Here is a 115,343-nt window from a genome sequence, read left to right as displayed (position 1 = left end):
AACGCTTCCCAATGACGGTCAACGTGTCGAACTGGCCGTCGCCGAACACTATGCAAGCCAAGGCTGGTCAGTACATTATATGGAAAACAGCTTGCTATGCGGCTTATTTGGGCTGGCGTTCTGGGATATTATCTTCGCGCCAATTCCGGGAGCTTTCCTGAACCCCTACCAACGCTCCCCCCGCGATATGTTCCATCCCGAGTTCTACCAACAACGAGAAGCATTAATCAACCGGCGCCTTAATGAGATTCGAGAGAATAACTGGCAGGCATGGCTCGAGGTCTATCGCTATAAACTAGGGATAAGCAACGACTGGGTTAACTGGTCTCTGTTAACGGAAGAGATAATCATCAAAAGCACCAGCACCATCCCGAGCAACATATTATACGAGCTATTCACACGGCTACTGTTCGACCTACGAAGCAATCGATCGGGCTTACCTGATTTAATCATGTTTAAGGCAAACCAATATCGATGGGTCGAAGTAAAAGGACCGGGTGACAAGCTACAAAACAACCAAATCCGCTGGCTAAAAAAGTTCGCGGAGCTCGGTTCTCCTGCCTACGTCGATTATGTGACTTGGAAGTAGTGACAATACTTTGACTTGTTCCATTACCTGTAAAAGACCAAAAGAATCCACTGTTTTTATCTTCCTACCTTGAGCAATTCAGAGTCTTAGGTCTAAGATTTAATCATCAAATTTCATTATTTAGGCCAGTCTCATTAATGGCCGATTGAATCCGTTGTCAGGCTCTGCAGATCGAGTTAGTGGCAAATCAGATAACCATTGCAGTTGGTATTTGATCATGAAAAACACTAAGAAGATAAATAAAATTCGCTACGGCCAAAAAACAGGTGCGATCACGGCATTTATCGATGCTGATAACATTCATGAGCTTGACCCTTTTGTGCTTTGGGATCATTTTGAAGCCAAAGATGTTATTCGCACAACCGGCCTCGACTATCATGGTCACTCCGGAATCAACGCAATAAGTTACCCTGTAACCGGCAAGCTCCGACATCTCGATTCATCAGGCAACCAGGTTACCCTCGATAGCGGCGACATCCATGTGATGACCTCAGGAAACGGGATCATTCACAAAGATACGATGACCCCACAAAACGGTCGGGTGGAATCTTTTAGTTTATGGACGGCACTGCCAGCTGGACAACAAGAGATGGCCGATGCATCAAGTGCCAACATTGCATCTCACCAAATCCCACTGGTCGAGGAAGCAGATTCTGCCACCAAAGTACTTATTGGCAACTACAAAGGCGCACTGAGCCCGATTGAATACAGTATTGCCGTTACTTACCTTGATATCATTATCGCACCTTATGGTGTTTGGCACTTTGAACCAGACAAGCTCCAAACGACGGGGTTCATTTATGTCCGCTCCGGGCGGGCCTATATCGGTGGTAACCAACTTCATCCTCACCAAATGGGGACATTACACCCCTCTACACTGCCGTTGGAAATCCGAACTGGCAGTATAGGCACCCGACTATTTGTGTCACTGGGTGAACCCTTGCACCAACCCTTTATTTCGTCTGGGAGCTCAGTTCATTCCTCAACAGTCAATATGTCACTGGGTGAGCAAAGAATTAAACACTTAATGACATCAAAGAAGATTGATAGTTTGTAAGAAGCGTTCATCAGTATCCTGGCCGTCAACAGCATCTAACTTGGATATCCTTATTAGCATACTGTGGAGGTTGTCCCTTGGTTTAAGCCTTGTAGCTTGCCAGCTCTTCTCTCCTTACTCCTTGGCTGATACAGATGCACAAAATAATGGGCACTATTCCGAGCACCAGGTTAAGGCAATATACCTCTACCACTTCGCTAATTTCGTTCACTGGCCAGATCCAGCCCCGAAATCAATTCGTTATTGTACCTTCGGCAACGATACCGTCACCCTTATTCTGAAGCAGATCCTCTATAAGAAAAGTCAACCAAACCGCTCAACATCTGTCACAACAATTGTCAGCCTCAACCAAGCCCGCGGTAACTGTGAAGTCCTGTATATAACGAAAAGCAAACTGCAAACGCTGCAGACAATCCCCCAACTCTCCGGAGTACTGACAGTGAGCGACAGTCAGCATTTCCTTCAGCACGGCGGAATGATTGAGCTTCGTTCGGTCAACAGCCAGATCAAACCAGCAATTGCATTGAACAATGTAACAAAAGGACAGCTAACGATCAGTTCTCGGCTGCTAAGAGTTGCCTTGCCCCCTACCGATCTAAAAGGGAGGCGAAAATGAATAAATTTTTTAAACGCCTCTCATTGAGCCAACGACTATCAATCCCCGTAATGAGTTTTATCATACTGGTATTCATCGGATTCCAATTCATTACCTATCAGAGATTTTTGAAGATAGAAAGAGAGAACCTGCTAAGCCACACTCAAGTACTGGCTAACGGTGTGGGAATGAATCTAACTGCCGCCGTACTGTTTAATGACCATATTGATGGCACTGAACTCTTGTCGGCCTTTAAGGCCGATCCGTTGATAGCCCGAGTCCGCCTTGAGCACCTCGATCACAGCTTGTTTGCGCAATACATCAATGCCGACATTGAATTCATTTCACCAACGTCCAAACAGCAACATGATGTAAGCGTGCAAAGCTACCATTTTGGCCGGGAGATGCTCTACCTGATGGTTCCCATCATGATGGACGGCGAACCCATTGCCCACATGCATATCGCAGTATCATTAAAAACGCTACAGCAAATGCGTATTACTCATTTCAAGATCAGTATATTGTTATTAATCACCTTATGTGCAATTACTGCCTACATTATAAACCGTGTGCAGTCTTGGGTTACCCAACCTATTACGCAACTCAACAATGCAGTCAACCGCATTATCAAGGATGAAAATCCGAGCCCTATCCGCTCCCAAATACAAACATCTCATGAAGTCGGCGAACTGGTGAACGGCTTTAACAGCATGCAAAAAAAACTCAACGAGCGCGATGCGAAGATTCAAGCAACCTTAAACCAGCTAGGCGAAGAGAAAGCCTTTGCTGACGACGTAATCGAAACGGTTCAACACGCATTGGTTGTAGTAAACCAGCAAGGAAAAATCACATTAGCCAATGATGCCTGCTTGTATGTGCTAGGCCTTCCTGCCGCAACTGCTCAAGGCCTAAGTTTGTCTGACGTATTACATACCGAGCAACCTGATACCTTCAGACAGCAGCTTGATCAAGTGCTTAATGGCCAAAAGCAATTTGACCATGCATTAATGAAAAGTGCGATATCAACAGGCCAGTCGCGTACCTATGAGATTATCAGTCGCCCGTTAGAGCACCGTAGGCAAACACTCTTCGCGATTGAAGATGTCACGAAAAAACAACACGCAGAGCGGCAGCAACAGATGGCAGCCAAAGTCTTTGATTGCAGCCAAGATGCCATCATGCTGTTGAGTGGCTCCGGAAAAATAACTATGGTCAACCCAGCTTTCAGCAAATACCTTGGTTATAACGCTGACGACGTGATCGGCAAACACTTCCATCAGCTGCTCGACCTGACAAAGTACAGCAAACTTCAACGCTCAATTCAGCAGGCCCTCAAGAAAACCAATCATTGGCAAGGGGAAATGAATCAGTTGTGTAAAGATGGCACTTACATTCCTTTATTCGTAAGAATTAACAGAATTCAAGATAGCCATCGCAGCGAAGTTCAAACGGTGGTGATAGCCTCGGATCTCCGCTCGATGAAAAAAATGCGACGGCTTGAACACCTTGCCACTCATGATCCACTAACCAACCTGGCAAACCGAAGTAAACTACGCCAGGAATTAAGACAACTACTGACAAAACGGCAAACTGCATCGGCCGTGTTCGCAGTCTTGTTTATCGACCTTGATGATTTTAAAACTGTTAATGACAGCTATGGTCATAGCTCCGGTGATAAAGTACTTCAAATCATTGCAGAGCGACTGATCAGAACGGTACGAAAGAGTGATATCGTCGCCCGCTTGGCCGGAGATGAATTTGTCACCATCATCAACCCTGTGAGTAATCAGGATGATATTACTTTCACTTGCGAGCGAATTCTGGCGAGAATTATGGAACCCATCAGCTTGAGGAAAAAAATACAGCTCAACATTGGTGCCAGTATCGGTTGTTACTATGTTTTCGCTAACGAATCTCTGGATGTGGACGATATTCTACGACGCGCAGATAAAGCGATGTATAGCGCAAAACTATCAGGTAAAGGGCAGATTATTGAATTCAACCAATTCAGGCATGACTAACTCATACAAGACTAGATGCTTGTTGACTTCTTCATCATCAAACGGCATCACTCCTAAACGGTGCAAGGAGTGACGCTTACCAATTTACTTCTAACTACGCTCTGCGCACTTAAACGTACCGTTGGAGTGAAACCAAAGCGCCTGTGACTTTTTACGCCCAAGTAAAATAGGGCCATCATCAAAAAACAAAAAGTTCTTCCAGTTTCGCTTAAAGACTCCCCACTTGGTCTCTATCACATTGTACTTTTCGTAGCAGAAATAAACCGTGGTGTTATCTTCCCAGTTAATAAAGTCAGCTAACTCGGGTGGAAGGTCAATGTCGTCGCTATCCCAAGCTTGCTGCCAATCAATCGATTCAGACCATCTTTGTTGCTCATGTGCCCAGTCCCCTTTCTCAAAATGATCGGCATCCGGGCTTTGGCTACTGATTTGTTCACGCCAGATCTGTGATGAGCGTGCTTGAGTAAAAGGTTTAATTTGCTCTAAATCGGTTGCCTCGACAGGCATTGATGCGTGGGTAAAAATCCACTTGCGGGAATAGCTATCTAACTCTACGTAGTTCATTCGTCGACCTAACAAAACATTGACGAGGCAATGTACCTTAGTCGATCACTTTGTTCCAGTATTCAAGCGTATTTCGACCTAAATTTGATATCGTAATAATCAGAAAAAGATTAACCAGAAATACGTCAGGAGCCGAAAACTATGCAAAGCATCATCATGCCACCGGCTCCTGTTACATACTAATTATTTGGCATCCCAAAAGTTGCTCACCCAGCCTCCAACCTGTGCGTCATAATGACAGCCGCTAAAGTGTTTTTCTGCTAACGGTGATGCTTGACTTCGTTCATCCAATAACTGAGAGATATGACAGGCCATCGGATCCCCCTGCTCCACCAGGCGCTTTCTAGTGGCCACTTCTTTGATGACCTGTAAACGATATGCCGAATTCATTTTTTTCATCACTCCAACCTCTCTCAGTTAAACCCAACTAAAAATAGGAGTGAGTCCGTAAATCGTCAACTTTCCGACATCAAACAGTCACAATTCACCATTATACAGCCCAATAAAAAATCAAATCAATTCAACAGCTTAATCTAAAGCATTCACTTCACACCAACACATGGAAAGTAACAGTCGTAATAAGTCTTTAATAATTAGTGAATTACCTTGGAAAAAAACTTTCATCTTTTTATTGAACACAATATGGCCAAGACAATAATCACAGGAGATTTGAAGCATAAACTCAACATTGAAACGCTATATATCCAAGCTAACTTAAGGTGCAAGACTCAGAATGAGACCAGTGGGAACAACTTAGTGTAATATGCTAGTTGCTATTCAATAACATCGAACCGTTTACGCCAGCCATAGCTGCGCCGATATAAGAACAATTAATTATGTATAACCTTGCTACCAACTTAGAACGCAATGCCACATTCCTGGGCAATAACACAGCACTGATCTTTCAGGATAAGACCATCAGCTATCGGCAACTCAACGCGATGGTAAACCAAGCAGCCAACCAGTTGGTTAAGCTAGGCATCATGCCTGATGAAAAAGTGGCTATTTCATGCCCTAACACCCCAGCTTTTGTCATTGGTTACTATGCCATTCAAAAAATAGGAGCAATAGCCGTTCCGTTGAACGTCATGCTTAAAGGACCGGAGGTCGCTTACCACTTGGCTGATTCAGATGCCGTCGCACTTATTAGCTTCCAGGGCAACAACGCACTGCCTTGCGGAGAGTATTGCTATGAAGGCTTCAACCAGACTGACAGCTGCCGACACTACATTCTGATCGAGTCAGAAGGCGAGAATGCATCTATTCCTCATGACGCCCATCGCTTCAACCAGTGGTTGCTGTCACCGGAAACTACATTTAATGCTGTCTACCGAGCCGCTGAAGATACCTGTGTCATCCTATACACCTCCGGGACAACAGGCCGAGCAAAGGGTGCTGAGCTTAGCCAAAGCAATATGCTATGCAACGCTCAGGCCTGTCAGGCACTGACTAACCAGAAAGGTACCGATGTGAGTATCGCTATCTTGCCTCTGTTCCATACATTTGGGCAGTCACTGATCATGAACACCTCGATTCTGACCGCCAGTGCTCTGGTTCTTATCCCCCGCTTTGTCCCTAAAACCGTCATGCAGCAAATGCATCAACATAAAGTCACCCACCTGGCAGGTGTGCCGACAATGTTCATCGGTTTGTTGGCCTTTGCTGAGAAACATGGCGGCGACTATATCAAGGACATTGCTGCTACCTTGAAGGTAGCTATTTCCGGCGGCGCTTCAATGCCGGTCGAGATATTGAAGCAATTCGAGACCAAGCTGAATGTTCCTGTAATCGAAGGCTATGGTCTATCCGAATCATCGCCGGTTGCAGCTTTCAACCACCTTGAATACGAACGCAAACCCGGTAGTATCGGACAGCCGCTTCCGGGCGTTACCATGAAAGTAGTTGATAGCAAAGGTAACGAGGTACCTCTCGGCAAGGAAGGTGAATTGCTGATCCGTGGCCATAACGTCATGAAAGGCTATTACAAGAAGCCGGAAGAAACCGCTAAAACCATTGTTGATGGATGGCTACATACCGGCGACATCGTGCGTATGGATGAAGGTGGTTATGTCTATGTGGTCGATCGCCTAAAAGAAGTCATCATTCGCGGGGGGTACAATATCTACCCACGTGATATCGAAGAAACTTTCATGACCCATTCTGACGTTCACCTCGTGGCTGTTATTGGTATACCACACAAAACCTATGGCGAAGAAGTAAAAGCCTTTATCGTACCCAAAGAAGGGGCCACTACTAGCAGCAAGGCATTCATAACCTGGGGACGCGAGCGTTTGGCAGATTTCAAGTACCCCCGTCAGGTCGAAATTGTTGAATCACTGCCAATGACTGCGACGGGTAAAATCTTGAAACGTTTACTGCAATAGAGAGAGACCAGACGACAACGTCTCCGCTTTGCGTAATCCTGTACTCACTGCTAACGTTTTAGAAGTAATGGAGTAAGGCAACCTATGTCTGGCGGAGGTCTGGTGAAAAAACAGTCGGTATTGATTATTTTATGGCTAGGCACCGTACTATGTTCACCATCACTTTTTGCGGCCCCCTCGCAAACTTTCCGTCAATGCACTAAAGAACTCACCTACGACTTATTTTTGAGCGGTCATAGAATTGGCCACTTAACTCGAATGCTCAAGTGGCAAGGCAATAGAGTCAATGTCCATTCATACAGTAAAGTGAATATTCTTGTAACCAAAAGTAAATTTAAACAAACCAGTACCGTTTACTGGTCTGAGGAACAGGGGGAATTTTTGACCCAATCCTTTTCTCGACATATCTCCGGGCTAATGTCAGGAAGCACATCCGCAACATTTAGTGCCGATGGTCTTAAGTCTTCGGTTCGCAAGGATGGTAAAACACGTAGCTTTAGCAGCAGAGACATTCCAATACGGGACGGCGATGCTATCGGCAGTCAGATCCGGCTTAATTTGATCAAGGGTAAAAAGGCATTTAATTTCAAATTGCAGGATAGCGATGATGTCGACCACTACTATTTTGAAGTAAAACGGAAAGAAAAAATAGATACAAGGTTTGGCCGTTTGACTGCTTTCCGCGTCGAACAAGTACGGAAAAGTGATCGTAAACTGGTGATGTGGTTTGCTCCTGATATTGACTACCAACTGGTAAAAGCCACCTACAAACGCAAGCTTCTTGACCTAAAAGCAACAATCATACGCAACAACATTCAATGTCCTAAAGCAATAACACTGCAAACGGCCGACAATAACAGTAAAACGCCCTAACTTCAGGCCGGAAATTACTTCATCGTTACCTTTCCACCAATAATTTTAAACGCAGGCGCGCCTCGAACCAGAGTGTCTCGGGCAAATATGCCCTGACAACTCGGGCAGATACAAGGCTGTTCGGTATAATCTTTGCTAATCCGCTCTTTAAAGCACTTAACCAGAGCGCCTTTGCCCCCTTTGCGGTATTTAAACAGTTGGCTTTTACAAACTGCACAAAATACATCAACAGTTTTTGTCGGCCCTTTTTTATTTGGTTTTGCCATAACTTCAACTTGCTACTGCTATTAGGTGGGGTGACGAACATCCGCAATCAACTGATCAATCAGCATCAAGTGCTCATCAAGCACGCCAGCCAGATTGCCATACTTAGGTTGCTGACGATCATTTTCAAACGGATGATGCCACCCCTTAGTCGTTTCAACAAATGTTTTGGCAAACTGGTCAGAAATAGATAAACAACCAGCCAAAACCGTATCTACATATGTCTGCATAATCGGCTGAACTTCACAAGGAGGCTCAGACTTAGCCCTTACATAAGCCCAAATAGGTTCGCGTAAACCCGTATTATTGCTAACAGCGATATCCACTGGATCCAATTCAATACGGCGATAGCCCTTCTCTCGTCGATCAAATTCCGCCAAAGAGCCATCTTCAACCTTGACGAGTACTCCGTTGCAATGGCCTTCACCAACAGTGGCAACCAGTGGTGAAATCCTATAGCTTCCGTTGACCTTGCCCCAATGACGTTGCAAGCCATTGACGACTGCAGGAACTGCCTCACCCGTCCGGCTGGTCAAAAGACGAGAATGGCGGTTAATTAAACTACCGTAACCAAATATATACATACACACTCCCTTGGAAACTCACCTAAATGGGCAATCCAAAAAATAAAGAAAAATCCAGCCATTCTTGCTGCAACTCTTCCAGATTTCCAGCCACAAAACACACTTCTTTGCCGGGCATCGCCTGAGCTAATCTGGGCATATCGATACGGGCTATACAACCGAGTTTAGGGTAACCGCCCAATGTCTGACGATCATTGAACAATATGATAGGCTGCCCATTTGGCGGAATTTGAATCGCTCCATAAGCAATAGCTTCAGATATAATGCCGCCAATTTCCCCGCCAACGGCTGGCCCTTGCAAACGGCAGCCCATCCTGTCCGTCTGCTGAGTTACCTTATAGGCACCCTGATAAAACTGCCGCTTCGATTCGGATGAAAAATGATCACACTGATACGATTCAATTACCCGCAATTGTATCGGCGCAGCATAATCCGGAATGAACCGGACAGACGCCTGCCGTGGCTCAAAATCTCGCCCCGATTCAGATAAGCTCTCAACTTCAAGCATATCCATCTTTTGCAAAGCCCTTCCAGACTCAATGCCTCCCATATCATTTCGCATCACGGTAGAGACACTGCCAAACACCTTTGATGCTTTAAACCCGCCTTTTACCGCCAGGTAAGCACGTAAGCCCGATCGTGGAGAAGCGAATTTTATCACCTGCCCATCTTTCATCAGAAAACTCTGCCAGAGCGCAATTGGCTCGCCACCTAACGTTGCCCCCATATCTGCCCCGGTCAGTGCACAGATCAAGTCACCATGTGCCTTAAAGCATGCCTGCCCGAGTGTTATTTCAAGCTGAGGACAGTCCATCCCGTTGCCAACAAGATAGTTGGCCCAACAATAGGCATGCAAGTCTACGGCGCCACCTTGGCTTAACCCCTGATCGCCGACACCCAATCGCCCGACATCCTGGAGCAACGTAAGCATACCCGGGTGAATTATTTCCAATGAGGACAAATGCACCCTCCTAACTGTATAAATTGTTCTCTACCAATTGGCTCGAATTTCACTTTGTCGCCAACTTCAAACGGTGTCACCGGCTCTTGCTGCGGAGAATAGAGCAACTGCGGACAGTTACCAATGATCTGCCAGCCACCCGGAGAATCAGCCGGATAGACAGCTGTCTGTTCATTGGCTATCCCGACACTTCCGGCGGGAACCTTTTGACGCGGCTCTGGATGCCGAGGAGTAGCGACTAAAGGATCAACAGAAGCCAAAAAAGCAAAGCCGGGAGCAAAGCCAATTGCACATACGGTATAGATTTGCTGGCTATGGATCTCAATTACTTGCGCGGTAGTTAATCCATGTAACTCGGCAACTGTATAGAGATCCGGCCCAACCTCATGATGGTAATAGACAGGCAAAGAAATTAACTTGCCAGTCCAATTTCCATCTTCGGCCAATGGCCGCGATAACTGTGGTGCATAGTGGGTAATTACATCGTAAAGCGTACTGTATGTGATTAAACGGGGGTGGTACTGAACAAATAATGAGGTATAGGACGGGATCACCTCGATTAAATACTGAGGAAAAGTGTCCTTTAAGTAACTGGCCAACAGTCCTATACGCCGCGCAAGTTGCGTATCAATATGCTCCCCCAAATAGACGATCAAGCTAGTTTCTGACACTGGCTCAATTCGCATCATGGATTCAGTACCTTATGCAGGGCTGCAATGGTGACAATTGACTCGTCATTATCGCCATGGACACAAACAGTATCAGCATGCAATAAAAGCGTCTTTCCCGACACTGTCGTCACTCTGCCCTCTGCCAGCTCTATGACCTGTTGCTTAATCATGGTCGCATCATGGTAAACGGCACCGGATTCGGTGCGCGGCACCAGTGTACCGACATCATCGTAAGCACGATCAGCAAATGCCTCTTGCAACAACTCGACATCATAACGTTTGGCAATATTCAAATACTCACTGTTGTCGGCTCTGGCCAAGACCATCAGTTTAAGCTTTACGTGACGAGCTTGGTTAAGGCCAGCAACAGCTTCAACAATCGCTTCAAAGATAGCTGCATTAGCCATCATATCGTTATAAAGTGCACCATGAGGCTTGATGTAGGCAACATGAATATTTTGAATCTGGCAGAGCGCATCCAATGCGCCAACCTGATAAGCCACCAGCCTAGTAATTGAGGTCAGGGAATGAGGAATACTGCGACGACCAAAGCCAACCTTGTCCTCATACCCGGGGTGAGCACCAATTTCAACATGATGTGAAATTGCCCACGAAACAGTTTGTGCCATTACATCCGGATCGGAAGCGTGAAAGCCACAGGCAATATTGGCCTGATCAATCCAGGGCATTACCGCATGATCATTGCCCATTTGCCAGGCACCAAAGCTCTCTCCCATGTCACAGTTCAATTTCATCGCGTATCCTTGCCTATGAAAAAGTTACAGTAATCTGATTAATTTAACCTTATACATAAAATAACCAGTGATCAATCTGGCTGACTTTGTATTATCAAGGTGAGTACCAAACTGCCCAGCTGATAATGGAGATAGAAATACGCGGATGAGGATTGAGACAACGAAAAAAGGCTTACCTTTCGGTAAGCCTTTTAATGAGATGGTGCCCCGGGCCGGACTTGAACCGGCACAACGCGAACGTCGAGGGATTTTAAATCCCTTGTGTCTACCAATTCCACCACCAGGGCACGCAATTCTGGATTGCGATGCTTCTAACGAGTTAGTTAGACACCATCTTAGATACTGATTTTTAATAGGAAAATCAACATCTCAAAATTTGGAGCGACACACGAGGTTCGAACTCGTGACCTCAACCTTGGCAAGGTTGCGCTCTACCAGCTGAGCTAGTGTCGCATATAAGGAAATGATGGAGGCGCGTCCCGGAGTCGAACCGAGGTACACGGATTTGCAATCCGCTGCATAGCCACTCTGCCAACGCGCCATCAGACCTTACAACCGCGTATCAGGTCTCCCTGCTGCGGTATGGGGTGCATTCTACGGATTGAATCCGTTGAGTCAACACTAAAATACAAGAATTCAACCTGCTTGCTCGAATTATACACAATCGCTTTGTTTTTATATGGTTACCGCTTAATTATTGTTCTGCATTCTATTCCAAACTTTAACTGTCACTGAATAGTTAATGTCTATATCTAACCAAAAAGCAATTTATTAGTTCAAGCAATACACTTTAAGTGGGTATTTTATCTTGTCAGCATTCAGGTTGTGATAACTAACGATACCCAAGCTTTAACTGGCCTTATGCCAAATAGTCGACTAGCTATTGACCAACTCAACCGCTTCCCGCACCAGTCGGCCAATTTCATCCCAATCTTCGGACTCGATCAGCTTAGGCGCGACCATCCAGGTTCCGCCACAACAGTGAACACGGTCAATCGCCAAGTAATCACTCACATTCGCTTTTCCGATCCCGCCTGTTGGCATAAACGCAACATCAACATACGGCGCAAGCAATGACTTTATCATATTGATCCCACCCGACGCTTCGGCAGGAAAAAATTTCAGAAACGTCAGACCGAGCTCTAATGCTTGCTCAACCTGGCTAGGATTATTAACGCCTGGCACCATCGCGATACCTCGTTCCTGACAATAGCGAACGGTATTGGGATTAAGGCCTGGCGAAACAACAAACTCCGCGCCTGCTGCTTTGGCTCGGTCTACCTGATCGGCATTAAGAACTGTCCCCGCACCAATACACATAGCCGGGTAAGCATCCCGCATCAAGCGAATAGCTTGTTCAGCCGCCTCTGTTCTGAATGTAACCTCGGCAACAGGCAGACCATTTTCCACCAGCGTTTTAGCCAGTGGCACAGCCTGCTCAACGTTATTTATTTGAATCACCGGAATGACTTTGAATTCTTTTAGCTGTTCGATCAGTTGTTGAGACATTAATTAGTATTCCTTAATTACATTAACTCTTTCATCGCATCTGGCGGGATAATTACTCCTGGGTATTGAATGACAATCGATGCCAGATTATGTCCCAGTTCCGCAGCTACGGCCTCAGAGTCACCACTCAATCTACCTGCCAAATACCCTGCCGCAAATGAATCCCCTGCCGCGCAAGTATCCACCACATTTTCAATGTTATTCGCTGCAACATAAACGGTCTCAGGATAGCCACTCTGCAGCCCTGAGACGATTTTGCAGGGTTCACTTCCCCGCTTCAGCACAATTTCCCGACACCCAAAGTTCTGGCACCGCTCAACAATATCAGCCTTTCCCCAAACCAGATAATCATCTTCTTCTGTGAACAAAGCTATATCGGCAAATGGCAAAACCTGAGAATACCAATACTGGGCCTGTTTCGAGGTCCATAATTGAGCTCGAAAATTGTTATCAAACAATACCATACCACCATTGGCCTTGTGCTTCTCTAACAAAGTAATCAGTACCGCTTTCGCTTCTTCCGCCAGTATGGCAAGGCTAACACCACTGATATACAGCGCATCAAAGTGGTGTTTATCAATAGCTTGCTCAAGCGGTGACCACAAATCGGAAAAATAGAATTTTGCTGCGCTATCATTACGCCAATAATGGAAATGGCGCTCGCCGCTTGGCTCTGTCTCAACAAGATAAATCCCCGGCAGCTTGCTCTTCAGCTTTCTGACCATATGGGTGTCGATTCCTTCTGCCTGCCAAGCTCCAAGCATATCCTGGCTGATATTATCGGTCCCTAACGCTGTTGCATAGCTGACAGCAAGTCCTCGCGAAGCCCCCAATCGTGACAGATAAAGCGCCGTATTGAGTGTATCGCCACCGAACGTCCGCTGCAGTGGCTGGCCACTCAGCTCGATCATGCATTCACCAAAAAAAGCTATTTTCACGCAGCCATCCTCGTTCTGTCAGGGCTTTATGTAAAGCCTAATGGATGATGCAAACCTTACTGCATCACAAAGGTCTGCATTTGGACAACTTTTAGAGAATTATTTCATGGCTGTAGGATTAGCATTGTTCTGCAAGGCTTTATGTACACCAATGCTTGTCTCAACCTTCATACAGCTCTAGCGGTAACCCATCAGGATCGTTAAAGAAGGTATATTTTTTTCCGGTGTATTCATCAACCCGGATTGGTTCTACCTCAACATGGCAGCTTTCCAGGTAGTCGGCAAAGGAATCGACAGAATCTACAATGAAAGCTAAATGCCTAAGTCCTCTGGCCTCAGGAAAGCTTGGCCTCGACGGTGGCGATGGAAATGAAAATAGCTCAACCTGGCTGCCATCCGGTAGCAGCAAGTCCAACTTGTAGGAATCACGAGCCGCTCGGTAATTTTCAGCAATCACCGACAGGCCAAGAATATCGACGTAAAAATGCTTTGACGCGGAATAATCAGCACAAATAATCGCTGCATGATGTAACCCTTTTAGCATTGGTGACGCTTCCGATTGACGGAAATGATATTGTTGCCGCATGCACCCTCCTTGCGCCAAAATGAAAGCCTAATTACCTCTTCCTTGCCATTCTACACCCAGGCCCCCCCAAGGTGCTTAGGTATAAATCAAAAGGAGCCCAATAGGCTCCTTTTTTCCATAAACACGGATGTAAGTCCAAAAACGTCAAGAAACGTCCCTAGCCTCCATCAGTGTGTCCTAACTCCGGCTGAGCAAAAGAATTCACACTCGGTTGCGCCGATTCACTCTTTTTTGTTCCCGGCATCATTTCAAAATCAGGGGTGAAATTTGCCAACATTGATTTCAGTTGATCTAGTGGCTTTCTATCTCCCTCTAGTTTCGCCTTGCCCTTCTCTATTTGCTCATCAAGAGTTACAGCGCCCATCATCACAGGCTCGAGATCCGAGCGGTTTATCGTAATCGTTAAATCAGGCTCGTTAGCAATAAAACCACTGATATTGGTTAGGGTCGCATTACTCAATTCAACGGCATATTTCTCATCATTATCCGGTGTGATCAAGTTAATGACGAAATTAATGCCATCTGCTTTCTCACTTTCCAGGCGAATAGCAAGAAAGTCTAACCACAGGCTCGTTGACATTGCTCTTATCACATCCGGTCCGGAGGTTTTAGGTGATGCCCCACTAGGAATCCCTTGCCTCAACTCATAGGCAGCCGCTAAAAAGCTGTTACGCACACTTGGACTTTCCTGTTGGTAGCCAATCTGTTCAAATACATCAGCCAGCAAGTCTTTACCTTTTTGATTTTCTGGCTCACCATAAACCAGCTTGTTCAAGATCTCCGATGCAAGCAGGTATTCTCCCTTGTCATACAACTCTTTACCCTTATTGATAATATTGCCCGCCCCACCCATCATCTCAACATATAACGGCCCTGAGTCTCGTGGCGAAAGCGGAATCAATGTTGCTGGATTTCCATCCCAGTACCCCAAATACCTGTTCACAACTGCACGGCTATTATGCTGCTCCGAACCATGGTAACTATGTGCAGACCACTGCTGCTGCAGGCTCTTGGGTGGTTTGTACTCATTATGGATCTCGTTAATAGTGACGCCTTGGTTGGCAAGGTGCAGTACTTCATTATTAAGGTTGGCGTAAATATCGCGCTGAGAGCGCATGACTTCCTGAATACGTTCATTCCCCCAGCGAGGCCAACTGTGAGAGGCAAACATCACTTCGGCTTCTTGGCCGAACATATATAGTGCCTTGTTGATTTGTTTCGACCATTCCAGCGCATCACGGATCAGGGCTCCCCGAAGGGTATAGATATTGTGCACTGTCCCGGTAATATTTTCTGCTGCCCAGAATGTTTTAAAATCAGGGAAATAGGTATTCATCTCAGCGGGCGCTTCTGTTCCCGGGGTATTTTGGAAAATCATTTTAACCCCATCGACAGTCATTTCTTCGATATCGTCTTTAATCAGAACCGTTGGCGGAAGCAACCCAGTCGTCCCCGCTGCGGTATTCTTACCAATCGATTGATCAACATGACCAAACGGGCTACGAGGAAGCAATACACCGTACTGGAAAAACAGGCGACGGTTCATTGCATTGCCCGCATACACATTCTCAGACACAGCATGGAGCATGAAACCATCCGGCGCGATGATCTGTACTTTTCCTGCCGCCACCTCCTCTTCACTAACCACACCCCGTGCTCCGCCAAAGTGGTCGGCATGCGAATGAGAGTAAACGACAGCAACAACAGGTCGCTGACCGAGTTTCTCGTTGACTAGTTTTAATGCCGCCGCCGCTGTTTCTTTTGCTGTCAGCGGATCAAAGATAATCCAGCCGGTATCGCCTTTAATAAAGCTGATATTAGCTAAGTCAAAACCTCGTACCTGATAAATCTTGTCCGGGACAACTTCATATAGCCCATAGGCCATATTCAGTACCGCTTGGCGCTGTAGTGAAGGATGGATACTGTCAAATACCTTATCCTGTAGCAACCATTCGTAACTTGCCATATCCCAGGCGATATTGCCGGCTTCTGCTTTAATCTGCTTATAATCAGGTGCCGCGATAAATCCTTTCTTAGCCTCATCAAAGTCACGGGTATCAGAGAAAGGAAGTGTCTCTTGATGCTGCTGTTGCGTTTTAATTGTAAATTCTGACGGCAGTTTACCCTTTGGATCAAAGTGTTTACCTTCTGCTGCACCCGGATCAGCCAGTACACCACCGCCACCAGCAGCCACCGCATTGCTCCCCGCGCTGAATAAAATCATAAATACAACAGCGGGAAGTATTTTATTCTTACTCATCAGTTCACCTTTATTGTACAAAGCCTGCACTCATTGCTACTTAATGGTTAGAAGCAATTCACATAGAGTGTAGATTCAAAATAAAAAGGTAAAAGGACAAAATCTGAGAGAATTGAATTCAAACGTCGTTGGCGGATATAGCTTCTGCTTTTAGGCACCTAACCAAGATTCCTTGCCAAGGTGCCTGTAGCAAATGTTGTCAGGCTGCTGGCTGCCTGGTTAAATTTCCAATCCGTTGTAAGGCAAGTTTGTAAAGTTCACAGGCTTTCTTTGCCTCACTTTCGCTTGGCCGAGTATCATTCTGATATACCCAGTTACACGATGAAATTACACCTCTTACCTCTTTCATGTTCATAAATGAAGGAGTCGATAAAGCGGTCAGTTCGAGAATTAAATAACATAACTTGTAATGAAACGGTACCATCTGGAAAGCCCTATAGGCATCTTCAATCGCACTGGTTGCCTGGTTGTTATTACGCTTTTCAAAGGCTTGCTCGACTAGCTTACCCCCCTCAGTCAAGCGGAGGTTAATTTCAGAGTGGCAGGCTTCGAGTAATTTTATCTGACTCTGGATCAGAACAGCGTCATCGGCTTTACCACATAATTGCCTTGCAACCTGCATCGACTGCTCATACTTATCGGGCATCCCGCAGAAACCATATAAACGGGCAATATTCAATACTGTGTAATAATCATCGATCGGCTTTTCCTGAATATTGATCTTGCTGACAATAGTGAAACAATCTTCAATTTCACCATGCAGACAAGCTAATATAGCCACTCCCACCAAGGCGCCCATTTCACTTTCATAGCGCTCTTTGTCTGTTTCACCGCTAACCTTGTGCTCATAGATACTATGTCTTGCCTCTTTGACCAGCTCAATACTCTCGGTATTATCATCCGTATAAATACTGGCAAGCATGAGGGAAACAGATACATTCAAATTGATGCCATAACTATACCTGCACGTTCCAATAACCTTGCTGGTATAGCGTTGGTAACCAATTGCTGCCTTTTCATGCTGCTGCAAAGAAGCATATAAATTGGCGATGATAAGCTCTCGTAATGGGTTGGCCGAATTGACCTTGTGAAGTAAGTTAAACTGTTCCAACGCTTCCGGCACACGATCCGACGCCATTAAACAACCCGCCAAGTGCTTTCTTGCCAAAGGCTGTTTCGGATATTTATCCAAAATCTCCTGAAAAACTGCTTGGGCTTCTTTTAGCTCACCAAGCTCTTTGAGTGCCTGGCCAAAACCGACTCTCGGCCACAAGTGATCCGTATTCTTACAGGCTTCCTCATAGAAGTGTTTAGCTTCCAAGTGCCGCTCAGAACGAAGTAAACAATCCCCGTTAATTCTATCTATATACCCTGAGTACATTGGGAAATTCTTTTTATATCGCTGACAAAGACCAATCGCTGTCTGGTACTCTTTATTATCGATCGCTAATAACAAGGGATATAATGCAGATTTTCTTTCAAGAACCTTCTCAATTCGCTCAACAAAAACTGCCGCACAAAATGGTTTAATCAAATAATCATCAGGCTCTAATTCTATAAAATGAGAAACAACTTGCTCAGAATTATCACCCGTCACACAAATAAAAACGCCATCGCTAGGTAAAAGTTTTCGTTGTTTAACTTCATCAAAAATAAGCCCACCATCAATATGATGCCGCATATTATAATCGGAAATGACAATATCATAGTTATGACTCGCCAATAAGCGTATTGCCTTCATGCTGTCAGTCGTACTATCAATATTATCATTGGTAATGCCGCAGGTGTTTAGCATGGATCTTATCAATGATATTGCCGTACTAGAGTCATCTATCAATAAAAATCTTTTACCTGTTATCACATTACAGCCCTCCATAGCCTAATAATAACTGTAATTCTGCCTCTTTAACGATAGGGGTTCTTAGTCTTGTACCTCAATCATAGTAAAGGCTTACTGATATGAAAACTGTTGAATTGCTTTTGAGGGCTTGCATATGTGTCATTAAAGACACACTTTCTTAAAAAGAATAGACTTAACGTAATAAGCAAGACAGATAGCATACTTTAATACGCCTATATTCTTAAAAGATATTTAATATTCCAATTTAATTCATTTAAAAAACACACAAACTCAAACTGACCAACTCTCATCAGATATAAAAAGATGAGCGTTCGCTCACCTTTTATTAAACCAATCTAAACTTGGATCACAACTTTATAAATATAATTAATAGCTATATCTGCTTACGGATAGAAAAGTAAGCTATAAAACCAAATAATATAAACAGCAGTATCGGACCCCACCAGAGTAAATAAGTACTTGGTTCTAGTTTGGGCTTATACAAAACAAAATCACCAAAGCGACTTGTCATATACTCAACAATTTCTTGATCTGATTTCCCCTCATTGACCATCTGGTAAACTTTAAGCCGGAGATCCTTGGCAACTGGTGAATTAGACTCAATAAGATTTTGATTCTGGCATTGCGGACATCGCAAGCTCTTCGAAAGCGCAATTGCCCTCTTCTGATCGGCAGCAAAACGAAACTGAAATGTCTCGACCGACTCTATAAGATCAGTATCAGCAGCAACAAATACCTGAGTATTCTGAGCATGGACGGGTACAATACCTCCCCACCAAGAGATGAAAAGGGCTAAAACCAATAACCTCCAGTTTCGAGCCACAATAGAGTTAACCATCACTGCTCTCCCGTAAGCTACCAGAAACTGAAAGCTGCTTGAGAATAGGAGCGAACTCCCGCTCCCAAATTTGGCGAGTCAGCGCCCCGACATAGCGATGGCGGATCACGCCGTGCTGATCGATCAGGTAGCTTTCTGGTGTACCATATACCCCTAAATCAATCGCCAGGCTTCCTTTCGGATCAAATATCACCGCTTGGTACGGATTGCCCGACTGTTGCAGTTCTTTCAGTGCAGCCAGGCGATCATCTCTATAGTTAAGACCGATAACTCTTACTTTATCCTGCTGCGCCAAATCCATCAAAAGCGGATGTTCAGACTTACAAACACCACACCAGGAAGCCCAAACATTCAGTAACTGAATTTCGCCGGTTAACGAGGTCTCTGTCATTGTAAGCTGTTCATTTTCGAGCGATGCAAGACTAAATTCAGGTATAGACTGTCCCTGCAGCGGTGATATTACCGCTGTACTTTCAGCTCGCATTGCCAAAACAATGATACTTCCGGCGAGCAAAACAAAAACTAAAGGAAGAAAACGGGTTATTTTCATTATTATCTCAGTCGTTATTTCCACATCACAATAGTGGCTGGCACTAATGCCTCTTTCTCGCTCAATTGCGTCGCTTTTAGCTTGAATCTTGCAAAAACCGCGAGTGCACCACCCAACATCATCATTATGCTACCGATCCATAGCCAACGGACATAGGGCTTGTACTGGATCCTAACTGCATAATCAGTTCGATTCAGCTTCTCCGCCAAGGTAATGTAAATATCACCTTTCCAATACCATTTGATCCCCGGCTCGCTCATGTTCATGGTACGAACGGTATAATGGCGCCGCTGCGGCAGAATCATTGCTTCAAACTTTCCATCTTTGCTGACTTCGATATTCGCCTGTTCGGCCGTATAGTTAGGGCCAATAATCAATTCGGTTTCACGGTAGGAAAACTGATAACCGCTCAGGTTAAGTGCGTCGCCCGGTCCCATCTTGTTACTCGTTTCAACCGAATAATGGCTTACCAAGGCAGCTCCGATAATCGTTACCGCTACCCCGCAGTGAGCAATCACCATTGCTAATGATCTCAGTGAAGCTAGCCCTAATTTCCGATCTCGTGAGGCTGTTCGCCTAAAATAAAATGCCTGTATTGCCGTTAGCGATATCCAGATCGCTGTAATAAAAGACAAGCAAACAATTAAATTAATACCACGTTCGAACCAAACAGAAAATGCCACCCCCAACACAATAGAGACCGACATCGGAGCCAGAGCCCGAGTGATCAGGTCGTCCGTAGAAACACGGTGCCAACGGATCAATACACCAAAGCCCATAAAGATAAAGAACAAGAAGCTAAGAGGCACAAACAGCGTATTAAAATATGGCGCACCGACAGAAATATTGCCCAAGTCCAGCGCCTGGAAAACCATTGGATAAAATGTCCCGAGCAAAATCGTGAGCGTAGCGACGGCAAGCAAGCTGTTGCCAGCTAAAAAAGTAGCTTCTTTTGACAAAAAACCAAATTTGACCGGACGGGTGAATCGGTCTGCATTCAACGCAAACAGTACTAACGAAACAATAAGCAACACGCCGAGTATGGCTAGGAGACTTACGCCACGAGTCGGATCAACGGCAAAGGCATGAACCGACGTCAGCACCCCGGAGCGAACGATAAAGGTGCCGAGCAGGCTTAGCGAAAAAGTAAAAATAGCCAGTAACAGCGTCCAGCTTGTCAGCGCTTTACGGTGCTCTGTGATAATTAACGAGTGCATCAAAGCCGTTCCCGTCAGCCAAGGCATCAAGGATGCATTTTCGACAGGATCCCAGAACCACCAGCCTCCCCAGCCAAGTTCATAGTAGGCCCACCATGATCCCAAAGCGATCCCCCCCGTCAGTAAAACCCAGGAAGCCCCTGTCCATGGCCGGCTCCACCGTGCCCATAGAATCGTTGTATCCTTAGTCGTTAACGCTGCGATAGCGAAAGCAAAGCTCACGGCAAAGCCGACATACCCAAGATATAACATAGGAGGATGAAATATTAAGCCAACATCCTGCAGCATTGGATTCAAGTCTCGCCCTTCCAAGGGAGCTGGCAGCATACGCAAAAACGGATTTGAGACCATAAGCAAAAACAAACTGAACACAGCTGTCAAAATTGCCAGTGTCACCAATACCCTGGCAATAAACTGTTCATCTCGCTTCCGATAACAGTAGGCCACGGCAGCAGCCCACCCAGAGAGAGAAAACAACCAGAATAAAAATGAACCTTCATGTCCTCCCCAAACAGCGGCAATTTTAAAGAACAACGGCAACTGGGTATTAGAGTGATGAGCAATATAAGCCACCGAGAAATCATCAGTGGCAAAGCTGTAGGCCAGTAACGCGATAGCTATTGCGATAAAAAGAAAGGCGCCATAACTTAACGGCCATGCATAGCGGGTAAGGTATGAATCCTTTTTGATCAAACCAACAACTGGAACGATTCCTCCCAGCAATGCAAATGCGAATCCCAAGATTAATGCATAATGTCCAACTTCAGGGATCATTGAATTTCCTTAAACTTTGTCCTGCCACCATCTTCCTGTAACCCGAGAATTACAGCTTTGCCCTCGATCAATGAAGCATAACTATTTATCATATCTTTTATGCTACGAGAACCCATCAGATAGTTAACAATCACTTCATATTCAGTCAGTGGAATAAACATATAAAACTTATACAACAGCTTAAAACAAATCGTCACAGCAAATGCTGTGACGATTTAGATCAAATTAACTCACGGTTATTACAGTGTGGTCATTTGTCCCGCATACAAAATGAACGTACGCAGCATCAATACACCGACCAGGCTCAGCGTGGTAACAAGCATTATGAAGGCCTTGTTATGTCTGACTCCTGCTGGGCTCACTGCATTGAGGCCAAGTGGAACAAGCATTCCCGCTCCAATCACCCCGTACCAGAACCATGTCGCCCAGAATCCGCCGCCAATCGCTGCCGCTGCTGCCGCCTGACTCTGCCCACCGCCGAAGTAAAGGCCGGTGAAGAAAGCAAACAACACGAACAACTCAAACATCACTACCGGACGCTCAAACTTATGGATCCAGCCTACGCAGGCACTGTGCACTGACTCTTTGAAAACCAGAACACCAAATAGCAGACAAGCTGCCGCACCGGAAGACAAGCTGGAGAACAGGAACAATATAGGTAGAATTGGGTTGTTCAACAATGGGAACGTCTGAAGCGCCGATAACAAGAAACCGGTATAGGCCGCAAGCAGCAACGCCAGGAAGCCAAGGAACAGCTCCAAGCTATTTTCAAAACGCTCAATCAGACCAATGACCTTGCCGACAATCGGGAGACGACCGTCTAGCAACTTCATAAGATCATATTTGAAAATCACTGCAATCCAGGCAAACAACACAACCATATAGATCTGGAATAGCAGGACCCCCATCGACATCACCGAAGACGTATTATAGAAAATCATGATCTTCCAGAACGACAACGGTTTGGTCAGGTGGAATATTAGAATTGTTAAGCCAGCAATAATCCCGAACGGAGCCAGGATTGCCGTGGCCTTAATGATTCCGTTGGTACTTGGATGGCCTTGGATCACTTTACGTTTCAGATAGATAGCAATCATCACCGCACCGGCAGACATTCCCGCCAAGAACAGGTAAACTGCAATAATCCAATCCCAAACTAGTGAATCAAAATAAAAGGCATCGGCAAATGTAGTACTCATCCTTTTATCTCCCCTTTCCCATGTGGCACTTTATACAGTTTCGGCTGCGTTCCCAGCCCCACCTTCTCGCGATACACTGGCTTTTGCTTAATTAACTGAGACACCTTGCTATTTGGATCATTCAAGTCACCAAATGTCAGTGCCTTAGTTGGACATGACTCCACACAAGCTGGCTCTTTGCCTTCTTTCAAGTTTGTCTTACGACAAAAATCACACTTGTCCGCCGCCTTGGTTTCCGGGTTAAAGAAGCGAACCTGGTAAGGACAAGCCGCCAAACAGTAACCACAACCTACGCACTTGAAGGCATCGACATCGACGATACCAGTTTCAGGGTCTTTATATGCCGCCCCAGTTGGGCACACATGTGTACAAGGTGCATTATCACAGTGCTGACAAGAGATACGAGTAAACTGATAGTCAACATTCGGATATTCACCCTGCGGTTCGCTTCTAACAATCTGTAGTCGAGAAACGCCTTCAGGCACCTTATTCACTTCACGACAAGCTTCGGTACAAGCCGTACAACCGATACACAATGTTTCGTCATGTACCATGCCGTAGCGCTTTGGCCCGTCTTCCATTGTCGCAGCAAGCGTCTGGCGACCTAGCAAGTTGCTGCCACTGACACCTGTAGTAAAGATAACCGCACCGGCACCGGCTAAAAAATTTCGTCTTGAACACGTCATACCATCATCTCCTACTTCTCTTTTTTCTGGTCTGAGTGACAGTCGACGCACATCTTGATCTTCGACTTTCTTTCAATACCCTTCATCGGATCCTTTTCCGGATGAATGGTGTGGCATGACGCACATGAAAGATCAAGCGCATGAACATCATGTGTCCAATTTACTTCGCGTAAATCTTTCGGTTCGTGGCAGTTCACACAGGTTTCATTCTGCTTCGCTATCCATACTGGATCAGCCGCTGGCTTCTCTGTTCCTGCAACCGTTTGTGCTGCCGCAAACTTAGTTACCTGTGGCGCACCATCACGGTGATCTTTGCCTACTTTGCTGTGACAATCAGTACATGTTAAGTCACGATTAGTCTGAGCATGGATAACATCACCATGCGCCCCTTTGAGTGTGTCTTTTTCATCTTTATGGCATTGCGTACATGCGTAATCGCGATCCCGGATAAATTCGACAACATGTTGACCTGACTCTTGGCTAATAACCGAAGGGTTCGCTGTTGTGGCTCCCTCCGCCTTTGAGTCTGCGGCAACATTCATTGAGAAACCAAAAATACAAATGGCTACAAAAAATGTAATCACCGTATTCATGGCTACTTTATAATTGCCCATTTTTCACCTTTTTATCTTCCCTAATTACCAACCTCATCCGAAGTTAGCAATTGGCGCTTATATTTATTTTGCACAGAATAGAGCTGCAATTAATTGTTTCCGTAAAAAACCAGAAACGATATTTAATTGCATTTGAAATCAATTCTTATTTACCGTTAATATTAGCCACAACGCTTAACACGTATATTTAATAATGTTTTTAAATATTAAAAATTGCGTCAGGTAGAAAATACCTCTTAAGTAGCATCGTAAATGCGATTTTTATGATTGAGATCAATATTAAAAACACCAATAAGTAATTGATTTAATAGGATTAATAAACAAAATTCCAGCCATATATATCAACAAGATGTAAATACCCCTTTAGGGCTATTTAATGTATAACTCTAGCCAAGCTGCATTTTTCACATATTCCTTTTGATCCAAAACAACAAAGACAGCGGTTGCATTAATAGAATTTCATTTTTTGTTATTATTTATTAGAACTCCAATTTTTAGTTACTGATTTAGCTGCACTCACAACGCTTAGCTTGTTAATAATTAGAATACTGGAGTGACAAATCGTGAGAATTAAATGGACGCGAAATACTGCCGCAGTAGCAGCTTTGTTGTCTGCACTATGTTTATCTACCAATGCGAACGCAGCGACAGAAGACAGTGGCAAAACGAGAATTGAACCTCGCAACAGTCAGTTTGCGCAATCTCATATCGAGCAGTACAAAACTTGGGAAGCAACGAAAGAAAGCGAAGAAATTGATGATGCTCTAGCGGGTGATCCCAATATGGTGATCATGTGGGCTGGTTATGGCTTTTCAAAAGACTATAACAAAGCGCGTGGCCACTTCTATGCTATTACCGACGTTCGCCAGACGCTACGTACAGGTGGTCCCAAAGATGCCAAGTCAGGTCCGATGCCAATGGCATGCTGGAGCTGTAAGAGCCCGGATGTTGCCCGTGTTATCGACGAACGTGGTGAAGACGGCTACTTTGAAGGCAAATGGGCACGTCTAGGCGCTGAAATCAATAATCCAATTGGTTGTTCTGATTGCCACAACACAGCTAGCGAAGACTTTGCTCAGGGCAAACCCGCTCTGACTTTGACTCGTCCTTATGTTGATCGCGCAATGGAAACTATTGGCATGAAGTTCGAGGATCAGTCCCGCTTCGATCAACAAGCTCAGGTATGTGGTCAGTGCCACGTTGAATATTACTTCACCGGTCCGAAAAAGAGCGTTAAGTTCCCATGGGACAAAGGTACGACTGTAGATGAAATGGAAGTCTACTACGATGAGATCGAGTTTAAAGACTGGACGCACAAAGTATCAAAAGCCCCGATGCTGAAAGCTCAGCACCCTGGTTACGAGACCTGGCGTGAGGGTATCCATGGCAAGAACAACGTAACATGTATCGACTGCCATATGCCTAAAGTCCAAAACGAAGACGGCAAAGTATTCACCGACCATAAAATCGGTAACCCATTTGACCGCTTTGAAGATACGTGTGCGCAGTGCCACACCCAAGACAAAGAAACACTAAAAAGCGTTGTCGACAGTCGTAAGGCAAGTGTTCAGGAAATGAAGCTACGTGCCGAGAAACAAATTGTCGCGGCCCACTTCGAAGCGAAAGCGGCCTGGGATGCCGGTGCAACCGAAGAAGAAATGAAGCCTATCTTGATGGATATCCGTCATGCACAGTGGCGTTGGGACTATGCGATTGCCTCCCATGGTGTTCATATGCACGCACCGGAAGTCGCACTACGCGTTCTGGGTACCGCACTTGATAAAGCTACTGATGCTCGTACCAAAGTCGTTCGTTTGCTAGCAACGAAAGGTATCATGGAAGAAATTCAAATCCCTGATATCTCAACCAAAGAAAAAGCACAGCAGGCTCTAGGTATGGACATGGACAAGATGAATGCTGATAAGGCTGAATTCCTGAAAACTGTCGCACCAGAGTGGAATAAGCAAGCCGAAGTACGCGAAGCGTCTTACTAAGACCTATCGAATATAAATTAGTTAAGCCAACTAATAGCCCTCTCCTTCCCATGGAGGGGGCTTTTTGCATTTCACCCGTCATACCCACCCTAACCCTATTATTGAAAAGTGAAGGGGATTAAAAGCCTGAAAGACCATCGGTGTTTACCAACAGGCTTCAATGTAACAAAGAGTGCTCCTCCCCATTTTCAAGGGGGAGGCTGGGAGGGGGTTTATATGTAGGGGAAAAAAGACTTACAGCAACTTCTTGGCGCGGTTAATCGCCGTGATCAGCTCCACGCGGTTAAGATCAGGGTGTTCACTATCAAGTGCCTGCTGCCAGGTATCAATCGCCTTTTGGTAACGGGCGTTAAGGAAATAATCAGAAGCCAATAACATCAACGTCGGAAGGTTATTTTCATCGAGTGCCAGAGCCTGATCCAATAACTGGTCCACCTCTGTACTCAAACGCTGGCCATCTCGATAGTAGATCGCCGTCGCCTGCGCCGAAAAGATATTTGCCTGCGGCTCATCAGCCAAGCGGGCTGAATAGCTGAAAGAAAGCGCGGCATTTGCGTATTCACTAGCATACATATAGGCATTGCCCAACGCATACCACAGCTCACCATTTTGCTTATCATCACGCAGTTTATTTTGGATTTCTTCAATACGTTTTTGATTAAATTCAGTACCTGTTAATCCTGCTAGATCGCTGTTTTCAGCCTCATTGCTGACACCACCCGCAGGTTGGTATGTTGGCTGCCCAAGAAAAGCATATACGCCAACTGATAAAGCAAGCAGAACAATACTGAGCAATATCGGTGTCCTTGCACTTTCTCTATCACTGCTGGCATGGCCTCGCCAGATTATGAGCAACCCTACCACTAGCAGCACAGTAAAACCTATTCCGAATTCCAATTTTTGTCCCTACCCATAACCATAAACAGGCCTTCATTTTACCTGTTCCAGATTAAACACGTCAGTCTGTCAGCCTGATATCCGCCTCAGCCTTAACCTAGATCAATTCTTGATTTTTATAACAATAAGCAACTGATTTTATTAATTATCCCTACTTATTGATAATGACATCACATGCAAGGGTGTTGGCAATAAAACAGTTGGCATGGGCTTTTTGATGCATTTTGTCTAGCGCCTCGTCACTCACAACCAAACCATCAACAAAAACGATTTTGGGATTGAGTACAATCCGAGACACCTGGGTACGATTTTCGGTGTTCTTGCCCAGCTCAGCTGTCGCTGTATCGTGATAGCTGGCAACTGGCAGGCGCTTCAAATGGGCAATCGCGAGAAACGTCAGCATGTGGCACGACGATAAAGCCGCAATCAGGCTTTCCTCAGGGTTCACTAGGTTAGCATTCCCCTTGTATTCGGGAGCCGAAGATCCTTGAACCTGCTGGCCACTACCAAAACTAATAGTATGGTCACGGCTAAAATCCTGATCTGTTTTTTCCGACTGCTGCCAATCAACTTGTACTGTAAAACTCATCTCACTCTCCTTGTTTGTATACGCAAGTTACCTAGTTTATATCCAAGCCTACAGATAGTAAAAAAGCTCCATCAGGAGCCTCTTTATACCAATCTGGAGCCTTTGCTTTAAGTAAAAGCTTAAAGCTCGAAATCACCAAATGCTTCGCTGTCTACTTGACGCTCGAGGAACGCAACCAAGTCATCATGACCACCGATATATTGGCCATCAAGAATAATTTGCGGCACAGTACGAACAGTCTGGCCCGTCTTCTGCTCAATAAATTCAACCATCGTCGTTTTTTCCAGGTCAGGACCCAGTACTAAAGTAGTGTATTCCGTACCGCGATCATCAAGAATTGCTTTTGCTTTTACACAAAATGGGCAACGAGGCTGAGTGATAACGATGTTCTGGTAGCCCGCAAGCTGTTCAATGGTCATGTCAGACATAAAATTCCATTAGGTTAATCAGGGTTCTGTTTCCCGCTAAGATAATAGAAAGCTGGTCTGCATTACAAGCCTCTTAGATTGATTAAGTTACCAGAGTTAACCATTCAGGCAATTCGAACAGGAATCCGCTGCCTGCCAAAAGCTTTGGGCGGGGCAAACCGTCCTGAGAGCTGGTAGCCACAGTACATGCACTCTCCGGTATTAGTAAGTGCACAGTCACCTAATTTATACCAGTTTCGGGAAAGCACTTTTTTCTTGCAGCCTGGACAATAGGTACTATCACCGACCTCGTCATAAATGTTGCCGACATAGGCATAGTTTAACCCGTTTTTAAGTGCAATTTCTCTCGCCCGCTGAACAGTCTCCGGCGGTGTACTTGGTTTATCCAGCATTTTAAAATCAGGATGAAAGGCACTGAAGTGGATAGGAATATCCGGGCCCAGGTTGTCATACACCCAGCAAGTCAGCTTCTCTAGCTCAGCCGTGCTGTCATTTTCATCGGGGATTAATAACGTCGTAATTTCAAACCAAACATCCGTCTCATGATACAAATACAACAAGGTATCAAGTACTGGAGCCAAGTGCCCGCTGCAGATTTTATGGTAAAAGCGCTCGGTAAATCCCTTCAAATCAATATTGGCGGCATCCATGTGGCGGTAAAACTCGACTCGGGGTTCATCACAAATGTAACCCGCACTGACCGCGACACTATGTATCCCCAGCTCATGGCATGCCTGCGCAGCATCCACGGCATACTCCATGAATATCACCGGATCATTATAGGTAAAGGCAATGCTATCACAGCCATACCGCTTTGCCGCCTGTGCAATTTGCTCCGGCATTGCCATCTCGCCCAGCGTATCTATCTCACGAGATTTACTGATACTCCAGTTCTGGCAAAACTTACAGCTCAGGTTACAACCTGCGGTCCCGAACGATAACACCGAGCTACCCGGATAAAAGTGGTTGAGTGGTTTTTTTTCAATAGGATCAATGCAGAAACCACTAGAACGACCATAGCTGGTAAGAACTATCTCACCATCGAGAGCCTGTCTGATAAAGCAGGCACCTCGCTTGCCATCCCGAAGTCGACAATGTCGAGGACACAGATCGCAGATAACCCTACCATCGTCCAGTCGATGCCAATACTTGGTTTTAAATACACTCGGAGGCTGTAACATCTAAATCACTCGACATGTAAATTTGTTCCTATACTAAATATAGTATTGTCAGAAATAACCGTGTGATTTCAATGAATATTCGTCCACCCGCTGTTGCGGGTAGCTTTTATGACAAGTCCCAAAAACACCTTCAATCTCAGCTTGATAGCTGGTTGATACCCGTCTCGAATGAAAACAAAAAAGTTCGGGCGCTGATTGTTCCCCATGCGGGATATATCTATTCGGGAAAAGTTGCTGCACAGGCATACCGCTATCTGAAATCACAGGCAGAGGATATCCGCAAGGTGATCCTCATTGGTCCCAGTCATCGCTATTTTTTCCAAGGATGTGCAATTCCTTCAGTTGACTATTTCTCCTCACCACTAGGGGATATACCGATTGATAAGCAAGGTGTTGAAATTATGAAGGAAATAGATGATATTGAAGTATCGGACCAAATTCATGCCTTCGAGCATTGTCTCGAAGTACAGCTACCGTTTCTGCAAACTTGTTTAAATAAATTTACCCTGTTGCCGCTCTTAACCAGTAATGTATCACCAGTCAACGTCGCTAATTTACTCGATTCGTTATGGCAGGATGAAAGTACACTGTTGGTCATCAGCAGTGATCTTAGCCATTTTCACCCTTACTCCGAAGCGCAGCGAATTGACCAAAACACCTGCTCTTTAATTGAACACTTCGAACCCACTCTCACCCCTGAGCAAGCATGCGGTTCGACCGGTATAAACACATTACTTTTACTCGCGAAGCAACGGGATTATCAGTTAACACGCATGGAATTAAAAAACTCCGGTGATACAGCCGGAGATAAGGAGAGAGTCGTCGGATATGTCAGTTACCTCGTATCAGAACCTAAATAAAGGGGAGCTTACCCAGCTACTAGATATTGCCCGGGAAGCAATTCGTGGCCACTTTTCAGAGGACTTGCCTCGCCCGCCTCAACTCGATCTATATGGTAAAAAATTACTCCGGCCCGGTGCCTGCTTTGTGACACTCGAAGTCGACGGCCAACTGCAGGGTTGCCTTGGCTCAGTAGCCGCTAACTCACCATTAGTCCTAGAAGTACATAACAAAGCGCGCGCCAGTGCCTACCAGGATCGGCGCTTTATGCCACTCACGGAAGATCAGCTAGAACAATTAGTAATTGAGATCTCTGTCTTGTCTGAGCCGGCAGTACTTGCTGTCGACTCCGAACAAGAACTCATTGACTATCTTGAAAATAATAGAGTTGGCGTCGTATTGTCGGATAATCACAGCCAGGCCTTGTTCTTGCCTCAGGTATGGGAGCAGCTCAAATCTCCCAAGGACTTTATCCGTCACCTGAAGTCAAAAGCGGGTTGGAATGCTGTCTACTGGTCACCAAGCATGGAAGTCAGAACATTCACCGTCACCAGTATTAAAGGCAAATACTTTTAGTCCCTAGAGTATTCAGTTGAATACAGCAAAAAAAATAAGCCCTTAGTACAAGGGCTTGTTTTAAAATATCATTCAAGCGGGCCGTCGCTACTGCGTAGTTAAATTAGCTACTGTGCAATGAGACCATATGGAACCGAGCTAAAAATTGCCGGTTGCTTGGCCACCGTCGGCACCTCATGCGGGCCTCTCCAGTCCAGCAACATGATGGCCAGCACATTTCGGTGTTCACCATCAAGCAGTTCAGTTTCCCCTTTCACCGACGGCACCATACCCGCCTCCCGGTCAATTGAACCCTGAATAGCCTTGCGGGCTTTCTCTACCACAGGATCACTTTCCAGCCCCGCCAGCAGAAAGTTTATACCGACTTCCGCCACAACATCTTCTTTCGAGCGAGCCAGAATAGTATCGATATTCTGGCGGTAGTAATCGAACACCCACTGAAAATCTCGCTCGTTAATTGGGTGCTGGTAGTACTCTGATGCTGCAAATATGATATGGGTCAGGCCATAAATTTTATTCATAAACTGCTGCTCGGTAAGCTCCGCATCCTTACTATCCGGATAGGTCGCTCTGAACACCTCAATGAATTTATCAACGACATCCTGTTCGCCCAACTGACGTAACCAATACACCTGGTTGGCAAGCTGGGCGGCCCACGCTCGAATCATGTCCGGATCCGTCGCATATTTGGCAAAATCATAACGGCGGATCACCTCACGCAACGTCTTATCATTTTGATGTTTGAGGCCATATTCATTGGCACGGGCCATCGAGCCCAGCAAGTCGACCCCAAGATACAGATATTCAGGTTGAGTGCGGGTAGCTGCATACCTTAGCTTGCCTCGAACATCCGCTTTTTTGCTGTAGTTCTGAATACGAGTTTCTGAATATGCTTTAATTTGCTCCGGGGTATGCACTTCGGTAGCAAACTTGTTCAGCCGACTTGCAACACGAGCCATATCCGACCAAATTGCCGCAGCGTATTTTTCATCTTGGGTCTGGCGATACATTCGAAGCCCGTAATGCCCCATTTTGAAGGCCGGTAACGAGTAGAGCCTGGCCTCGTAAGTGTTTCGGATAAGATCGGCATCTTGCTGATAGGAAGAGAGCGTTTCTGGTTTCTGCATCGGAGATGAGGCCGTTTCGGCATAGACTCCCCATACCAATAAAGACAGGAAGAAAACCAACCCTACATTCAAAGACTTCATATACCCCTCCATTGCCACCCACTCGATGTACATCCTAGTCGCACAAAAACGCTACCAGACGACCATAATGGTTAAGTCAGAACAAGGTCAAATATACGGACAATGCGAACTGAAACGGTGTGATCAAGCTTAACAACTTGAACACTTATTCACAAAATCGTTCTGTAGGTCAGATTAATTCGAGGTGATTTGGGCCGCTGAGTTTTGGGAACTGAGTGAGACCAGAACTGCTGGGTTGTTCCCGCCATGACCAACAACGAGCCGGATTTCAGGTTAAACTCCTTTTTCTGCTTGCTCTCAAGATGCGTCAACACAAAGCGTCTTTCCTCTCCGAAGCTGACAGAAGCAATTACAGGCTGCAAACCTAGCTCCGCCTCATTGTCCTGGTGCCAACCCATATAATCCTGTCCGTCGCGATACAGGTTGGCCAATACCGAGTTGAATGAGCGATCACACACTTGCTCGCAGGCTGTTTTAATCGCCAACAAAGAGGGTGTCCAGGGAGCCGGATTCATAGTCAGCCCAGAATAGGTATAAACAGCCTCGCCGTACCACGCCTGTAATCTTGGCTGTAAAATATCACGTCCAAACATCCGGATGGTTTCCTGTTGCCAATTCAACTCGGCTGACAACTGACGGAAATACGCCTCGGAATCGACGTCAGATATAAATTCCGGTGCCCAATACAGTTTTCCATCAGGTATATCCAGCCACTCACCAGACTCAGCATGAGACGAAAATAGATCCAAGTTCTCCATTACGACCAATCCTTAGTTTACTAATACCAATCTAGATAAGTAGTTAATCAGATAGTTGCGCAGGAAAAATCACTAGGCTCAACGACGCTGCTCAATCGGTAACCAATCCTGATGTTCGGGGCCAATATAGTCAGCACTGGGTCTGATAATCCTATTGTGCGCCCGCTGCTCAAAAACGTGGGCAGCCCAACCGGTTAATCGACTCATCACAAAAATAGGCGTAAATAACCGAGTCGGGATCCCCATGAAATGATATGCCGTCGCATGAAAGAAATCAGCATTGGCGAAGAGTGACTTCTCCCGCTTCATCACGGCTTCAACCCGAACCGAAATATCATACAGCACAGCATCATTAGCTTGCTTGGCCAACTTCTCGGACCAAGCTTTGATCAATACGTTTCTCGGATCTGACTCTCGATAAATCGCATGACCGAAACCCATAACTTTCTCTTTTTTGGCCAGCATTGCCAAAATCCCGGCTTCCGCCTCGTCAGGTGTTTGCCAACATTCGATCATGTCCATCGCTGCTTCATTGGCACCGCCATGCAAAGGCCCACGCAAAGTACCTATCGCGGCGGTAATACAGGAATAGAGATCAGTCAACGTTGATGCACAAACCCTCGCAGAAAACGTCGATGCATTAAATTCATGCTCGGCATAGAGAATCAAAGAGCAGTTCATTGCCTGTCGATGCAATTCTGAAGGCGTTTTTCCGGTGACCATTTCTAGGAAATAACCACCAATGCTATCTTGCTCGCAGTAAGTTTCTATCCTCACACCATGGTGACTATAGCGATACCAGTAACAAATGATGGCAGGCAACAAAGCAAGCAGCCGGTCAGCCTTGTCATATTCCTCGACAAAGTCATGTTCCTGTTCAAGATTACCAAGCATTGAGCACCCGGTTCGCATCACATCCATTGGATGGGCATCTGCGGGGATCTGTTCGAGAACAACCTTTAAGGCCATTGGTAATCCACGATAGGAAATTAACTTAGTCTTGTAGGCAGCAAGCTCTGCTTTGGTCGGAAGGCTCCCCTTAAGCAGCAGGTAAGCGACTTCCTCAAACTCTGCATTTGTCGCCAAGTCTGAAATATCATAACCGCGATAGGTTAGTCCCGTGCCGGTTTTGCCAACAGTACACAATGCCGTTGAGCCGGCACTTTGTCCACGCAGTCCTTCTCCACCCAATGCTTTTTGTGTGGCTGACATAATCTGGCTCCTTGCTGTTCAATGGCCATACCCAAACTAAAGATAGGCCAGAAAGATCAGCCGAACCAATTGAAGGGCTAGACACTTAATGCGATATCAACCCATACAAGGCGATGATCCGATCCCGCTTGCGGCCGCGACCGCCCTCTCTCATCACAAATTAAAGATCGCATTGGGTCTTTCTTATCTGGCCAGAAAATGCCAGTTTGCGATACAGTCAGATTCGAAGATGGCAGAACATAATCTAATCTCAATCCTGAAATATGCGTCCATTCAGTCCCCCTCCCTTTACGCTGCTGCCAGGGAATAGTAAAGCGCCCCCCGAGGCTTTTCGGCGTCATCTTGCCAGTACTGACCGAATGGTTTAGTCGCGGATGAAGCAGAAGGTCACGGACTGCCGGTTTCATCCCGTCACCATCGACCATATCTGCATTGAGATCGCCCATCACCACAAAGGCATCTTTCGCAGCCAGGCCACCGGCTCCGCCGTCATCGTCACGAAGATAGCTCGCACTATTGATGATATCGGTTACTAGCTTGAGCTCATCATGATTACGACGTGCATTGCGCTTCTCGTCACCATCAAATACTGGAGGGGTCGGATGGCAGCACAGTAGGTGAACTATCTGACTACCAACTTCAATAGGGACAACTACATGGTTTTTAGACGATAGTCGCAATACACTTTCGGCTTGCTCGCTGTAATAATTCGCCGGCATCACGTTATCGGGCAGATCTTGCCAGAGCATGTTCTGCCAGCTTCGGATCTTATTTTCTGCAATGGGATATTGAGACAGGATGACAAAGCCAAAATGACCATGGTGTTCACCGAAGCCCAAACCGTCAGCGGGCAAAGTCAGTACTCCGTCGCCATCAAGATCATGGGGGCTCATCAGGCCGGTATTTGTCGGCGGGCAATAACGATAGGGGTACTCAATGGGTTGTTGCTGATACTGAGGACGCTCGAGATAGTGACGACAAAAGTTAGCGACACTGCCGTCATCACCACCATTTCCCGGATGGTCAAACTCACACAGCATCAGTACATCCGGGCGGGTATGTTGAATAATTGCAGCCAGTCGCGACAACCGAGCATCCGATTTTGACGCGGTTAACTCAAGGATTTGCCCGGGAGCAGGTGCTGACATTGAGATATTGAACACCGCAACACGAAGTGATTGCGACGATGAAGGTTCAGATAACAAGAAAGACACTCGATTAAACAAAAGAAGCGGAAATTATATACTAAATTCACTAGTTAATTTCCGCTCAGTTCTACCCCCCAACAATACACCTTTCAGCTCATCAGCTGAGTGATCGCCAACCGGATTTGCTGCGCATCATGCATCGCCCGATGCTTCACCGGCCCCTGCTCTTCCAGTGCCAACTGGAACCGAGCCCGTTCGATACCATTTTCCTGCATCAGCCAGTGACCAATCTCCGTTAACATAAACGACGGTCTCATATGCGCGGCATGATAGAGCCTGCCCAACCAAAAAAGATCCCACTGACTATCACAAAACACGTATTCATACTGACCGAGAGCAGCATTAAGATGCTGGCATACCTCAACCACCTGCAAGCCTTTTCGGTGCAGTTCCTGACGAGAAATTTGATGAATTTCATGTTCGGCGAAGTCATCCCAGTATTGCCAAACATCACTTGCCGTTAACGGGTTAATCAGTAAGCTGTTGCCACTACCATCTGGTAAAGAGTATCCCACTTCAATCGGGTAAGACTGATCGGATAACCCAGACGCCTCAAAATCCAACGTTGCCCACATTGCACTCTCCCTGATGCTTATTCTGATCTTCTTCGTAATACAGAACGGCGACTTCCTGTCGAAATTACACTGAATCACGAAATACTGAATGTTACTGCAGCATTGTCTACGTCTTTTTGTATTAACAGATGTAAACGAACTACACAATAAATGTAGTCGGAATCTGCCTTCTAAGGGTAAAAAAGTCGCCACAGCTCACTATTGATACAATTGTACTCAACGATGATTTGCCACAGTTTGATAAGTATCAAAATCATCAACAGCAAAACAGACAAAATAGACTTGTACAATATTGTCATTGCTATCGACCACTTATTGAACTGTCTTGACCGCATTAACAATTGCATCCACTTCGAGTGTCGTAATATCAATTTGAATAGCTAATAACTGGCCATTTTCTTTCCATAATTAGCTCAACATCATGACGTGATGTTCAATATCAATTAGGATCTAGACAAACAGACCCACTCGAATAACACCATGACTCCAATTATAGGTTTTGCCGGCTATAGCGGCTCGGGGAAAACAACCCTTCTGGAACAACTGATCCCACTACTGAAGCAACAAGGCTTACGGATTGGGTTAGTTAAACACAGTCACCACTGCATCGACCCTGATACCCCAGGCAAAGACAGTTACCGACTTCGCCATGCCGGATGCGCGCAGACACTCATGGCAACCAAAGAAAGGCATATGCTCTATTTCGAGTACCCTGAAGAGGAACGCGAAGAACCGGAGCTGCAAGCCTGCCTACAGCAGCTCGATCATAGCCAGCTGGATTTAGTATTAGTGGAAGGGTTCCGCGACGAGAAATTCACCAAAATTGAAATTCACCGCCCTAGTTACGGCAAACCGCTGCTATACCCAAACGACGGCGGCATAATCGCTTTCGCCACTGACGGCAACAAGCCTGAGGGGTGTACGCTCCCCCTACTCAATATCAATCACCCAGAAGAAGTCGCCAAGTTTGTTGTTTCTTGGTTAAAAGCGCAATAAACACGACAATATCTGAAAACGAAAAGCGAGAGCCAACAGGCTCTCGCTTTTTATATTAAGCTAACACATCCCCCCTTCTAAAAGAGAAGGAATAATGGCTAAACCTAAATCGCCCAGCCGCCCGCGTAGAATGCGACCAAGATAATGGCAATTAGCACGGTACCGATGTTCAGACGCTTGTATTCGCCCGAGATAATACGGCCAATGACCAATGAGCTGAAGCCCAGCATAATACCGGTAACGATATTACCCGTCAGTACAATGAATACGGCACACATCAGGCCAGACAATGCATCAACAGAATCGCTCATGTCCAACTTGCTGACATTGCTCATCATTAGCAGACCAACATACATCAATGCAGGCGCCGTCGCATAAGCAGGAACAAGGTAACTAACAGGTGATAAGAACAGCATTAGTACGAACAAACTACCAACAACCGTCGCGGTCAAACCTGTTTTACCACCAGCAGCGGTACCGGCAGCCGATTCGATATACACGGCTGCAGGCGCACCACCGACAAAACCGGCAAAGATACTACTGACTGAATCCGCTGTCAGAGCTTTACCACCGTTAATGATCTGCCCATCTTTATCAAGCAAATTTGCCTGACCGGCGACTGCACGGATCGTACCAGTAGCATCAAAGATTGCGGTCATAACCAATGCCAACACACTTGGAATAACAATCGGGTTCAACGCACCCATGATATCCAAGCTGCCAAGCAGCGACTCACCTTCAGCACCAAATGACGGCATGGCAAATAAGCCCTGATACGTCACATTCGGATCGAAAACCAGACCGAAAATAGAAATAGCGACAATCACCAGCAAGATACCACCAGGTACGCGACGCTTCTCAAGACCAAAAATAGCCGCCAGACCAATGATGGACATCAACACAGGCAGCGAGGTAAACGAACCCAATGTAACCGGTAAACCTGCATGCGGGTTCTTCACAACCAGACCAACGCCGTTGGCAGCGATTAGCAACAGGAATAGGCCGATACCGATACCTGTACCGTGAGCAATACCAAACGGCAAGTTGGTTAAAATCCACTGGCGGACGCCAGTCACGGTAATCGCGGTGAAGAGCACACCCATAAGGAATACGGCACCCAGAGCAACAGGAATGCTAATTCCCTGGCCAAGTACCAAGCTAAATGCGGTGAAAGCGGTCAGCGAAATGGCACAGCCAATCGCCATCGGTAACTTAGCCCACAGCCCCATCAGCAACGAACCAAATGCCGCCACCAGACAGGTTGCTATGAATACCGCCCCCTGGTTAAAGCCTGCAGCGCCAAGCATACTTGGTACAACGATAACCGAGTACACCATCGCAAGAAAAGTTGTTAAACCTGCAACCATTTCCTGTTTTACGGTACTGCCGCGCGCCGAGATTTGAAAATAACCGTCTAACCCGCTTTGTGGTTTAGCTTCTGAGGCTATATTCGCGGGATCACTTTGAATTGTACTATTTTCAGACATGGTGATAGTTCCTTGTTTGTCGTAGAGAGTAAAGAGTGCGCTGTACCTCGATCAATGAGACGCTCTCTTTACTGCCCAGAAAGTTTGTTGAGCTTCCTCTCAACGTAAAATCAATTTCCTCTATACTTCTTTTATTCTTTGAAATCTTTAGCTACGAGCAATACATCATCCGCGTTCGTACACCAAGCGACCATCAACATAGGTCCGGTAAATACTGCGGTCATCACCCAGAGTCATCAGCAAGAACAATTTGTCTGCCAAGTCTTTCGAGCTGTCATAACGCAACTGCTGAAGCGGTGTTGCACACGGATCGATAATGACAAAATCGGCTTCTTTGCCCACTTCGAAGTTACCAATCAAATGATCCAACGATAGGGATTTCGCCGCTCCCAATGTAGCTAGGTAGAAGGCCTCAAAAGCCGAAAGTCTATGCTGCTGAAGCTGCATCACCTTGTAGGCTTCATTAAGGGTTTGCATCATGTTGAACGTCGTACCAGCACCAATATCAGTTCCCATACCTACTTTGACATTACGTTTCCAGGCTTCCTGAAGCTTGAACAGACCGCTGCCGAGGTAGAGGTTGGAGGTCGGACAGAATGCGATAGCCGAGTCGGTATCCTGCAGGCAGTCCCACTCTTTGTCTTCAAGATGAATACAATGAGCAAATACGCTCTTGGAACCAGTCAGACCGTGGTGATGGTAAACATCAAGGTAGCCATCTTGCTCCGGAAACAGTTCTTTCACCCACTCAATCTCATTCTTGTTTTCACACAGGTGAGTATGTACATAGGTGTCTGGGTACTCTTCCTTCAGCTTACCCGCCATTGCCAATTGCTCAGGTGATGAAGTCGGTGCAAAACGCGGGGTGATCGCATACAGCAAGCGACCACGCTTGTGCCATTTTTCAATCAACTCCTTGGTCTGGTTATAACCGACTTCCGGGGTGTCTAGCAGGTACTCCGGCGCATTGCGATCCATCATGACCTTGCCGGCGATCATTCGCATGTTGATTTTTTCGGCTTCTTCAAATAACGCTTCCACCGATTCAGGGTGAACAGTACCGAACACCAATGCCGTCGTCGTACCATTGCGCAAGAGTTGCTTGATGAAGAATGTCGACATTTCCCGCGAGTAGTCTTTGTCTTTATAACGAGCTTCGGTCGGGAAGGTATAGTTGTTTAGCCATTCAAGCAGCTGCTCTCCGTAAGCACCAACCATCTCCGCCTGCGGGTAGTGAATATGGGTATCAATGAAACCGGGCATAACCAACTTACCCGGGTAGCTGCGAATACGCACCGACGCCGGTACCAGATCCTTGCCCTCTTCCCAAGGGCCGACCCATTCAATACGGCCATTATTAACCAGCATCAAACCGTCTTCGATAAAGCGAATGTTGTTTTCGATATCCTCAGGCTTATCGACCACGTGGGCAATATCCATAATCGATGCACGAATTGCCTTAATAGATTGGGTATATTCCATAATTACCTCATTAATGTCTTTGTCCGCCAGCTTGCTGTTTACTCATGAAATCCGTAGGGCGATAACATGTACAAGCTACGTACTGACCTTTTATAAATCTGTTTTGTGGAGTATTCGATGTTCATTTTCTACAAAAAACCTAACTGGTTGCTGAACTGCTCCCTGAACCAGTTTCTGAACTGAAACCAGAAAAGCACCCAACATCGGCTCCTTGCCACTTAACTACGATCTGGCTCTGCCTGCTGGCGAGCAAGGTTTTCTTCCTCTTCCAATGCACGGTCACATGCTTCACACTCTTTGATCTGCTCTTTCAACGCTTCGCGTTTTTCCTGGGCACTTTCTGCTTCATCTGCACGATTAATACCCATTCCAATATTCAACACCAATGCAACCAGCGAACCTGTTGTGATCCCTGAACCTAAAATCACCCTCATTGAATCAGGTAAGTGAGTGAGAATTTCAGGACGCACTGTCACCGCCATACCGGAAGCGACACCCACAGCAATGATCAACATATTACGTTTAGTAAAGTTAATGCGCGAAAGGATACCAATACCTGCTGAGATGATCATTGCAAACATCACCAAACCTGCTCCACCCAATACAGGGGAAGGTATTGTCACGACGATACCGCCCAGCTTCGGAAACATACCGGCTAATAGCATGATTACGCCCGTTACAGCGACCACATGACGACTAGCAACACCGGTGATAGAGACAATACCTACGTTCTGGCTGAATGATGAAAATGGTGTTGCACCAAACACCGATGCCAAGGCGCTACCTATCCCGTCACACAAAATTCCGCGTGACAGCTTCTTGCCGGTTAGCTTGGTATGGGTGGCATCACTCAGAGCAAGAAAGTCCCCGGTTGATTCCATGATGGTTACCAGATAGGCAATCGACATCCCGATAATACCGCTAACAGTAAAGCTCAGTCCAAACGGTATTACTTTCGGCAACGCAAAGAACTCAGCATCACGAACAGGAGAGAAATCAACAATACCCATGAAAATCGCCACAATGTAACCGACTGCCATGCCAATTACGATAGCTGCGGCCGAGATGATACCCTTGCCAACCTGCGACAATACGATAACCACCACCAGCACCAACAGCCCCAACATCAAGTTACTGACCTGGCCGTAACCTTCCTGCCCGACAAAACCTCCGGCAAACCAGTCAACCGACACCGGCAGGATAGTCAAACCAATAAGAACAACAACCGTACCGGAAACAACAGGCGGAAACAGCTTACGGATCTGAGGCATGAACCGGCTACCAATAATCATCACCAGTGATCCCACCAGCGAGGCGCCGAAAATACCTGAGACACCAGCATCCAAACCAATGGAAATCGATATTGCAACAAAGGTAAAACTGGTTCCCATAACTACCGGCAAACGGATCCCTACCGGTCCTACCCCCTTACACTGAATAATCGTTACCACCCCTGATACCATCAGGGCTGCATTAACAAGGATGACCATTTGATCGGTCGGTAAACCAATCGCACTACCAACAACCAGAGGAACAGCGATAATCGCCCCCATAGCAGCCAGCATATGCTGTAAAGCAAGTAAAATTGCAGCTCCGACAGGAGGCTTGTCTTCTACGTTATAAAAGAGTTTCATTTCAATACCATCCGTTTCTTTATACTTCCCTGGATATACGTCCGCCTTAAGGCTTCTCTTGTGCCTATTTAGCAGCAACGCATCCATTGAAAGATTGGACGAGTATGGAATCGATAACCGAGCCAGAAATTCCCCAAGGGTCCCACACCCGGCTCTATGCCAAGTGTTGCCTCACCCCTATACACCGCGACCAAAACATGTTTAGTCAATACCGGCCAAGCTATGACAGCTCACTCGTAATTAATATCTATCGATATAAAATAAAAGCGGTCATTTCCCATCCCCTGAAAATTAACCGCTTTTAGTATTACTTAGAGCTTATTAAGACCTCTCAGCACCTTCTCTGGTGTGAAGTTCCATTCTCGGATCCACACCCCGCAGGCATCATGAATAGCGGTAGCAATGGCCGGAGCGGCACCGTTAACGCCAATCTCGGAGATTGACTTGGCACCAAACGGACCGACAGGATCGTCGCTTGGCACCAATGCCGCGCGGAAATCTCGCGGAATATCGCCAATCATAGGTGCACCGTAACTCTTCAGATCGGTGTTAAGCGGCACCCCGTTCTCGTCGTACATCAGCTCTTCGCACATACTGTGGCCAATGGCACGCATACTGGCACCGTAAATCTGGCCCAACGCCAAATCAGGGTTGATAGGCGTACCACAGTCAAGCAGCGCATGAAACTTGTTGATCTTGATTTCACCTGTGCGGGTATTTACCGCCACTTCAGCGAAGTTAGCTCCATATGGGAAAGCAAAGTCAGAAGTAATGAAGCTACCACTAGTCAGTAGCTGACCCCAACCTTTGCCGCCTTCAGCCTGATGCGCAATCTGACCGAAGGTCACTTGCTTGCCGTCTTTCCCTTCTACCGTTGCGGGGAAGACCAATTTAACATCAGCGACTTCTGCGCCTAGCATCTCGGCACCACACATCAAAATACGCTCGCGCATCGCTTCAGCCGCTTTCTTCGCGGCATTACCTGAGAAACAGGTACCGGAAGAGGCGTAAGCACCCTTATCAAACGGGCAGTGGTCGGTATCACCAGAGATCACCGTAATTTCTTCTAGCGGCATCTTCAGTGTTTCGGCAGCAATTTTGCCGACTACCAAATCCAGGCCTGTACCGATATCGGCGCCACCGGAGTGAACAATCAGAGTACCATCGGAAGCCAGCTTGGCTTTACAGTTCGCCTGATCGATATCAGGGATCCCTGATTTCTGCTGAATAATGGCAACACCACGGCCTACCGTCCAGTCAGCACCCAAATCTTCTTTTGGTGCATCCCATCCGATGTCTTCACGCCCCTGACGCAACACTTCATCCAGCGCACAAGAAAGTACACGAGGTGGCTCAGCAGGTAAGTCACCCTCACCAACCGCACCCTTGATTTTCAGCGGATCACCTTCATGAACTCGGTTCTTCTCGATAATATCGAGCAGATCCATATCTAGCTCTTCAGCCAGTTCAGCCAGCATCATTGTTAGCGCAAACACGCCTTTCGGTGCACCATATCCCTGATAGGCACCAGTCGGACAGATATTTGAATAATACGTTGTCACCTTAAAGCGCACATTATCAATCGGGTAAAGTGGCAGTGACAGCGCCGGACCATTTGAAGGCACGGTAAGGGCATGGTTACCATAAGGACCTGTGTTGGCCTCGAAATCCATGTCGATTGCTGTCAACGTACCGTCTTTTTTCATACCCACTTTCAGGTGCACCTTCGCAACATGGCGAGTTGAACACGCGATGAACTCTTCTTCACGGGTATAGTGAAGATAAACCGGACGGCCCGTTGTGAAAGTGGCAAACGCCGTTAGGTCTTCGACCAAGATATCCTGCTTGGAGCCAAATCCCCCGCCGACACGTTCTTTAACAACATGTACGCGGTTCTGTTTGATTCCTAGGATCCTCGCAACCTGGCGACGAACATGGAACGGCACCTGAGTTGATGCATGCATAACAACACGGTTGCCATCCATATAGGCGTAGCAGATATGCATCTCTGTCGGCGTCTGCTGGGCTTGCTTAGACTCGTAAGTACGTTCAAGGATTATATCGGCATCTGCAAAGCCCTGATCGATATCACCGATTTGGCCATTAACAGAAGCGGCGATATTCTTGCGCGGCATACAACCAATTGGGAAGTTGACAATCAGCTTACCTTCACGCGGATCTGCGTCTTTATTCTGCTCATCTAAATCATCAGGTGCACCTGCCAAATACTCAATCGGCTCGTTGTGAATGATTGGTGCATCGGCAGCTTGTGCCGCTTCAATGCTCATCACTGGCTTAAGCACATCATATTCAACATCAATCAGTTTCAAAGCGGCTTCTGCAATTTCAACGCTTTCAGCAACAACTGCAGCAACACGGTCACCCACGTGACGTAACTTTTGACAGAACATACGGCGGTCAAGCGGTGACGGCTCAGGGCCAGTCTGGCCACCCGGAGTGTAAGGAATATCCGGGCAGTTTTCATGGGTGATGATATGAACAACACCTTCCAACGCTTCAGCTTTGCTCACGTCTAAATGCTTAATCCATGCATGTGGGTGCGGGCTACGCAGCACCTTAAGAACGCAGGCATCAGCCGGGATGCGATCTTCAACATAACAGGGCTTGGCCTGAACCATTTTCACGGAGTCATCTTTCGGGCTGACCTTACCGACAACGTCCAGGTCATCACAAAATTCTGGTGCAACCTCTTCGGTATACTCTGGTAGACTCTTACGCTTCGCAGCCAACTCCACGACTTGGTAGAACTGTTGATAACCGGCATCACGGCTGAATAGGCCAGAAAGCGCGTCGTCGATTTCATCACGAGAAGGTGACGCAATACGCTCAAGCAAGTCGGTTAAGATCAAGGCAGCAGCGGGATCGTTATAACCAGACTGGACAACACCAACATCGATCATCGCTTGCTGAACAACACCCAGCTTATTGTGGGTACTGAGTGATTCAGCAGTACGTACATCTCCACCATCTAGCTGTGCTGCAATCAACAACGAGGCATTGACCAACTCGCCATTAAGCAAGATCACATCTGATCCGGCAAAACCATAACCATCATCACTATTACGTACAGAATGAAGACCCATTCCATGTAGTAATATCTGTACATTTTTACCGAGCTGGCACTGAAGTTCCTGAGGACGGCCGTTCAGAGTAAATTTAATAGTCATGGTTACGCCTCCTCAGCCAGGTGCTGACACTCAGCCAGTAAATCTGTCACAACAACACCGGCAATATAACGCTTGTACTCAACGCTACCTATAATATTGGCCACAGGATGTACAGCATCAGCAACCGCCTGTTCTAACAACTCACCTTTTAAATCTTGCTTTTCGACATCGCGTAAACGGACAGGCCTAGCCGCGCCATTATGCATCGGTGATACCCCGTCAAGTGCGATAATTTTGTTTCCGTCTTTGTCGATTGATACTGCAGCTGTTACAACAGCCAGACCAGCAGCAGAGCGGACAATGTTGTATCCAAGACAGGTAAGGTTCACATCCGGGATAATGACACTGGCAATCAAATCGCGCTTATCCGCTGAAATATAATCTTCAACATCACTTTCACGGCCATCGGCCAACACAACGCGTGCTTTCAGGGCTATCAGGCTTGGTACCAATAATGCCTCTGGTTGCAAAGCTGCGATCTCGCCACCCAAAGTGGCCTGATTGCGCACATGGCGGGAGTAGATAAATGCCGCGGCTTGCTTAAGTGCTACAGGCACCAGCTCACTGTCAATCAGGTTCTGAATTCGGCACATCGCACCGATATGCAGGGCTTCGCCTTGCTGTTCAATTTTGTCGAAGGCCAGGTTATCAAGCGAAATTGCTACCGTTTTCTCAGTTTTGCTTGGTGCGGCATTAAGCTTGGAACCACCGGCAAACCAGGTTGCAGCGCCATCATGTTGCTGCATTAAGTCGAGTGCTTGGGCAGTAGAGTCCGGTCTCAAGTAGTGTTCAATCATTTTTCTTACCTTTTTAGAATTCTACTTATCTTTAAATTCATAATCTCTTTGTAAAACAGAGGTAATGAAGGTCCTTTTAAATATTCTTAAGCAGTAAAAGGCAACTATTGAGCCAAACTTGATTGTCAGTCTGATAAGAGATGAGTTTCGTGAGCACGGTCAGAAATCGGACCAGAAATGAGACCTCTATCAACAAGGTATTTCGCATTCATCCAGGGGATAACGGTGATTTAGATACACCAAATAAGATTGCTTCTCAGTTCATCCGAATCATCTATCAAAATAGTATTGTTACTATCAAATTGATAACTATCAGGTGTGATAGTTGATAATTTCTTCAGAACAGCACTCAAGGGGAAATGACAGGCAAAAAAAGGGGGCCACCGCCCCCAAACATGAAAGAAATAAAATTAAGAGGATAGTTATAATCTATTGGACGCTAAGCTGGCTGAGCCAACGTCTTAGTAGATTGAGGGATGCCTGATGGCGATATTCAGCGGTTGAACGTTGATCGTCAATCGGGCGGATAATTTCACTATACATGGCGACAACTTCGTCGATAAACCTTGGTTTGGCTAATTTCTCGGTTGGTTGACCGATCACCAGCGATTCTAACTCGCGACTGCGAACAACCGTCGGTCCAACGGCACCAAAAGCCACTCTCCAGTCCACCAGCTTACCTTTTCCGGTACGACCTTTATGCACCTTCGCCAACCCTGCAACCGATAATTTGGTCAACGCATTGGCCGCCCGGGTTCCCACCTTGTGATAGAAAGTCACGGGCAAATCTGCCTGCGGGATCACGACATGGGTCAACATCTCACCTTGCCTGAGCTGACTGAGTCCCGGCGCCAGAATAAAATCTTCCAGTGCCATTTCTCGCTGCCCCTGCAGTGACGACAGAACAACGCGAGCATCAAGCAAATACAGTGCAGGCAGAGAATCCGCCGCCGGTGAGGCATTACAGATATTACCAGCCATGGTTGCTCGGTTTCGCAGGGCTGGAGCCGCAATCTTGGCGACGCTCTGACGCAAGACATCCGGTACCAGCGGGTGCTTCTCGATCTCGTTAAGAGTCACTCCGGCACCAATGAACAGTGCCGAATCAGCATCACCTTCCGCCTGAGATTCCAAGCTGGCCTGGGTGATATGCTTCAGTTCATCGATCGCATCGACAAATATCACATCATGGGTAAAACTTGGCGTCATACCCGGCCTGACACTGTGTTGTACCATCAGATCCGTGCCGCCGGAAAACAATGTATGATCCCCTACGGCCAGCTTGTCCAGCGCCTGCTCCAAAGTATCAGGACGATATACCTCTACCATAATCCCTCTCCTTTCTCGCTGGCGATCTTCGCTGCATCGACGATCATCCCGTAACCCGTGCAGCGACAGAGGTTACCCGAGATAGCCGTGCGGATTTCCTGCTCGCTCGGCTTGGCATTGACTTCCAGCAATGCATACAAAGCCAGTACCATCCCCGGCGTACAGAAGCCACACTGAACTCCTTTGGCCTCCAGCAGAGCATTAATCACACACTGCCCTTTCTCGGTCTGACGCAATCCTTCCAGGGTCATCAACCTGGCACCCTCGGCCTGGGCTAAAGGCATCATACAGGCATTAACCAGCTTGCCGTTAAACAAGATCGAACATGCGCCACACTCGCCTTCACCGCAACCTTCTTTGGTCGCCGTCTTGCTAAGATTACCGCGCAATGTGTTAAGTAGTGACTGCATTGGGTCGGCATCAACCTCGACCAGCTCATCATTCAAATAGAACTCGATCTTCATTTTGCCTTCCCTCCGTCTCTTACTTTGATTGCCGTTTCGCCCAAATAAAGGGCCTTACAGATTTTCTCCGGCGTCACCGGAATTGATGAAAACGACTTGCCAATTGCAGATTCAACCGCTGCGGAAAACGCTGCCGCGCCACCGTTGTGCGTCAATTCGCCGCCCCCTTTGGCACCATTCGGGCCAAACGGATAAGGGTTATCAACCAAATCACTTTCGATTGCCGGTACATCCAGCGCAGTCGGGATCACATAATCAGCCATGGTTTTCTGGGCGAACCCCCCATCTTTGTTCAGCTCCATTTTCTCGCAGCTGCCGTAACCAAGCGCCTGTACCAAACCACCGTCAATCTGGCCTTTGAACACCGTCGGTTCAATTGCCCGGCCAATGTCATACACCGCCCAGGCCCCAGTAATGTCTGTCTCGCCAGTCGCCATATCGACTTCAACCTCGACGACGTTCATGCCGTAACTGACTGCCTGATAGGCATTGCCCTGGTAGGTACTTTGATCCCAGACATGGTAATCCGGCTTGCGATACACCTCTTCGATTTCCTGCTGCTCACCTTCCTGCCAGTTAAGCTGCAGCTTCTGCGCGGCTTTCTCCAACAAGTAACCGACAATCAAAATTGAGCGGGATGCCACCGTCGGCCCAGAGTCTGGTACGATGCCGGTATCAGGCACCGCCAGTTGAATCGTATCCAACGGACGGTTCAGCGTATCTGCAACGATCTTACGGAACGTCAGGCTCAGCCCCTGGCCAATGTCGGTATTAGAAGCAAGGATCTGAACGGTTCCATCGGCAAGCTTGATCACTCGTACTCTCGCCCGCACCAAGGTATCTTCCAAGTCGCCGGCAAAGCCACAACCATGCTGGAAGACAGCCAGCCCAATACCCTTGCGTTTTCCACTGCCGAGGCATTGTTCATTGATATCTGGCTGGAAAGCATTGAGCGCGACTTTCGTGTTGTAGTCAGACAAACTCAGGATCCGCTCCAGCATCTCATCAAGTACCAGATCACCGAAGATCTTGGCACCCGTCAGACTGGTAGAATCCGACTTGAGGAAGTGGCGGTGCTTGAATACAGCCGGATCTTCGCCAAGTTGCTTGGCGATATGGCTCATGTGGGTTTCCATGCAGAAACAGTTCTGCGGTGAACCAAAACCACGGAATGCCCCTGTCGGCACCGTATTGGTTGTCCATGCATGGCCTTCGACATACACATTAGGAATGTCATAGACATTGGTCGCAGTGGTGAGGGAACGCTGTAGAACAATGCCTGAAAGGCTGAGATAGGCTCCGGAATTAATATCGAAATTCAGTTCCATAGCCACAATGTTGCCATCGGCGTCAATTCCGGTTCGGTAATGGAATTCGACCGGGTGGCGCTTGGACGTGAACTGGATATCTTCGCTACGCTCCAGCACTATCCGGATAGGCTGCTGCAATTTCTCAACCGCAACTGCCAACGGTCCGGCAAGTACATCAGGGTAATCTTCCTTGCCGCCGAAACCGCCACCGGTCGGGCACTGAATAGCACGCACATGATCATGGCCGAGTAACACCGCCATACAATGGTGAACATAGAAGGGACACTGCATCGACCCTTCGATGACGATCTTACCGTCCTTGGGGTAGCCAACACAACCTTGGGTTTCAAGGTATATATGTTCCTGGTAACCGGTACTGCACGTTTCCTCAATAATTGTTACTGCCTGTGCAAAACCCTCGTCGATATCACCTTTAGTCAACGTATGAGTATCAAGCACATTGTCTGTTGAATGAATGGCGCCATCGATGAGTGCTTTCGATTGTTCAACCGTATAAGCCGGCGTCAGCGGTGTATAATCCACCTTAATTTGTTGCAGTAGCTGTTCTATAACATCTGGGTCGGGGCCAACCAACAGATAAATAACCTGACCGACGAAGCGTACTTCTTTGTCCGCAAATGCCGGCCAGTCAATTTCTACGATAGGAAGTACATTTTGTCCCGGTACATCGTCGGCACCAAACAGATGGTAACCTTCAGGTAGTTCCGGGATCTTAACCGATTTAATTACGCCTCTGGGGCAAGAAGAGCGGTAGAACCGCCCTTCTAATAGTCCCTCGTAATGGCGGTCGGCAATATACTTAGCTTCTCCAGTGGCTTCTGCCCACTTGAATCGAGTATTAACCGTATCCATAACGGGATCTCACATTAGTCTAATTGATCCATTGTCTTCCATAGACGCTGGGCTACTTTGCTGGCTTCAGCATAGATAGGCGCAACATCGAACGGGAAAGCGCGATCTTCATACACAAAACGTCCTTCAACGATAACGCTGTTGACGTTACCCGCATTAATGCCAAAGGCAATATGTCCAGGCAGGTTGTCTGCCACAAACGGTGTCGGGCTGGTGTAGTCAAGAATGGTCAAGTCGGCCTTGTTGCCAGGGTCCAGGCGACCAAATTTGGCTCCGAAGTTACGTGCCAGGATTTCATTCCCGTTCCAAAGGTTGCGAGTGAAGCTATCAGGCCAAAGCGGGCCACCGGCATCACGATGCTTGAAAAAAGCAAATTTGAGCTCTTCAAACATATCAGCTCCAATACCATCAGTACCCAATGCCACATTCTTAAAGCGGGTCAGCTTGTTGTTGTAACCCACGTTGTTGTTCATGTTTGAACGGGCGTTATGGACCAGGAAGCCATCTTTGGCATTCAGGATATCGATATCGCGATCGGACAGGAACAAACCATGGGCCAGCAAGGTTTTCTCGTTGATCAAACCAAAGCTGTCGAGACGCTCGACAATATCTTGACTGTAATGATGGTGGCTATGGGTCACGTCGTAGCGATCTTCCGCTACATGGACATGGATACCACGCCCCGTTGCCTGAACAGCCTCGGCCATCATGGCCAAACCTTCGTTGGTCACCGTAAACGGTGCGTGGGCACCGATATGCGCTTCCACCAAGTAAGGTTCTGTCCCTTCTGCCTTGGCACGGTCAATAAGCTGGGCAAAGGCGATGTTCTCTTCGACACCCGCCATCATTTCCTTCATACCACCATTACGGTCGGTGGTTTCATAGCAGGTCATGCCACGCAGACCGGCTTTCAGGAACCCCTTGCGAAGGGTGTTAAGCGATCCCGCGATGTAGTTAGGCGAAGCATGATGGTCAATCACCGACGAACAACCATTCTTGATCGCTTCCAGCGAGCAGATCAGGCCACTGTAGTAGACCGCTTCCTCATCCAGCGCGCGGTCCATCCGCCACCACAGGTTCTTCAGAATCGAAATGAAATCCGGGCTTGGCTTGATATCAGCCATAATGCCGCGGGCAAGACCCGAGTAAAAATGGTTATGCGAGCAGACAATACCCGGCATGACCAGTTTTCCCTTCATCTCCTTGATAGTGGCATCTGGGTATTTAGCCGCCAGATTCGAACCAACTTCCTTGATCACGCCGCCATCGATGACGATATCAACGCTTTCCTTAATCAGTGCAGGTTCAAACTGCACTGCCGTTGCATTTTTTAGTAATAACATTCCTGATTCCTCACCTATACATCTACTTTGCCAAGAAGATAACGATGATGTGCATGAACATAGCTAATCATGATTGCTTCATCAGCCATCGACTCAGGCATATCCACTTCACTTTGTGCATTAATGCTGAAGGTATATAGTTCGCCCTGGGAACGAACCAGCACTTCCTCGCCTTCGATAAAGAAGCCGGCGTTGGTGCTGTTTGCGAAATCACCACGTAAGTTGAAGATGGTGAACTTGTCTTTATAAGGCTTGCTATCCCATGGGCAGAACTGCGCACAGTTACCACATTCGTTACAGTAAGCGTCAATATGCAATGTCTGATACTGATCTTTGAAACCAGGAATTGGCAGTGAAATATTGGCGCGGTTCGGACACACATCCACACACTTGCTACAGATATACGAACATTCCAAACAACGTTTTGCTTCTTGCTCGATAAAGTCTTCGCGATCAGCTTCTTCAAGCTGGTTCGCACTGATCATTTTGACCTGAATATCGCCTTTACGGGCGTAGACAGCTTCGGCCTTAACTTCGGAGGAAACATCCTGTAGCTGCTCCGACTTAGCTTCACGAGCCAGAATCGCCGTTGCTGCCTTGCGACCGCCGGAAATGGCAGAGACAATCGAAGAAGGACCGGTTTGGGCATCACCCATCAAGAACACATTCTCGACCGAAGTCTCGCAAGTTTTTGCATCGACAGCCGGCCAGCCATCTTCACCCATCGGCACACCGATACGGGTCAGCACATCGCGGTTTGACTGTTCACCCACAGCGGTAACCAATGCATCAACCTGAAGCTCGATAGTCTCATCGGTAGCAACCGGACGGCGACGGCCTTTCTCATCAGGCTCACCCAGCTCCATCACGCGGGCTGTCAGCTTGCCATCGGCACCGAACTGCTCAGGATTGGTAAGGAACATGAATTGAACGCCATCTTCAACGGCTTCTTCATACTCTTCCTTGTACGCTGGCATTTCTGCAATAGTACGACGGTACAAGACGGTGACCTTCTCGACGCCGTCAACCTTAAGGGCTGCTCGGGCACTGTCCATCGCGGTATTACCGGCACCGACAACAGCTACATGCTTACCAAGCTCCAACTTCTCGCCGTCGTTAAAGCTACGAAGGAATTCAAGCGACTTGAACACCTTGGTATTATCACCAGAGAGTGAAATCGGATTGCCTTTATCTGCACCTATACCCAAACAGATATACTTGAAGCCGCTTGATTTCAGCGTATCCACTGTCATGTTCGGATTGCAGCCGTACTCAATATGGACACCGTGATCTTTCACGAAATCAATATCGTGCTGAATCACCTCGGCAGGAATACGGAACTGAGGAATGATGTTCTTCACCACACCACCGGCATTGTGCTCTTTCTCAAACACGGTCACAGGGTGGCCGGCACGTGCCATGAAGTACGCTGCAGACAAGCCCGCAGGACCGGCACCAATCACCGCTACCGGATGCTTCGCCTTATCCAATTCCGGCTCATGCCACTTGGCCTTGTAGCCATCCCAGCCTTCAGCCAATGCGATTTTCTTCATTTCGCGGATGTTCAACGCACCTTCGTAATCACGGCGCGTACAGTTGTACTGGCACTGGTGATCACAAATGTGACCTGTGATTGCAGGCAACGCATTTCGTGAATAAATCACTTCCAGTGCTTCGGTGTACTTATGTTCACCCATCAAGCGGATGTACTCAGGAATATCCTGGCTAATCGGGCAGGCTGTCACACATGGCGCGACATAACAGTCAGTCAGAGGCACAGCTTTCTTCACGCTGATCTCTTCCGGGCCACGCCACTCTTTCTGAACGTAATCGGCAACCAGGGATTTAGCAGCCAACGCTTCCAGCTTGACGAGATCGACCTTTTGCATGCCCCACTCTTCACTGGTCTCCAGCTCCTTGGCACAGTCAGCCAAACGCAGATAACCACCAGGCTTGAGCAAGTCTGTCGCCATAGTAATTGGACGAATACCAGTCTCGAAGATTTCCTTGATATTAAACTTGCTTGCACCGCCGGAATATGAAATCGGCAACGTACCGTCAAATTCACGGGATAGTTCCAGTGCCACATTGATTGATAGCGGGAACAAGGCACGGCCTGACATATACATTTCTTTGTCAGGAAGACGGCCTTTGCGATTCAGCGTACCTAGGGTATTGGTCAGTTTAACCCCGAAACCGATACCTTTTTCTTTGCCGAGATCAACCAGGCGATGCAACATAGCTTTGGCATCTTCAATTTGTAGATCATGGCTGAATGACTCTTCGCTCAGAGCAACATAGTCAAAACCAGCATTATCAAGAATGCCACGAACGCGCTCGAAGCCCAGTAATGTCGGGTTCAGTTTTACGAACGTATTGATGCCCTTCTCTTCGAGCATATAGCGACAGATCGCTTCAATTTCGTTCGGAGGGCAACCGTGCATGGTGGAAAGCGTCACACCGCGAGTCAGCTGAGTTGGAATCGTGTCGGAAAGCTTATTCAGACGCTCGAAACGGTGTTCGAAGCCAAAGGTTTTAACGAAATCCGGATCGGTAATAAACTGGTTAAGTTCGGCGATGTAGGCATGGAAACTTTCATGCTTGCTCGAATCGACCATATCGTCGATGTATTTTTGCATCGGCGCTGTCTGGATACCCGCCAGATCATAGCCCACACTCATATTGAAGATAAAAGACTTCTCTTCGCCGTCACCGCGTGGAGCAAACACTTCTTCCAGTAGATGAAGCGCAATCCAAGCTTTCAGGTATTCATCATAGGCTTTTATCAGGGTAAATTCTGTTGACCACTCGGTGTTGAAGCACTCATCTTCGGCATCGATACATGGCTTGGCTAGTTCCAGCTGATCCAGTTTCTGAACTGTTTTCAGCTCCATGAAACGGCCGCCAGCAAGCCAAGAGCAAATGATGTTTTGTGCCAACTGAGTGTGCGGTCCTGCGGCAGGGCCTACAGGTGTTTCACAGTTCTCACCCCATACGGATAAGTCCTTTGCATTATCCTTGCGATAAAATTGCTTCGATGGAATCCCAAAAATTGACTGGCTCTCTTTATACTCGCTAAAAATGCGGTTAAGAAGCTCGCCAAACGGAACGGGACGCATGATGTCTCCCATGATAAATCTCCTTGATGCTGTTTTTTTCTTGTATTGTCACAGCCAGCACATTTCGTTGTGCAATGCGTAGGGCTCAGAGTGATAGGCTGAATTAAATCAGCCAGCTATGATTCCTATTGAGCAACTACTGCGCCAAACTTTAAGATCAAGATCATCAAGGCGAATTTCCTGGTGAAATTCGTGACCAATGTCGAAACTAAGTACAATTGTGTGAACACACGCAATATAAGTAGATGGGATAAATAATAGTAATAATTAATTGGAAATGAGTATGATTCTTAATTAATCCAATTTATCTATCAATTTAATAAATAGCTATCACTTTGATACCGACAAATATGATAGCAACACTGATAAATATGAAAGCAAATAAATTTACTCAATATAAAAAGTAAAAATAAAATTATTCACTGATGAAAAAATATAACGATATAAGGAAGTATAATATTACTGGCACTCACAATATGCTCTGACGAGTAATATCAATTTGATAAATTACCGCTATCAATTCTCATAATGATAGGGCTATTGTGAGCGACGACACAATGCGTCATAAGCTTGAGGCGTATCGACATCGAGATGAATTTCTTCTGCAGTCAGTCCGGCATATCTCACATCGGCACTGTTTATTATACGCTTCATCTTATCATCGACTCTGGCCGTTGTTATTTGTCCGATCATGTCTAAGGGTAGCAATACTGGATGGCCGGGACGCTCCACAGTCCCGGGAAACACCGTATAATGGCCGCGGTTAAGCCATACCTGCCGATAAATATCAGGCGAAACGCATGGCATATCACCATGACAAATAAAGAAATGTGTCGTTTCTACCAATCCGGCCCCCTGCTGAATAGAACTCAGCATCCCTTGCTCATAGTGAGTATTAACTATCACTTTAACATTTGATTTTAATTGGTATCTTTGTACTAACTCATCTCCACGGTGACCTGCGACTAATATGACTCGCGAACAAAAGCCAAGTGCATTTTCGATACTTTCATCAAGGATTGTATGATGCCGGTAAGGTAGCATCATTTTCCAGCTTCCCATACGGGAAGAGAGGCCAGCAGCAGGCATTATACAATCGACTAGTTGACATTGATTCATTGTTTTCACTCACTTTATCGGTATTTATCTATCGACATTTATCGCGCAATGGGGGACAAAATGAAGCCAGAAATTCATTACCACGCATTACACTCTTCACCGTTTGACTTGCCGACCTCTACTCCGCTCGTTCTTGCACTGGTCGGTGGCGGCGGTAAAACATCGGCAGCCTTCTGGCTTGCAAACCAGTTAAGAAGACAAGGCCATTGCGTATTTGTCAGCACGACCACGAAGATGTTTCTACCCAAAGAGACCCATGCTGATCACTTTATTAATCTCGAACAGGAAGAAAACCCACTAATAGCACTTAGTCAGTTAAATTTATCAGATCCAAGTATCACTTTCTGTTATCAAAAAAGAATTAAAAGCAACAACACAAACGACAAAATTAAAGTGTCGGGTGTCACAGCCGAGCTCATTGATAATTTAAAAAATGACTCACCTTTCACAGTTTTTATTATTGAAGCCGATGGTGCGAAATGCTTGCCAATAAAGGCTCCCGATAGGCACGAGCCTTGCATTCCAATTTCTTCGGATATGGTTATCGGTGTAACCGGAGCAGAAATTATTCATACTCGGGCAACTCCCGAGAGAATTCATCGATGGAACACATTTTCTGCCCTTACCCAATGTTCAGAGGGTGACATGATTGATCACCGAATATTGGGGAACTTGATTGAGCATCAACATGGAATGTTTAAGCACGCGCCCGAACAGGCCACCAAGATTTGGTTAATAAATAAAATCGACCTCGTCACTAACTACCAACAACTGACTCAGTTAGCTCACCAGGTCATGATTCAAACCACACAACTTGATGCCATCTGGCTTGCTTCGATGCACAGTCACACACCGATTAAAGACGTACTGACGAGGAACTAACCCATTGGGCGCCTCCTCGTCGAGAGACATTGAGGTCACGATTGATGAACATTTTTGCTAAAGCCGCACAACTCGAAGAAGAAAACATTCCGTTTGCACTGGCAAACATAATTGAAACGCGCGGTTCAGCTCCGCGCCACTCGGGGCAAATGATCGTCAAAGCCGATGGTTCGATCATCGGTACAGTCGGCGGCGGTATGATTGAACGCTATGTCATTGAACAATCACTAGAGGCTTTGCAAGAAAGAAAAGCCCGCGTAGTCAAAGGACGTATGACCCGTTCAGGACCAGAGGCCATGGGTATGGACTGTGGCGGTGCAATGAGCGTGTTCATTGATGTCTACGGCTTGCGTCCAAGCCTTATCTTAATTGGAGCCGGACACGTTAACCGCGCCGTTTCCCATGCCGCCCATGTGCTCGGGTTTGATATTACGGTAGCCGATGCCTACGCAGAGAGCTTGGCAGAAGAGCACTTCCCCGCGGGCACCAAACGAGTACTCGGCCAGAATATGGAAGACGCCATCGATAAGCTGGAGATCAATAAAGACAGCTTCGTCGTGATTGCGACAAACCATCAGGATCAAGATGCTATTACCAAAGTCGTCGACTGCGATACCCGGTACATCGGACTGATGGCCAGCCGTCGTAAGGTACAGACCTTGTTTAATCACCTAAGAAAATGCAATGTCAGTGAGGCGCATATTCAGGCTATTCACTCCCCTATCGGGTTCAATATAGGCGCCGAGACACCCGACGAAATTGCCATCAGCATCATGGCCGAGGTACTTAAAGTTAAGCACCAGTCCGCTGGTGGGCTGATGAAGGACGATACCCGCCTGAACCGTAATAAACTGGTTTTAGTCCGAGGAGCCGGAGATATTGCTACTGGTGTTGCGATCCGCCTCAAAAATGCAGGATTTAAAGTGGTAATGACCGACATATCCCAGCCAACTGTGATTCGCTGCACGGTCTCTTTTGCCCAGTGCCTGTACGGTAAGCCTGCGGAAGTCGAAGGGATTACAGCACGAAAAGCCAAGAACTGTGAAGAGGTGTTTAAGCTAATCGATGATAACCAAATTCCGGTGATGGTGGATGAAGACTGCTGTTCGCTCGCCAACCTCAAGCCAACCTTTGTTGTCGATGCGATTCTGGCGAAGCGCAACCTTGGAACGACACGAGATATGGCTCCGATCACTATCGCCCTCGGCCCGGGCTTCACTGCCGGCGAAGATTGCGATGCGGTTATCGAAACTAACCGGGGTCATCACCTCGGACGCATAATCTACAATGGTGCCACACAGGCCAATACTGGGATCCCAGGCAATATCGGCGGCTACACTCACCAACGAGTTTTACGTGCAACGTGCAATGGCACTATGCATAACCACGTCAAACTTGGCGATATCGTTGAAGAAGGTGACGTTATTGCACATGTTGGCGACAGTCCGGTTGTCGCACCACTTGGCGGCATGGTCCGAGGACTACTTAATAACGGGCTGACCGTGACGGAAGGATTCAAAATCGGCGATATCGACCCTCGGGGTATAGAAGCTGATTACACAACCGTTTCAGATAAAGCCCGCGCGATCGGCGGCAGTGTGCTCGAAGCCATGCTTCATTTGGAGCATACCACCTTGAATTAATCATTAACATCCGGCCATTTGGCAAAGCATCGTTATACAGGCGGCAGCTTGAAAGTACCTTTTAACACGCCGCCATCAAAGGAAGTGAGTACTGCTATGAAAACATGTGGGTATATTCATCGTTTCATCACCAGCTTCATACTTTTGTCAGCCGCTGCCATCGTGCTAAAAGGCTTCTTCCAACCCGAGCAGACTGCGCTCTTGTTGTTAGATACCGGGCTCGTACCGGCCATGTATGTCGAAGTACTGGCATTTTCACTTCCATTTGCCCTGGCTGTTTGCCTCTCGCTGGCATTTTTTGAACTAACCTCCATTGCCCCCATTGTCGTCTGCCTAGCCCTTTATATGCTGCCTTCAGGTATTGCTCTATACCAAGGGCTACATTTCGACTGCGGTTGCTACCTGCCCGGATCTTTGGAGTCTCGTGTCTACAGTGAACTTGAGCCGCAATTTATCATCATGTTAGTTATCACGGCCATTACTGGCGGATTGCATTATTTCAATAGCCACCGGCCAATTCGCACCAAAACACACTTAGCATGAGTGTACTGGCAGTTAATCTCTTTCACTTTATTCACCGCATTATTGCGGTGAATTGCAACCAATAAGGACTCTTTTCATGCACATTAGTAAATATCGCCTTCAGCGTCCTCGCCGTAGCTTCTGGCTCAATGCCTTCATTCTTGCTTGCGGTTTTCTTATCTTGCCCTTAACGGCAAATGCGGGCCTGTTTAGCAGTAAATTTGAAGCAGAAGTACAAACTGAGCAGGTAGCCATCAAGCTACATACCGATACGTTGGCCGGGGGCTACCAGCTGATTGATACCCAAGGTCTGAAAACTCTTCTCGATAACAACAAAGAAATACTGATCGTCGACGCAATGCCATACCAGGACAGCTACAAGAAAGAACATATTCCAACAGCACTACAGTTTGAATTCCCAATCACATCAATGCCCGAGTGGAAAGCTACCGGTACTGACGGTAAAACCCAGTCTAACTTTGCCAACTTGCTCGGTGCCGATAAAGACAAGACGCTTGTATTCTACTGCGGCTTTGTCAAATGTGGTCGAAGCCACAATGCCGCTGCTTGGGCCATTAAAATGGGCTATAACAATGTCTATCGCTACCCAGGCGGTATTTACGCATGGAAAGGCGCAGGCTTCGAGACAGAAGGCGAATAACCTCGTTTGAATACAGGTGGGAGTTCTCTCCCACCTTTTTTGTTTCAAGGAGACAACGATTCAGAGCTGGTTATGGTTAAAACGAGATCTGAGAGTCAATTGTCACGACAAGGTTATAGTTCTTGGTATCGATCAGCCCGACAGGTACTACTCCAATATTAAAGCTGAACCAATCAATGGGGAGCACTCGAAGATAAGGCTGAGCTAATGGAACAACATCCATCCCTGACTCTTCCTTATACCCTGTCACTCCTCCCAAACGAATCCCAAGTCCCATATAGGGGTTCATGTCATATTCAAAACGTTTATAGGCTGCGACACTCTGACGAGAATAGCTATTTTCAAAACCAATAACCCCATAACTGGCATACTCAACACCCACGCCAAGATTTGTCTCGTTCAGGTCAAGGCATTGATTACTTGCACAAAAATAATGTTTGCTCAACAGTGGTACTGTCACACGAAGCTCACTGGCACTAATTGACAGAGCAGCAAAGGCGAGAAATATCGCAAATGCTTTTTTCATTTTGGATCCCTACGATTTAATAATGCAAATATCACGCACCTCACCCTCTGGAGAGAAAGCTCCAATGTAGGCGATGGTTGGTACCTTTCAACGAGTCACTACACGATAATAAGGATCGAACAATCTCTTATTATTCTTATGTTATTGATATTAATTTGATAACTATTTCTACCCTCAGACTTACCCTCTTTCATTCGACATTTCTTAGATAAAGCCATTATGACAGCAGCTATTAAGACTAATTAGTCAGACAAAAAGTGTCCGCCCCAACATGTCCAGTTATATGGGCATATAGAAGTCATGGCCACTGGTTAAAAATAAGAGCTAAAATCAAGTCAAAACTTCCATGTTATTAATTTCAAAAGTATTGCTTAAGAATGTAAATCACATATTAATCAGACTTGGTTCACCTAAGAGAATCGTTCTTCTTAATGAGAAAGAGATATGATGACGAATAATATTATACAGTCAAATACCAATAAGGCTTTTTTTGTTTAAATACGTCTTGATTATGAGAAAAACACAAGCAAATAATTATAAACAACTGAAAGGGAATGTTTTTATTTAACCATGACTATTTTGAGATATTCTACGCATTTTTATCAATTATTTGCGTTCTATACCCAGCATATAAAACCCTATGAATAATTATCAACGTATAATTGTATTACACCCATAGAACTTATAACAGCCCTCACGACGACACAGTTAATAATAGAGTATTAGCTCCTGTCAGCTTTATTAGTCACGGTCCAGAAAAGAAGAGATAAGAAGAGGTTATACCCAGTAATTTACAGTGCCGTATTGTCATCAACCCACCAGTGATACAGGTAGGTGATGACGAGGTAAGCTCAACATTCAAAAGGCACTCAGGCTTTGACACCCTCCGCCACCAATAGTTTTTCCTGCTGCAACAAGGTAGTTAAACTAACGACGAGCAAGTCAATGGTAGTCAGAATGCCTGCATTCACTTCTCCGGTCATAAATAACAAATCATGGATATTTTTCTCAAACATGGCCGGTAGAGACTTACAACGCAAAAGAGAAAGCTCAACCAACCTTTTTTCACCTGGATGAGGCAGTTTATTTATCGCAAACAATATATCAAAATAACTTGCCAAAAACTCAGTAACACGGTGGTTCACACTAATTACATCGTTTCTTTTAAGCGCTTTGCTAACTTGTCGTTTATAAGCAGGTAGACTACTGCTTAAAAGTGGATAGTTCTTATCAACAATATTCTTCCTCAATCCATCGGGATAATCAATTTGGTATTTCTTGATTAGTTTGTCCGCTTTTCCACTTCGATCAAACAATACTTTTGAATTCATTAAGTTTGACCATAAACAAGTACTGTATCCTGTACTTGCCTGGTGATAATAAAGAATCCGTCCGAGTTCTGTATCAAGCCAATCCAAATCCCTGTATATTAATTCAATCTCGGTTCCATCCAGTAATACTCCATCATCTTCTGTTTCCCAATACTGATTATTTACTTCCAGATAAGAGCAGAGCCTTCCAAGGATCCTCTCTCTTGTATCTGGCGATATTTCTGAATTCACATAAATATAGACATCAAAATCAGACAAACTATCACTTGTATTCGTAGCCCTGGAACCAGCTAATAGTATTGCCTCAACTTCATCAAGCACCGAGAAGCCTTTTATTATTTCAGCAAAATATGAATCTCTCACCCTAGCCTTCCTTTTGATATTTTCTTGCTTATACGCTTGGTCAGTAATTAGTCACTATAACGTTCACCGTGATGTTCGTTATTTCATTGCACGACAATGAAATAGGATAACTAGAACAGTATGCACAGTATGTGCGCTCAATAGCGAACCGTTAAAATAGAAAGTTATCGTATTTCGATAATTTTTTATTGAGTAATTTCGTACCACATGCCAATATAAGCGCGAAATTCTATTGAGGGATATACTATGTCTGTGCAACATGCCATCCAAACACTTAGTCAGAGACTCCTACTTTTACTGTGGCTGATTCTGTTGTTTACGCCGCTATCCCTCACTTATCTCTGGTTCTACGGTACGCTATTCGACTCGCCAACAGGGGTAAACCTAGAATTTTCCTATGATGTCAGCCTACCGATGTCTTTAGGCCAATCGCTAATAGGCTACCCTTTCGCCTTGGTCCCATCGTTGGTTTATATGGCCATTATCTGGCAGTTGATCCGTTTATTTCGCCTATACCGCTCAGGAGAAGTCTTCACCCAAGACAATATTTCCTGCTTCAGACACATTGCGAACCTTATGATTGCGACACCTTTTATTGACGTATTATCAGACATATTGCTTGGCGCAGTGCTATCTTTCGGACAGGAAGACTTCAATACGGGACTCAGTGTTGATGACAGTGATTTGACGATTTTGATAATTGGCCTGATGGTGCGTGCGATCTCACACGTCATGACACTGGCGAAAAACTTAAAAGAAGAAAACGAGTTAACTGTTTAGGGTGACATCATGCCAATTATCATTAATTTAGATGTAATGCTGGCAGTAAGAAAAATGCGATCCAACGAGCTTGCAGCCAAAATCGGCATTACAGAGCAGAACCTTTCCGTGCTCAAAAATGGCCGGGCCAAGGCACTCCGCCTTACAACTCTCGAGGCAATATGCAAACACCTAAAATGCCAGCCTGGAGATATTCTCGAATATACTGAAGACAATGAGGACAACAAGTAAGTAACGTACTTACCGTACTCATCGATTCTTATTGGATACATTGACGGAGCTATAAAACCGTCAATGTTTTCTTTTTTTGCTGATATTCAACAATCCTCCTCCATCAAAACACCACCAAAGCGGTATTGTGTGAATGTTTAATTTGTGAAAAATCATACAATCGTCACATTCTCATCAATTACTTAAAATAAAGTCAAATTCACCCACCAAATACCACAAATATAAAATGGTTATTTTTCATTAACCTACAGAAAATGCATTAACATCCCTTCATATTCACTCACATCCACTCGCATTTCTATATCTGTCATTCACACCCTCTCATTAGAATGAATAAAAAAATATGCAAGGTGAGCTTTATGACAGCAATTAAACAACAAGAATTGAAATCAACATTTCTATATACATTTGTTATTTTTCCTGCGCTTACGGTTGGCGCGGTAGGCCTCTACGGTATGGCAGCATGGCTGCTGTAAGGGAAAGTAATGAAGTCAATTAAACAAATACTGCAACATTTTTTTACACCCAGTAAAACCATCGGTTTAGGGATTTTGATCTTAGCCGGGTTTATTGGCGGTATAGGGTTCTGGACCACTTTTGATGCCGGACTTGAGTACACCAATCAGGAAGAATTCTGTATTGGTTGTCATGAGATGGAAAACAACGTTTACCAGGAACTACAAAGCACTATTCACTTTAAAAACCGTACCGGCGTTCGCGCCACTTGTCCGGACTGCCATGTACCACACAATTTTACCGACAAGATAGCGCGCAAAGCACAGGCATCGATGGAAGTGTGGGCAAAACTGACTGGCGCTGTTGATACTCCAGAAAAGTTTAGTAAGCACCGCTTGGAAATGGCCAAACGCGAATGGGCACGAATGTCAGCTAATGGCTCGGCTGAATGTCGCAGTTGTCATGACTATAAGAGCATGGACTTTGAAAAGATGTCCGCAGATGCCCGTGATCAAATGATGGGCGCAGCTGAAAATGATCAAAGCTGTATCGACTGTCACAAAGGGATTGCCCACCACCTGCCAGATATGTCCGCAGGCTATAAATCCATCATGGATGACCTGAACGCCCAGGCTGTGGAAACATCAGTTAACAAAGGCAACACCTACTATACGCTGCACAACAAGAAACTGTTCCTGGATCCGGAAATGACCAAGAAAGCAGGCTTGATGATTTCATCAGTGCCAGTAGAAGTTATCGGCAGCCAAGGCGAAGCCATTGAAGTAAAAATCACGGGTTGGCGTAAGAAGAAAGGTAGCGGCAAGATCATTATGCAAGACTTTGCCCGTAACATTCGCATCGCTTCACTTCAGCGTAAGGTTGCGAAAACCAAAGGCTTCTTCAATGTACTTGATGCCAAAGAAGACGAAGATACCAGCATCACCTGGCAGAACGTCGACTTCACTCTATGGACAGATAAAAAAGACCTAGTGGAAGAAGTAGAGCCTATCTGGGAATACGCCAAAGAAGCCTACACTGCAACGTGCAGCCGTTGTCACTCACAACCGGCAGAAGCGCATTTCGACTCAAACACCTGGGTAGGAATGTTCAAGGGCATGCTTGACTTCGCCGACTTTGAAAAAGAAGAAGAGCAAGTCGTTCTGCGTTACCTGCAGATGCACTCTTCGGACTATAGCAACGATCACTAACTAAGTTTGGAGGTCGTTATCGGCGCCCTCCTTCCCATAAAACCAAGATGAATGGTTAGGATGCCTCTCGGCAAGAATTAATTATTCAGCTTGATATCAATAATAACTGATAAGCGAGGCTATCATGAGTGGTTCAAGTTTTAACCTGAAACGCCGTGACTTTTTAAAAGGTATTACCGCCGGTGCCGCAGGCGTAGTTGTGGGCCCAAGTTTGCTAACTGCCAGCAAGGCAATGGCTTCCGAAGCACCAACGTGGAGACTGACAGGCTCTCACTGGGGCGCATTCCGTGCACGTATAGAAGATGGACGCGTGGCAGAAATTAAGCCATTTGAACTAGATACGCATCCAACCGACATGCTGAACGGTATGAAAGGGATGATCTACAACCCATCCCGTGTCCGTTATCCTATGGTGCGAGTAGACTGGCTGAAAAATGGCAGCAAGAGCGACACCAGCAAGCGTGGTGATAACCGCTTTGTTCGTGTGAGCTGGGATAAGGCGCTAGATCTGTTCCACAGTGAGCTAAACCGTGTTCAGAAGACTTATGGTTCTTCAGCACTTCACGCAGGCCAAAGCGGCTGGCGCTCTACCGGTGCACTGCACAGTGCAGGCAACCATATGCAGCGTGCTGTTGCTTACCATGGTTCTTTTACTAAGAAAGTCGGTGACTACTCTACCGGTGCTGGTCAACACATCCTTCCTTACGTGCTGGGCAACTCTGAAGTATATGCACAGGGTACCTCTTGGGAGCACATTCTCAACGAGACCAAGTTCCTGGTACTTTGGGCCAACGATCCAGTGAAAAACCTGCAGGTTGGCTGGAACTGTGAGACCCATGAAGCCTACCCGCATCTAGACGCACTAAAAGCCAAGATTGCCAGCGGTGATATCCGCGTGATCAGCATTGACCCGGTAGCAACCAAGACCCAGAAGTTCCTCGGCTGTGAGCAGATGCGCATCAACCCGCAAACTGACGTTGCCCTGATGATGGCGATTGCCCATACCCTTGTATCAGAAGAGCTGGCTGACGCAGACTTCCTTGATGAATACACAGTAGGTTACGAGAAATTCGTTCCTTACCTAATGGGTAAAACCGAAGACAAGATCGAGAAAACACCAGAATGGGCTGCCAAAATCTGTGGCGTCGCTGCTGACGATATCCGTCAACTGGCACGTGCAATGGCAGCAGATCGTACTCAGCTGATGCTGGGCTGGTGTGTACAACGTCAGCAGCACGGTGAGCAGCCATACTGGATGGCAGCGGTACTAGCATCAATGCTTGGTCAAATCGGCCTGCCTGGTGGCGGCATTTCTTATGCCCACCACTACAGTTCAATCGGCATACCGTCTTCAGGTGCTTCTGGTCCAGGCGCATTCCCTTCAACACCGGATAAAGGCTACAAGCCTGTTCACGGTGAGAAGTTTAATGGCTTCAGTAAAGTGATCCCGATTGCCCGTTGGGTAGATTGTCTGATTAACCCGGGCGAAACTATCGACTATAACGGCAAGAAAGTGAAACTGCCTGAAATCAAGATGATGGTTTTCAGCGGTAACAACCCGTGGCATCACCACCAGGACCGCAACCGCATGAAGCAGGCGCAGAAGTCACTGGAAACTGTGGTCACCGTTGATTATCGCTGGACAGCAACCTGCCGTTTCTCTGACATCGTTCTGCCTGCAACTACGCCATTCGAGCGTAATGATATCGACGTGTACGGTTCCTATTCGGCCCGCGGTATTATTGCAATGCAGAAGCTGATTGAGCCTCAGTTCGAAGCGAAAAGTGACTTCGAAATCTTCACCGAGCTGACGAAGCGCTTCGGTAAAGATCGTGAGTACACCCGTGGTATGAACGAAATGCAGTGGCTGAAAGAAATCTACAAAAACTGCCGCAAAGCCAACAAGGGCAAGTTTGACATGCCTGAGTTCGAAAAATTCTGGGAAGAAGGCTTTGTTGAATTTGGTAAGGGCAAGCCTTGGGTTCGTCATGCCGACTTCCGTGAAGATCCAGAAGAATACGCACTGGGTACCGCTTCTGGCCTGATCGAAATTTTCTCTAACAAGATTGCGAAATACGGCTACAACGACTGTAAAGGTCACCCTATGTGGTTCGAGAAAATCGAACGTAGCCACGGTGGTCCTGGCTCTGACAAGTACCCGCTTCAGTTACAGTCTTGCCACCCGGATCATCGCCTGCACTCCCAGCTATGCGAATCTGAAGAATACCGTGCAACCTATACCGTTCAGGGGCGTGAGCCAATCTACATGAGCCCTGAAGATGCAAAAGCACGCGGCATTAAAGATGGCGACATCGTACGCGTACACAACGACCGCGGCCAGCTACTGGCCGGTGCCGTTGTGACTCCAGACTACATGCCTGGCGTTATGCGTATTCATGAGGGTGCCTGGTATGGCCCTGAAGATGAAAAAGTAGGATCACTAGATACCTATGGCGATCCAAACACAGTGAGCCTGGATATTGGTGCATCTAAACTGTCCCAGGCAACCAGTGCCCATACTTGTATCGTTGAAGTTGAGAAGTTCGCTGGCAAGGCACCTGCAGTTACCGCTTTCGGTGGCCCGCAGGAAGTTGAAGCGTAATACTTTTAGAACTCACCTCTAAAATCAAAGCCTCACATCTGCGAGGCTTTTTATTATAAGTCGGTACGGCTTTACTCCGGAGTACCCATGCAAGAGTTTATTAATTTCAACGAGCAACGTGCAGAAATTTACTGGTGGATGTCTTCCCTACTATCCCGTGAACTAACAGAAGATGATATTACTGAGTATCTCGGTGGTGAGATGCGCACATTTTTATCTGGTCTTGGTATGACACCGGAACTGAAACAACCCGTTGAAGCATTCCTTGATGCACTGAGTCGCCTAGAAAATCGTGAGGATGCCCAGCTTGAGCTTGCCGCTGATTTCTGTGGCCTATTTCTAAGCACACCAAAATCTGGTGCCCTTCCTTATGCTTCCATGTACGTTGGTGAAAGCGGCCTGCTGAATGATAAACCCGCGCAGGACATGAACAAGTTGATGGAAGAATACAGCATTGCCCAGCGTAAAGAATTCAATGAGCCTGCAGACCATGTTGCAGTCGAGCTCGATTTCATGGGTAACCTGATCATTCTTGCTAATAATCAAGAAAACGAAGAAAAAGCCGAAACAGTAATGCAGGCACAGCTTGATTTCATCAATACCATGCTACTGAATTGGCTACCCGCTTTTACCAAGTCTTGTGAATCTCGCGACAATTTCGGATTCTACGCCGCTGCTACAAATTTGCTGCTCGCATTCTGTAAACTCGATACCGCATTTCTTGCAGGCGAAGAACAATAATCCAATCAATCATCATACTGGCTGAAATCACTATATCGACTTGCAGTCATATGAATTGGCAATTTATTGATTGTCTGCTTAGTTAGATGGTCTGCCTCACTCCAAAGCTTATCGGCTTTGGAGTGATATTATACAAGGTGAACAATTACTCAATAATAACCACCTATATCATTTTGATAGTGATTAATAAGTAACCACACCGCTAAAAAAGCCATCCACTCTCATTTTGATAGTCTTCCGCAATTAACAACTCTCGTTTTAATATCCCATTTTACTTCTTATAAGATTGTGAACATATAATCACAGGCTCTCTCCTTAACCGATCCCATTTCAGACGATTGCTGTTAGCCAACTGGCAGCTAATATCTCACAGAGATCACGTTTAGCAACATAACTCACTGATTTGTTATCAATATGGTCTGGATCATGCCTGTTGCTCTCTGTCGAAGTCGCCACTGCCCTTGAGCCGTTAACCGCTCACTCGGCGCTTTATTCTAAGTGACGGACGAACTCTGAAAGGACAGTGTTTAATCATCCTCGATGCAGCAATTCAAACTAACAAGTTGTTTGTCATCGGCACTAACGTCGTGTCGATGTAAGAGGGAGCAATACATGACGCGTTTCAACCATGTAGGTAAAAACCTACCCCGTGTAGACGGCCAGGCCAAAGTAACCGGTCAGGCAATATATGGAGATGATATTAACCTGCCCGGCATGCTGTATGGTGTGTGTCGCTATACCGATATTCCCGCGGGCAAAATCTTAAGCATTGACACATCTGAAGCTAACGCCATTGAGGGCGTAGTACGGATTGCTACTTTCAACGATATTCCCGGCGACCCTACCGCCGGAGTGATCATTCGAGATTACCAACCGATCTGCAACGATCTGGCTCGCTATAGCGGTGATGTTATCGCCGTCGTTGCCGCCGATACCTACGAAGCTGCCTGTCTGGCAGCTGACAAGATCAAGGTAAACTATGAGCCTTTCCCCCCAATTAGCACGGTCCATGAAGCCCTAAAGCCCGATGCGCGGCTGATACACCCGGCTTCCGGCTCAAACATAGTTGCCGAGCATCATACCCACAAGGGCGATGCCGAGCAGGCTATCCAGCAAGCTGATATCGTACTCGAGCGAACCTATCAGGTCGGCTTTCAGGAACATGGCTATATCGAGCCAGAATCTGTCACCGCCTATCAGGATCCAACCTCCAGAGATCTTATTGTCACCGGTTCTATCCAGAACCCTCACCGTGTCCGCGGATTTGTTGCCAGTTTCTTAGGGATAAACCAAGCCCGGGTCAACGTCTGTCGTGCCGTCATGGGCGGCTCGTTCGGAGGCAAGGATGACGGTATTGATCATCTTGCCTGCAGAGCCGCCTTGATGGCTTCGCTAACAGGCAGGCCGGTGAAGTTCACCTACACCCGTGAACAGTCCATCATCGAAAGTACCAAGCGCCACCCCTACGATATGGACTACAAGGTTGGCTTCAACCGTGACGGACGTATTCAAGGGATCAAAATTAATATTCTCGCCGACGCCGGTGCCTATGCTGCCTGTACGCCATTTGTTACCTGGCGTTCAGTTGTACAGGCGGCAGGTCCATACGATATTGATCATGTCCGTGTCGATATCAAAGGAGTTTATACCAACAACAGTATGTCGGGGGCAATGCGGGGATTTGGCTCGCCGCAGATCATCTTTGCCAACGAGTCACTGATGGATGAAATCGCCGAAGCCTGTCAGCTAGATCCTGTCGAAGTCAGGGCTATCAATGCGCTGAAGCAAGGCAGCCACAGCATTACCGACCAACCATTCGACAATCATACGGTATCGGCAGTTGAGGTACTCAATAAAGCAGCAGATCAGGCCGAGTTTGTTGCCAAACAGGCACATTACCGGCAACTCAATGCAGGAAATAACCCCGTCAAGTACGGCGTCGGACTGGCACTAAGCTATCGGGGCTGCTCTATGGGTGCCGAGGGCGTCGACACCTCCAGTGCGCTGGTAACCGTCAATGCCGACGGTAGCGTCAATGTCTCGACCGGGGTATGTGAAAACGGGCAAGGGCTGCAAACCACTATGTCAGCTATCGCTGCCGAGGTACTGGGTATTGAGCTAGACTGCGTCAACTTTGTCGAACCACCGACATCATTGATCGCCGATGGCGGGCCTACCGTGGCGTCACGAGCAACAATGACCGGCGGCAGTGCCGTCAAGAATGGTGCCGAGACGATCAAAACCCGAATTTTCGAGGTGATCAAGACCGGCCTTGGCGTCACCAAACTAGAGGAAACTCTCTGGGCAAATGGGCAAATATCAAACAAGCTGGATCCGAGCCGAAAGATTACCTTTGCTGAAGCAGCCAACTGTACGAAATGGGCCGGGGTCAACCTTGCCGCCTACGGATGGTTTGACCAGCCAGCGATTCACTGGGACGAGGAAAAAGGCAGCGGATCACCCTATTTCACTTGGGTTTATGGCTGCCAGATTGTTGATCTTAAAGTTGATACGAGTACCGGTAAAGTTGAACTGCTTGATATCACAGCGGTGCACGATGTCGGTCAGGTTATCAATCAAGTCGGCTTTGAGGGACAGGTTGCAGGCGGGATAGCGCAGGGAGTCGGCCTCGGGGTACTCGAAGACTTTAATATCGAGCGCGGCAACGTCAAATCAGAAAACCTCGATAGCTACCTGCTACCGACTATCAAAGATATTCCGGCACTCTCGATACAAGCGGTAGAAAATTCAGATAATGGCGGACCATTCGGTGCCAAGAGCATTGGCGAGCCAGCAGCAGAGCTCGCAGCCGTAGCAATTACCAACGCTGTTGCATTTGCCACCGGCAGTCGCCACCGTCAACTGCCGCTAACCCTTGAGCAGGTTTATCTTGGTTACAATCTGAAAAAACCGGCCAGGCAAAGTGAGTTAGTACACGCTTCGGAGGAAAAAAAACAAACTCATCGCCTCAACGGTTTCAGTATCATCAATCCTACCTCATTGAAGGAGGCACTTGAGCTACTGGCTGACGGGCAAGCAACGGCTTTGGCTGGCGGCACTGATATCCTGGTTCAAGGGCGCTTGCAAAATACGCCGCGAAAACTCGTCAACATTGCCGGTTTAGAAGCCCTTTGCAATATCGAAGAAACAGATCGCGAAGTCATCATTGGCGGAGGAATCTGCTTTAACCGCCTAACAGAACACCCAGCCTTAAGAACGCACTTCCCGCTGCTAACCGAGGCTTGCCATACCATCGGCTCAAACCAGATCCGTAATCGGGCAACCATCGGCGGTAACATCGTCAATGCAGCACCATGTGCGGATTCTGTTCCGCCGCTCGTTGTCTATGGTGCAGAGGTCGAACTGCGTAATATCAATACGACTAGGCGATTACCGCTATCTCAGTTCATCACTGGTGGATACCGCACTGAACTGCAGCCAGGAGAGGTACTTACCCGGGTGTTTATTCCGAAATTATCGAGCACTGGTTATATCCAACAATATCGGCAGCTCGGTCGACGCAATGCACTCAACATTACACGCCTGAGCCTGACTTGCCTGATGGACATCGGAACGGATGGCATTGTCAAAGAGTGCCGTCTGGTTGACGGGGCACTGTTTAGCAAACCACAGCGACTAGCGGCTGCCGAAGAGGTATTACTTCACCAGCCGCTAACCGAAGCACGTATCAAACAGGCCAGCAACGTACTGGCAGACATGATCGATACTGCTATCGGCGGTCGCTGGTCTGCCGTCTACAAACAACCGGTCTACCTCAATATGTTCCGTGACTTAATGAATGATATCCGCGTGTTACCCGATAATTCCGGATCTCCACACCATACCGCCCCTTCACAAGGAGAAGCACTATGAGTCTGTTGGCAACCAATCTAACCCCGCTGGCAGTCACTGTTAACGGCAAGGCGTATCAACTTCAGGTTGATGGCAATACCCGGCTACTGGATCTGCTTCGCAACGAGCTCGGGCTGACCGGAACCAAAGAAGGCTGTGCCGTGGGCGAATGTGGTGCTTGTACTGTCGTTATGAACGGTGATGCAATCTGCTCCTGCATGGTATTAGCCGCGCAGTGCCACCAGGCCGAAGTGGTGACGATTGAAGGCTTGAAAGATGATCCGCTTGCCCAGCAACTGCAGCAGTCGTTTATTGAAAAAGGCGGTGTTCAGTGTGGTTTCTGTACTCCCGGGGTTCTGATGAGTACCTGGGCCCTGATGAAAAAGCATCCGAAACCGGATGATGCTGCGATTCTGGATGCTCTTGAAGGCAACCTCTGCCGCTGCACGGGCTATCAACCCATCCTGAATGCGATCAACGCCGTTATAGCCGATATCGCTCTGTAATTGTTGCCCCCTGCCAAAGCAGGGGGCTCGCTAGGTTCCAAACTATTAGCGCATTAGCGTAAGGAAACAACCATGCAATTACTCTACACCCTGAATCAAAAGCCCCCCCGTGGGGTAACGTTCTTTCTTGCCCTTCAGCATATGCTGGCCTCAATCGGCGGTATTGTCGCCGTACCGTTAATTGTCGGCGGGGCAATCGGCCTACCAGAAAATGAAGTCGTCACCTTGATCAGTGCCTCATTGTTTGTCTCCGGGCTTGCAACCATTGTTCAGTGTATCGGAGTCGGTCCGGCCGGGATCCGCCTGCCGGTAGTGATGGGATCAAGCTTTGCCTTCCTCGGTACCCTGATCGCAATCGGAAAAACATCCGGTATGTCGACGATTCTTGGCGCAGCATTTGTCGGATCCTTCATGGTGATCATTGCCAGCTTCTATATGGAACAGATACGTAAGCTGTTTCCAAACTTAGTAAGCGGTGTAGTGGTAACCCTGATCGGTCTGACCATCCTGCCAGTCGCCATGAACTGGATCGGCGACGCCCCCGCTGGCGATCCGGAGTTTGCCTCACTACCCAAAATCTTCCTTGCGGCAGCCTCGCTGGCTGTAGTTATTAGCGTATCCGTCTTTTGCAAAGGAGCGATTGCGGCTTCGGCCATTGTTATCGGTCTGGCTGCCGGCTATGTGCTGGCAATTCCTATGGGGATGGTTGACCTGACCCAACTGTACGAAGCACAATGGGTCGCCTCGCCCGAGCCATTCAAGTACGGCATGACTTTCTCGATGCCGGCTATTATCAGTATGACCTTGGTCTATCTGGTCGTTGTGGCCGAGGCCACTGGTGATTTCATGGCACTAGGCAGCAACTGCCATGTCGAAGTCTCAGGCAAAGACCTCAAGCGCGGGCTGTTAGGCGATGGCTTGGGGAGCACTTTTGGCTCTATGCTCTCGGCTATGCCGGTCGCGAGCTTCAGCCAAAATGTCGGCATCGTCGGGATCAGCGGTGTTGCCAGTCGTTTTGTCGTAGCGGTTACCGGTATACTGCTGGTATTAGGCGGTCTGTTTCCGAAACTTGCAGCGCTTGCGGTAACCGTACCCAAACCCGTACTCGGCGGAGTCGGTTTTGTAATGTTCGGGATGATCGCCTACGCTGGGATCCGGATGCTACTCAATGCAGCAGACTCCAGACGTAACGCACTGGTAGTTTGTGTCGGCCTCGCATCTGGGCTGGCCGTTACCCTCGAGCCGAGATTGCTACAACATTTCCCCGAAGATCTGAAAATGGTCTTCCACTCTGGGATCACCACCGGAACCTTGGCAACTGTTGTTCTTAACCAACTGTTGCCAAAATCGAAGAAAAAGACGACATCTGATGAGGGAATGACGGCAAAAGGGATCTTAATAAAGCCGGATAAACGCGCAGCACGTCTGTTACAGGCAAAAGCCAGACGAGCAGAGCAGTTAGCGGCAACTAAGTAAGAGCCAGTAACACCAAAGACTAAACCGGGCCCAGGCCCGGTTTTTCGCGAACAATGAATAGTAAAGGACAACAATATGAAGCAAGCACCAATTAAAGACTTAATCACTTTCGACGATTTTGAAAAGCTCGATATTCGAGTTGGCACAATTACAGCGGTGTCTGAAGTTAAAAAGTCAGACAAGTTGATGAAACTAACTGTAGATTTTGGTGATCATGTCCGCTCCATTCTTGCAGGTATAAAGCAAGAACGCGAAAACCCATACGAAATTGAAGGCAAACAAGCCCTATTTGTCGTAAATTTACCTGAGCGGAAAATGGCTGGAGAAGTCTCCCAAGGTATGCTGTTTGATATTGGCTATGAAGACAAAATTACCCCTTGCCTCGCCATGCCAGAAACGACAATCCCCAACGGATGCAGAGCGGGATAAATCAGGCTCAATCCCCAGCAGGCAATAGCAGTAACAAGATAATACATTACGCTCGGTATTTTTATTCAGGTAGAGTATTCGGTGCGCTTGATCGAGCAAGGCGCACCCTCACACAGGCTTACAAAGCATATTCCAATTCGAGTTTTTTTTGCGGCATCGGCTTAGCAATATAGAACCCTTGCGAAAAATCACACCCAAGCGCAATCAAGTAGTCCAGCTGTTCCTGGTTTTCCACACCTTCCGCAACCGTTTTAAGCCCGAGTACATCTGCCATTGAAATAATGGCGCTTACCAGTTTGGCCGCCTCGTCTTCACCCGCAATATCACCGATAAAAGAGCGATCAATCTTCAGCGTATCAAATGGAAAACGTCGCAAATAACTCAGAGATGAATAGCCGGTACCAAAGTCATCAATGGCAAGGCGCACTCCCATTGCAGCCAACGCTTCAAGGGTTTTTCGGTTTCCTTCAGGATCATCGAGCAGCACACTTTCAGTAATTTCCAGCTCAAGAGAAGTGGGAGACAACCCTGTATCGGATAACACCTGAGCAATAGTTTGAACAAAGTTAGGCGCTTTTAGCTGATGACCTGAAACGTTAACAGCTACGTATTGTGGCATACCTCCATCAGCTTGCCATTGCTTGGCCTGCAAGCAAGCCGTCTTCAATACCCAGTGGCCAATCTCGACGATAAGCCCCATTGACTCTGCCAGCGGAATAAACTCAACCGGACTAATTTGACCAAGGGTCGGGTTATGCCAACGCAACAGTGCTTCGGCACCGACAACCTCGCAGGTGGTGGTTGTAACCAAAGGCTGATAAAACAGCGTAAATTCATGGCGTTCAAGTGCCCGGCGCAGCTCCGTTTCCAGCTTTAACTGGGTCTGAGTCTGTTCGTTCATCTGCTTGGTATAAAAATAATATTGGTTGCGCCCCGCTTCCTTACTCTTATACATCGCAATATCAGCATTATGTATTAACTGCTCGTAGTTCTCTCCGTCTTCAGGAAACAACGTAATACCAATACTGGCGCTGATCGACACCTCATTCCCACCAAGCAATAAAGGCGATGCACATGCCTCGGTAACTTTCTTTGCCACCTGTTCAACATCGACTATATCTTTTAGACCTGAAAGAATAATAGTAAATTCATCTCCCCCCAGACGGGCAACAGTGTCACTATTATGCACGCAGTCAGATAAACGCCTCGCGACTTCTATCAACAGTCGGTCACCAGCACTGTGACCCAGACTATCGTTCACATTCTTGAACAAATCCAAATCGATAAACAGCAAGGCAACAAGGCTCTGCTCTCTTTGTGCCTCCTCCAACGCTCGATCTAACCGCTCAAAAGCCAGTACGCGGTTCGGCAACCCAGTTAAATTGTCGTAATTTGCCTGATGATAAAGTTGATTTTCATATCGTTTACGTTCCGTCAGATCAGAAATACTGATCACTAATGCAACCTCTTCCTCATGATCGACTTGCCGGAATGAAATTGATGCCCAGAATAGTTCACCGCTCGACTTTTTCATCTGCAGCTCAAAGTCTTCAAGACGTTCCTGACGTCCTATAACCGACAAAAATGAATGGCTCTCATCTAGCCCTTGGAGAAAATCATCAATATTACGACCAACTATAGAGTTCCCCGAATGACTAAATAATTCGTGAGCCTGCTGATTGGCATATAGCAAATTGTTGGTATTTTGACTGAGCATCATCACTGCAGTTGGCGAAGCCTGAGCAATAGCATGAAAGTGTTGCTGGCTCTCGTGCAACGCTTTACTAATTCGCCACTGTTTGTAACTCTCTCTAAATTGCAGCCACATACTCAGGCCAATCCCTCCAGCTAACACAATCGTCAGCATCATAAATAGCTTTGCGTTCTGATTTGGTCCCTGTTCATAGGCGCTTAATCTCAACCACAAGCTGCCAGGAGTCGGCTTAATTGGAACGGTTTTTGATAACCCCGCGACAATTTGCCCATCACTCTTTTGATAAAAAACATCTCCAGCCGTGTTGAGAACTTCTATTTCATAACGAGACCCTAGGATCTGGGTAATTTCACTATCAACCAACTCCTTAATCGAATAAACGCCTCCTAGAGTTCCCAGAAATTGCCCATTCCTGAAAATAGGGACATACAGTTCAAAGGCAGATTTACCCTGTATCACCATAAATGGCTTTGTGTAGGTCGGTTTATGACTTTTATAAGCCAATCTCGATGCACGTTCAGGCTCAGGCAAAGATAGCTTCAGACCAAGTACCTGCTGATTACCTTCTAGTGGGGCGGTATTGCGAATAACAAAATCACTATCAGCCCAAGTCACATTGATGAGTCCTGAATGGTCGTTGACATAGCGAGAAACCCTAGCCTGGAAGGAAGCGACATCAAGCTTACTCTGCGCCAGTTCCTGCGCGATCAGTAACAAATACTCACGATCTGCATCCAACTTTCGCTCAAGGTTATCATTTATTTGACCGATAGAGCGGGTGAGTTGATACTTTTGCACCATATCATCACTTCCCTGAATAAAGCTGTTAAACCCTATTACAACGATAATAATCGCCGTAGATGTCAGCAAGGGCGACAACCATCCAGGAGCGGTGAAGGGGAGCTTTTTAGATAAATCAGGCTGTGATGAAATACGGAGATCATTTTTCTGCTGATGGGCCACATCTACGTGTTGATTCCTTCTTGCCGGAATCAACACAAACCCCACACCAAATAGCAATACTAAAAAAGCGGCCGTTATTGTCTTGAAGATAACAAGCTTGCTTATGTTGCCTTTACTCACCAACGGCTTTGCTGCTATTTCCCAGTAACCATCAGGCATATTTACCTGCTTGATGAGCTCTGATTGTTCAAACAGTTGGGGCGAACCAAAAAAGACCTGTTCCTGGCTATCTCGAATCGCCAACTGGATATTGGCTTCCTCGTCCATCACCCCGGCTTCCTCAAGAATCGGTACTATATCAAGCACCATACTAACCAGGCCCCAATAAGCGCCAGTATCGTAAATTGCTTTCCTGGCGACAAACCCAAGGCCGCCCTGCCGAAGTTCATACGGATCGGAATGAGCAATATCTCTGCTTCCAATCGCCCGCAAGGAAACGTTTCGGACTCCTACTTGAGGGTCATTGATAAGATCATGCCCTAATGCCCTCTTATTGCCAGCCAACGGAAAAACAAAACTGATCACCCCTTCAGGAGCAATGGCAAAATTACGAATCCCTTTTTCCGATGAGCGTAACCCTGACAAAAATATTTCAGCCTGTTCCTCTGACTCAGCGGTAATTCTCTGATAGTGAACAATATCTGCTTCAACAAACGATGCTAGTGCTTGAAGCAATGTCAGACGATTGTCAATGACACCGGAAAGGTTCTGAGCGTACTGACTCATCTCGATACGTGTTTGAATCAAAGACTCATCTTCGAGAAAAGATTCATACCAACGAGCCAACTGCCACCAAGCACCTAGGCACAGCGTAACGACCAGCAAGGATGCCGCATGCCGTCTTAAAATTGCAAGATAGTTTGCGTTTGTTAGAGACGACACCAAGTACATCATATTGGAAATTCTTCTTATTATATGGCTATAAAATACACTCAATCAGTCTCAGTTAATCAATCGGTGCATTAAGAAGAGGGTATTATAAACGGGTAAAAGGTAACCACAAATATGGTACTGCTCACATAGCATACAATCTAAACCATTAAGGTTCAGCACTGTAATTATCACAATAAGCAACCAGTTGTAATTGTTGTTTTTAAAATAATTTAATACTCAGCATTCTGATGCTGATATTGCTTGGATAATTAAAAGCCATTATTAATCCATTGCCAGAAAAAAACAATTCGCACAAAAAAAGGCCAATTGCTTATATTGTCGGCGATTTACATGGGAAAAGAGCAAAAAAGACATATAATTACTCATCCTTTAATTCCCATTTAAGTTGTCTGTACTACTATGGATCGAATCAGTGATGAAAAACTACTACGCCTGATAAAAGTGACCCCGGTAATTATGGTAGTCATATTCACGCTGATCATTAACTTGTCTGTGATCTACGATAATCAGACAAAAGCTAAGCAAAACATTGAATTATTACGTACAGACATCATTGAACGTCAGCGCTCGCTGTCGAAAAATCAGGTTCAACAAGCTGTTAACCAGATTGAATATGAGAAAAGCCACACCATCGATACGCTAAAAAAAACAATTCGGGATCGCACGAATGAAGCCCACACGATTGCCTCTTCAATTTATCAACAAAACATTGATAAACCCAAAAGTCAGATTTCTAAACTAATAACAGATGCACTGCGCAATATCCGTTTTAATGATGGCCGCGGGTACTTCTTCATTTATCAAATGGACGGTACCAACGTCATGCTCCCAGTCCTTCCTAAAAATGAAAACAGCTCGATGTGGAACTTCACGGATAGCCGTGGAAAATATGCAGTAAGAGAAATGCTCAGCATTGTTGATAAGAAAGAAGAAGGGTTTCACCGTTGGTGGTTTGTAAAGAACGGGAGCGACAGTGAAGAATTTGAAAAAATAGGCTTTGGTAAATATTTCAAGCCACTCGGCTGGTTGATTGGTACCGGTGATTACATCATCGACGTTGAGCATGACATTCAAGAAAAGTTACTCGAACAACTAACCAACATCCGTTATGGCGATAATGGCTTCTTCATTATTCTGGACCAGAGTGGAACATTGCTAGCCCATGCTACACCTGAATATGTAGGGAAAAACCATCTTCTTGCGCAAGACAGCATGGGCAATTACTTTGTTAAGGCAATGCTCGATGCCGGTAAAAGCGGTGGAGACTATGTCCAATACCTTGGTCCCGAAACACCTTACACCAAAGGAGGAACTGAAAAGGTAAGTTATGTCATGAATGTTCCGGGTTGGAACTGGACTGTCGGCACCGGTTGGTATGTCAACGAACTGAACGACTACATTGGCCAGCGTCAATCCCAACTGGCTAAGCAAAATAAACAGGAATTAGTCAAAATTACATTGCTGAGCCTGTCATTGACTATATTTGCTCTTTTCCTTTCGGTTTTCTTGAGTAAAGTTATTGCCCGACGTTTCAAGACTTTCCAGGAAAAAATAAACAGTGATTTTTGTGAGCTGCAGGCCACTAAAAACCAAATGCAATACATGGCTCTGCACGATTCTCTCACCGCGTTGCCTAACCGTGTTCTCCTCCACGACAATATCAGCAAAGGAATTGAACGAGCCAAGCTAAACAACAAACAGCTAGCAGTAATGTTTATTGATTTAGATGATTTCAAAAAAGTGAACGACTTACATGGCCATACCGTCGGTGATCAGCTTCTAAGTGCTATCAGTCATGAGTTTATAAAAATTGTTGGACCAGGCGATACGGTCTCCCGTTTTGGGGGAGATGAGTTTGTTTTTTGCTTCCAAGAGCTAGACAGTGAACACTGCGCCCGAGCAAAGGTCGAGCAGATTAAGCAGGTTTTTACCAAGCAGTTTTTTATTGACGGTAAATGGATTTTCTCCAGCAGTAGTATAGGCGTGGCTATGTATCCTGCAGACGGCCAAGAACCCGAAGAACTGATAAGCAAGGCCGATATTGTACTGTATAAATCAAAGGCTCGTCATAAAGGTGATGTACTGTTCTTCGATGACAGTATCAACGCACGTGTCCTTTATGATTTCACTCTGGAAGAACAGTTAAGGCTGGCACTAGAAAACAATGAGCTGTCTGTCGTATACCAGCCACAAATTGATGTATTGTCGGGACGAATTCACGGAATAGAAGCACTTTGTCGTTGGCACAATAAAGAACTCAGCCATGTCTCGCCTATCGACTTTATCGCCGTTGCCGAGAATATCGGCATGATCCACGACATTGGTTGGTTCGTGATCAAGCAGGCCTGCTCGGATTTCAAAACACTAACGGCATCAGTACCACTGCCGATCTCATTGTCTATTAACCTCTCACCAAAACAACTACTGCAAACAAACTTTGCTGAGAACATTACGAATGAAATACGCTCAAGCGGCATTGATACTCATAATGTTACGCTGGAAATTACCGAAAATGTGCTAATCAGTGACATCATCGGCGTTTCACCGATCCTCGAGGAGCTAAGAAAACGTGGGTTTAAACTTTCCCTTGATGACTTCGGCACCGGATATTCTTCACTGAGCTACCTGAGCAACTTGCCAATCAACGAAATCAAAATTGACCGTTCGTTTATCGATAAGCTTCTCACCAGTCGTGAAAGTGAATCTCTGGTCAAAGCCATCATTGCCATCGGCCAATCATGCAATATGCAGATTGTCGCCGAAGGCGTCGAAACCCAGGAGCAGTACAAACGTCTTAGCCAATATCACTGCGATATCGTGCAAGGGTACTATTTTGATAAGCCACTCTCGATAAATGAATTATCGCAAAAATATATGGCTATCGATAAGACCAGTGCCCAGCCTTGATACTAATAAACCAATATCACTACTTTAACTAGGCTATTTGGCTCATTTCATTTAAGGTGAAATTAGCTACTGCGCCATCTGTTGCTTCCATATAAGCTTTCAGGTGGTCATTATTCATATGCGTCTGCCAAAGTTCACGGCTTTCCCAATTTTCATAAAAAACAAACTCTGCAGGATTACTGTTATCTTGGTGCAAATCATACTGAATACATCCTGCCTCTTTACGTGTCGGCGCGATGAGTTTAAGCAACTCAGCTTTAACCAGTTCAACCTTATCTGACTTTGCTTCAACCTTGGCAACGATCGTTAATGTGCTCATTCTGTTTTTATCCTTCTGTTCAAATGCTTGTATCTGATAACTGAATTATTGCGGATCTTGAGCTTGATAAAAACAGACTAAAGGATCAAACACTTTCAAACGATTTTTGATAATACTTCTTACGGACTGAAAACTGATTGTCACATTTCCCCCATACAATGCATCCCGACTCGAAATCAGAACAACCAATCAAAAACAAGAGCATAGGTAATGAACAGTACAACTACCGAAATACTAAAAGATGCAATTAGCGCAATCTACTCAACATTTCCGAACCTCAGCTACAAGCCACGCCCAGACGATGTAAAGTTACTTGCTGCGTATATGAAAAGCAGAGACAGTGACTACCCTAGAAGCCTTGATCTGTTACTTACGGTCAATAACCGGGAAATTGAACTGGAGCTGTTGAAATATAGACGCCATTAGTACAAACATCATTAATAGAAGCGTCATGAATATACGCTACTTCAAAATAAGAAAGTCAGGATATCGGATTTTCTTTGCAACCACATACAACCGCAGACTAACAGAGAATGTTATCGACAACATAGCAGCTAGGTGGTCCCAAACCTCCATATTATAGAGCAATACATATAAGCTACTTCCCAAGATCACGGGTGTGGCATAGATCTCGGTATTATTAAACATATTTGAACGGTGAGCCAAAATGTCTCGGAGTACGCCGCCAAATACCGCGGTGACCATTCCCATACTAATAGCAACATAAGCAGCAAAACCTGCTGAATATAGCTTTTCCGTTACCAAAATAGAAAACAGCGAGACCCCAATAGTGTCAAATAATGTCACCATCTTCTCTACTTTTGACTTCCTGATCTCGGTTATTAGAAAGAAGGCCAAACAAGAACTCAACAGTGCAACCCAGAAGTACGTCGGATCACGAATCCAGAACACCTGCTCGGTATTAATTATCAGGTCTCGAAGCGTACCTCCGCCAAGGGCTGTTACCCACCCAAGTAACAAAATACTGATAATGTCTTTGCCTCTGTTCGACTCAACCAATACCCCACTGAACGCAAAAGCGACAATACACACCATCTCTAAGACATACGTAAACACAACCACTTCCATGTTAGCCTTCATTGTTCCAATTTACGCCTCAGCCATTGGCTTGGCAAACAGTAACCATGATAGCCAGCAAAATTTGCATTCTTCGTGATAAACGAGTTCTAACCATACTTCAGGGTATGCTGAATTAATCTTGCAGCCAAACGCGCAGTCTGGTTCTGATAATCATACTCAGTATTAAGCTCGGCAATATCCATGATCCGAACTTTCCCACTAGAAAGAATCTGCTTTAATACCATTTCGACAACAGAAACACTTACCCCAAATGTCCGTGACATATTCACACCTTCCGCAACCGCTGAGGGAAATACGGCCAAATCCAAACTTAAGTGAACATGATCCACACTCATCAGGAACTCTTCAATAGTGCTCTGTATATGTTTGCGGTTTTTCATTTTCATTTGGCTGTCAAGCAGCCACTTTGCTTTTAGCTCACACGCATAGGCAAACGTTGCCTGACTATTTATATGATCACAAATTCCCAGCCCTAAATATTGGAAGTCACGGTTATGCTCTTGGCAAAAAGAGGCTATCGTATGAAAGGCAGATCCCGGCGTCACAGAAAGACTTCGTTTCAACTCGAAGCTGGCATCGAAGTTTATGATCCCAATCCTATTCGCACTCGTATTGGGAATTTGAGCTAATCCTTCTTCCGTCCAGTCGTTGGCAGCCTGATTAACGGTATCAGACAACGCCTTATAACTTCCGATTGCCACTTCATGACCACCGCCCACCATAATTGGAAGATGACCATGCTGAAGAATAGCTCGCAATTTTTGATACTGAGTCGAGAGCATGGTTGTAAAGCTCTCACCATTTACATCTTCGACAATGCCGGCATCATAGAGAGGTAAATTTGATGCTAATGACATTGATGTCATCATTTTCCGAATACTGTACGGCCCCTCTTTTGAACCTGTTAGACCATCGCTATTTTTCACATTGAGATCGCTTGTCAAACCAAGCAGAACAGCCCCTCGCTTACGTTGATTGGCATACGGCTCAATCACAGAAGTGGACTTTGGGATCATCCGCGGTGAGGAAAATGAAAACCAACGTCTAATATCCATCATGTTTAAGTCTCCGGTCTAAGCTTACTGTCTGTCTTTGCTATTCGGGTGGTAGCACCCTAGCCGCTTGTAATACGGCAAAAATTATTTTGTTTTTACTTTTTAGTACACGATCTTCCGGTGCCATAATACTGACGGCACCTACCAGTTTGTTACCGGAAAATACTGGGGAACTAACTCCCGACACACCCGGATCAAATTCCGAAGTACTGATGGCATAGCCATCACGTTTAATCAGAGCCAATTCTTTCAACCAGCTTTCCAGCATCTCGCCTTCACTGATTCCGAAATGATGCAGTGTCGCCATTACCCTTTGTGTCGGCAAATGTGCCAAGATCACCTTCGACGATGCACCGCAGATCAATGGCTGGCTCTGCCCTTCTTCATAGGCGCAGCGTAAAGCATGTGGGCTATCTATCCTCGCTGTACACAAGGCTCTAAAGCCAACAGGAACCAGGTACGCAGCCATTTCACCCGTTTGTTGCTGCAATCGCTTCAGTACATGGTGAACACCACTCGACAGTGGCGAGAACATCTGGAAGTTTCTGAGAAGCTGCAGTGCCGCAGGACCAATGCTGTAACAACTGTGCCTTGGACTCTCTTCTATCAAATTCCAGTTTCTCAAAATCACCAAATAACGATATACACTGCTTGTCGGCATACCTGTCTGTTCACTAAGCAATTGAGCTGTCACCGGCTCGACTGACGAGGCGATATGCATCAGTACTTGTAACATTTTCTCATTAGAATTTAATTTGTATTTACATGTCATTGGTAACTTCTCCTGACCATGCTATTAACGCTCAGTAATTATTCACCCTCAATGGCAATTATTACAATGTGATAATCAAAGTAATTTAATTACCACCAGTTCTTACAATGTGAGAATCACAGCCACAAAAAAGAGCACCGAAGTGCTCTCTATTTATTCCCCGGCCTTAGCCAGCATCATGCGCTATGTGTGCCGCCTCAATTACCAGTGTTCAACGTCCACAATTTCAGTTTTGATAAAGTACTCTTTGGCTTCAGGCACCTTAATCACTATAGGCTTACCCACCTGTTGAGTTTTAGGGCGAAAATAAGTCTCTGCCATACGTTTTACCGAAGTCCAGACTTTATCTTGCTGGCTGGCAAGCTCACGGCCTTGCGAGTTATAAATCGTGACTTTCAGCGCCACCAGAACAACCGACTCCGTACTCTGGTTCGTCAACGAGGTCGGGATCACCAACTCACCGTTATTATAAGTGGCAGGCCGCAGCAACACATCGACACCTGAGCGGCTTAGTTGCTGTATATTTTTGTGATCACCCAACGTAAAGGAGACACCTTGAGCTGCAGTCACTACCGGAACAGCTGCCATTACTGCCGGCGCAGCAGTGGCATTCAAACCCTGTTTAGTCTCTACCTTCGGCTGTGCAGCGACCGAATGTTCTCTTTGCTCAACGGGGACAACATATTGCCAGGTAAAATCATCATGCAAGACAACCTGACGGCCATCTTCCAACGTCGCCACCTGCGGAGCTGCCCATGCGCTTCCGGCAATCGCTAACCCTACCAATACCACGCCGATCCGATTCAGTGTTCCCATACTTCGATCCTTACTACCTGAAATGTGGAATACCAACCAGTATAGCCACAACAGTACGCCGCTAGCGCACTGGAATTATTCATGTTTATCAAAGCCCAACAGCCTAACATAAAAAAGGGCCAGACGGCCCTTGAGTTTATATCCACTCATAATAAACATGAGTCTCAAAATTAGGGCCGTAGCCAAGAACAAGTGTTACTTTTTCATTACGAGATAGTTGGTGCCCCTATCAGCTATGCCCGCCTCAAAAGGTGAAGTGATACTGTATGGTTGGCACCATCAATGAACGCCTTTCAGCTCGAAGTGCGGCATCGCGTCGTCTTAGGCGTTTAGCTTCATCACTGTTGTTATTTGCATGTTTTTCCAAGCGTTTTAACTCACGATCTATCGAAACCAGTTCGTTATCAATCTTCATGATACGCTTCTCAACCCTATACTCTCTTTGCCCCTGGTTGTACTGTTCTATAAATACAGGGCTATCACAAACACCGTAATATGCTCGCCCTGAGCGACCAATCCGATAACCATTATCTGGCACACAGTAATATGATAACCCTAGGTCATAACCCGCATACCATGCTGGTTGATCAACTCTTACCCCTGCCTCTTTGCAATCTTCCGAATAGTCATTGACTCGGGAAGCAGGAACGCCATTTTGGCCATCTATCGTACCGACAGCCTGCCAATCTGCCGTTTTGCATTCCTCAACGGACATGCTTGAACAGCCGGCCATTTGAGCGATAACAAGAATAGATAGAGCGAGTTTTCGCATGTAAACCTCATTGTCAAATAATAATAACTTACCGTAAAACGATAATTTATTATTGCCAATCAAAGTCACACATGTCAATCTATTAACTGAAACTTATTTGGAGAATGAATAATGCAAGACCAACACGCCATCCAGAAGCTAAGCAAACGACTACTCATTTTGCTTTGGATCATATTAATCGCAGCACCGCTATATGATTCCTTTATGTGGATTTATGGCACTATGGTCGAGTCGGGAGACGCTGTCAGCATCTCATTCGCTTACCCCGTAAGCTTGCCGCTGACACCAGCGAAAATGCTGATGGGCTATCCTTTTGCCCTGTTTCCAACGGTGGCTTACATGGCTATTATCTGGCAACTTATTCAGCTTTTCCGGCTTTATCGTGTCGGTAAGGTATTTACCCTGAGCAATGTGTCATGTTTAAAAAAGACCGCCAATTTAATGATTGCCTTACCTTTAATTGGTGCAGTTTCTGACCTGTTATTAGGTGCAGTATTGTCCATTGGTGAGGAAGTATTGAATACCGGCCTCTATTTTTCAGACAATGAGTTGACAATTTTTATCATTGGTATCATGGTTCGTGCTATTTCCCATGCCATGGCGCTTGCCAAGGACATGAAAGAAGAACATGAATTAACAATATAAGGTTATTTTGTGCCAATTATCATTAATTTAGATGTGATGCTGGCTAAGCGTAAAATGCGCTCAAATGAACTTGCAGCAAAGATAGGCATTACAGAGCAGAACCTGTCTGTACTTAAAAATGGCAGGGCCAAGGCACTTCGCCTGACAACGCTAGATGCCATTTGCAAACACCTGCAATGCCAACCAGGCGATATCCTCGAGTTCGTTGACGGAGAAGAGGAAGCTTGATGATAATCAAGCCATGATTACTGTACTTGATCACTGCCAGAATTAAATACAACAAAGGGCCTTACGGCCCTTTGAACTTATAGTAATCAAGAAAAACGTAAGTGGCGGCAGCGTTAGCGAAGTTCGAAGAAACGAACTTGCTCCTGGACATGCTGACTGACTTGATTCATTTCATTACTGCTGGCTACGGTTTCAGAGGATATCTGCGCAGCTTTGGTCGATAACTCTTGAACCACATGCATATTGGTACTGATTTCTGCCGCCACTGAGCTCTGCTCTTCTGCGGCAGTGGCAATTTGTTGTGTCTGAAGATTGACCTGCTGGATCATGGCCAGAATGTCTTCAATCATCTGATTGCTGGTGACCACCCGGCCTTCTGCCGATGTCGCAATCTCGGTACTAGCAGCCATCATCTGAACAGCATGGTCACACGCTGAACTTAACTGCGCCAACATCGTTTCGATTTCATTCACCGACGACTGCGAGCGTTGTGCCAATCCTCTGACTTCATCAGCAACCACGGCAAAACCGCGTCCCTGCTCACCAGCCCTTGCGGCTTCGATAGCGGCATTCAATGCCAATAAGTTTGTCTGCTCAGATATGCCGCGGATAACATCGAGAATACTCTCAATTTTGCTCGATTCGTCTCGCAGCTGCCCCACTACTCCAGATGTTTTATCCAGATTTTGCACCAGCTCGATAACCGCATCTTTCGTTTCATTCGACGATTCGATCCCTTTATGGGCCAGCGTTGTCATCGTCTCTGAAGTGTGCGCCGTTTCAGATATATTCGTCGCAATATCCTTGCTGGTTATTGTCAGCTCTTCAATTGCCGTTACGGCCTGCACAGTATTATCAGAAACCTCTGTCGATGCACTTTGTATATTACTATTAGCATCAAGCAATGCCTGGCTGTTATGCGTCACAATCGTTGTAGACTGACTAATAGCGGCTAGGGTTTTGTTCAGATTGAGAATCGTGGCATTCAATGCATTGCTGAGCAAAGCCACTTCATCACTACCATCAACATCACACTGTGTCGTTAGCTTGCCTTTAGACAGATCAACCGCAGCATCTTTTACGCGATTTAGATTACGGATCAAATCGTTTGAAAACAGCACAGCAATCATTACCGCTACCAGTAATGCCACCACAATCGACACATAAAACATTAAATCAGCATTACTAATTGCCTCACTCGCCTCTAAATAAGACTCATCAGCATTATCCTTATTCAACTGAGTGAGTAATTCAAACTGCTTTTCAAGATCGGTATAAGAATCACGGAAAGCAGCAAATACGGGATAAGGGGCTTTATTGTTATCACTAACCTGCATTGCCTTAATGAATATCTGTGATTTGTCTTGAAACGTATTAATCAAATTTTCAAGCTTATCTATCTGTGCCATATCACCAGAAAATTCATTCTTTAGCTGTTTTATCAATAGCGGAGTTTGGCTGATTGACGAGTTAACTCCCGTAACGTAACCATCAACCTGTTTCATCAGTCCTAACAAATAAGATATCTGTAATCCCCTGATATTTAACATGATATCAGTCTGGACACTTTTAACGTTTTCAAAGGATATCGTGACAGAAAAGGTATGGTTATAAAACTGGTTAAAGTTTTCGGCAACTTTATTATTTGCCGACTTAATAAAAAATGAAGAAAAAACAAAAATAGATGAAATTAATAGAACAAGAAATAATAACTTAGTTTTAATCGAAAGCCTGTTTAACTTCATATTCTCAAATCTCTTTCTAATAATTAATGATTTAACTGGCTTTGCACAGTTAGCGTCATAAAAAACAACAAACTAACAACAAGCCCATTCAAAATGATTATGTTATTAGCGTATAGCGCAAGTGAGAATAATACCTCTCAGTTCATCACCTCGCAATTACGGAGCGTGACCTTCAGCCCGAAAGACAAATATAAAAAAGGGCCAGACGGCCCTTTTAAGATTTATGGAGTCCAATCACCACTAATGGCTATCTAGTTCCACGTGCGGTGCAACCGAACCCTGTCGACGAGTTGCTAACTCTTCATAGAGATCCCACTTACGCTTGGCGACCTGCTGAGCACGTGCGGTAATATCTGCCGCCGCCTCAGGGTTGCTGCGACGCAGGATCTGGTAGCGCGCTTCATTATACCGGTATTCCTCAAGCGGGATCGTCGGCCGCAGTGTATCGAGCGAGAACGGATTCTCACCGACATCACGCAGCGCCGGATTGTAGCGGAATAGCGGCCAATGACCGGATTTCACTGCCAATTGCTGTTGATGCAGGCCATCTTCCATGTTGATGCCATGCGCAATACAGTGGCTGTAGGCGATGATAATTGATGGGCCTTTGTAAGCTTCTGCTTCTCGCATTGCTAGCAAAACCTGCTGCGGATCAGCACCGAGAGCGACCCGGGCAACATACACGTTGTTGTAGGATATTGCCTGCATCGCAACATCTTTCTTGGTCGCCTGCTTACCGGCCGCGGCAAACTTAGCGACTGCCCCGAGCGGCGTAGATTTCGACATCTGGCCACCGGTATTGGAGTACACTTCGGTATCCATCACCAGCACATTGACATCAGCTCCGCTGGCAAGTACATGATCAAGACCACTCGAGCCAATATCATAGGCCCAGCCGTCACCACCGACAATCCAGATAGAACGACGGATCAGTTGATCGGCAACCGACATCAGATTAAGTGCAGACTCTGTCCCAATAGGCTCCAACTGCGCCTTCAGGCTATCTACCCGCTTAATTTGGGCCTGAATATCCGTTTCGGTAAGCTGCTCTGCATGCAGCAATTGATCAACCAGCAAAGGTTCCAGCTGTTCACGATTTTCCACCAGTAGCTGTTCGGCCATCTCGTGCTGTTTAACCGCAGCAAGACGGAAGCCAAAACCAAACTCGGCGTTATCTTCAAACAAAGAGTTCGCCCAGGCAGGTCCCCGACCTTCGGCATTTTTCGACCAAGGCGTCGTCGGCAAGTTACCACCATAGATTGAGGAACACCCTGTTGCATTGGCTATCATCAGACGATCACCAAACAACTGCGACATCAGCTTGAGGTAAGGAGTCTCGCCACATCCGGAACAGGCACCCGAGAATTCAAACAATGGCTGCAGGAACTGAGCCCCACGTACATTGGAAAAATCTACGCGAGCGCGATCGTTATATGGAATGGTTTCAAAGAAATCGAGGTTCTTCTTCTCTTGCTCCATATAAGGTGCCTTGAGCTCCATATTGATAGCCTTGCGCTCCGGCTGATCATCCGTCGCCTCTTGCACGACCATTGGACAGGCATCAACACACAAGCTACATCCGGTACAATCTTCCACATACACCTGTAGTGTATAGCGAGTATCCGGGAAGCCACGGGCGGTAATACCCGCAGACTTAAAGTCTTCCGGAGCGTCATCAAGTTTTGACTTGTCGTAGAACTTAGCCCGAATCGCCGCATGCGGGCAAACAATGCTGCAGTTACCGCATTGAATACAGTCTTGTTGCTCCCAGACAGGGATCTTCTGGGCTATGTTCCGTTTCTCCCACTGGGTTGTGCCCGATGGATAAGTACCATCAACCGGTAGCATCGACACAGGGATCAAGTCGCCCTTGCCTGCCATCATCTGCGCGGTCACTTTCTGAACAAACTCCGGCGCTTGCTCCGATACTACGGGCTTGTTTTGCTCGCTCGCGGTCACAGTGTTTGGCACATCAACCTGATACAGGTGAGCCAAGGTATGATCGACAGCAGCAAAGTTTTTCTGTACGACTTCCGGCCCCTTGCGGGCATAAGTTTTCTCGATAGCCTTTTTGATTTTGGCGATGGCGAGATCTTTTTCCAACACTCCGGAAAGAGCAAAGAAACAAGTCTGCATGATGGTATTGATACGGTTGCCCATGCCTGTATCACGCGCAACTTTGTAAGCGTCGATGATATGGAGCTGCATGTTGCGATCAATCAACTGCTGCTGCATACGGGCAGGCAAGCTATCCCAGACTTTATCGGCCGGTACGGTCGTATTGAGCAAGAAAGTGGCATTATCGGCCGCTTTCGCTAGCATATCCGTACTTTCGACAAATGTTGCCTGGTGACAAGCAACAAAGTTTGCCGACTGAATAAGATAAGGGCTATTGACCGGATGATGACCAAACCTCAGGTGCGATTCAGTTTGCGACCCTGATTTTTTCGAATCATAGACAAAGTAACCCTGTGCGAAATAATCTGGGTCACCTCCGATGATCTTGATGGTATTTTTATTCGCCCCAACTGTACCGTCAGCGCCCAGGCCATAGAACATCGCCCGGACAACATCTGTCGATTCGATGTCAAATGTTGTATCCACATCTAGGTGCGAATGGCTAACATCATCGATAATACCAACAGTAAAGTGGTGCTTTGGCTGAGCCAGCTCGAGATTGTCGAATACCGCCTTGACCATTGCCGGCGTAAATTCTTTGCTCGACAGGCCGTAACGTCCGGCAATCAGGCGTGGCATCTTCTCGAAGTGATCCTGATTGTCCATCAACGCCGTCAAGACATCCTGATACAGCGGATCAGCATTGGCACCCGGCTCTTTGGTTCGATCCAGTATTGTGATCTTCTGGGTTGTTAATGGTAACGCTTCAAGCAGATGCTTGGCCGATAACGGCCGATACAAACGTACCTGTAACACACCAACTTTCTTGCCTTGTGCCACTAAGTGATCAACGGTCTCTTTCACCGTTTCTACACCCGAACCCATGGCGATGACTACATGCTCCGCATCCGGCGCACCAAAGAACTCCATCAGCTTGTAGCGGCGGCCGGTAAGCTCACCCAGCTTGTCCATGCAAGCCTCTACAATCGCAGGTGTCTTGGCATAATAAGGGTTAACGGTCTCCCGCCCTTGGAAATAGACATCTGGGTTCTGCGCCGTACCGCGAATAAACGGTGAATCCGGACTTAGGCCCCGCTCACGGTGTGCCCGTACCAGTTCGTCGGAAATCATGGCTCGAATATCGGCGTCAGGGATCAAATTGATCTTGTTAACCTCATGCGAGGTTCTGAAACCATCGAAGAAATGGATGAAGGGGATCCTTGCATCCAAGGTAGCCGCATGGGCCACCAGCGCCATATCGTGGGCTTCCTGTACTGACGAGGATGCCAATAGCGCAAAACCAGTACCACGAGCGGCCATAATATCTTGGTGATCACCAAAGATAGACAGGCCCTGTGCAGCCAGCGAGCGAGCCGCAACATGAAACACTGCCGAGGTAAGCTCACCGGCAATCTTATACATGTTAGGCAACATCAACATCAGCCCTTGCGAGGCAGTAAATGTCGTTGTCAGTGCGCCACTTTGCAAGGCTCCGTGCACCGTTCCAGCAGCGCCGCCTTCACTTTGCATTTCTGCAATCAGCGGGATATTGCCCCAGATATTACGTTGGTCTTCTGCAGCCCACTGATCGGCAAATTCCGCCATTGTCGATGACGGCGTAATTGGGTAAATCGCACACACTTCACTCACACGATAGGCAACGTGCGCCGCGGCTTCATTTCCGTCGCAAGTATGCATGACGGGCTCAGACGAAAGAATCGTTTTTTCAGTCATGATCAACTCCTACTCCATTTCTGCCGCGACCATTTCGATCGCATGACAAGGACACTGCGAATAACACGCTTCACATCCGGTACACTTGTCGTAATCCACCTTATAGCCCTTGCCCTCTCCGAGGCGGGTAATCGCCCCATGCGGACAGGCCGCAAAGCACCCGTTACATTCGAAACAATTGCCGCAAGAGTAACAACGCTGAGCCTCGAACAAGGCTTCCTGTTCTGTCAGCCCTCCGACAACCTCATCAAATGATGTAGCCCGCTTGATCACAGGGATCGCAGGCTGTTCGCTTTGCTCGGCGTCGGTTTTGTACCACAGGTGCAGCTTGTCGAACCGGATCAACGGTTGTTTGGACACTTTGCAGAAAATACGCTTGTTGAGGAATGCATCGATGTGAGCAGCGGCTTTTTTACCGTGCCCGACAGCAATAGTTACGGTACGATCACATGGCACCATATCACCACCGGCAAACAACCCCTGATAGCCAGTCATCATCTGCTCGTTGACCATAACGGTACCATCCCACTTGTGTTCAACACCCGGGATATTTTCAGTGATCTTGGTATCGATATTCTGGCCCAGCGCCAGAATAAGCGAGTCAGATTCTACGGACTCAAACACACCAGTTGGCTGAGGTCGGCCACTGTCGTCTATTTCCATCTTTTCAAGGGTAAAGGTCGTACCATCGATCTGATTGATAGTTCGCTGCCAGTGGAAAGTCACGCCTTCTTCCATCGCCTCGACACATTCGAAATCATGAGCTGGCATATGGGCGCGGTCGCGACGGTAAATTACCATCACATCAGCTCCCATTCGGCGAGCAGTACGTGCAGCATCCATCGCAGTGTTACCACCACCGTACACAGCAACTCGCTGACCGAGCTTAGGTGCAGTGTTCATTTCAATCGCCCGTAAATAGGACACCGCATCGATCACCTTGCCGGGATCATCATTCGGAATATCGACACCACGGCCAACATGGGCACCGATAGCAAGGAAGACAGCATCAAACTGGCCTTTCACTTTTTCAGCAAGTAGATCTTCAACCTTATGGTTGAGGACAATTTTGATACCCATAGCTTCGATGCGGGCAATTTCATTTTCAAGAATATCGCGTGGCAAACGGTAAGCAGGGATACCAAAATGCATCATGCCGCCCGCCATCGGAGCCGCATCACGAATTTCAACATCGTGGCCCTTGCGCTTGAGGTGATAAGCCGTCGCGAGACCGCTCGGACCAGCGCCAACAATCAATATCCGCTTGCCTGTAGATTCGGCTTCAAACCGAACTGGCCATTTTTTCTCTAGCGCCTGGTCTCCCAAGAAACGCTCGACCGCGTGAATGCTAACCGCCTGGTCGACGTTGGTACGGTTACAGGCCGATTCACAGGGATGGTAACAAACCCGACCATGGATCGCTGGCATCGGGTTGTTCTTGATAAGTGCCTGGAAAGCTTCTTCGTATTGCTCGGACTGAGCCAATGACAACCATTCCTGAATATTGCTGCCCGTCGGGCAGGCATGATTACAAGGCGGGAGGGAGTTGGAATAGATGGGAAACTTGGTTCGAACCGGTCCAGAACCTTTTTTCAGAGAAAGGTCTGGCGGCAGTGTCATATCCTTAGGACAATTGCTCATAATGTTCTACCTTGTTGTCGGTAAAATGATGAAACGTACCCTTATGGCGCAATGCTGCTTTTGTGGCGACGACTTCGCTTTAGATCGCCTCCTTCACCCACAGCAACTATTTTTATGTATTTATCGACGAAGGTACGTCTCGCTTTGTTATACCAACCTGGCTCAGCCGTTACGTCATCTAAACCATGAGATTGTTCAACAGCTTAAACAGATTGGTATTAACTGTAGGGAATTGTGAATCTCTAAACGGCTACACAAGTACCGGCACGTTCAGCCAATACCTCTAAGCCTTCTTCAAGTGCACCGATATAGGCGCGACCACCAAACTGGGCAAAATCGGCCGCAGCTTCGACTTTAGGTCCCATTGAACCCGCAGGAAACTGATGCTCACTTAGCTGAGCTGGTGTCGTCGCTCGTAGCGCACGCTGCTTCTCAGTGCCCCAGTCTAGGTAAACGGCATCGGCATCTGTCAGGATAAGCAGCTTGTCTGCCTTGAGCTGTTTAGCCAGCAAGGTTGCTGAAAGGTCTTTATCGATCACACCTTCAACACCTTGATAACCGAATTCGCCACGGCACACTGGAATACCGCCGCCGCCACAGCAGATCACAATCTGGCCGGCATTAAGCAAAGTATCAATCGACTTCTTGTCGACAATATTGATTGGCTTAGGAGACGGTACGACGCGGCGGACATATTCGCCATCACGCTTCATGATCCAGTTATTGGCTTCAGCCAAAACACCGGCTTCGTCTTCGTTATAAACCGGGCCAACAAACTTGGTCGGATCCAACATGCTAGGATCATCGGCATTCACTTCAATACGAGTCAGAAGGCTGGCTACTTCGGTGTCAGGCAGTAAATTTTGCAGCTCCTGAGCCAGCATATAACCAATCATCCCTTCGCTTTCAGCTCCAAGGACATCGAGCGGATAAGGCGAGACTTTGTCATAAGCCAAGTTCTGCAGGGCTAGCAGGCCAACCTGCGGACCATTTCCATGGACAATCGCAACCTGGTATTCCTTGGCGATTTCAGCAATCGCCTTAGCTGCGATTTTGATGTTAGCCAGCTGGTTATCAAAGCTCGGTGCGTCGCCACGACGCAACAATGCATTGCCGCCAAGGGCAACAACAGCGGTGGGTTTCATGTTAACTCCTTGAATTATAATTGTGGTTTAACCCCGTTCCCGGCACATCCATTAGTGCAAACACTAATATTGATGTAGAAACGGTTTGCGGCGAATAAAGCGGCCATTCCCGGCTTTCCCCATAAATTCGCCATTACATGCGACAACCTGTCCACGGCTGATGGTCATCATCGGCCAGCCAAGACACTTCATATCTTCATACGGGGTGTAATCGGTGTTGTCGTGTAATAAATCGTGAGTAATTGTGACTTGCTGCTTGGGATCAAACAGCACAAGATCGGCATCAGCCCCCGGAGCCAAGCTACCTTTTTGCGGGTATAACCCAAATAGCTTGGCTGGCATATAACTGGTTAGCTCTACAAAACGGGCCGGACTGATCCGTCCGCTCATAACGCCTTCGGAAAACAGCAACGGCATCCGGTTTTCAACACCGGGCATACCATTCGGACAAGCACTGAAATTGTCTTTTCCACGCTGTTTTTGTTCAGAATAGGTAAAAGAACAATGATCAGTCGCAACGGTATCGATGCTGCCGTCCACCAGCCCTTGCCACAGCTTTTCACGCTCCTCAACAGGGCGCAACGGTGGGCTAAGAATATATTTCAGCGCATCTTCCCGCTCGTAACAGCGCTCATCAAGCAACAAGTACTGCGGGCAGGTTTCAGCCCAAACCGGCTGTTGGTTCTGGCGGGCAAGCCGGACATAATCCAGTCCAAGCCCATTAGAAAGATGGACAATATACAGCGGTGCATCGCCAGCCAGTTTCGCCAGATTTATCATTCTGGCAATGGCTTCGGCCTCGCATTCAAGCGGGCGACTCTGGGCGTGATACCTAGGGGCTGTTTTCCCTTCTTCGAGCAGCTGACTGCGCCTTAGCGCGATCGCTGCATCATTTTCAGGGTGAACCGTGGTCAGGGCATGGACTTTATTGAGTTGGGCAAGCGCACGCAGAACCGACTCATCATCAAGCTTATAGCCGTAAGTCAGATACAGCTTGAAGCTGGAGATCCCTTCAACCTCAACCATCGAGGCCATTTCAGACAATATTTCATCGTCAATATGCTGAATCACGCCATGAAAACCGTAATCAATCACCGCGGTTTCTTTGGCATATTCCTTATAAACGGCCAGTTGATGATGAAGATTGCAGCCTTTAGGTCCGAAGCCCATGTGATCAACCACCGTAGTAGTACCACCACAGGCTGCGGCACGAGTGCCGGTATAGAAATCATCACTACTACGCGCAATCCCTACATCAATATTGAAATGGGTATGGACATCAATACCTCCCGGCATCACATACAGGCCGGAAGCATCAATAATTTGAGTGTCAGTCGGATAGTTGGATATAGAGGGGGCAACCTCGGCGATCTGACCATCAACAATCAAAATATCTGCTTTCTTCTCATCTTGATGGTCGACCACAACTCCCTGACGAATAAGAATTGCCGACGGTGTTCCGCCTGTACTCTTGTTCGAATTCAAGAAGAAAGAACGCTGTGAAATCATAACGCTACCCTTTGTTTACACCGGAATTTCGTCTATCTACGAATACCTTCTCGAAGTATCAGTCAAACAACTGATACTTCGAGAAGATAAATCAAGAATCAATAGCCACGAACCAAGAACGAAAATCCATCCCGAGGGGGATATGAGGTCAGCATTAAGGCAGAGCGAACTGACACCCTCGGGACGGAAAATGGTACTCATGTTGATTATTCAGCTAGTGATTACTCAACACTGGTTCTTATTTTTTTAGCTCTTTTAGGTACATTTGTGGGATCACCGCGTACATCGCAGCACAAGTCACAAGGTGATCTTTCCAAGTTTTCTCGTTTGGCGCGTGCGCTTCTGGCTCTTTACCCGGACCGAAACCAATCACAGGAATACCGTAACGGCCCATGATAGAAACGCCGTTGGTAGAGAATGTCCACTTATCTACAGTTGGTTTCTTGTCGAACAATAGCTCGTAAGAAGCTTCCAGTGTCTTAGTCGCAACGTGCTCTTCGTCAATCAACCATGTTGGGAAGTAGCACTCTGTTGGGTAAACCAAACCGGTATAGGCAGGACGGTTGTATTCGTACATAGATACTTCAGCTTTCGCTGCTTGTACCGCAGGTAGCGCACGAATTTCGTCAAGCGAACCTTCCCAAGTTTCACCCCAAGTCAAACGACGGTCGATTGAAACAGCACAGCTATCTGCAACAGCACAGCGGCTTGGTGAAGTGAAGAAGATTTCTGAAACAGTCAGTGTACCTTTGCCTAGGAATGGGTCGTCTTTCAGGTTGTGAGAAAGATCTTCTAGCTGGCTAAGAATTGGGCCCATTTTGAAGATAGCGTTGTCACCACGCTCCGGAGCAGAGCCGTGACAGCTCACACCGGCAACATCGATACGAATTTCCATACGTCCGCGCTGACCGCGGTAGATCTGGCAATCTGTTGGCTCGGTAGAAACCACGAACTCAGGGCGAATCTTGCTTTCTTCAATGATGTACTGCCAGCAAAGACCATCACAGTCCTCTTCCTGAACGGTACCCGTTACTAGCAAGGTATATTCGTCTTCAAGACCTAGATCTTTGATGATCTTACCGGCATAAACCATTGAAGCCATACCGCCTTCCTGATCAGAAGCACCACGGCCACCGATGATTTCGTCATCTTCCATGCCCTGGTATGGGTCAAATTCCCAGTTGTCCATGTTACCCACACCAACAGTATCGATGTGTGCATCCATAGCAATTAGGTGCGGACCATGACCAATCCATCCCAGTACGTTGCCCATCGGATCGATTTCTACCTTATCGAAACCAACTTTTTCCATTTCCTCTTTGATGCGCAATACCACTTTTTCTTCGTCACAGCTTTCGCTTGGGATTGCAATCATGTCACGTAGGAATTGGCTCATATCCGCTTTGTAGTCTTGGGCTTTTTCCAGAACTTTATTGAATGGGATATTCATTGTCATTGTAATTCTCCTTGGGCCGAACGGTGGTCATCGCGTCCGGCATGATGTTTTGTATTTGAAGTTGATACGCCCTGTTTTCGATGACACATACAGCACGCTAAATAATTCTTTTTTCTACTATTCTTTCACCGAATCTTTGTGGATTCAGTACAGCTCGTTAAACCTTTATTGCCTTCTTGAAGCAATTTCGTTCGAAGGCAAAGAAGAAGCGCGGAGTTGATACCCATCAATGAGCACTTCTGATGCAGCATCCGGACGAAATCGCAAAAAGAAACAACTTAAAGCGTTGGGTGCTTACCTTGCCATACTACTTCACGGTAGTGGACAGGGTCGGTATCCCCTTCGGTGTTAACCAATAGAACAACTGAATCTTGGTTCAGCCCCAGTTTTTCCATTAGCTTTTCACGCTCTGGGTGGTAGTAAACAGCAGCCAGCATACCTGCACCAACGGCGCCGGATTCACCGGATACAACTCTTGGATCGTCGCCTAGCGGATTACCGAGAACTCGCATACCCAGTGCGGCTACACTGTCTTGACAGGAAACAAACTGAGTTGAACAGTCACGCAGTACCGGCCAACCAATCGGATTCGGCTCACCACAGGCCAAGCCAACCATGATGGTTGCCAGGTCGCCTTCGACATTCACCATCTCGCCCTGCTCGCTGATACCTGAGCGGTAGATACAGTCAGCCAGATCCGGCTCGACAATCACTGAGTGAAGCTTGTCTGCACCGTATTGGTCACAGAGATAACCCAGCACGCCGCCAGCCATAGCACCAACGCCAGCCTGTAGGAATACGTGGGTAGGACGTTCGATTTGCTGATCTTTCATTTGGTCGACAGCTTCGGCTGCCATGGTGGTGTAGCCCTGCATGATCCAGGTTGGGATTTCGGTATAACCTTCCCAGGCTGTATCCTGCACAACTTTCCAGTTGTTCTCTTCTGCCGTTTTGATGGCTAGACGAACGGTATCGTCATAGTTCATGTCGGTAACAATGCACTCGGCACCTAGCGCACGAATGTTGTTAACACGCTCGTCTGCAGCACCTTTTGGCATATACACAACGGCATTCTGGCCGAGCTTGTTTGCTGCCCATGCCACACCACGTCCGTGGTTACCATCCGTTGCAGTTGCAAAGGTCATTTTTTCCGGGATATCGTTTTTGAGTTTTTCGAAATCAAAATCTTTGACATCAAGCTTGAACTCGTCGCAAAGCAAACGGGCAATGGCATAAGCACCACCTAACATTTTGAATGCGCATAAATCAAAGCGATGTGCTTCATCTTTAATCAGGATTTTGCCAACGCCGATCTCTTTGGCTAAGCAGTCGAGAGAGTGCAAAGGCGTTGGTTGGTAGCCTTCAACTTTCTGATGGAAGGCGCGGGCTTTTTCCGCTTCATCAATGGTGAATAGAGGAGATTGCTGACCGTTATAATGGCGGTTATCGGCTATCTCCATTTTTAGAGAGAATGTAGACACGACCAGACCTCATTGAATGAATTGAGATAAAAATGCGGGGGTACTGGAACTAGTGCCCCCGCGAAAGGGCTAGCAATTAGCCAAGTTTTATAGCTGTAGCATTTGTCAGATACACATTTGGAACCAGATATTTACTTAACGCGCTTTTCAGCATCGTCCAGTAGCTCCTGTAGAACATCTCCAGGCTCTTGGTACTTGCGGTTCATAATCATTGCAGCAATGATATATGGCTTCCAGCTTGCTTCTTTGTAAGTGGCAATACGGTATTTCTCGAATACTGACTCTTCCACTTCACCTTCTTTGCAAGAAACGCCTGTGATATCAGCAGGTAGGCAGTGCATGTAAAGCGCTTCACCGTCTTTGGTCTGCTTCATCATTTCTTCGGTGCAATGCCAGTCTTTGTGGTTGGCATTCTGAGCCAGACATTCTTGCTCAAGTGCTTTCAGGCCATCATGGTCATTGGCGCGAAGCAGCTCGGTACGACGGCCCATAACCTGGTATGGTGCCCATGATTTTGGATAAACAATGTCAGCATCTTTGAATGCTTCTTCCATTGATTCAACCTGGGTAAAGCTACCGCCAGACGCTTCAGCATTCTTGCGAGCTTCTTCAACCACTTCAGGAATTAGGTCATAACCTTCTGGGTGAGCCAGAGTGACGTCCATACCGAAGCGAGTCATCAGGCCGATGATGCCCTGAGGTACAGATAGCGGCTTACCGTAACTTGGTGAATAAGCCCAAGTCATTGCAATCTTCTTGCCTTTTAGCTTGTCCAAACCACCGAAGTGTTCTTCCAACCATGCCAGGTCAGCCATTGACTGAGTTGGGTGGTCGATATCACACTGTAGGTTGACCAGTGCTGGACGGTGTGGCAATACGCCTTCTTTCACACCATCATCCAAGGCTTCACCAACTTCACGCATGTAGGCATTACCGGCACCTAGATACATGTCATCGCGAATACCGATAGCATCGGCACAGAATGAAATCATATTGGCAGTTTCACGCACGGTTTCACCGTGGGCAATCTGCGATTTACCTTCATCAAGATCCTGCTGTGCAAGACCTAACATGTTGATGGCTGAAGCGTAGGAGAAACGAGTTCGAGTTGAGTTGTCACGGAACAGTGAAATACCCAAGCCATTTTTAAAGATGTTTGTTGCGATGTTTTCCTTTCGCATTGCTTTTAAAGCTTGCGCGGTTTTTAATACACGCTCTAACTCTTCAGGGCTCTGCTCCCATGTTAAAAGGAAATCTTTATTATGAAGCTCAGATTTTAGTTCATTGATTTCCTTGATCAGTTCATTAATGCTTTTCATTTTATTCTTCCCAGTAATTAAATTGTTATATCGAGTGCGGCTGGAAAAAGTCTGTAGGGTTATAACAGACGACTGATTCTCTTATTCCAATATCTATGCCAACAACAGCCAAAATCGGAAAAATAAATCAAAAAACACCTACAGCCCTTGAATTACAAGGGGTAAGAAAAATGAACACACTTTATTGCTTTACCTATACCATGCAGAGCGCTATCAACCACTATCAGTGATAGCGACCAAAATGATAGCGACCAAAATGCGGTTTATCATATTGATATTCAGATGTGACCTAGCTAGCAATTCCTATTTCGCATCGCGAATCCAACGGGAAACACTGACTTATATCAAACAGGTATCAGCCAATCTTGATTAACTTTGTTAAGTCTCTCTCAAAATAGACCCGAATTATGTTGAAAAACGCCCAACAGTCCGAACTCATGCAGCTGCAGCCAACCATACTGCGCTTTACTCAAATGCTTTCAGCCGTACTCCAGCTGGACGCAGAAGTCGTTGATGCCGACCTAGTCCGTATCGCCGGCACCGGGCCTTACAGCAAATTCTTTGGCAAAAAACTCAACACCAGCTCAAGAATCTTCAGATACATCCTTGAAACACATAAAGAAAAAGTTGTCGTCAAATCACGAACCGATCCACTTTGTGAGGGTTGCAGCAACAAAGGCACCTGCCGAGAGACTGCTTTTCTTGGTGTGCCTATCATGGTTGATGATCGCTGTATCGGGGTGATCAGTCTTGTTGCCTTTACCGAAGAGTCGCGCGAGAGAATAAAAGAGAATGTTCAGTTATTCTCTGACTACATTCAGCATATTTCCCAGATTGTAGTAACTAAAGTACTGGCCAGCGATAATGAACATGATGATGGGCTAGACGAAGTATTTACCAGCCTGATAGAAAACATGGATCAGGGGGTATTAGTCTTAGACGGCAACAGCCGCGTGAAATATGGTAACCAGCAAGCACTGAACAACCTAAATATAGAGCGTGAAGAACTATCACATCTCGAAGTGAATATTAAGCCACTGTCTTTTCATAATAATGAATTAAAAGGCCACCAACAGCACATCATTTCTCTTGGCGAGCGCCAAGAGCTCGTTGTCGGCCAATTTCATGATGCCCGTGGACATCAACTTTTTTTAATGGCCTTCCACCAGCCAAATAAATCATTTGCCATCAATGAACCACAGCCGCAATTTACCAGTGTCATTGGTGACTGTAAAAAAATGCGTCAGCTAAAAACGTTAATCTCGCGTATTGCCAGTAGTCCATCAAGCGTACTTATCAATGGTGAAAGTGGAACAGGTAAAGAAGTCATTGCCCATGCGGTTCATGATTTGAGTACCCGAAGCGACAAGCCTTTTATTGCGATTAACTGTGCGGCAATTCCTGATCAGCTGCTCGAAAGCGAATTGTTCGGTTATGTAAAAGGTGCCTTTACCGGAGCCTCGACTAAAGGAAAAACCGGTCTGATCCTGGCGGCAAACAAGGGAACGCTATTTTTGGATGAAATCGGCGATATGTCGATGACCCTTCAGGCCAAATTGCTGCGAGTACTGGAAGAGCGTGAAGTAATGCCGATTGGCTCAAACACCTCGATTCCGATTGATATCCGGATTGTATCGGCGACCAACCGCAACTTTGCGGAAATGATTGCGTCCAACAAGTTCCGGGAAGATTTGTATTACCGCCTCAACGTGATCCCGATTCACTTGCCACCACTTAAAGAGCGCGATGGCGATGTGGAGCTGCTGGTGCAATTCTTCCTTGATATACATACTCGAAAGATCGGCGTGAGCTATCCCGGAATTACAACTGAAGCGATGGCTCGTCTCAATGCCTATCACTGGCCCGGCAACGTACGTGAACTAAGTAATCTCATTGAATACTTGGTTAATGTAGTACCGGAAGGAGACACCATTGACGTCGACTTGCTACCACCTTACTTTGAACAGTCAAAAACCGAGCATCATGCCGAGAGTATCAATGCTGATGACTGCGCCATGAGCCTTGAAGAGATGGAAAAAATCCGAATTGAAGAGGCTATCAACCGACTGAGCAACCGCAAGCTGGTTGCCGACGAACTGGGTATTGGAATCGCAACCTTGTACCGGAAAATCAAGAAATATGGGTTAAGTGTTAATAGCCACTAATTAGCCAATTGCCATTCATTATCCGTCATAATCAGAAACTGCCACTTACGGCAGTTTCTGTATTCTCCCTCATAAAACCTATACTCGCCAGCTTTACAGGAGACAACTCCAGACGTTGCTAAAAGCTAATAGGCTTACGGCCTGTTGACTGATCGGCAGGGCCTGACTGTTTCTCGGCTTTCTGAGCCTTACCGCCTGCTTTCTTGCCGGACGCATTTTTATTAGACGCATTCTTGTGGGAAGAAGACTTTTTGGCTCCCCCTTTTCCAGATGCATTTTTAGCTACGGGCTTGTCCGCTTTCTTTGCCGGTTTTGGAGCAACTTCCTGGGGTGATTCATCTACAGGCTGATCGCAAATAACAACATAAAATTCATTGTTAAACTCAATCACATCACCATCATACATCTTACGGCGTTTGCGTTGTTCCAGTTCACCATTAACAGCCACATAGCCTTCGGAAATTGCAAATTTTGCTTCGCCTCCGCCACTGACCGCATTGGCAATTTTCAATACCTTGTAGAGCTCAATAGGCTGGCTTGAAACCTCGACCGCCAACGCTTCTACTTCATATTCTTCTTCAGACATTTTATTAACCGGAGATGGACAATGGCAGGTATTATACCCAAGTTCCCTGTCATAACTAGCAATCCCTTATCGGCTGAGATATCCTCGCGCCTTTGAACCAACCAGTAGCATAATAATATGTATTGTCCATCTTGCGGTCAGCCAACCTTCACTGCACAATCCGATAAATCATTTCAGTGTAATCAGTGTGACTTTACCTTTTTCCATAACAGCGCCTCGGCCGTTCTCGCCATTATTCGCTGTCAGAATGAGGTACTGGTTGCCGAACGCGGACGAGAGCCCGGTAAAGGGATGTGGGACTTTCCCGGTGGATTTGTTGATCACGGTGAATCCCTAGAACAGGCACTGTTGCGTGAACTTCAGGAAGAACTGATGTTTCAGCCAAGCCAGGTACAGTACTTTGGTTCGTACCCGAACACCTATCTCTATAAAAATATCGAATATAAAACCTGCGATGCTTTTTTTGCCGTAGAGATAGAACAGAAACCGATTTTAAAAGCCGGAGACGATGTTGCTAACATAGATTGGGTTAAGATTACCGAGCTACAACCGGAAAAGTTTGCCTTTGCATCAGCCAGAGAAGCTATCGCTTTATATTTAAAAAATGATTATGTTCCTTTTGACTGTTGCTGAAAACTTAACATCATATTTTCGTTAAGTTTTTCAGTAAAATCCATATGTCGATGCCAACCGAGGCAATGATCTAGATATTTAGTTGCAACGCCATGGAATCGCTTCATCCATTCTTTGATCCAGCTATGGTCGGCATTTACATTTTGGACAGACAAAGACCTTATCTATCACTTTCAGACCAGCCGACATATTTAGACACTTACGGATCAAGTCATGTGTTTGCTAACGTGGATTAGTCTTCTTTGACACCTACAAGAGCTTTTTTTAACAGTGATACCAATGTATGGTATTCGTCAATAGTTAATGTATGTAAATATACCTCTTTTCTTTTTTGCACTATATCTTGCACTTGGTGCATTCTCTCTAAACCACTGTTTGTTATAGTTAAATATGTTTGACGGCGATCGTTTGGATCTACTCTTCTGACTAGATATTCTTTTTCTACTAAGTCATGAATTAACCTCGAAACTTGACTTTTGGCACCAATGATTTGTTCTTGAGTAACCAAATCAGATTGATGGACTCCTTCATCCAATTTTTCGTAAGCTTTAGTCAAAATCCAAGCTTGTTCTGAGTTTATATCTAGCGACGCTTGTTGAAACATTGCTTCACTTTTCTGTTTTGAGATCGTAGCAATTTTGTAACAAAGGATACCAATTAAGCCATCGCTATCTCTTTCTCCTAAATACTCACCCGCCATATTTAACCTTCACTATCATGATACTGTTTCAGTGGAAATCGTTCCTGAGTGGATAAATTTAGCTGAATTTTACAATAATTATAATGACGTCCGTCAATATAATGATTTTTCTGCAGCCAGATCTCATTATGATAACTTATTGCTGACAGCTTGTGACGCAGACAAGACTAGTGTTACAACACTCCCCGCTATGTGACATCAACATTGCGAAACGTCATGTTGTTTGGTGATCCGGTAGTTATTGGACATCCCGAAGTAACTAAGAGGATTTAAATGGCTATATTCCGTTTAACTGTTATTAAGGGCTTAACTCCATGTTTCGTTAAGTTATTCAGTAGTATTCATATATCCAACCGATATCATGACCTAGATATTTAGTTGCAACACAATGTAATCACTTCATCCATTTTTATTCAGTTATGGCAGGAATTTACATTTCACTCCTATGCATTTGACCCCGCACGAATATACAACTAGTTGTTCTTGACAAGAAAAAGTAGTATTGAATGAGCATGCATGTCTCTAAAATGCTTATTTTATGTGGTATGTCCCATCTCGTTACGGACAGTAAGGCGCTTAAATTCTCAAAAGGTCATGTCTTCTAAAACAAGCAAACAATCATAACTTGCATATACTCAGTCAGATGGCCAATAAGAACCATAATTTGAGTGTAACTGTTCACCCACAAGCACATTACAATTAAGAACTTCATCGACTGGTACAACGGAGAGCACTGTCACAGTTGTATAAGCTTCGTGAGCAGGGCAACGTCATCGTAGCAAGGATGCCAACATACAAGTAAATAGAAAGGTAGTGTACGGGCAGGCAATGGCTCAAAGCCCAAAGCGTTCGCTAGGAAAAATAAAGAATTGCGAACCTATACTTACCCAGAAAAAACAGAGATCAATGAACAACTGTAACAAGCGGCTTAATATGATTTGGCGACAACTAACTTAAAAAACGCCAGCCCCTACATCCAGTAACATTACTTGGGAGAAGTTTTATTCTCTTTCAGCCTAATTGTGTCTAAAAACAATGTGTTTGCTCTTCAGCACAGCTTTGTAACAGAATACACAAAGTGTAACTAATAATTTCTACTTTTAATAACGTGTAATATCCCCCCAAATACAATCTCGACAAAAACACATAAGTCATTGTCTAATAAGATAAATAAAAAACTCCCAATTAATTTATTACAACATGTGAAAAACAGAGCGGTTTTTACTCGAAGTAAAACCCAAAAAGTCAAAATAATGTGATATAAGTCTTCTCATAATAGTAATGATAATCACAACCAATAAGGCGTGGCTTTAATGATCGTTTTTAATTCTAAATCAGCTTGCTACATATCTCGGATGCTTAACTCCCAAAACACTCATCTTCACAGTGAGGTTTTCTTTTATGACGGATTACAAAGTTACCGCGTTATTGATATTACTCAAATAAATCAAGTGATTGAAAATAAAGGAGGGTTCCAATCTATACTTACTGGATTTAGCGTATATTTAGATGATGGATATAAACTTGAATTAGATGTAATAAACTCTACTAGTAAGCTTATTACAAATGATAACAACCAAAACCTGCTATATTCGTGATAATTAAAGATGCTTGGTTTCTATTACCACTAGGATCATGCATATACTATTAAAATGAATCAAGTCTAAAGGCAATGTTCTCTTTAGTTATTCTTATATACGGGGCATTAAGAATCAAGAACCTTTAATGCTCCATCTAAGCTACTGAATTATTTATGATTTTGTTGTTATCGAGGTGTTTTCGACAAGTATTCAAACACCCTCCTAATTTCATGCTCGATTTAATTCCAAACACGGTGAACAATCGCTTTGATGACGAGTAAAATCAAACATTCAAATTCTTAGCTGATTTGAACACTGATAGTTTCGATCCACTTTTTAAAGCGATACTTCGTCTAATGGTTAGTGTGATCAATCTAGCCATATGAATCCTTCGACGGTGCTTTCTGTTCAGTAGCGAGACAAATCCAGTTAATGATCTGAACCAGCAGTTTAGACAGCATGACAATTCAATCTACATGCTTCCCGAATATGCGGTTGGCGTAAGAAATCAATAAAGAAAACGCACCTAGTTCGAAAAACGTTTAAAGGAGCAAGTCTTAAGTTCATGAATGAACACCTTAAGCAATTCTCCATAATGTGAATAGCGAAGGTTCTTCTGGTTTACTACTGGTTAAAGCATGTCAGTAAACGAGATAGAGCACGCACGCTGCGTGACATAAGTTCAAGAAGGCACTCGAAACTGTATCAGATAATATGAAAAGGAAGAGCCTAGTCGAAAGTGCCGCACGAAGACTTAAGGTGATAACAGATACTAATCATTCCCTAGCCGTTGCACCTAACCATTTGCGGCACAACTTTACGGCTGATGCTTCAAATCCGAATTGGGTTGGCAATATTACTTATTTGATGACAAGCGAAAGGTGGCTTTACCTTACTGTTATTTTCGATTTGCACTCACAACAGGTAGTCGGTTGACCGATGAATAACCTTCTAACAGAGAACTCTACCGAGATACGTTGAAATAGTACCGCTCTGATGGTATCGGGCTGCAAAATAATCGTTCACAGTGATCGTGATAACCAATATTGTTCAAAAAGTTACCGCAATATAATCAATTACACATAACTTTAGGTAAAGTATAAATCCCAAAGGGAATTATTGGGGCATACTTGCGTGCAAAGCTTCTTCTGGTCTTTAAACTTGGAGCTATCAATTCAAACCGATTATGACCAAAGAATTGATTCATCAAGAGGTATTTTAGTATAGTTAGGTTGATTACAACCGAACAAAAAAGCGCAGTGTTCTTGGGTTAATAACCGCGAATTTGAAAAGATGATGTCAATTAACTTGATGTCCAATCTTCTGGGGCAAATCAATCAGGCGTATCCATTGAGTTATGACAGAAGAATTTTCATTTTAATTAAAGTAATCGCATTCTCTTACGGCAACGTTTGCATATGAAGGCTTGTTTAACACCTATAAATTTTTCCCATAAATTACGTTTCACTCTAACTACTGAAAATCTGTCATGAGATAAAATCTCATCCATAATATCACCCTAATACTGTGAAATTGATTATTACTAGTAGTAATTATTTAACCATTCAAGAGTTATCAAATACTATTAAATCATTATGTTATTATTGATATTCAAATGAGAAACGATGCCCTATTCTTTCTATACTTGCACACTCAATTAAGGAACCGTAATAATACCCTTGATGTAAACACTTATATTTAGACAGTTGTTCATGTTGATAATTTGTTTCTACTCCTTCAAAAACTATATTCCTACGACCAAAATCAGAAGCATCAGCAATTAGATCTAACATATATTCATAATCACCCAAGTATTTGTACATTATGCTTTTGTCTATTTTTACCAAATCCCAGTCTGCAATAAATAACATTGACTCTGATATTTCTTCCGATAAATAATCATCAAGCCAAACCTCATGGCCTCGCGATTTTATATTAACAATAGAGTTTATTAATTTCATCTCCTCTATATTACTTGATGGTGATGTTGTTATTTCAAACGCGATTTTCTTATTTACCTGGTTAAGTATGCATGATATAAACTTATCATCTGCCATGATCTTAGTATTAAAATTAATGGAAGTGTAAGATAAATCATCAAATTTAATCCTATTAATTTCATTAACCTGAAGACGTATGATTGCCTTTATCCATCCATCTGATATTTCATTAAAGAAATCTTCAACATTAATCTTTGCATCTTCAAATCTTGTTAGCATTTCAAACGCAATGAAATTCATTGTTTTTGGACAAACTATAGGTTGTAGTGAAAATTTCACATCTATAAAACCCTCTGTATTGTCATCACACATTTCATAACAACCATTATTTTTAAGTCTCTCGTTAATCATAAAAACCCTTACTATCATTCATCCCAAAGATTTTTTGACATAGACTCTAATTTCATCTTTAATAACTGTGCTTTTAAATTTCGTATTTCTAATTCGTATAACCGATTGCAATCAATACGCTTTCTCTTCTTACCTATTGGAATGACAACTTGAGCATATATACCAAAATTATCTTTGCCTTCAAGATTTTTTGAGTCATACATACTAGAGCCGTTTGAATAATCTTTATTTACTTTTACCCCCATTAAACCGGTTTGAACATACATATCTGATGCAATACTGGACTCGCATGTTGTACCATCACTAGTTGTAATTCTGTCATAACCAGATGGTATTGTTGCATTAGGAATACTTAGAGATTCCGCATTAACATATTTACCATAAAAAATGGCAATCAAAACACTGATTAATAATATTCTTTGATACATCATTCATTCTCAATCAAGGCTTCTATCTTTTCTTTTGGGTATAAAATCAATACATCCGTACAAATCCTCGTCCTCAAATATGAACCACTAGCTGGCTTGGATATTGAGCACAATAAGTTTTTACTCACTACTGATGGTTCAACCTCTTCAATAAAGGTAGAAAAAGACCTATTTTTATTAGCCCCAACCTTCATATTGGTACTAATTATTTCTCCATTTAACTCAATATCAAAAAGCCTTGTTTCATTTGAATCATTACCAATTTTTATCGTTACAAGCTGACTTCCATTTAAACTTATTTCTCTTATTTCTATTGGAGATTGATAATGTGCATTGCTACAGGCTGAAAACATAAATAATATGACCAGTGCAAAGTTAGATATCATCGACCGCATGTTGCTGTAACCTCTATTTTATATCTTCCAGATAATAGTTCACTTTCTTTTACGTTAAAAAAAGGAATAATGGAAATCGTACCATAACCACTAATTTCAAACTTATCGTTTTTTTGTCTTTTCATTAAACCTGAACTATTCACCACAAACGAACCTCGATTATTTACATAAAATATTTCAGAGAACTTATTATTCAATTTTCTTAAGTATGACCGTTTAACTCTCTTTTTAATTACCCCATAACTTTTAATCCTTATTCTCTTATATGAGAATGTTACATTACTAGGAGTAATCGTTTGATACAATAATGACGCAGAATCCATGGTTAATTTATCATTAAACGCTATCCCTCCAACACTGTCAACAACAGTCAAAGCACAATATGAGTTATGTCGTATCCCACTATCAAAAATCATATTAAAACGTTCACCTTTTATATCAAACACTAAATTATGTCTTTGAGGTTGAGGTTGAGGTTTAGATGCGCTTGCAATAAACATTATTATTTTCGTTTGGTTTGATTTCTTTCCGCCCGTTTTTTTGAATTTTAGACTATATTCCCCCCCTCCAACAATTCTCGTCGGAGTCTGTATTCCTAATGAAGGGTCTAAACTATAATGGTAATAATTATAGTTTCCTCGACTATTTTCAGTCACTTTGATTTTAATGTTATAATCTTCCTCTCCTAAATATTCAAAAAAAACATACCCCCCAGCATATCTCATGACGGCTTCAGAAGGCATGGCATCTCGCACCATTACTACATTAGGGTTTTTATAGCAATATTTTACAACCTTAACGCCATTTTCCTTTATAAATTGGCAATCACTCGCATTTGAACTTAATGAAGTACTCCCATATGAGAATAAAGATACAAAATAAAAGCTAACGACAAGTAAGTGTCGCTGTAACTGTGTATTCATAATCATCTGCTTGTACCTCGGTTGACGATATGTCTAAAGCTCCTAAACCCACATAAAACGCTTTGCTTAAATCACCAACTGCAGTGGTCACCACAGTTGGTGACGATACTGTTCCTGCATTTAGTGAAGTCGGGCTATCAGCGCCATCAACTTTCGTTATAATTTTTAAGCTATCCCTCACACTGAAAGCCGCACCGCCCACGCGCTTCAAAGGCTTAGTTGCAACAGTTGATAGCTCCAAACTTGATCTAGTCCCTTGATTATTAGTCACGTTCAATTTTACATAATTGGCATCATCATCATGCGAGGTATCCTTAAATGTGATTTCCTTTTCTAAAGTACCATCAACGTAGATCCCGCACACAGGATCTACGATTGCTTTAAATCTCATTGTTTGTGTACCCGAAGAAAAAACAGGGGCTGCATTGCTTACTAGCAGCGCAATTACCGATACTTTCAGAATATGTTGCTTCATACTTAACACTCCCACACAAAATAATTTCAGAAAAAACAGTTCCAACCGGGACGGTATTTTCACAATAATACTATAAACGTGACATTGATCAATACTTTTTTGTACATCACATAAAAAAATTGATTATCCTCAATACTCACCCCACGGACTATCACTGTTGTTAGTAACTTCATGGGGATGAAATAATGACTAAGAATCAAATGAATTTTCAAAAGGGTTGTTTGATATGCTATGGCCAGCGGGCTCTTGTTGTAAAAACAGCGATTATGTTAAATATTGTGAATTGAAATCAAGACAACTATTTGAATGTAATCAACGCCATTACCAATAGGTCATTTATCTCATTACTTGCGTATTCCGGAGAGTTGAAACCTATTCCCACTGAACGTGAACACTTGATTTTTCAACGCAGCATCAAGAGTCATTTTTGGCTTAAGTGTTCATCTTCCGTCAACATTCCCTGTTTAATCTTATCGATTATCTTCTCAACTGTAGCCTGTGAGCACGGTGCATAAGGCTATCTAAGATAGCGTCTTCAAACGCATTATCGCCTATCTATGTGTACCGTTGATCAGTCGGTAATATTCCTCATCCCTCACTTACTTGGTTTCGAATAAGGAAAGAGAATTTCACCAGCTTCTATAATGCCTCACGCTTGAAAGCTAACAGCTAGCACACAATACTTTGCTTTCAAGCATAAATTTATATAGTGTCCCCATTAATCTTTTTAATAGAGTCAAGCCAATGGTGTTCCAGTCTATGCAATAAATGTTTTCAAACAGTTTTTACAACGACATAGCTGCATATTGTCTACCTTGCCGTAACATCCAACAAGAGAGCTATGACAGTGGGAACATTTCGGGGTATCTATTATTCTTTATTCTAAATTGCGAATGATCTGAGAACTTGAGTCAGTTCCTTGAAGCAGTTTTTCAAGCTAAGTCGACAGGCTATTAATGAGCTTAGTGCATGGTGATCCCCTCCAGTTGCTGTCGACTTTAAATGCAGCAACAACTAAAAGGGAGTATAGCCAAAAAATAGCCGTTTCTACGCCTACAACCTTGGGATTAATGTGATCTACGCCTGTTTACTCATCCCTAACAAATAACAACAAGGATGATGCTTTTTTAACCACCAAACGACAGGATGTTGCTAATCAACCAATTGTATTTAGTTCGAGGGTATAACTACATGCTTATTTTTAATAAGGCACATGTCTTTTCTAACCGACCAGATAGTGAAATTTCTGATGATGCGCCGGCCCCATCTTTTGCTGCGAAAGAACAAGAAGCAAAGCGCCTGGCAATGCTTGCATCGGTTCAGCAAAGCGGTGGTTTTGAACTATCGGAATGCCACCAGCATTAGTTCCCTACTTCCCTCCCCATAATAAAGAGTTGCCAGAGCCATAAGTGTAAGCGATGGCAATTCTTTTCCAACAATCAAACAACGATACCCAGTTACCTCAAATCTCTAAGTTTCCCCGCTTTATCTGTTCGGCTTGTTCGGTATATAGTCAGCTAGTAATTCGTCAACCAAATGATATAGGACCTAGATATGTACCAATGGCTGTTATCTGCTCTTGTTGTGACTTTACTGTCGTTTCCTGCATGGGGGCAGGAGAAGTACTCGCAAGAGAGTCTTTATGACAAACCACTAATGGAACGCTATGTCCTGGACGAACTCAAATCTCTGCGCACAGACCAACAAGATCTTGAGCGTAGGCTTACAATTGAAATCACCGACCGTGAATTGAGTGTCGCCGATAAATCAATGAACTATGCCAATGTCACTGTGACTTATTTTTTCTACCTTATCGCGGGTGCGGCTTCGTTATTCGCACTGGTTGGCTGGCAGTCACTGAAAGAAATCAAAGAAAATACCAAACAAATGGCCGACCAACAGTTACGGGATATCGCGGAACAATATGAGAAAAAATTCCAGCTACTCGAGCGCGACCTGAAACGAAAAACACGGATCATAGCCCAAAATAACAAGGAGATTGAGATCATCAACGAGGTGCACAATCTCTGGCTAAGAGCCCAAGGCTCACAGACCCCCGAACAAAAAATGGAAATATACGATGAAATCCTGAAAATCCGCCCCGGGGATCTTGAGGCATTGACTCATAAAGCCGATGCCGCGATGGAAATTCGCGAATTCCACTGGGCTCTGAGTATCTGTAACCGGGTACTGGAAGTGGATACCTCCAATGCCCATGCCTTGTACCAACGTGCTTGCGCCTATGCCTGCCTGGGTGCCGAAGAGCAGGCCATCTCTGATTTAGAACAAGCAATCCTTGGCAGTGCCTCGCTCAAAGAACTGGCCCGAGATGAGCAAGACTTCGAATCATTGCTAGGTAACGAACGTTTTGAAAGCTTAATAGCGACAACCGAATAGGCAAACCATGCTTATTCCGCGCAACCTTCGCGGGTCTCGTCGTCCAAATTATTAGCACTTTATCCTAAGCTGCTGTAAGCTAGCCGGCTTCCTGCCTCTGTGAGGCCGGTCACGCAATACCAATCGAGATAAGTATCTAACCTCTCCGCAAGTTAACGAAAAGTAAACTGCTCTGAGACCAAGCGCTTGATTGTAGGTGTCTTCTAACCACTATTGGTATTTATATAATTTTGACTGAGACTATCTTATGAGTTTTGCCTCTCTGGGCCTATGTACCCCGATCCTTGAAGCTGTCGCTAATCAAGGCTATGAAAAACCTTCGCCAATTCAAGCTCAGGCAATCCCTGCCGTGCTCGAAGGCAAGGATGTCATGGCGGCTGCGCAAACAGGAACAGGCAAAACCGCAGGTTTTACCCTACCTATTTTGGAGCGTTTGTCGAAAGGCCCCAAAGTCCGAGCCAATCAGGTGCGTGCTCTGATCCTTACCCCGACCCGCGAGCTTGCCGCGCAAGTTGGAGTAAACGTCGCAACGTATTCCAAGCGACTCCCGCTTAGCTCGGCTGTTGTGTTTGGTGGCGTAAAAATCAACCCTCAGATGATGCGCATGCGTCAGGGTGCCGATGTACTGGTTGCCACTCCGGGCCGTTTGCTGGATCTCTATAACCAGAAAGCAATTAAGTTCGACCAGCTTGAAGTACTGGTACTTGATGAAGCTGACCGCATGCTGGATATGGGCTTTATTCGCGATATTCGCAAGATCTTGGCTGTATTGCCAAAAAACCGCCAGAACCTCCTGTTTTCCGCCACGTTCTCTGATGAAATTCGTCAGTTGGCAAAAGGTCTGGTGAACGATCCGGTAGAAATTTCTGTTACCCCGCGAAATGCAGCAGCACCAACCGTAAAACAATGGATTCATCCGGTTGACAAGAAGAAGAAACCGGCGGTACTGGCCAAACTGATCCAAGAAAAAAAATGGAAGCAGGCACTTGTCTTTACCAGAACCAAACATGGCGCCAACCGTCTTACTGCTTTCCTTGAAGAACGTAACATCAAGTCAGCAGCAATTCACGGTAACAAGAGCCAAGGTGCGCGTACCAAGGCACTCGCCAATTTCAAGAGCGGTGAAGTCCGAATTTTGGTTGCGACCGATATTGCGGCCCGTGGTATCGATATCGACCAGCTGCCTCAGGTTGTAAATTTCGACCTACCGAATATTGCCGAAGATTATGTTCACCGTATTGGCCGTACCGGCCGTGCAGGTGCGGAAGGACAGGCGATCTCTCTGGTCTGTGCCGATGAGTACAAAGAGCTGACAGCCATTGAGCGCCTGACGCAACAAATTCTGCCACGCGAGGAAGTATTTGGCTTTACACCGGCCATCAAACTAGCGGAGTCACAACCACTGCGCCCGCTAAAAGCCAAAAAGCCCAAGAAACCGAAAAAACCAAGAATTGAACACAAAGATGGCCAGCGTTCAGGCGACAGTGCAAGCGGACACCGCACTGCATCCAAAAAGCCGCAGTCTCGCCGGACAAACAGCGCCAGCAATGACAACAAGCCTCAGGGCAGAAAGCCACAAAAAAATAAGCCAACAGGCACTGGCAACAAAAGCCGAAAACCTCGCACATCTGCATAGGTCTGTGATCTTATATAAATTATGAACCAGGATGGCACTATATAATGCCATCCTAACTTCACTACTGGGTCACTAACATGTTTTCTGTCAGACGGTTACTCGTACCTATCTCTATCCTTATAAGTACCCCGCTAATGGCAACCACTTTTGATGAGCTCGCCAAGCTACCTGCTAGCGATATCCAGGTGATCGACTGTCGTTCCAGCAACAACTACAACGGATGGCCTGAAGCCTCACAAACCCGAGGCGGACATTTCCCTGGTGCTATCAACTTTGACTCAGACTGGTTAAGTACGCTTCGTCCACCGCACCTCGAGCACCTATTACAAAGCAAGGGGGTGGAATTAACCAAGCCAACCTACCTCTACTGCGCCCCAGAGAAAGCCACTGTCCTTAGCAAACAGCTTGATAGTATCGGCATCAACAATATTACAACGGTCTCGCAGAGTATCAGCGACTATTCCGGCCAACTTGAACGATTGGCTAGATTCGAGCAGCTTGTTACACCGCAGTGGCTAAAACAGATCATCGATGGTGAACAGGCTCTGTATGCACCGGAAAAAGGCTTCAAGGTAGTTGAAGTTGCCTGGGGGCCACCAACCAAGTATCTTGCTTCCCATATCCCGGGCGCACTGTATCTCAATACCAACAAGATTGAGTCGGAGCCTTGGTGGAACCGAGTCGACGATCAAAAACTTGCAGAAACCATCAAGCAGCTCGGCATCCGATTTGATACGACCGTTGTATTGTACGGTCGTGACAATACAGCGGCAGCCCGTGCCGCCAACATCCTGATGTATGCTGGTGTCGATGACGTGCGCTTGCTCAACGGCGGCTGGAAGTCATGGGTAAACGCAGGTTATATTACCGAGCCGATGCTTAACAAAGCGGGTAAACATATCGATTTTGGCCGTCCGATCCCATCGCGTCCGGAGCTGATCATTGATGTGCCGGAAGCCAAATCAATACTGGATGATCCAGAGCATCAGTCTCTGGTTAGTATTCGCAGCTGGGAAGAATATATCGGCAATACCAGTGGCTATAAATACATCAAACCCAAAGGACGTATTACCGGTTCTAAATGGGGCCACGCTGGTTCGGATGCCTATCACCTTGAAGACTTCCGTAACCCGGACGACACTATGATCAGCGCCGATATCATCGAAGCTTTCTGGAAAGACTGGGGAATTACCGAGTCACAAAAAGTCTCCTTCTATTGCGGCACAGGATGGCGCGCTTCGGAAACCTTCTTCTATGCCTACGTCATGGGTTGGGAGAATGTCAGCGTCTTCGACGGCGGTTGGTTCGAGTGGAGCGGTGATCCTAGCAACCCAAGCTCAAGCGGTGAAATAACACCAAGCCAAAGCTAGACGAATCCACTCATTTTAAAGCTCAAACTTGTGCCATCCTTGGCTGACACAGAATGATCTTAAACAGACTTCTGTGTCAGCAATCATTACTACGCGCTTGTTATTCTGCTTATCACAAGGCTGATTTGCAACGATCCCGCATATGCGATCCATTTCACTGTAATTATTTTCATTAATACTAATATATGCACCGCTACCTCTTAA

General features: G+C 45.9%; 96 protein-coding genes, 3 tRNA genes and 3 pseudogenes (1 of these 102 cut by a window edge). 35 read left to right on the top strand and 67 right to left on the bottom strand.

The genetic code is table 11. The annotated features are described in order from the left end of the window. The 4 genes from EDI28_RS02715 to EDI28_RS02700 form a co-directional block, all read left to right on the top strand. Positions 1-589, top strand: partial view of a VRR-NUC domain-containing protein gene (locus EDI28_RS02715; RefSeq protein WP_128782291.1) — the final stretch only. The gene continues 1,028 nt to the left of window position 1, outside the view; the window shows 589 of its 1,617 coding nt (coding positions 1,029-1,617); the start codon falls outside the window, past its left edge; it ends in the stop codon at positions 587-589. Positions 590-806: 217 nt separating this feature from the next. Further along, the gene (locus tag EDI28_RS02710) at positions 807-1,646 is read left to right on the top strand and encodes a pirin family protein (protein ID WP_199287360.1); all 840 of its coding nucleotides are present in this window, start codon (positions 807-809) and stop codon (positions 1,644-1,646) included. Between the two features lie 40 nt (positions 1,647-1,686). Next, positions 1,687-2,262 (top strand): YfiR family protein, encoded by a 576-nt coding sequence (locus EDI28_RS02705; RefSeq protein WP_164918461.1) that lies wholly within the window; start codon positions 1,687-1,689, stop codon positions 2,260-2,262. Continuing rightward, positions 2,259-4,262 carry a diguanylate cyclase domain-containing protein gene (locus tag EDI28_RS02700; RefSeq protein ID WP_128782289.1) on the top strand — a complete coding sequence of 668 codons (2,004 nt, stop codon included), beginning with the start codon at positions 2,259-2,261 and terminating at the stop codon, positions 4,260-4,262. Before EDI28_RS02705 ends, EDI28_RS02700 begins: the two co-directional genes overlap by 4 nt. A gap of 90 nt (positions 4,263-4,352) precedes the next feature. Here EDI28_RS02700 and EDI28_RS02695 read toward each other — a convergent pair whose 3' ends face one another. Then, entirely contained in the window at positions 4,353-4,826 is a 474-nt protein-coding gene (locus EDI28_RS02695) for a DUF2947 domain-containing protein (protein WP_128782288.1), read from the bottom strand. A 183-nt stretch (positions 4,827-5,009) separates the two neighbouring features. Further along, entirely contained in the window at positions 5,010-5,225 is a 216-nt protein-coding gene (locus EDI28_RS02690) for a hypothetical protein (protein WP_128782287.1), read from the bottom strand. Between the two features lie 437 nt (positions 5,226-5,662). Here EDI28_RS02690 and EDI28_RS02685 point away from each other — a divergent pair, with 437 nt between their 5' ends. Together EDI28_RS02685 and EDI28_RS02680 are read left to right on the top strand one after the other, a co-directional pair. Then, the gene (locus EDI28_RS02685; RefSeq protein ID WP_128782286.1) at positions 5,663-7,210 is read left to right on the top strand and encodes a long-chain-fatty-acid--CoA ligase; all 1,548 of its coding nucleotides are present in this window, start codon (positions 5,663-5,665) and stop codon (positions 7,208-7,210) included. Positions 7,211-7,294: 84 nt separating this feature from the next. Further along, complete coding sequence (locus tag EDI28_RS02680) at positions 7,295-8,083, top strand: DUF3108 domain-containing protein (protein ID WP_128782285.1); 789 nt, start codon at positions 7,295-7,297, stop codon at positions 8,081-8,083. A gap of 14 nt (positions 8,084-8,097) precedes the next feature. Here EDI28_RS02680 and EDI28_RS02675 read toward each other — a convergent pair whose 3' ends face one another. From EDI28_RS02675 to nrfB, 19 genes are all read right to left on the bottom strand, one after another. After that, entirely contained in the window at positions 8,098-8,349 is a 252-nt protein-coding gene (locus EDI28_RS02675; protein WP_128782284.1) for a hypothetical protein, read from the bottom strand. Positions 8,350-8,370: 21 nt separating this feature from the next. Further along, positions 8,371-8,931 (bottom strand): gamma-glutamylcyclotransferase family protein, encoded by a 561-nt coding sequence (locus EDI28_RS02670; protein WP_128782283.1) that lies wholly within the window; start codon positions 8,929-8,931, stop codon positions 8,371-8,373. A gap of 22 nt (positions 8,932-8,953) precedes the next feature. Further along, positions 8,954-9,892 carry a 5-oxoprolinase subunit C family protein gene (locus EDI28_RS02665; protein ID WP_128782282.1) on the bottom strand — a complete coding sequence of 313 codons (939 nt, stop codon included), beginning with the start codon at positions 9,890-9,892 and terminating at the stop codon, positions 8,954-8,956. Then, positions 9,874-10,581 carry a 5-oxoprolinase subunit PxpB gene (pxpB, locus tag EDI28_RS02660; RefSeq protein ID WP_128782281.1) on the bottom strand — a complete coding sequence of 236 codons (708 nt, stop codon included), beginning with the start codon at positions 10,579-10,581 and terminating at the stop codon, positions 9,874-9,876. Before pxpB ends, EDI28_RS02665 begins: the two co-directional genes overlap by 19 nt. Continuing rightward, on the bottom strand, positions 10,578-11,318 hold the full coding sequence (locus tag EDI28_RS02655; RefSeq protein WP_128782280.1) for a 5-oxoprolinase subunit PxpA: 741 nt from the start codon (positions 11,316-11,318) through the stop codon (positions 10,578-10,580). The genes pxpB and EDI28_RS02655 overlap by 4 nt, the downstream gene beginning before the upstream one ends. 200 nt (positions 11,319-11,518) lie before the next feature. Continuing rightward, positions 11,519-11,605: transfer RNA gene (locus EDI28_RS02650), tRNA-Leu, on the bottom strand. 90 nt (positions 11,606-11,695) lie between these two features. Then, positions 11,696-11,771: transfer RNA gene (locus EDI28_RS02645), tRNA-Gly, on the bottom strand. A 14-nt stretch (positions 11,772-11,785) separates the two neighbouring features. Beyond that, positions 11,786-11,859, bottom strand: a tRNA-Cys gene (locus tag EDI28_RS02640). 335 nt (positions 11,860-12,194) lie between these two features. Then, positions 12,195-12,827, bottom strand: coding sequence for a bifunctional 4-hydroxy-2-oxoglutarate aldolase/2-dehydro-3-deoxy-phosphogluconate aldolase (locus EDI28_RS02635; protein ID WP_128782279.1), 633 nt, complete (start codon positions 12,825-12,827; stop codon positions 12,195-12,197). Positions 12,828-12,844: 17 nt separating this feature from the next. After that, the gene (locus tag EDI28_RS02630; protein ID WP_128782278.1) at positions 12,845-13,765 is read right to left on the bottom strand and encodes a sugar kinase; all 921 of its coding nucleotides are present in this window, start codon (positions 13,763-13,765) and stop codon (positions 12,845-12,847) included. Between the two features lie 160 nt (positions 13,766-13,925). Then, positions 13,926-14,309 (bottom strand): SMU1112c/YaeR family gloxylase I-like metalloprotein, encoded by a 384-nt coding sequence (gene gloA2 / locus EDI28_RS02625; RefSeq protein ID WP_128782961.1) that lies wholly within the window; start codon positions 14,307-14,309, stop codon positions 13,926-13,928. Between the two features lie 199 nt (positions 14,310-14,508). Continuing rightward, complete coding sequence (locus EDI28_RS02620; RefSeq protein ID WP_199287359.1) at positions 14,509-16,611, bottom strand: alkyl/aryl-sulfatase; 2,103 nt, start codon at positions 16,609-16,611, stop codon at positions 14,509-14,511. 199 nt (positions 16,612-16,810) lie between these two features. Continuing rightward, the gene (locus EDI28_RS02615; RefSeq protein ID WP_199287358.1) at positions 16,811-18,472 is read right to left on the bottom strand and encodes a response regulator; all 1,662 of its coding nucleotides are present in this window, start codon (positions 18,470-18,472) and stop codon (positions 16,811-16,813) included. 373 nt (positions 18,473-18,845) lie between these two features. Further along, positions 18,846-19,310 carry a heme lyase NrfEFG subunit NrfF gene (gene nrfF, locus EDI28_RS02610; RefSeq protein ID WP_128782276.1) on the bottom strand — a complete coding sequence of 155 codons (465 nt, stop codon included), beginning with the start codon at positions 19,308-19,310 and terminating at the stop codon, positions 18,846-18,848. Beyond that, on the bottom strand, positions 19,303-19,860 hold the full coding sequence (locus tag EDI28_RS02605) for a DsbE family thiol:disulfide interchange protein (protein WP_128782275.1): 558 nt from the start codon (positions 19,858-19,860) through the stop codon (positions 19,303-19,305). The genes nrfF and EDI28_RS02605 overlap by 8 nt, the downstream gene beginning before the upstream one ends. Positions 19,861-19,874: 14 nt before the next feature. After that, complete coding sequence (locus tag EDI28_RS02600; protein ID WP_128782274.1) at positions 19,875-21,851, bottom strand: heme lyase CcmF/NrfE family subunit; 1,977 nt, start codon at positions 21,849-21,851, stop codon at positions 19,875-19,877. A gap of 239 nt (positions 21,852-22,090) precedes the next feature. Then, positions 22,091-23,050, bottom strand: a complete 960-nt coding sequence (gene nrfD, locus EDI28_RS02595; RefSeq protein WP_128782273.1) for a cytochrome c nitrite reductase subunit NrfD — start codon at positions 23,048-23,050, stop codon at positions 22,091-22,093. Next, a complete protein-coding gene (gene nrfC, locus EDI28_RS02590; protein ID WP_128782272.1) occupies positions 23,047-23,736 on the bottom strand; it encodes a cytochrome c nitrite reductase Fe-S protein in 690 nt (229 codons plus the stop codon). The genes nrfD and nrfC overlap by 4 nt, the downstream gene beginning before the upstream one ends. An 11-nt stretch (positions 23,737-23,747) precedes the next feature. Next, positions 23,748-24,350 carry a cytochrome c nitrite reductase pentaheme subunit gene (nrfB, locus tag EDI28_RS02585; RefSeq protein WP_128782271.1) on the bottom strand — a complete coding sequence of 201 codons (603 nt, stop codon included), beginning with the start codon at positions 24,348-24,350 and terminating at the stop codon, positions 23,748-23,750. Between the two features lie 563 nt (positions 24,351-24,913). Between nrfB and nrfA the strand changes: the two genes are divergently transcribed. Then, positions 24,914-26,344 carry an ammonia-forming nitrite reductase cytochrome c552 subunit gene (gene nrfA / locus EDI28_RS02580; RefSeq protein WP_128782270.1) on the top strand — a complete coding sequence of 477 codons (1,431 nt, stop codon included), beginning with the start codon at positions 24,914-24,916 and terminating at the stop codon, positions 26,342-26,344. Between the two features lie 234 nt (positions 26,345-26,578). Here the strand turns inward: nrfA and EDI28_RS02575 are convergent, their stop codons facing one another. The 4 genes from EDI28_RS02575 to amrS form a co-directional block, all read right to left on the bottom strand. Further along, positions 26,579-27,241 carry a TPR domain-containing protein gene (locus EDI28_RS02575; RefSeq protein ID WP_233353254.1) on the bottom strand — a complete coding sequence of 221 codons (663 nt, stop codon included), beginning with the start codon at positions 27,239-27,241 and terminating at the stop codon, positions 26,579-26,581. Positions 27,242-27,392: 151 nt separating this feature from the next. Next, the gene (locus EDI28_RS02570) at positions 27,393-27,830 is read right to left on the bottom strand and encodes an OsmC family protein (protein WP_128782269.1); all 438 of its coding nucleotides are present in this window, start codon (positions 27,828-27,830) and stop codon (positions 27,393-27,395) included. A 119-nt stretch (positions 27,831-27,949) separates the two neighbouring features. Next, on the bottom strand, positions 27,950-28,258 hold the full coding sequence (locus EDI28_RS02565; RefSeq protein WP_128782268.1) for a glutaredoxin domain-containing protein: 309 nt from the start codon (positions 28,256-28,258) through the stop codon (positions 27,950-27,952). Positions 28,259-28,362: 104 nt separating this feature from the next. Next, positions 28,363-29,439, bottom strand: a complete 1,077-nt coding sequence (amrS, locus tag EDI28_RS02560) for an AmmeMemoRadiSam system radical SAM enzyme (RefSeq protein ID WP_128782267.1) — start codon at positions 29,437-29,439, stop codon at positions 28,363-28,365. Positions 29,440-29,510: 71 nt separating this feature from the next. On the opposite strand from amrS, the gene amrB reads away from it, so the two are divergent. Both amrB and amrA read left to right on the top strand, forming a co-directional pair. Continuing rightward, positions 29,511-30,299 (top strand): AmmeMemoRadiSam system protein B, encoded by a 789-nt coding sequence (gene amrB, locus EDI28_RS02555; RefSeq protein WP_128782958.1) that lies wholly within the window; start codon positions 29,511-29,513, stop codon positions 30,297-30,299. Continuing rightward, positions 30,268-30,855, top strand: coding sequence for an AmmeMemoRadiSam system protein A (gene amrA, locus EDI28_RS02550; RefSeq protein ID WP_128782266.1), 588 nt, complete (start codon positions 30,268-30,270; stop codon positions 30,853-30,855). The genes amrB and amrA overlap by 32 nt, the downstream gene beginning before the upstream one ends. A 107-nt stretch (positions 30,856-30,962) precedes the next feature. Here the strand turns inward: amrA and EDI28_RS02545 are convergent, their stop codons facing one another. From EDI28_RS02545 to EDI28_RS02525, 5 genes are all read right to left on the bottom strand, one after another. Further along, positions 30,963-32,063, bottom strand: a complete 1,101-nt coding sequence (locus EDI28_RS02545) for a DUF3541 domain-containing protein (RefSeq protein ID WP_128782265.1) — start codon at positions 32,061-32,063, stop codon at positions 30,963-30,965. A 149-nt stretch (positions 32,064-32,212) separates the two neighbouring features. After that, the gene (locus EDI28_RS02540) at positions 32,213-32,821 is read right to left on the bottom strand and encodes an alpha-ketoglutarate-dependent dioxygenase AlkB family protein (protein ID WP_128782264.1); all 609 of its coding nucleotides are present in this window, start codon (positions 32,819-32,821) and stop codon (positions 32,213-32,215) included. Between the two features lie 78 nt (positions 32,822-32,899). Then, entirely contained in the window at positions 32,900-34,033 is a 1,134-nt protein-coding gene (prpC, locus tag EDI28_RS02535; protein WP_128782263.1) for a bifunctional 2-methylcitrate synthase/citrate synthase, read from the bottom strand. A 77-nt stretch (positions 34,034-34,110) separates the two neighbouring features. Then, positions 34,111-35,181 (bottom strand): endonuclease/exonuclease/phosphatase family protein, encoded by a 1,071-nt coding sequence (locus tag EDI28_RS02530; protein ID WP_128782262.1) that lies wholly within the window; start codon positions 35,179-35,181, stop codon positions 34,111-34,113. Positions 35,182-35,330: 149 nt separating this feature from the next. Beyond that, entirely contained in the window at positions 35,331-35,816 is a 486-nt protein-coding gene (locus tag EDI28_RS02525; RefSeq protein ID WP_128782261.1) for a hypothetical protein, read from the bottom strand. Positions 35,817-36,296: 480 nt separating this feature from the next. Here EDI28_RS02525 and mobB point away from each other — a divergent pair, with 480 nt between their 5' ends. Beyond that, positions 36,297-36,812: a molybdopterin-guanine dinucleotide biosynthesis protein B gene (gene mobB / locus EDI28_RS02520; RefSeq protein WP_128782260.1), complete on the top strand. Its 516-nt coding sequence runs from the start codon at positions 36,297-36,299 to the stop codon at positions 36,810-36,812. A 104-nt stretch (positions 36,813-36,916) separates the two neighbouring features. Here the strand turns inward: mobB and EDI28_RS02515 are convergent, their stop codons facing one another. The 11 genes from EDI28_RS02515 to mocA all read right to left on the bottom strand — a co-directional run bounded on the left by EDI28_RS02515 (position 36,917) and on the right by mocA (position 54,957). Continuing rightward, the gene (locus EDI28_RS02515; RefSeq protein ID WP_128782259.1) at positions 36,917-38,299 is read right to left on the bottom strand and encodes an NCS2 family permease; all 1,383 of its coding nucleotides are present in this window, start codon (positions 38,297-38,299) and stop codon (positions 36,917-36,919) included. 165 nt (positions 38,300-38,464) lie between these two features. Further along, a complete protein-coding gene (gene guaD, locus EDI28_RS02510; RefSeq protein ID WP_128782258.1) occupies positions 38,465-39,781 on the bottom strand; it encodes a guanine deaminase in 1,317 nt (438 codons plus the stop codon). Between the two features lie 218 nt (positions 39,782-39,999). After that, positions 40,000-41,415 (bottom strand): nucleobase:cation symporter-2 family protein, encoded by a 1,416-nt coding sequence (locus EDI28_RS02505; RefSeq protein WP_128782257.1) that lies wholly within the window; start codon positions 41,413-41,415, stop codon positions 40,000-40,002. A 311-nt stretch (positions 41,416-41,726) separates the two neighbouring features. After that, positions 41,727-44,603: a molybdopterin-dependent oxidoreductase Mo/Fe-S-binding subunit gene (locus tag EDI28_RS02500; RefSeq protein WP_128782256.1), complete on the bottom strand. Its 2,877-nt coding sequence runs from the start codon at positions 44,601-44,603 to the stop codon at positions 41,727-41,729. Between the two features lie 2 nt (positions 44,604-44,605). Continuing rightward, positions 44,606-45,400: a molybdopterin-dependent oxidoreductase FAD-binding subunit gene (ygfM, locus tag EDI28_RS02495; protein WP_128782255.1), complete on the bottom strand. Its 795-nt coding sequence runs from the start codon at positions 45,398-45,400 to the stop codon at positions 44,606-44,608. A gap of 429 nt (positions 45,401-45,829) precedes the next feature. Next, the gene (locus EDI28_RS02490; protein WP_128782254.1) at positions 45,830-46,729 is read right to left on the bottom strand and encodes an FAD binding domain-containing protein; all 900 of its coding nucleotides are present in this window, start codon (positions 46,727-46,729) and stop codon (positions 45,830-45,832) included. Beyond that, positions 46,723-47,193: a (2Fe-2S)-binding protein gene (locus EDI28_RS02485; RefSeq protein WP_128782253.1), complete on the bottom strand. Its 471-nt coding sequence runs from the start codon at positions 47,191-47,193 to the stop codon at positions 46,723-46,725. Before EDI28_RS02485 ends, EDI28_RS02490 begins: the two co-directional genes overlap by 7 nt. Further along, positions 47,190-49,376 (bottom strand): xanthine dehydrogenase family protein molybdopterin-binding subunit, encoded by a 2,187-nt coding sequence (locus EDI28_RS02480; protein ID WP_128782252.1) that lies wholly within the window; start codon positions 49,374-49,376, stop codon positions 47,190-47,192. Before EDI28_RS02480 ends, EDI28_RS02485 begins: the two co-directional genes overlap by 4 nt. Positions 49,377-49,390: 14 nt before the next feature. Continuing rightward, on the bottom strand, positions 49,391-50,719 hold the full coding sequence (gene ssnA / locus EDI28_RS02475; RefSeq protein ID WP_128782251.1) for a putative aminohydrolase SsnA: 1,329 nt from the start codon (positions 50,717-50,719) through the stop codon (positions 49,391-49,393). A 14-nt stretch (positions 50,720-50,733) separates the two neighbouring features. Beyond that, positions 50,734-53,850 carry a putative selenate reductase subunit YgfK gene (gene ygfK / locus EDI28_RS02470; RefSeq protein WP_128782250.1) on the bottom strand — a complete coding sequence of 1,039 codons (3,117 nt, stop codon included), beginning with the start codon at positions 53,848-53,850 and terminating at the stop codon, positions 50,734-50,736. Between the two features lie 525 nt (positions 53,851-54,375). Further along, on the bottom strand, positions 54,376-54,957 hold the full coding sequence (gene mocA, locus EDI28_RS02465) for a molybdenum cofactor cytidylyltransferase (protein WP_128782249.1): 582 nt from the start codon (positions 54,955-54,957) through the stop codon (positions 54,376-54,378). A 60-nt stretch (positions 54,958-55,017) separates the two neighbouring features. Between mocA and yqeC the strand changes: the two genes are divergently transcribed. From yqeC to EDI28_RS02445, 4 genes are all read left to right on the top strand, one after another. Continuing rightward, the gene (yqeC, locus tag EDI28_RS02460; RefSeq protein ID WP_128782248.1) at positions 55,018-55,839 is read left to right on the top strand and encodes a selenium cofactor biosynthesis protein YqeC; all 822 of its coding nucleotides are present in this window, start codon (positions 55,018-55,020) and stop codon (positions 55,837-55,839) included. Between the two features lie 44 nt (positions 55,840-55,883). Next, a complete protein-coding gene (yqeB, locus tag EDI28_RS02455) occupies positions 55,884-57,482 on the top strand; it encodes a selenium-dependent molybdenum cofactor biosynthesis protein YqeB (protein WP_128782247.1) in 1,599 nt (532 codons plus the stop codon). A 96-nt stretch (positions 57,483-57,578) separates the two neighbouring features. Continuing rightward, the gene (locus tag EDI28_RS02450) at positions 57,579-58,025 is read left to right on the top strand and encodes a MauE/DoxX family redox-associated membrane protein (RefSeq protein ID WP_128782246.1); all 447 of its coding nucleotides are present in this window, start codon (positions 57,579-57,581) and stop codon (positions 58,023-58,025) included. Between the two features lie 76 nt (positions 58,026-58,101). Next, positions 58,102-58,665 (top strand): rhodanese-like domain-containing protein, encoded by a 564-nt coding sequence (locus EDI28_RS02445; RefSeq protein WP_128782245.1) that lies wholly within the window; start codon positions 58,102-58,104, stop codon positions 58,663-58,665. A 76-nt stretch (positions 58,666-58,741) separates the two neighbouring features. On the opposite strand, the gene EDI28_RS02440 is transcribed toward EDI28_RS02445, so the two are convergent. Then, complete coding sequence (locus tag EDI28_RS02440) at positions 58,742-59,191, bottom strand: hypothetical protein (protein ID WP_128782244.1); 450 nt, start codon at positions 59,189-59,191, stop codon at positions 58,742-58,744. Between the two features lie 869 nt (positions 59,192-60,060). Continuing rightward, the gene (locus EDI28_RS02435; protein ID WP_128782243.1) at positions 60,061-60,885 is read right to left on the bottom strand and encodes a DUF4037 domain-containing protein; all 825 of its coding nucleotides are present in this window, start codon (positions 60,883-60,885) and stop codon (positions 60,061-60,063) included. Positions 60,886-61,131: 246 nt separating this feature from the next. Between EDI28_RS02435 and EDI28_RS02430 the strand changes: the two genes are divergently transcribed. The 10 genes from EDI28_RS02430 (at position 61,132) to EDI28_RS02385 (ending at position 73,166) form a co-directional block, all read left to right on the top strand. Beyond that, positions 61,132-61,665 (top strand): DUF2975 domain-containing protein, encoded by a 534-nt coding sequence (locus EDI28_RS02430; RefSeq protein ID WP_128782242.1) that lies wholly within the window; start codon positions 61,132-61,134, stop codon positions 61,663-61,665. A gap of 9 nt (positions 61,666-61,674) precedes the next feature. Next, positions 61,675-61,896 (top strand): helix-turn-helix domain-containing protein, encoded by a 222-nt coding sequence (locus EDI28_RS02425; RefSeq protein ID WP_128782241.1) that lies wholly within the window; start codon positions 61,675-61,677, stop codon positions 61,894-61,896. Between the two features lie 359 nt (positions 61,897-62,255). Next, positions 62,256-62,372: a hypothetical protein gene (locus EDI28_RS02420; protein ID WP_164918460.1), complete on the top strand. Its 117-nt coding sequence runs from the start codon at positions 62,256-62,258 to the stop codon at positions 62,370-62,372. Positions 62,373-62,381: 9 nt separating this feature from the next. Beyond that, positions 62,382-63,560 (top strand): pentaheme c-type cytochrome TorC, encoded by a 1,179-nt coding sequence (gene torC, locus EDI28_RS02415; RefSeq protein WP_128782239.1) that lies wholly within the window; start codon positions 62,382-62,384, stop codon positions 63,558-63,560. 124 nt (positions 63,561-63,684) lie between these two features. Next, a complete protein-coding gene (gene torA, locus EDI28_RS02410) occupies positions 63,685-66,162 on the top strand; it encodes a trimethylamine-N-oxide reductase TorA (RefSeq protein WP_128782238.1) in 2,478 nt (825 codons plus the stop codon). 87 nt (positions 66,163-66,249) lie between these two features. Continuing rightward, positions 66,250-66,903 carry a molecular chaperone TorD gene (gene torD, locus EDI28_RS02405; protein WP_128782237.1) on the top strand — a complete coding sequence of 218 codons (654 nt, stop codon included), beginning with the start codon at positions 66,250-66,252 and terminating at the stop codon, positions 66,901-66,903. Between the two features lie 612 nt (positions 66,904-67,515). Next, positions 67,516-70,776, top strand: a complete 3,261-nt coding sequence (locus EDI28_RS02400; protein ID WP_128782236.1) for a molybdopterin cofactor-binding domain-containing protein — start codon at positions 67,516-67,518, stop codon at positions 70,774-70,776. Then, complete coding sequence (locus EDI28_RS02395) at positions 70,773-71,261, top strand: (2Fe-2S)-binding protein (protein ID WP_128782235.1); 489 nt, start codon at positions 70,773-70,775, stop codon at positions 71,259-71,261. Before EDI28_RS02400 ends, EDI28_RS02395 begins: the two co-directional genes overlap by 4 nt. Before the next feature lie 72 nt (positions 71,262-71,333). Continuing rightward, the gene (locus EDI28_RS02390) at positions 71,334-72,737 is read left to right on the top strand and encodes a nucleobase:cation symporter-2 family protein (RefSeq protein ID WP_128782234.1); all 1,404 of its coding nucleotides are present in this window, start codon (positions 71,334-71,336) and stop codon (positions 72,735-72,737) included. Between the two features lie 75 nt (positions 72,738-72,812). Beyond that, on the top strand, positions 72,813-73,166 hold the full coding sequence (locus EDI28_RS02385; RefSeq protein WP_128782233.1) for a tRNA-binding protein: 354 nt from the start codon (positions 72,813-72,815) through the stop codon (positions 73,164-73,166). Positions 73,167-73,284: 118 nt separating this feature from the next. Here the strand turns inward: EDI28_RS02385 and EDI28_RS02380 are convergent, their stop codons facing one another. Then, the gene (locus EDI28_RS02380) at positions 73,285-76,737 is read right to left on the bottom strand and encodes a bifunctional diguanylate cyclase/phosphodiesterase (protein ID WP_128782232.1); all 3,453 of its coding nucleotides are present in this window, start codon (positions 76,735-76,737) and stop codon (positions 73,285-73,287) included. Positions 76,738-77,136: 399 nt separating this feature from the next. On the opposite strand from EDI28_RS02380, the gene EDI28_RS02375 reads away from it, so the two are divergent. Beyond that, positions 77,137-79,644 (top strand): bifunctional diguanylate cyclase/phosphodiesterase, encoded by a 2,508-nt coding sequence (locus EDI28_RS02375; protein WP_128782231.1) that lies wholly within the window; start codon positions 77,137-77,139, stop codon positions 79,642-79,644. A gap of 28 nt (positions 79,645-79,672) precedes the next feature. Here EDI28_RS02375 and EDI28_RS02370 read toward each other — a convergent pair whose 3' ends face one another. Continuing rightward, the gene (locus EDI28_RS02370) at positions 79,673-79,963 is read right to left on the bottom strand and encodes a putative quinol monooxygenase (protein ID WP_128782230.1); all 291 of its coding nucleotides are present in this window, start codon (positions 79,961-79,963) and stop codon (positions 79,673-79,675) included. Positions 79,964-80,173: 210 nt separating this feature from the next. Between EDI28_RS02370 and EDI28_RS02365 the strand changes: the two genes are divergently transcribed. Next, positions 80,174-80,389: a hypothetical protein gene (locus EDI28_RS02365; protein ID WP_128782229.1), complete on the top strand. Its 216-nt coding sequence runs from the start codon at positions 80,174-80,176 to the stop codon at positions 80,387-80,389. 36 nt (positions 80,390-80,425) lie between these two features. Here the strand turns inward: EDI28_RS02365 and EDI28_RS02360 are convergent, their stop codons facing one another. The 5 genes from EDI28_RS02360 to EDI28_RS02340 all read right to left on the bottom strand — a co-directional run bounded on the left by EDI28_RS02360 (position 80,426) and on the right by EDI28_RS02340 (position 84,479). After that, positions 80,426-81,040, bottom strand: coding sequence for a trimeric intracellular cation channel family protein (locus tag EDI28_RS02360; protein WP_128782228.1), 615 nt, complete (start codon positions 81,038-81,040; stop codon positions 80,426-80,428). A gap of 110 nt (positions 81,041-81,150) precedes the next feature. Next, a complete protein-coding gene (locus EDI28_RS02355) occupies positions 81,151-82,122 on the bottom strand; it encodes an arginase family protein (RefSeq protein ID WP_128782227.1) in 972 nt (323 codons plus the stop codon). Between the two features lie 37 nt (positions 82,123-82,159). Next, a complete protein-coding gene (locus tag EDI28_RS02350) occupies positions 82,160-82,891 on the bottom strand; it encodes an IclR family transcriptional regulator (protein WP_128782226.1) in 732 nt (243 codons plus the stop codon). Positions 82,892-83,092: 201 nt separating this feature from the next. Beyond that, entirely contained in the window at positions 83,093-83,707 is a 615-nt protein-coding gene (locus EDI28_RS02345) for a DUF3157 family protein (RefSeq protein ID WP_128782225.1), read from the bottom strand. A 244-nt stretch (positions 83,708-83,951) separates the two neighbouring features. Next, entirely contained in the window at positions 83,952-84,479 is a 528-nt protein-coding gene (locus EDI28_RS02340) for a DUF2799 domain-containing protein (protein WP_128782224.1), read from the bottom strand. Between the two features lie 111 nt (positions 84,480-84,590). Here EDI28_RS02340 and EDI28_RS02335 point away from each other — a divergent pair, with 111 nt between their 5' ends. Both EDI28_RS02335 and EDI28_RS02330 read left to right on the top strand, forming a co-directional pair. Then, positions 84,591-85,124 (top strand): DUF2975 domain-containing protein, encoded by a 534-nt coding sequence (locus EDI28_RS02335; protein WP_128782223.1) that lies wholly within the window; start codon positions 84,591-84,593, stop codon positions 85,122-85,124. A 9-nt stretch (positions 85,125-85,133) separates the two neighbouring features. Beyond that, entirely contained in the window at positions 85,134-85,352 is a 219-nt protein-coding gene (locus EDI28_RS02330; RefSeq protein WP_128782222.1) for a helix-turn-helix domain-containing protein, read from the top strand. 113 nt (positions 85,353-85,465) lie between these two features. On the opposite strand, the gene EDI28_RS02325 is transcribed toward EDI28_RS02330, so the two are convergent. From EDI28_RS02325 to ygeW, 8 genes are all read right to left on the bottom strand, one after another. Next, on the bottom strand, positions 85,466-86,857 hold the full coding sequence (locus tag EDI28_RS02325) for a methyl-accepting chemotaxis protein (RefSeq protein ID WP_233353253.1): 1,392 nt from the start codon (positions 86,855-86,857) through the stop codon (positions 85,466-85,468). Between the two features lie 480 nt (positions 86,858-87,337). Then, positions 87,338-90,949 (bottom strand): pyruvate:ferredoxin (flavodoxin) oxidoreductase, encoded by a 3,612-nt coding sequence (gene nifJ / locus EDI28_RS02320; RefSeq protein WP_199287357.1) that lies wholly within the window; start codon positions 90,947-90,949, stop codon positions 87,338-87,340. A gap of 9 nt (positions 90,950-90,958) precedes the next feature. Continuing rightward, positions 90,959-92,590: an NAD(P)-binding protein gene (locus EDI28_RS02315; protein WP_128782220.1), complete on the bottom strand. Its 1,632-nt coding sequence runs from the start codon at positions 92,588-92,590 to the stop codon at positions 90,959-90,961. 242 nt (positions 92,591-92,832) lie between these two features. After that, positions 92,833-93,735: a carbamate kinase gene (arcC, locus tag EDI28_RS02310; protein WP_128782219.1), complete on the bottom strand. Its 903-nt coding sequence runs from the start codon at positions 93,733-93,735 to the stop codon at positions 92,833-92,835. Between the two features lie 63 nt (positions 93,736-93,798). Next, entirely contained in the window at positions 93,799-95,244 is a 1,446-nt protein-coding gene (hydA, locus tag EDI28_RS02305; RefSeq protein ID WP_128782218.1) for a dihydropyrimidinase, read from the bottom strand. 238 nt (positions 95,245-95,482) lie between these two features. Further along, positions 95,483-96,700, bottom strand: a complete 1,218-nt coding sequence (locus EDI28_RS02300; RefSeq protein ID WP_128782217.1) for a YgeY family selenium metabolism-linked hydrolase — start codon at positions 96,698-96,700, stop codon at positions 95,483-95,485. Positions 96,701-96,978: 278 nt separating this feature from the next. Next, a complete protein-coding gene (gene dpaL, locus EDI28_RS02295; protein ID WP_128782216.1) occupies positions 96,979-98,181 on the bottom strand; it encodes a diaminopropionate ammonia-lyase in 1,203 nt (400 codons plus the stop codon). A gap of 131 nt (positions 98,182-98,312) precedes the next feature. Continuing rightward, entirely contained in the window at positions 98,313-99,500 is a 1,188-nt protein-coding gene (ygeW, locus tag EDI28_RS02290) for a knotted carbamoyltransferase YgeW (RefSeq protein ID WP_128782215.1), read from the bottom strand. 407 nt (positions 99,501-99,907) lie between these two features. Here ygeW and EDI28_RS02285 point away from each other — a divergent pair, with 407 nt between their 5' ends. Further along, the gene (locus EDI28_RS02285; protein WP_128782214.1) at positions 99,908-101,665 is read left to right on the top strand and encodes a sigma 54-interacting transcriptional regulator; all 1,758 of its coding nucleotides are present in this window, start codon (positions 99,908-99,910) and stop codon (positions 101,663-101,665) included. Between the two features lie 118 nt (positions 101,666-101,783). On the opposite strand, the gene EDI28_RS02280 is transcribed toward EDI28_RS02285, so the two are convergent. Then, positions 101,784-102,251, bottom strand: coding sequence for an RNA-binding S4 domain-containing protein (locus tag EDI28_RS02280; RefSeq protein ID WP_128782213.1), 468 nt, complete (start codon positions 102,249-102,251; stop codon positions 101,784-101,786). Positions 102,252-102,368: 117 nt separating this feature from the next. On the opposite strand from EDI28_RS02280, the gene EDI28_RS02275 reads away from it, so the two are divergent. Next, positions 102,369-102,884 carry an NUDIX hydrolase gene (locus EDI28_RS02275; protein WP_128782212.1) on the top strand — a complete coding sequence of 172 codons (516 nt, stop codon included), beginning with the start codon at positions 102,369-102,371 and terminating at the stop codon, positions 102,882-102,884. Positions 102,885-102,936: 52 nt separating this feature from the next. Here EDI28_RS02275 and EDI28_RS27260 read toward each other — a convergent pair. From EDI28_RS27260 to EDI28_RS02240, 7 genes and pseudogenes are all read right to left on the bottom strand, one after another. Continuing rightward, a pseudogene (locus EDI28_RS27260) lies at positions 102,937-103,033 on the bottom strand (IS1595 family transposase); the annotation flags it as partial. Positions 103,034-103,116: 83 nt separating this feature from the next. Then, a complete protein-coding gene (locus EDI28_RS02265; protein ID WP_233353252.1) occupies positions 103,117-103,584 on the bottom strand; it encodes a MarR family winged helix-turn-helix transcriptional regulator in 468 nt (155 codons plus the stop codon). A gap of 3,181 nt (positions 103,585-106,765) precedes the next feature. Beyond that, positions 106,766-107,515 carry an EAL domain-containing protein gene (locus tag EDI28_RS02260; RefSeq protein ID WP_164918459.1) on the bottom strand — a complete coding sequence of 250 codons (750 nt, stop codon included), beginning with the start codon at positions 107,513-107,515 and terminating at the stop codon, positions 106,766-106,768. Between the two features lie 14 nt (positions 107,516-107,529). Continuing rightward, entirely contained in the window at positions 107,530-107,946 is a 417-nt protein-coding gene (locus EDI28_RS02255) for a hypothetical protein (RefSeq protein ID WP_128782210.1), read from the bottom strand. After that, positions 107,943-108,338 carry a hypothetical protein gene (locus EDI28_RS02250; RefSeq protein WP_128782209.1) on the bottom strand — a complete coding sequence of 132 codons (396 nt, stop codon included), beginning with the start codon at positions 108,336-108,338 and terminating at the stop codon, positions 107,943-107,945. Before EDI28_RS02250 ends, EDI28_RS02255 begins: the two co-directional genes overlap by 4 nt. Continuing rightward, positions 108,326-109,261 (bottom strand): hypothetical protein, encoded by a 936-nt coding sequence (locus tag EDI28_RS02245; RefSeq protein ID WP_128782208.1) that lies wholly within the window; start codon positions 109,259-109,261, stop codon positions 108,326-108,328. The genes EDI28_RS02250 and EDI28_RS02245 overlap by 13 nt, the downstream gene beginning before the upstream one ends. After that, positions 109,224-109,736 carry a hypothetical protein gene (locus tag EDI28_RS02240; RefSeq protein WP_128782207.1) on the bottom strand — a complete coding sequence of 171 codons (513 nt, stop codon included), beginning with the start codon at positions 109,734-109,736 and terminating at the stop codon, positions 109,224-109,226. Before EDI28_RS02240 ends, EDI28_RS02245 begins: the two co-directional genes overlap by 38 nt. 211 nt (positions 109,737-109,947) lie before the next feature. On the opposite strand from EDI28_RS02240, the pseudogene EDI28_RS27255 reads away from it, so the two are divergent. After that, positions 109,948-110,064 (top strand): annotated as a pseudogene (locus EDI28_RS27255) (IS1595 family transposase); the annotation flags it as partial. 432 nt (positions 110,065-110,496) lie between these two features. Here the strand turns inward: EDI28_RS27255 and EDI28_RS27865 are convergent. After that, positions 110,497-110,673: pseudogene (locus tag EDI28_RS27865) on the bottom strand (IS1595 family transposase); the annotation flags it as partial. Between the two features lie 254 nt (positions 110,674-110,927). Here EDI28_RS27865 and EDI28_RS26845 point away from each other — a divergent pair. From EDI28_RS26845 to EDI28_RS02225, 4 genes are all read left to right on the top strand, one after another. Continuing rightward, positions 110,928-111,101 carry a hypothetical protein gene (locus tag EDI28_RS26845; RefSeq protein ID WP_164918458.1) on the top strand — a complete coding sequence of 58 codons (174 nt, stop codon included), beginning with the start codon at positions 110,928-110,930 and terminating at the stop codon, positions 111,099-111,101. A gap of 189 nt (positions 111,102-111,290) precedes the next feature. Then, the gene (locus tag EDI28_RS02235) at positions 111,291-112,133 is read left to right on the top strand and encodes a TPR end-of-group domain-containing protein (protein ID WP_128782206.1); all 843 of its coding nucleotides are present in this window, start codon (positions 111,291-111,293) and stop codon (positions 112,131-112,133) included. 247 nt (positions 112,134-112,380) lie between these two features. Further along, entirely contained in the window at positions 112,381-113,769 is a 1,389-nt protein-coding gene (locus EDI28_RS02230; protein ID WP_128782205.1) for a DEAD/DEAH box helicase, read from the top strand. 77 nt (positions 113,770-113,846) lie between these two features. Further along, entirely contained in the window at positions 113,847-115,139 is a 1,293-nt protein-coding gene (locus tag EDI28_RS02225; protein ID WP_128782204.1) for a rhodanese-like domain-containing protein, read from the top strand. Positions 115,140-115,343: the final 204 nt, after the last annotated feature.

The sequence above is a fragment of the Photobacterium chitinilyticum genome (assembly GCF_004104355.1).
GTDB lineage: Bacteria > Pseudomonadota > Gammaproteobacteria > Enterobacterales > Vibrionaceae > Photobacterium > Photobacterium chitinilyticum.
Note: the sequence above shows the minus strand (reverse complement) of the source record. Positions and strands in the feature narration are given on the sequence as shown.

Coding starts and splice junctions, on each gene's coding strand:
- EDI28_RS02300 (WP_128782217.1), bottom strand. CDS start 96,700: ATGACAATGAATATCCCATTCAATAAAGTTCTGGAAAAAGCCCAAGAC.
- EDI28_RS02255 (WP_128782210.1), bottom strand. CDS start 107,946: ATGATGTATCAAAGAATATTATTAATCAGTGTTTTGATTGCCATTTTT.
- EDI28_RS02530 (WP_128782262.1), bottom strand. CDS start 35,181: ATGTCAGCACCTGCTCCCGGGCAAATCCTTGAGTTAACCGCGTCAAAA.
- ygeW (WP_128782215.1), bottom strand. CDS start 99,500: ATGAAAAGCATTAATGAACTGATCAAGGAAATCAATGAACTAAAATCT.
- EDI28_RS02425 (WP_128782241.1), top strand. CDS start 61,675: ATGCCAATTATCATTAATTTAGATGTAATGCTGGCAGTAAGAAAAATG.
- torD (WP_128782237.1), top strand. CDS start 66,250: ATGCAAGAGTTTATTAATTTCAACGAGCAACGTGCAGAAATTTACTGG.
- EDI28_RS02335 (WP_128782223.1), top strand. CDS start 84,591: ATGCAAGACCAACACGCCATCCAGAAGCTAAGCAAACGACTACTCATT.
- EDI28_RS02700 (WP_128782289.1), top strand. CDS start 2,259: ATGAATAAATTTTTTAAACGCCTCTCATTGAGCCAACGACTATCAATC.
- ygfM (WP_128782255.1), bottom strand. CDS start 45,400: ATGATTGAACACTACTTGAGACCGGACTCTACTGCCCAAGCACTCGAC.
- pxpB (WP_128782281.1), bottom strand. CDS start 10,581: ATGATGCGAATTGAGCCAGTGTCAGAAACTAGCTTGATCGTCTATTTG.
- yqeC (WP_128782248.1), top strand. CDS start 55,018: ATGAAGCCAGAAATTCATTACCACGCATTACACTCTTCACCGTTTGAC.
- EDI28_RS02685 (WP_128782286.1), top strand. CDS start 5,663: ATGTATAACCTTGCTACCAACTTAGAACGCAATGCCACATTCCTGGGC.
- EDI28_RS02440 (WP_128782244.1), bottom strand. CDS start 59,191: ATGAAAAAAGCATTTGCGATATTTCTCGCCTTTGCTGCTCTGTCAATT.
- gloA2 (WP_128782961.1), bottom strand. CDS start 14,309: ATGCTAAAAGGGTTACATCATGCAGCGATTATTTGTGCTGATTATTCC.
- EDI28_RS02655 (WP_128782280.1), bottom strand. CDS start 11,318: ATGAAATTGAACTGTGACATGGGAGAGAGCTTTGGTGCCTGGCAAATG.
- EDI28_RS02365 (WP_128782229.1), top strand. CDS start 80,174: ATGAACAGTACAACTACCGAAATACTAAAAGATGCAATTAGCGCAATC.
- amrA (WP_128782266.1), top strand. CDS start 30,268: ATGTCAGTTACCTCGTATCAGAACCTAAATAAAGGGGAGCTTACCCAG.
- EDI28_RS02265 (WP_233353252.1), bottom strand. CDS start 103,584: ATGGCGGGTGAGTATTTAGGAGAAAGAGATAGCGATGGCTTAATTGGT.
- EDI28_RS02525 (WP_128782261.1), bottom strand. CDS start 35,816: ATGTGGGCAACGTTGGATTTTGAGGCGTCTGGGTTATCCGATCAGTCT.
- nrfC (WP_128782272.1), bottom strand. CDS start 23,736: ATGACGTGTTCAAGACGAAATTTTTTAGCCGGTGCCGGTGCGGTTATC.
- EDI28_RS02670 (WP_128782283.1), bottom strand. CDS start 8,931: ATGTATATATTTGGTTACGGTAGTTTAATTAACCGCCATTCTCGTCTT.
- EDI28_RS02480 (WP_128782252.1), bottom strand. CDS start 49,376: ATGGATACGGTTAATACTCGATTCAAGTGGGCAGAAGCCACTGGAGAA.
- EDI28_RS02385 (WP_128782233.1), top strand. CDS start 72,813: ATGAAGCAAGCACCAATTAAAGACTTAATCACTTTCGACGATTTTGAA.
- EDI28_RS02230 (WP_128782205.1), top strand. CDS start 112,381: ATGAGTTTTGCCTCTCTGGGCCTATGTACCCCGATCCTTGAAGCTGTC.
- EDI28_RS02315 (WP_128782220.1), bottom strand. CDS start 92,590: ATGAGCAATTGTCCTAAGGATATGACACTGCCGCCAGACCTTTCTCTG.
- EDI28_RS02225 (WP_128782204.1), top strand. CDS start 113,847: ATGTTTTCTGTCAGACGGTTACTCGTACCTATCTCTATCCTTATAAGT.
- EDI28_RS02450 (WP_128782246.1), top strand. CDS start 57,579: ATGAAAACATGTGGGTATATTCATCGTTTCATCACCAGCTTCATACTT.
- EDI28_RS02505 (WP_128782257.1), bottom strand. CDS start 41,415: ATGAAACTCTTTTATAACGTAGAAGACAAGCCTCCTGTCGGAGCTGCA.
- EDI28_RS02680 (WP_128782285.1), top strand. CDS start 7,295: ATGTCTGGCGGAGGTCTGGTGAAAAAACAGTCGGTATTGATTATTTTA.
- EDI28_RS02570 (WP_128782269.1), bottom strand. CDS start 27,830: ATGAGTTTTACAGTACAAGTTGATTGGCAGCAGTCGGAAAAAACAGAT.
- EDI28_RS02375 (WP_128782231.1), top strand. CDS start 77,137: ATGGATCGAATCAGTGATGAAAAACTACTACGCCTGATAAAAGTGACC.
- EDI28_RS02420 (WP_164918460.1), top strand. CDS start 62,256: ATGACAGCAATTAAACAACAAGAATTGAAATCAACATTTCTATATACA.
- prpC (WP_128782263.1), bottom strand. CDS start 34,033: ATGTCAGCCACACAAAAAGCATTGGGTGGAGAAGGACTGCGTGGACAA.
- EDI28_RS02565 (WP_128782268.1), bottom strand. CDS start 28,258: ATGTCTGACATGACCATTGAACAGCTTGCGGGCTACCAGAACATCGTT.
- EDI28_RS02490 (WP_128782254.1), bottom strand. CDS start 46,729: ATGGTAGAGGTATATCGTCCTGATACTTTGGAGCAGGCGCTGGACAAG.
- nrfF (WP_128782276.1), bottom strand. CDS start 19,310: ATGGTTAACTCTATTGTGGCTCGAAACTGGAGGTTATTGGTTTTAGCC.
- EDI28_RS02395 (WP_128782235.1), top strand. CDS start 70,773: ATGAGTCTGTTGGCAACCAATCTAACCCCGCTGGCAGTCACTGTTAAC.
- guaD (WP_128782258.1), bottom strand. CDS start 39,781: ATGGAATATACCCAATCTATTAAGGCAATTCGTGCATCGATTATGGAT.
- EDI28_RS02540 (WP_128782264.1), bottom strand. CDS start 32,821: ATGGAGAACTTGGATCTATTTTCGTCTCATGCTGAGTCTGGTGAGTGG.
- nrfD (WP_128782273.1), bottom strand. CDS start 23,050: ATGAGTACTACATTTGCCGATGCCTTTTATTTTGATTCACTAGTTTGG.
- EDI28_RS02350 (WP_128782226.1), bottom strand. CDS start 82,891: ATGACATGTAAATACAAATTAAATTCTAATGAGAAAATGTTACAAGTA.
- EDI28_RS02370 (WP_128782230.1), bottom strand. CDS start 79,963: ATGAGCACATTAACGATCGTTGCCAAGGTTGAAGCAAAGTCAGATAAG.
- EDI28_RS02695 (WP_128782288.1), bottom strand. CDS start 4,826: ATGAACTACGTAGAGTTAGATAGCTATTCCCGCAAGTGGATTTTTACC.
- EDI28_RS02445 (WP_128782245.1), top strand. CDS start 58,102: ATGCACATTAGTAAATATCGCCTTCAGCGTCCTCGCCGTAGCTTCTGG.
- amrS (WP_128782267.1), bottom strand. CDS start 29,439: ATGTTACAGCCTCCGAGTGTATTTAAAACCAAGTATTGGCATCGACTG.
- EDI28_RS02635 (WP_128782279.1), bottom strand. CDS start 12,827: ATGTCTCAACAACTGATCGAACAGCTAAAAGAATTCAAAGTCATTCCG.
- EDI28_RS02280 (WP_128782213.1), bottom strand. CDS start 102,251: ATGTCTGAAGAAGAATATGAAGTAGAAGCGTTGGCGGTCGAGGTTTCA.
- torA (WP_128782238.1), top strand. CDS start 63,685: ATGAGTGGTTCAAGTTTTAACCTGAAACGCCGTGACTTTTTAAAAGGT.
- nrfB (WP_128782271.1), bottom strand. CDS start 24,350: ATGGGCAATTATAAAGTAGCCATGAATACGGTGATTACATTTTTTGTA.
- EDI28_RS02620 (WP_199287359.1), bottom strand. CDS start 16,611: ATGAGTAAGAATAAAATACTTCCCGCTGTTGTATTTATGATTTTATTC.
- EDI28_RS02500 (WP_128782256.1), bottom strand. CDS start 44,603: ATGACTATTAAATTTACTCTGAACGGCCGTCCTCAGGAACTTCAGTGC.
- EDI28_RS02675 (WP_128782284.1), bottom strand. CDS start 8,349: ATGGCAAAACCAAATAAAAAAGGGCCGACAAAAACTGTTGATGTATTT.
- EDI28_RS02250 (WP_128782209.1), bottom strand. CDS start 108,338: ATGCGGTCGATGATATCTAACTTTGCACTGGTCATATTATTTATGTTT.
- EDI28_RS02240 (WP_128782207.1), bottom strand. CDS start 109,736: ATGAAGCAACATATTCTGAAAGTATCGGTAATTGCGCTGCTAGTAAGC.
- EDI28_RS02690 (WP_128782287.1), bottom strand. CDS start 5,225: ATGAAAAAAATGAATTCGGCATATCGTTTACAGGTCATCAAAGAAGTG.
- EDI28_RS02545 (WP_128782265.1), bottom strand. CDS start 32,063: ATGAAGTCTTTGAATGTAGGGTTGGTTTTCTTCCTGTCTTTATTGGTA.
- EDI28_RS02515 (WP_128782259.1), bottom strand. CDS start 38,299: ATGTCTGAAAATAGTACAATTCAAAGTGATCCCGCGAATATAGCCTCA.
- EDI28_RS02600 (WP_128782274.1), bottom strand. CDS start 21,851: ATGATCCCTGAAGTTGGACATTATGCATTAATCTTGGGATTCGCATTT.
- EDI28_RS02485 (WP_128782253.1), bottom strand. CDS start 47,193: ATGAAGATCGAGTTCTATTTGAATGATGAGCTGGTCGAGGTTGATGCC.
- EDI28_RS02400 (WP_128782236.1), top strand. CDS start 67,516: ATGACGCGTTTCAACCATGTAGGTAAAAACCTACCCCGTGTAGACGGC.
- arcC (WP_128782219.1), bottom strand. CDS start 93,735: ATGAAACCCACCGCTGTTGTTGCCCTTGGCGGCAATGCATTGTTGCGT.
- amrB (WP_128782958.1), top strand. CDS start 29,511: ATGAATATTCGTCCACCCGCTGTTGCGGGTAGCTTTTATGACAAGTCC.
- EDI28_RS02605 (WP_128782275.1), bottom strand. CDS start 19,860: ATGAAAATAACCCGTTTTCTTCCTTTAGTTTTTGTTTTGCTCGCCGGA.
- mobB (WP_128782260.1), top strand. CDS start 36,297: ATGACTCCAATTATAGGTTTTGCCGGCTATAGCGGCTCGGGGAAAACA.
- mocA (WP_128782249.1), bottom strand. CDS start 54,957: ATGAATCAATGTCAACTAGTCGATTGTATAATGCCTGCTGCTGGCCTC.
- EDI28_RS26845 (WP_164918458.1), top strand. CDS start 110,928: ATGCTTATTTTTAATAAGGCACATGTCTTTTCTAACCGACCAGATAGT.
- EDI28_RS02260 (WP_164918459.1), bottom strand. CDS start 107,515: ATGATTAACGAGAGACTTAAAAATAATGGTTGTTATGAAATGTGTGAT.
- EDI28_RS02245 (WP_128782208.1), bottom strand. CDS start 109,261: ATGAATACACAGTTACAGCGACACTTACTTGTCGTTAGCTTTTATTTT.
- hydA (WP_128782218.1), bottom strand. CDS start 95,244: ATGATTTCACAGCGTTCTTTCTTCTTGAATTCGAACAAGAGTACAGGC.
- EDI28_RS02285 (WP_128782214.1), top strand. CDS start 99,908: ATGTTGAAAAACGCCCAACAGTCCGAACTCATGCAGCTGCAGCCAACC.
- EDI28_RS02275 (WP_128782212.1), top strand. CDS start 102,369: ATGTATTGTCCATCTTGCGGTCAGCCAACCTTCACTGCACAATCCGAT.
- ssnA (WP_128782251.1), bottom strand. CDS start 50,719: ATGTTATTACTAAAAAATGCAACGGCAGTGCAGTTTGAACCTGCACTG.
- nifJ (WP_199287357.1), bottom strand. CDS start 90,949: ATGACTGAAAAAACGATTCTTTCGTCTGAGCCCGTCATGCATACTTGC.
- EDI28_RS02235 (WP_128782206.1), top strand. CDS start 111,291: ATGTACCAATGGCTGTTATCTGCTCTTGTTGTGACTTTACTGTCGTTT.
- EDI28_RS02345 (WP_128782225.1), bottom strand. CDS start 83,707: ATGGGAACACTGAATCGGATCGGCGTGGTATTGGTAGGGTTAGCGATT.
- EDI28_RS02430 (WP_128782242.1), top strand. CDS start 61,132: ATGTCTGTGCAACATGCCATCCAAACACTTAGTCAGAGACTCCTACTT.
- EDI28_RS02340 (WP_128782224.1), bottom strand. CDS start 84,479: ATGCGAAAACTCGCTCTATCTATTCTTGTTATCGCTCAAATGGCCGGC.
- torC (WP_128782239.1), top strand. CDS start 62,382: ATGAAGTCAATTAAACAAATACTGCAACATTTTTTTACACCCAGTAAA.
- yqeB (WP_128782247.1), top strand. CDS start 55,884: ATGAACATTTTTGCTAAAGCCGCACAACTCGAAGAAGAAAACATTCCG.
- EDI28_RS02390 (WP_128782234.1), top strand. CDS start 71,334: ATGCAATTACTCTACACCCTGAATCAAAAGCCCCCCCGTGGGGTAACG.
- ygfK (WP_128782250.1), bottom strand. CDS start 53,850: ATGGGAGACATCATGCGTCCCGTTCCGTTTGGCGAGCTTCTTAACCGC.
- EDI28_RS02380 (WP_128782232.1), bottom strand. CDS start 76,737: ATGATGTACTTGGTGTCGTCTCTAACAAACGCAAACTATCTTGCAATT.
- EDI28_RS02710 (WP_199287360.1), top strand. CDS start 807: ATGAAAAACACTAAGAAGATAAATAAAATTCGCTACGGCCAAAAAACA.
- EDI28_RS02325 (WP_233353253.1), bottom strand. CDS start 86,857: ATGAAACAGGTTGATGGTTACGTTACGGGAGTTAACTCGTCAATCAGC.
- EDI28_RS02355 (WP_128782227.1), bottom strand. CDS start 82,122: ATGATGGATATTAGACGTTGGTTTTCATTTTCCTCACCGCGGATGATC.